Raw genomic sequence first — 100951 nt, 5'->3', positions numbered from 1 at the left:
CACGGTATTGCGTGAATCTGAAACCTTGGTGCACCCACACTTTCCGAATGCACGAGTGCGCTCACCTTTGCTGATGAGCATTGATGCCGATAAAGCCGACACTTACATGCAAGAGCTGTTTGGCCCGATTAGCTTTGTCGTGAAAACCGAGAACACCGCACATTCAATTGAACTGGCTACGGATGCGGTTAAACAGCACGGTGCTATTACACTGGGTTGTTATACGAGTAGCGACAGTGTGCAGGAGCAGATAGAAGAAGCGGCAATTGATGGTGGTGTTGCCCTCAGCAGCAACTTAACCGGCGGTGTGTTCGTCAACCAAAGTGCGGCGTACAGTGATTTTCATGCCACGGGTTGTAACCCGGCAGCCAATGCCTGCTTATCAGATTTAGCGTATGTCGCGAATCGTTTTCGTGTAGTACAGAGCCGCCGTCACGCGTAGAGCGTTTGGGTTAGGTGCATTCTGGGTTAGCTGCGATAAAGGATATAAGTATGAGTCACGAAGCTATAAATTACGAAACTGTATTAGTTGATATCAAAGAGGGCGTTGGGGTCATTACTCTAAATCGCCCTAAGGTAATGAATGCCTTAAGTCAGACCTTAACCCGAGAGTTGGGTGAAGCAGTGGATGTCTTGGAAAACACGCAAGAGGTTGGTTGTATCATCATAACTGGTGGCGATAAGGTATTTGCTGCAGGTGCTGATATTAATGAGATGAAAGACCTGACGTTCCCACAGCTGTATATGGCAAATTTCCCCTATATTCAGCGTGATTGTTGGCGTGCTATAGATGAAGCACGCAAACCCATTATTGCTGCTGTAGCCGGTTTTGCATTAGGCGGTGGTTGTGAAATGGTCATGGCTTGTGATTTTATTATTGCAGGCGAGACTGCAAAATTTGGCCAGCCTGAAGTGAGTATCGGCACTATTCCGGGTGCTGGCGGGACTCAGCGTTTGACCAAGGCTGTGGGTAAAGCTAAAGCGATGGAGATGTGTCTTAGTGGCCGTATGATGGATGCTGCAGAAGCTGAGCGTAGTGGGTTGGTATCACGTATTGTCCCAGTAGAAGAGTTAGCTGAAACGGCCTTTAAAACGGCACGAAAAATTGCTTCAAACTCCCGACCTGTGGTGTACATGATAAAAGAGTCGGTCAATATGGCGGTAGATGCTTCATTGCGTGATGGTCTTGCGTTTGAGCGTCGTAACTTTGCATCGTCCTTTGCCTTTGAAGATTGCAAAGAAGGTATGACGGCGTTTGCTGAAAAACGTAAACCAGATTTTAAGCATCGTTAGCGGAGAATATTGTTCATGCTGAAAGGCAAGAAGGTTTGGATTACCGGTGCCAGTTCAGGTATCGGTGAAGCTACAGCAAGGCGACTGGCTAGCGAAGGCGTGTCTTTGGTGCTGAGTGCTCGCCGTGAAGATCGCTTAACTTCATTGGCGGATGAATTGCGTTTACTCGGTGTTAGTGTGAATGTTGAACCTGTCGATGTTTCTGATCGTGCTGGGATGGCTGTTCTAGGCGAGAGGCTTGCGGTTGCGGGTGGTGTTGATATTTTAATCAATAATGCTGGCACCATGCCTATTAGCCCAATATTGGCTGGTCGTCTTGATGAGTGGGAGCAGATGATAGACGTTAATATTAAAGGTGTGCTTTACGCTATTCATGCGGTTTATTCTGGCATGGCTGAACGTAAAAATGGCCATATTGTTAATATTAGCTCTATTGCGGCTCGTCAAACTTACCCAAGCGCTGGTGTCTATGCAGGAACCAAGCACGCTGTACGTGCTATTTCAGATACCTTGCGTAAAGAGGCTATTCGTTATGGTGTTAGGGTGACTGATATTCAGCCCGGAGCGGTTGCTACGGAGCTTCCTGATAGTATTGCACATGAGAAAATTCGTGATGCGGTAAAGGCGAATATGTACGCGGAGGGTTCAGCGATTCTAAAACCTGAAGATATAGCTAATGCAATTTTTTATGCGATAACGCAGCCTGACTACATTGATGTGAGTGAGTTACATATTCGCCCGATTATTCAAGAAAGCTAGTGATGTAGTAAAACCCGCTTTTATTATAAGGGGGACAAGTTAGACTGAGTTAAGTCTATTGTTCCTCTTTTTTATTTTCTTCTTTAAAATCATTTTTTTAGCTTTAATTCCCTCGCTTTTGACAGGCTTGTGCTATTGTCAAAATCTGATCTGCAGAAATTGAACATGTACAACTAATGTCGGTCATATAGGCGTAGTGTAAGCGCCTCAAATGAAGATTCTTTCATTGTGTATAGAAACTTTCTGATTTATTACAGCTAGTAGGATGGCTATTGTGTATTCGTTACTTATTTTTGACTGGGACGGGACGGTAATAGATTCGACCGCACGAATTGTGTCCAGTATGCAATCTGCTGCAAGAGATCTAAACTTAAGGCATTTACAGGACCATGAGGCTAGGGAGATTATCGGATTAGGTCTTCCTGAAGCAATCCAGGCATTGTATCCAGGTATTGATAACGAGTTGTTAGTGCCTATGCGTGAGCGCTATGTCTATCATTATATGGAAGGGGATAGTACGCCCACGTCGTTATTTCCTGGTGTGCAGAAAACGTTGGAGAGCCTGCATAAAAAAGGTTATCGGTTGGCTGTTGCTACAGGAAAAAGTCGACATGGTCTAGATCGAGTGTTAGCAGATACTGGACTTGGGTGGTTGTTTGAGGTCACTCGTTGTGCGGATGAAACGACATCGAAACCGAATCCTCATATGTTGGAAGAGATTTTGGCGCAAAGTGGAGTGTCAATCGAGAATGCTGTGATGATTGGCGACACTGAATTTGATCTAAAAATGGGTGTTCGGGCGGGGATGGCTACTATCGCTGTTAGCTATGGGGCGCATCATATTGATCGCTTGAAACAATACAATCCAGTTCTAGAGATGCATGCCTTTCCAGAGTTAGAGGTGTGGCTAGATTTGCAATCAGGAGAAGCAGTGTGAGTGAGAACGACAATCATTGGGATGAAAAAAAGGACGAGGGCTTGGATCGAGTGTTAGAAAAAGCCGCGAGTAAAAGTAGTAATAAGGAATGGAAGCTTATTGAAAAAATGCTCAATGGTTTGTTTGTTGAGCAGCGAAGAGCAAGGCGCTGGGGAATCTTTTTTAAGGGACTTACTTTTGCCTACTTGATTGCTATTCTAGGTATTTATTTTTCCAGCACATCTTTTACTGCAGATTTGGCAGGTAATAAGGCTGATCATACGGCTGTTATTGAGATTGCAGGGCCTATATCAGCTCAAGAGGCAGCCAATGCCGATAGTATTATTTGGTCTTTGCGCGACGCATTTAAAGCGGAAAGTGCTAAAGCTATTATTTTGCGTATAAATAGCCCTGGTGGCAGTCCTGTTCAGTCAGGTTATGTCTATGATGAAATTAAACGTTTACGGCTGTTGTACCCCGATAAACCCGTTTATGCAGTCATAATGGATATAGGTGCTTCTGGTGCTTATTATATTGCTGCTGCCGCAGATGAAATCTACGCAGATAAAGCGAGTTTGGTTGGTTCTATCGGCGTTATCTCTGGTGGTTTTGGGTTTGTGGACCTAATGGGTAAGGTTGGCGTAGAGCGCCGTGCAATGACGGCAGGTAAGAATAAAGGCTTCCTTGATCCGTTCAGCCCGATGAAGGACAGCGATAAAGTATTTTGGCAGTCCGTGCTAAACACTACGCATATGCAGTTTATTAATCAGGTAAAAAAAGGCCGTGGTGATAAACTGGTAGAAGAACCGGATTTGTTCACAGGCTTGGTATGGACCGGAGAGCAGGCGGTAGCAAAAGGTCTTATCGATGGTTTGGGTAGTGCTAGTTATGTTGCACGTGAAATAGTGGGTCAAGAGAAGCTGGTTGATTACTCTTCTCAAATGTCTCCATTAGACCAAGTGATTGAAAAATTTGGTGTGTCTTTCGGTAAAACAATAGCGACCCAGCTAGGTTTTGAAAGTGGGTATTCGTTGCGTTAATGTGTCAATAAAGGGTTATCTCTGATAGCCCTTTATTCTTTGTCCTACATGTGAAAAAGTATAGGTTATATGCTTGTCATACCGCGTTGATGTTAATGTTATTTAGCATCGAAATTAGTCTAATAAGCGGTAAGCCTACAAGCGCGTTAGGGTCTTCTCCCTCCAGTTTTTCGAATAGTGCTATTCCTAATCCCTCCGACTTAAAACTGCCGGCGCAATCTAGTGGGCTTTCCTTATCTATGTAATTTTCAATCATTTGGGCGGTGAGTTCACGAAAGTGAACATAAAAGGGAATTACTTCTGTCTGTGCGTGGTTGTGAAGCGTGTCTAATGTGCATAGTCCTGTCAGAAATGTAACGCGTTGCCCTGATGCTTGTTGTAGTTGTGTTCTCGCATTTTCTTTCGTGCCGGGTTTGCCAAGGATGAGGTTGTTGAGTACCGCGACTTGATCCGAGCCGATAATGACGCTGCCTGGGTGTTGGTCTGCGACAGCGCGGGCTTTTTCAGCAGCAAGGCGCATGACTAGTTGCGTAGCGTTTTCACCTGGATAAGGGCTCTCATCGATATCAGGGCTGTGACAGCTGTAAGGCAGTTGTAGCTTGTCCAAAAGGATACGGCGATAGGGTGAGCTGGAGGCTAAAACCAGAGGTTGCATGTTTCTTTTCCTTAAAGGCTTATGTATTGATGTGCAAACGCGTAAAATAGTAAACGTTTTTAAGAACGAAACCTTATTTTCCTTTGACAGGAGGGCCGCTGGGCCCTAGAATTGCGCGCTTATGTCGTACGGTAACTTACCGAAAATAGTTGATCCGCGAAAGCTTGCTGAGCGGGAAGTCCGAATTACCGGTCAGGCTAGTGTAAAAGAAATGCCTCGAGTAGGGTCCTATCTATGTGAAGATAGTGATGTTATTGATGTTAATCTTCTTTTTTCGCTGGATGAACGCAGAATTCGTATTATAACAGGTGATGCTAAAGGTCGTGTTCACATGACTTGTCAGCGTTGTTTGGAAGCGGTCCAAGTCGATGTCCAGGCTGAGTTCAATCTGGCTATCGCGTTCAATGAGGAGAAGGCAAAGCAGCTGCCTCGCTATTATGATCCATTGATCGTTGAGGACGAAGAGATCGAACTATTGCACGTCATTGAAGAGGAGTTGATTCTCAGTCTGCCATTAGTTCCATACCATACAGACTGTAGTATTCAAACCCAATTCGGTGATGCGGATATGGCTGAAAAGCCGGAAAATGAAAAACCGAACCCGTTTAAAGTATTGGCCCAGTTGAAGGCCAATAAGAAATGATTTAGGAGTTAACTCACCATGGCAGTACAGAAAAACAAAAAGTCTCGTTCACGTCGTGATATGCGCCGTTCACACGATGCTTTGACTGGTCCGACTTTGTCTGTAGACGCAACGACAGGTGAGACTCACCGTCGTCACCAAGTGACAGCTGACGGTTTCTACCGTGGTCGTCAGGTTGTAAATCAAGATAGCGAATAATTTCGTTGTCGAATCGCGTCACTCTCTCGGTTGATGCGATGGGTGGGGACTTTGGTCCCCACGCGATCCTTCCAGCATCTCTCTTTGCTTTAGAGCGTCATCCATATCTGACAATTTTGCTTATAGGTGAGATTGAGCAGTTAGAATCTCTTCTTGCAGCGCAGCGTATTACTGATTCCGTAAGGTCTCGGTTGAAAATCATGCCGTCTGGCGAGTCGGTATCAATGGACGATAAGCCATCGATAGCGATTAGACATCGACAAGATTCCTCTATGTCTCTTGCTGTAAAAGCAGTGGCTGAAAATCAAGCAGATGCATGTGTTAGTGCTGGTAATACAGGTGCTCTTATGGCATTTGGGCGTTTAGTGCTGAAAATGCTGCCAGGAATTGATAGGCCTGCCATTATTGCTTCAGTACCCACGTTAAATGGTCACTGCTATATGCTGGATTTAGGTGCTAATGTTGATTGCAGTGCTGAGCACTTGTTGCAGTTTGCCATAATGAGCACTGTTATGGTTGAGGCAGTTGATAACAACCCTTGTCCGACGGTTGGTTTACTAAATGTCGGTGAAGAGGCTATTAAGGGTAATGAGCAAGTACGGCTCGCAAATAAGCTTATATGTGAGCAGTCAAACCTGAATTATATCGGTTACGTTGAAGGTAATGATGTCTTTGCTGGTAGGGCCGATATTGTTGTTTGTGATGGTTTTGTGGGTAATGTTACGCTCAAAAGTAGTGAAGGTTTGGCGCGTTTGATTTCTAATCGTGTTCGCCAGAGCTTTTCACACACTTTATACCGGCGTTGTTTGGCTTTCTTGGCTCGTCCCGTGTTGAAAGAGATGCAAGAGCAGATGGATCCCTCTCGTTTAAATGGCGCGACTCTTCTTGGTTTGCAAGGTATCGTTATGAAAAGTCATGGAAGTGCTGATCAAAAATGCTTCGGTTATGCATTGGATCGTGCTGTTGCGGAGGTTTTGCAAAACGTACCTGGTAAAATAAGTGAGCGCTTGTCCGGTTACTTGTCTTCAGTGGGTGATTAAGTCGTTCTAATTCTGTCGCAATATTGTAAACTACACATCTTTTTAGCATAGCAAGCTTATGCTGTTTATCAGATTTTAGTGAGTTGAGGACATTTATGTCGCAGTCTTTTGCTTTTGTTTTTCCTGGGCAGGGTTCCCAGCAAGTCGGTATGTTGGCTGCATTAGCTGCTGAAAACCCAATTATTCAAAACACATATTCTGAAGCGTCGGCCGTATTAGGCTATGACTTGTGGGACCTTGTACAGAATGGTCCTGAAGCAGATCTTAATCAAACGGACAGAACTCAGCCTGCATTGCTGGTGTCGGGTGTTGCGTTATGGCGCTTATGGCTAGAAAAAGGCGGTGCTAAGCCTTCAATAATGGCCGGTCATAGCTTGGGTGAATATACAGCTCTTGTGTGTGCTGGTGCTATCGATTTCGCCGATGCTGTCAATTTGGTTAAATTGCGTGGCGAATATATGCAGCAAGCGGTGCCTGCGGGTACGGGTGCTATGGCTGCTATCCTTGGTTTGGCTGATGATGCGATTAAATCCAGCTGTCAGCAGGCTGAGCAGGGGCAGGTTGTTTCTCCGGTGAATTACAACTGCCCTGGGCAAGTTGTTATTGCAGGCGAGAAAGACGCTGTTGAAAGAGCTATTGCAGCGTGCAAAGAAGCCGGTGCTAAACGTGCTATTCCTTTGCCTGTTAGCGTGCCTTCTCATTGTTCTTTGATGAAGCCCGCTGCGGATAAATTAGCACAAGCATTGGCAAGTATTACGATTTCTATGCCTGAAATACCAGTGGTTCAAAATGTTGCAGCATCTTTGCCTGAGAGTGTTGAGCAGTTAGCTGAAAACTTATTAGCTCAACTGTATAGTCCTGTTTTGTGGACGAACAGTGTGCAGGCAATGGTTGATCAAGGTGTAGATACGACTATTGAATGTGGTCCAGGCAAGGTACTATCTGGATTGAATAAAAAAATTCACAAGCCGTTAGTGGTTAAAGCAATAAATGACCCGGCAGGGGTGGATGTTGCGTTAGCGCTGTAACAAATAAGGAAAGTTGAGATGAGTATTGAAGGTAAAATTGCCCTTGTTACAGGTGCGACACGCGGCATTGGTAAAGCTATCGCATTAGAGCTTGGCCGTCAGGGTGCTATTGTAGTTGGCACAGCAACCAGTGATTCAGGTGCAGGCTCCATTAGTGGTTATCTCTCTGAGGCTGGTATAGCGGGTAAGGGCCTAACGTTGGATGTGTCGTCTGCAGAGTCGGTTGAGTCTGTTATTAAGGCGATTCAGGACGAATTTGGTGCCGTGGCTATTTTAGTTAATAATGCTGGCATTACTCGTGATAATATCATGCTCCGTATGAAAGAAGATGAATGGGATTCTGTATTAAATACAAACCTGACGTCGGTCTATCGTGTGGTGAAAGGTTGCTTGAGAGGTATGACAAAAGCGCGCTGGGGGCGTATTATCAGCGTCAGCTCGGTAGTTGCTTCTATGGGCAATGCTGGTCAGGCCAACTACGCTGCTGCGAAATCAGGTATGGAAGGTTTTACACGAGCGCTTGCACGTGAAATTGGTTCGCGTAATATTACGGTCAATTGTGTTGCACCTGGATTTATCGATACAGATATGACCAGTGGACTACCAGAAGAACAGAAAGCGGCTTTGCAGTCTCAGATTCCTATGAATCGTCTGGGACGCCCTGAAGAGATTGCATCTGTAGTAGGATTCCTTGCAAGTGATGGAGGAGCGTACGTTACAGGTGAGTCAATCCAGGTAAATGGCGGCATGTACATGAGTTAAATCAGCGTATTTGCTTTTAGGAATTGTTTTTCTTGGCAATTTGTTGATAATTGGCCGTCAGCCGAAACGAATTTAAACTACCTGCTTGCTATGTATAGGTGGGTTCTAATAAAATCACGATTTCATACCTTCGGTGTGAAGGGTTGATAAAAAGATAGGAAGAGTTATGAGCAATATTGAAGAGCGCGTTAAAAAAATCATCGCTGAACAGCTGGGTGTTAAAGAAGAAGAAGTGATCAACGCAGCTTCTTTCGTAGAAGATTTAGGTGCTGATTCTCTCGACACTGTTGAGTTGGTAATGGCTCTTGAAGAAGAGTTTGAAACTGAGATTCCAGATGAAGAAGCTGAAAAGATCACGACTGTTCAGCTGGCTATCGATTACGTAAGCGCTCATCAGTAATCGAACCGTTTCTTGATCAAATTTTGATTAAAGTTTGATCGAAAAGCCGCATCTATATACGTAGAGTGCGGCTTTTCTATTTCTATAGATTTTAAATGGAGTGGCGCTATGTCTCGCAGAAGAGTGGTGGTTACCGGAATGGGTATGTTATCGCCGGTAGGTAACACTGTCCAAGACGCTTGGGATTCTATTCTCGCAGGTAAAAGTGGGGCGGCGTCTATTGAACATTTTGATGCTTCTCAGTTTTCTACACGCTTCTCAGCTTCTATTAAGGGGTTCGATGTTGCTGAGTATATGAATCCTAAAGATGCGCGTAAAATGGATTTGTTCATCCAATACGGAATGGCTGCGGCTGCTCAGGCAATAAATGATTCTGGCCTTGAAGTGACTGATGCTAATGCAACGCGTATAGGCTGTGCTGTTGGTTCGGGTATTGGTGGGCTGACACTTATTGAAAATACTCACAACATATTGAAAAAAAGTGGCCCAAGACGTATTTCTCCGTTTTTTGTGCCGGGCAGCATTATTAATATGATTTCGGGTAATCTTGCGATTAAGTATGGTCTAAAAGGCCCGAATATTGCTATTACAACCGCGTGTACAACAGGCACACATAATATTGGTTCAGCTATGCGAATGATCCAGTATGGTGATGCAGATGTTATGTTGGCAGGTGGTGCTGAAATGGCCACGACAGAATTAGGCTTGGGAGGTTTCGCGGCTGCGCGTGCCTTGTCAACGCGCAATGATGATCCTCAAAGAGCAAGTCGTCCTTGGGACCGTGATCGCGACGGTTTCGTCTTAGGTGATGGCGCTGGTGTGCTTGTTATTGAAGAATATGAGCATGCTAAAGCACGTGGTGCAGATATTTATTGTGAGCTAGCGGGGCTTGGTATGAGTGATGATGCTCATCATATGACCGCGCCTCCTGCTACGGGAGAAGGTGCTGCTAACTCAATGGCTAATGCTATTCGTGATGCTGGCTTGAATGTCGATCAGGTGAATTATATTAATGCGCATGGTACATCAACGCCGGCGGGTGACTTAGCAGAAACGAATGCTGCTAAACGGGTATTTGGCAACGCCACTGATGCTTTGCGAATGAGTTCTACTAAGTCAATGACGGGGCATCTACTGGGTGCGGCGGGAGCTGTTGAAGCTATTTTTTCTATTTTGGCTATCAGAGATCAGGTTGCACCTCCGACGATAAACCTTGATAACCCCTCAGATGGGTGTGATTTGAACTATGTAGCTCACGATGCTCAGCCATGCGTTATAGATGCTGCTGTATCTAATTCATTTGGTTTTGGTGGTACAAATGGCACATTAGTTTTTCGTAAAATCTGATAGTGCTTGATCTTATAAGGGTTAATGGCGCTGAGTCTCATGAATTAGCGATCACTGATCGGGGCTTATGTTATGGCGATGGTTTATTTGAAACTATTAAAGTAATACAAAATAAGCCCTTATTATGGGGCGCGCATATAGCTCGCTTACAGGCTGGTTGTACACGTTTGGGAATTCCCATTAATGGACTTGAAGAGCGTTTCAGCACAGACCTTAAAGACCTTCTGTCCATTAATCCTTATCATACTGCTGTATTAAAACTCACCGTGACTCGAGGTTCGGGTCCTCGTGGCTACTTTCCACTAAAAAAACCTAAGTCGACTACTATAACGGCGTTATCTGAAGCGGCTGATTTTACTCAAAAAGCAAATGATGGTGTCACGCTTCGTTGGTGTAGTACCCCTTTATCGATTAATCCATTACTTGCGGGCATGAAGCACTTGAATCGCCTAGAGCAAGTGCTTGCAAGGCAAGAGTGGGATAACCCTCATATATCAGAAGGGCTAATGAGAGACCCTGACGGGTATCTGGTTGAGGGGACTATGAGTAACCTCTTTTGGTGCAAGCAGGGGCAGATCTATACGCCTGAGTTGGACCGTTGTGGTGTTGCTGGTGTGTTGCGTCAAACTATTATAGATATTGCTGCAGTACAGCTTAAGCCGGTTAAAATTGGGCGCTTTACTGATGAAGCATTAAGCAGTGCTGAAGAAATTTTTATTTGTAACTCGCTTATCGATATTTGGCCTGTAGTTCAGCTGGATAGCGAAAGTTGGGACATTGGACCGCTTACACAGCAGTTACAAACCTTGTTGAAAAAGGAATATAACGTTTGAAACGGGTATTAGTATTATTTTTTGTTTTATTGTTATTAGGCGCAGCCGCTATGGGTTGGTTGTGGCAGGATATGCATCGCTATATGAATGCGTCGATTAACCTAAAAAGCGATATTCCTTCTTTGATCGTCTCTAAGGGAACATCATTTAACCGCTTGTTAAGCGCTTTAGAGCATGGCGGCGTTATTAATAAGCCTCTCTATTTTAAAGCTTATGCGCGTATCAATAAGCTAGGTGTGAAAATTAAAGCGGGTGAGTATCTGGTTGAGAAGGGTTTAAGTCCAAATGAATTGCTGCAAAAACTGGTATCGGGTAAAGGTGTGCAACATAGTTTTACGGTAATAGAAGGCACAACCTTTAAGCAGTTAAGGGCGCAGTTAGCTCAACGTACAGAGCTTATTAAGCAAACCTTGTCTGATAAAACCGATGTGGAAATACTAGCGGCTTTGGGGGCTAAAGAATCACACCCTGAGGGGCTTTTTTTAGCGGATACATTTCAGATAGAGCGCAACTCTACAGATTTGGCTTTGCTTGAGCGCAGTTATAAAGCTCAGCAGCAGGCGCTTAGCAAGCTTTGGGAAGCGCGTGATACAAAGCTACCCTACAAAACGTCCTACGAAGCGTTGATTATGGCGTCTATCGTTGAAAAAGAAACAGCCGTAGCCGCTGAACGCCCTCTTATTGCAGGTGTGTTTATTAAACGTTTAAAAATAGGGATGCGTTTACAAACAGATCCTACTGTTATCTACGGTATTGGTGATAAATATACAGGTAATATTACGCGCAAAGATTTGCGTAAGCCTACCGCTTATAACACTTACACTATCAATGGCTTACCGCCTACCCCAATAGCGATGGTGGGGCGTGAGGCTATTCAAGCTGCATTAAACCCCAAAGTAGGAAAGTCTTTATATTTCGTTGCTAAGGGTGATGGCCGTCATCAGTTTTCACCCTCGCTGAAGGCGCATAACAGGGCAGTAAGGCAATACCAGTTAAGACGTAAACAACAATACCGCTCAACGCCGGAGAAGTGATGGATATTGTAAAAAAAGGTTGCTTTATCACCATCGAAGGTACAGAAGGCGTTGGTAAAAGCACCAATGTTGAGTTTATTCGCCAGTATTTGTCGAATAAAGGCATTGATTTGCGGTTGACCCGTGAGCCAGGCGGTACGCCACTCGCAGAAGAGATTCGGGGGTTGTTACTTCAGCCTAGAGATGAAAAGGTGAGTGATGATGCTGAGATTCTTCTAGTGTTTGCTGCCAGAGCACAGCATGTTGATCAAGTAATTAAACCATCTTTGGAGCAAGGGCAATGGGTGCTTAGTGACCGTTTTACTGATGCAACCTTTGCTTACCAGGGCGCAGGGCGCGGTATTAGCTGGAATCGCATACAGCAGCTTGAGCAATACGTGCTCGGGGATTTACGCCCAGACCTTACAATCCTATTGGACTTGCCTGTCGATATTGGCATTGCCAGAGCAAAAGAGCGAGGCGCACTGGATCGCTTTGAGCAGGAAAAACATGACTTCTTCGAGAAAGTCAGGCAAGGGTATCATCATCGTTTAAGAGCCGAGCCAGGTCGCTTTGCTTTAATTGATGCCTCTCGGTCTTTAGAAAATGTACAGCAACAAATTGCTGCTGCTTTGGCTGAAAAACTGGATATTAAGTAATGGAAATTAGTGATCGTTACCATTCGCTCAATGCGGCTATTTACCCTTGGTTTGAGGAACAGTGGCAAAGAGTATTGCGTTTGCATAATGATAATCACTTGCCACATGCATTGCTACTCAGTGGTATGCAGGGAATAGGTAAGGCGCGTTTAGCTGAGTCAATTGCGGGCTATGTGATGTGCCATCAGCCTCAGGCCAATTCAGCGTGCGGGCAATGCCGTAGTTGTGTCTTATTAAACTCAAGTGGACACCCCGACTTGTACTTTCTTCGTCCAGAAGAAAAAGGTAAGCCGATTAAAGTTGATCAGGTCCGACAGTTAACCGAGTTTATGCACAATACTGCTCAGCAAGGTGGGTATCGTGTTGTTGTGCTTGAACCGGCTGAATCTATGAATATTTCAGCTGCGAATGCCTTGTTAAAAACACTGGAAGAACCGGGTCGTGATACGTTACTTATTCTGATTACTCATCAATTAGGGCAAGTGCTTCCTACGGTAAAAAGCAGGTGTCAGCGCTTAGATTGCCACCCTCCGGGCGAAACAGTCGCTGTTGAATGGTTGGTTGAGACGCTTTCCGTTGAGCGCCAGGAAGCGTTACAGCTGCTTAAGGTCGTGCATGGTGCGCCGTTAGCTGGAGTAGATTTTAAGCAGCAAGGGCATCAGGCACTTAGAGCTGATTTTCTGACGGCTTTAAGAGATATTCTTAGGCAGCGTAAATCACCACTAGAAGTTGCTGGGCAATTTCTAAAAGCCGATCTAGACTTGTTGTTAGGGTGGTTACAAGGCCTGCTTGCAGATATTACGCGTATACTATTAATGGGCAGTGATGAGTTAGTCCGTAATAAGGATATGCAAAAAATGTTAAAGGGTGTTGCTAAAAACAGCACAAAGGATAAAATCTTTACGTTAGCTGATCTGATTCAATTTGAAAGGCTGGGCCTACAGCGCAGACAAAACCCAAATAAGCAGCTATTGTTAGAACGTATACTCATAGATTGGTCTGCACTCGTGCGATCCTAGAGAAGGAGTTCTCAAGATACAATGTCAGTTGTTCCGCGCATAAGCCACGGCATATTGTCTCTTAATATAGAGACCAAAGAAGATCTGTATAAGGCTTACATGCCTTTTGTTGCCAATGGTGGGATATTTATTCCCACGGCTCGCTCATATCAGCTTGGTGAAGAAGTATTTATGCTTCTTACTCTAATGGATGATCCTGATAAGATACCGGTGACGGGTAAAGTTATCTGGGTGACACCTAAAGCACCGCAAGGCGGTAAAAAGCCGGGTATTGGTATTCAGCTATCCCCTGAAGATACGACACTTGTTCAGAAAATCGAGACTCACCTGGCTGGGGCTCTTAACTCTGGTCGTCCAACTAACACTCTTTAATTTGTATTCTTATGTTCATTGATTCTCATTGTCACCTCGACAAGTTAGACCTGTCTCCATACGATAATAATTTTCCTGCCATGTTGGCCGCTGCTTTTGAAAGAGATATTTCACGCTTACTATGTGTCTCTATTGATATTGAGCAGTTTGAAGGGATGTATAAGCTAATAGAAGATCAAGCCAAGATTTTTGCCTCTTTTGGCGTTCATCCACTTCATGTTGAAGATGAGGCAGGGGTGATTTCGGTTCAAGGTTTACTTGATAAAACAAAGCAGCACTCCAAAATTGTCGCTATTGGTGAAACCGGGCTTGATTATTTTTATCAAACCGAGACAAAAGTACTGCAACAGCAAAGCTTTATTAATCATTTACAAGCGGCGGCTCAATTAGCCTTGCCCGTTATAGTTCATACACGAGATGCGCGTGAAGACACGCTGGCACTTATTCGCGCTCATGGAGGAGATGCTGGCGGTGTATTGCATTGCTTTACCGAATCTCTTGAAATGGCAAAAGCCGCGTTAGATATGAATTATTTAATTTCGTTTTCTGGCATTGTAACTTTTCGCAATGCACAAGAGCTACGCGATGTTGTTAAAGCCATTCCGTTAGAAAAAATTCTGATAGAAACCGATGCGCCTTATCTTGCCCCGATTCCTCACAGAGGTAAGAAAAATGAACCTAAATATGTGGTTGAGGTTGCTCAGTGTATCGCCGATATCAAAGGGGTTTCATTAGAGAAGGTTGCACAAGTATCCACTGAGAATTTCTATCGACTGTTTTCAAAAGCCGCAGAATTGGATGGTTTGAGGTAATGTGGACGATGCCGCCGGTTGATTACATAGAGCCGTTGTTTCGGCCGCCCAGTGAGGCGCATTCTCTTATCTTGCAGGTCACTAACGGTTGTAGTTGGAATCGTTGTGTCTATTGTGAGATGTACACGCAGCCCCAGAAAAAATTCAAACCAAAATCTGAAAAAGAAATACTAGCGGAAATTCAGCGTTGCGGTGAGCAGTTGCCGAATACGCGTCGAATTTTTCTAGCAGATGGAGATGCGATGGCGCTCTCTTTTAGGCGTCTGAAGAGCATCCTTGAAGCAATTAAAGCGAATCTTCCTAAGGTGACGCGCATAACGGCTTATTGCTTGCCAAGTAATGTAAAGAAAAAAACAGTTGAAGAGCTAGCAGAATTAAAATCACTCGGATTATCGATGCTTTATATCGGCGTTGAAACCGGAGATGATGAGCTGCTTTCGCTAATTGATAAAGGTGAAACCTACCAATCTACCTATGATGGTTTAATAAAATTACAAGCAGCCGGTATTAAGCGCTCGGTCATGGTGATTAATGGTTTAGGTGGGCAGTTGTATAGTGAGCAGCATGCGCGCGAAACAGCGCGCTTAATGAACGCCACACAACCTGAATACTTAGCGAGCTTGGTGTTGTTCTTTTCTAACGGCGAGCAGCGTTACCGAGAAGCCTTTAATGGCGGGTATCATAGTATGAATGATATTCAATTATTTAAGGAAATGCAGCAGTTTATCGGAGCGTTAGATCTACAAAAAACCATTTTTAGAAGTGATCATGCATCTAATGTATTGGTGTTAAAAGGAGTGTTTGGTGCAGATAAAGCACGTTGTTTAGAGCAGCTAGAAGCAGCAATTTCTGGTGAGTCATCTGTCTTTTTACGACATTCTAGCGACAGAAGTCTCTAGTTTCTTACTTCTTTGGTACTTTTCTTTGGCGCTTTCTTTTTTGTCCTGTTTTGGTGTGTTATAAACTTTAGTACTAATTATTATAAAAACACACGGTATTATAAAAAACCACATCAGCAGGAATATTCATATGAGACGTCCCGTTCGAATTGCCGTTACTGGTGCCGCTGGCGCAATTAGCTATAGCCTTTTATTTAAAATAGCCGCTGGTGAGATGATGGGCAAAGACCAGCCAGTTATATTGCAGCTTATTGAGTTGCCTCATGCGATGGAGTCCCTTCGCGGTGTTGCAATGGAGCTGGAAGATTGTGCGTACCCTCTACTACATACTATTACTTTGCATGATAACGTTGAAGATGGCTTCAAGAGCGCACATTATGCGCTGTTAGTTGGCGCTAGACCGCGTGGCCCAGGCATGGAGCGTAGTGATCTTTTAGAGGTTAATGCAGAGATTTTCGCTCGCCAAGGTAAAGCCCTTAATGACTATGCCAACCGAGATGTAAAAGTACTGGTCACGGGTAACCCCGCTAATACTAATGCATTGATCGCTAGCCGTAATGCGCCTGATTTAAGCCCTTCACAGTTCACCTGTTTAACACGCCTCGACCACAATCGTGCTAAAGGAATTCTTGCTAGCCAATCCGGTGCTACTGCGCGAGATATTAACGGAATTATTATCTGGGGTAACCATTCGCCTACACAGTATCCAGACCTGCATCATGCGACTATCTTAGGTGAGCCTGCGTTATCGCAAATTGATTTTAACTGGTATAACGATGTCTTCATTCCACAAATTCAGCAACGTGGTGGTGAGATTATTCAGGCGCGTGGTTTATCCAGTGCCGCTTCTGCAGCGCAGGCTATTGTCAATCAAATGCATGATTGGGTTCTGGGTACAGAGCCTGGTGAAATTGTCAGCATGGGGATTCTTAGCGATGGTAGTTATGGTATTGCTAAAGGCATCTTTTACTCATATCCAGTGCGTTGTAACTATGGTCGCTACCAGATTGTTCAAGGTATCGAGATCAACGACTATAGTCGTAATCGTCTGACTACTACTGAGAAAGAGCTACTAGAAGAAAGGTCCGTGATTGACCATCTGCTTCCAAAAGAAACAGAGGCGTCGCATCTTAACCTGTCCATTTGTTTGCGCTCTGGTGTGACCTTGTATGCTGATGGCACAGGCCCAGATCAAAATAGTAAATTCATGACAACAAACCGCGTTATGTAAGTTTATTAGGCAGTAATTAAAAAGCCTCTGTTAGTTAGCAGAGGCTTTTTGATATGTGCGTTGAGTAGTGTTTAATAAAGGCCCTATAGGTGGTTTAATTGGGGTCGTCTTCAGTATCTGGAGTAATACTGATCATCATTTTATTAATGTCCAACAAAATGGTGAGTAGGCCGTTATAGTAACAAACGCCTTGTACAAAGCGTCTGCTGGACTCATCTCCTGCAATATTGGGTGCTCGTTCAATATCATCTTGAGGAATGTTGATCACTTCATCGACACTATCAACGACAAGCCCAACGACTTCTTGCTCGTTATAATCAACCATGATGATACGTGTATTATCATCGACTTCGGTAAGCGGCATTTTAAAGAGTCGGCGTGTATCTAAGACAGTAGCAACATTACCACGTAAGTTAATAATGCCCAGGATATAATGCTCAGCGCCAGGCACCGGCGTCATATCTGAATAACGAAGGACTTCTTTTACCTTCATTACATCAATGCCATAAAGCTCTTTATTAACTTTAAAAGTAGCCCATTGATGGTAGACAATTTCTTCTTGATTGGCTCGTTTTGCACGCTCTTTTTTGTCCTTGCTGGACTGCATGCCTTCGATCGATTTTAGTTGGTCTGATTCAGCTTGTAAGCTCATGTTAATCTGTCCACTTATAATGACTGCTTAGCGTAAAGACAATTGTTTAAAATAGATTTGAAAATAGCTTAAACATAGATTGTATATAGGTTTTAGCATAGCGCAGATTTTTAATAAGTGTACTTTTCACCGGTTTTTTATAAGCAATTGGTTGGTTTAGGTAATCCTGCAAGTTTAGCTGCCTGCTTTGCAGGGCTCTCAGGAAAGAGTTTCATTAGGTGCATGCTTTTCCCCTTGCTTGGGCCTAATGCAAGTCCAACCGCTTTTACCAGTGGGCGCATGGCGGGTGATAATTCGTATTGCTGATAAAAATCACGAATAACCTGAATAATCTCCCAATGAGCATCGCTCAGCTGGATGTTCTCTTCAATGGCAAGGTAGCTAGCCACAGCTCCTGACCACTCTTCTAGATTGAGTAGGTAGCCTTCGTCATCCAGCGCTATTGCATGGCCTTCAATCATGACTTGTCGCATCAGAACCAACTCACTGTTTTAGAGTGCTGACATGCTAAATTAACAAACTGCTGGTCATCAACGATGCTTGTATTGTTGCTTTCAGTTACTACCAGGCCGCGGGCTTGCACATCAGCAGATAAAAAGCTGATGTTGATGCCCTCTAATGTGCTTAGTTGCTCAGCAATCGTTGTATGTGTGGCAGCGTAAACGCCATTTTCAATGATGAGCAGTGTATCCCCAGGCAACAAAGCGGCCATACAGGAGTGCCATAGCGCTAAGTTAGAAGGGGACTTATTGATGGTATGTAGTGTCGTCATGTTTAAAATCTCAATACCACATCGTGGTTACGAATCATCAAGGCAATACCTGCCTCGTTTACAAACTCAGCAGGCAAGACTAGCTGATCCAGTGTGATTTGCTGTATTTGTGCAGCTAGAGTTTCGATATAGATATTTTCAATATCGTACATGGGTAGGGCTGAGCAAATGCTGGCTAGGTTTTTTTGCTGGATCTGCTGTGGCTGCTGAGATTTCAGTAATAGCGCTGGCGCATCTTGCGTTAATACTAGAGAAACAGGCAGGCCGAAAGCCGCTGCTGTTAGTGCAACATCTAATGCCTCTTTGGCATGAGCATCGCCGTAAGGAGCGCGCGAAAGGATGAGCAAAATTTTCTTTTGTTGCATGCTAGGCTCCAAAAGTAATAAGGCGATCAGAAATGATAGCAGCTTCGCTGAGCTGCCCTAAGCCTGATAGCTCATAAGGGGCTTGGCTGTTAAAGGAGCCTTTCTCATGACGTTTTGCTTCTGCTTTATCCATCACGCCACGCTTTAAAGCAGCGGCAATACAGACAACAAGATCAAGTTCGTGTGCTTGTGCTAGCTCTTTCCAGAGCTGATGTATATTTTGCTCATCTCGAGGTGGTGCACTTAGCTCTGACGCTGTATGTACACTTTCTCCATAAAAGAAGATGCGATGTATCTTGTGTCCTGCTTTGAGTGCGCTGTCGGCAAAGCGATAAGCTGTATGCGCTGACTGGCTATTATGAGCAGAACCATAAATAAGAATGGAAAAAAGCATGAGGAATCCGTACAAAGAAAAACGCCCCGTTATCTTAGCAAAGAAAACGAGGCGTGTGATGTAGCGATGCGAGTATTAGTCGTCGCTTAAAAAGCCAGTCAAAGCAAGGAGGTGAATAAATAGGTTGTAGATATTCAGATACAAGCTTGTTGTTGCCATGATGTAGTTTGTGTAGGTGCCGTTAACGATGTTGCTGGTGTCATACAAAATAAAGCCAGCCATTAACAGAACAACCAATGCAGATAGTGCTAGGTGGAAACCACCAACATTCACGCCAAACATTGGCAGAATGAACATAGCAACCATAGCAATGATCGCGACCATCATGCCTGCAGACAGAAAGCCACCCATGAAGCTGAAGTCTTTGCGGCTAGTGAGTACATAAGCAGACAAGCCCACAAATGTTAGTGCTGTCATGCCCATTGCTGTCATGATGATTTCGCCGCCATTAGGCAGGCCAAGGTATTGATTAAGAATCGGACCTAAGCCAAATCCCAATAAACCAGTGAAACCAAAAACAAGTGGTAAAGCAGCAGCGCTATTTTGTTTTTTATGCAAAATAAACAGCAAAACAAAACTACCAATAACGCTTCCTAGGTACATCATAAAAGGAGGGTTAATCGCCATGGAAATACCGGCAGTTACTGCACTGAAGACTAACGTCATGGACAGTAGCATGTAGGTATTGCGAATTACCTTGTTCGTTTGCAGAACGGATTGTTCTGAGTGTTTGCTAAGTGAATGTGCGTTACTCATGTTTTCCCCGGAAGTTCATATTGTTAACTAATAGCTATAATGGCTACTTCTGTGGTCATTTCAAGTGTTATGACCCTATTCTGCGATAAAGATTCCAAGTAAAATGCCGATTCATCTGATTTATCGCCTGGAATGATTAATACCCTTATGCCTTATCTGGATATCCTTTATCAGGATGACGACCTCATTGCTGTTCATAAACCTGCTGGCTTATTGGTCCATCCAAGCTGGATAGCACCTAAAAATACACCAAATCTGGTTTACTCGTTGAAAACCTATTTTAGAGGTGCGCCTGTTCATACGATTCACCGTTTGGACCGTGCGACGTCAGGCGTTATTGTGTTTGCCAAAAATAAACTGATGGCGCAAAAGATGAATAGCTTGTTTGCTGAGCGGAAGGTTAAAAAAACCTATTTGTGTGTTACGAGAGGATTTACGCCCCAAGAAGGAGTGATCGATTACGCGCTAAAGCCTATTCACGACAAAATGGCTGACCCATTGGCTGATCCAGACAAGCCGGCAAAGGAAGCCGTGTCTGCTTATCGTCGTTTAGGCACGGTTGAATTACCGATCGCTGTTGGTAAGTATCCTTGTGCCCGTTACTCCTTAGTAGAGGTTAAACCGCAAACGGGACGTAAGCATCAAATTCGCCGGCATATGAAACATCTGCTGCACCCACTAATTGGTGATACTAATTATGGTGAAGGGCGGCATAATCGTCTTTTTCGAGAGCATTTTGAAACACGCCGAATGTTATTGATGGCCACTGAATTAACCTTTGAGCATCCAGGTAGCGGTGAAGAGCTGACGATTAAGGCGCCGGTCACACGTAAAGTTGCAAACTTATTTGATCGACTCGGTTGGCAAGGTCTTTATCCAGAGCAAAAATCTAAACAATCGCTGGAAACAGTAGAAGCTTTAGCCGGTGAAATGGATGAATTAGATGCAGCTTGTGCTAGTGAAGATTAATTAAATTCATACTGCAGAAGTAACCACCTTCGTCTGATTGAAGTTAATGCTTTTTGTAGACATATTCAGTTTGTGCAGACCGTTAAATTGCGTATCCTGTAGGCTGAAATTTTCAGAAGAAAATTACTCCATTTTATTAAAGGACAGTTGGGTTCAATGATTAAGCAGCGGTCACTGAGTGACATTATTAAAAACAACAAAAAAATTAAAGTTGGTATCATTGGTGCGATGGATCAAGAAGTAGATATTCTTCGAGATCGTTTAGAAGATCGCGAGCAACATTTGATTGCCGGTTATGATTTTTATACAGGCTCATTGGCAGGTCTAGACGTTGTTTTGCTCAAGTCGGGTATTGGCAAGGTCAATGCTGCGGTGAGTACTGCGTTGTTGTTACATGAATTTAATCCTGATTGTATTATCAACACAGGATCGGCGGGTGGTTTTGACCCCGAACTAAACGTTGGCGATATCGTGATCTCCTCTGAAGTACGCCATCATGATGTTGACGTGACTATTTTTGGTTATGAGCCTGGTCAAGTGCCGGGCTTACCCGCAGCATTTGAGCCCGACGTGACATTAGCCCGAATGGCTGAACAATCTATAGAGCGCTTACAAGGTATGCGCACTGTTCATGGCTTGATTGCCACAGGTGATAGCTTCATGAATGACCCTGTGCGTGTAGAGCATACACGTACTGTGTTTCCAGCAATGAAAGCGGTTGAGATGGAAGCAGCGGCTATCGCACAAACCTGCCATCAATTTGCAACGCCATTTATTGTGATTCGAGCGCTATCAGATATCGCCGGTAAAGAGTCGCATCTGTCTTTTGATCAGTTTCTTGATATCGCAGCGATACACTCAGCCGAAATGGTTGTTGAGATTGTTCGCGCACTGGCTAAGCTCTAACGTTAAAGTTGGCTCTATAAGGTAGGCTTTGTAAAGGTTACCTTTGAGCGACTAAATTTATATTAAAGCAGTTTGTTGTATGAGTTTAACTAGATTCATACAGAAAATTTCACATACAAGTTTCCGAGAAGTTTACTAAAAGAGAGTTTCTATGATTAAGTCGTTTCATCCACCGCAAAGAATTTTAATGGGCCCTGGCCCTTCAGATGTAAGCCCTCGTGTTTTAGAGGCGATGGCTCGCCCAACGATAGGTCATCTGGACCCTGCTTTTGTACAGATGATGGATGAACTTAAAGTTCTGCTAAAAGCAGCCTTTAAAACTGAAAATGAACTCACCATGCCTGTTTCCGCACCGGGTTCTGCCGGAATGGAAGCCTGCTTTGTAAACCTGGTTGAGCCTGGTGAAAAAGTCATTGTCTGCCAGAACGGTGTGTTTGGCGGCCGCATGAAAGAAAATGTGGAGCGCTTTGGTGGCGAAGCAGTATTGGTATCGGATGACTGGGGCACGCCGGTTAGTGTCGATAAAGTAAAAGCTGCTTTTGAAGCACACCCCGATGCTAAAATTTTAGCTTTTGTACATGCTGAAACATCAACAGGTGTTCGTTCTGATGCACAGGCACTGTGTAAGCTTGCTCAGGAATATGGCGCATTAACTATCGTTGATGCGGTAACGTCACTCGGCGGTACTGAATTAGAAGTAGATGCATGGGGTATTGATGCTATCTACTCGGGAACACAAAAATGCTTGTCGTGTCCACCAGGGATCTCGCCAGTAAGCTTTGGCCCTAAAGCCGTAGCCAAGGTACAAGCGCGTGAATCAAGAGTGCCTAGCTGGTTCCTTGATAAAAAATTGGTGATGGGTTACTGGGGTGGCGAAGGTAAGCGTGCTTATCACCACACTGCACCGGTTAACTCTCTTTATGCACTGCACGAAGCACTCGTAATGCTGCAAGAAGAAGGCTTAGAAAACGCTCAAGAACGCCACGATCATCACCATCAAGCGCTTAAAGCAGGCTTAGAAGCAATGGGTATTCAATTCTTAGTAGAAGAAGCATACCGTTTACCGCAATTGAATACTGTTATTGTGCCAGAAGGCGTTGATGAAGCGGCTGTACGTAGTGCATTGTTGAATAACTATGGCCTAGAGATTGGCGCTGGTCTAGGTGCGTTGGCTGGTAAGGTATGGCGTATCGGTTTGATGGGTGCTGCGTGTAACCGCCGTAACGTAACGCTATGTTTGTCTGCACTAGAAAGCACCTTGGTACAGATGGACGCACCGGTTAATGCGGGTAAAGCATTGGCAGCAGCAGAAGCCTTTTATAAAGGTTAATTGATTCACGATAAGTGTATTAGTTGGATAATAAAAAGCCGCTATAAGTTTTCTTGTAGCGGCTTTTTTATATGTTTTGCGTAGGCCCGTTATTTAGTCTTCGTTGTTTTTAGCCAACTCTGCTTCAATCAGTTCAGTTTGAGCAGGCTCTAACCATTCGCGACCACCCATAAAGGTCATTACACTGCGGCCTTCTTTATTTAACAGAAAGCTCATCGGTAATCCTCTGATACCTAATGCCATAAAAGAGACGCCACGCTTATCCAGTATGATAGGGAAGGTTAGGTCTCTTTCTAGTAAAAATGCTTCGACCGCTTCTGCATCTTCACCTGCGTTGATGGCGACAACCTCAAAACCTTGGTCTTTATATTTTTGTCGTAAAAGCTCCATTGAGGGCATCTCTTTTACACAAGGCGGGCACCATGTTGCCCAAAAGTTAAGCAAAACGACTTTTCCACGAAACTCAGCCATGTTGACCTCGCGGCCTTCAAGATTCGGGAAGCCTAATTTACTAAACATCATGCTGTCATCTGCAAATGTTGGGCTGGAGATAAGTAAAAAGAAGCTAATCAGTAGTCGGCGCAAAAGCATGTAGTATCTCCAGTGAAGCGGGCTAATAAGAAAATAGAGCACTTAAAGTAATAAATGGTTCAATCCATTGCGCCTGTTTGATGCTTCAGGCCCAAGGCTTTGTTTTTTTATGCAGATATATTAAAAAATACCAGAGCAATTGCCTGTATTGCATATCTGTATATGTTTTTTTGTATCGAACTGAATCTGTAATGATTGCAGTTTTCTGGTTAACCTCTTTCATGCTTTTTATCGTGCTATGCATGAGGTCGCTATGTGTTGTACTGGCTTAAAAAACGGCATTATGGCATAAACAAGCTTAACAAAAGACGATGGGTTACATCAGACGAATAAGGAAAAGAGATGAAATTAGCATTTATCGGCTTGGGGACAATGGGATTTCCAATGGCAGGGCACCTTCAGAGTAAGGGGCACGAGGTTACTGTTTATAACCGCACAGCAACAAAAGCTGAAAAGTGGGTAGAAACTTACGGTGGTGCTATGGCGGTTACGCCTGCCTTGGCTGCTAGTGGTGCTGATATCGTTATCACCTGTGTCGGCAATGATAATGACTTGCGCGAAGTAACCCGTGGTACTGATGGTGTTTTGTCAGCAATGGCATCGGGTACATTGTTGATCGACCATACCACGGCGTCTGCAGAAGTAGCACGTGAGTTAAGTCAGGTAGCGACAGAGCAAGGTGTTGGTTTTCTTGATGCGCCGGTATCTGGTGGGCAAGCCGGTGCTGAAAATGGCGCGCTAAGTGTGATGGTTGGGGGTGATCAAGCTTCTTATGATCTTGCTGAACCAGTCATGCAGGCATATGGAAAATCGATTCGTTTACTAGGCGAGGCGGGAAGTGGGCAGCTAGCTAAAATGGTTAACCAGATATGTATTGCCGGTGTAGTGCAAGGCTTGTCTGAAGCAGTGCATTTTGCGAAACAAGCAGGTCTTGATGGTGAGCAAGTATTTGATGTTATTCAGCACGGCGCGGCGGGTTCTTGGCAGATGATCAATCGTCATAAAACTATGATTGACGATGTGTTTGATTATGGTTTTGCTGTTGACTGGATGCGTAAAGATTTAGGTATCACATTGGATGAAGCTCGCCGTAATGGTGCGCAATTACCTGTAACGGCTCTGGTCGACCAGTTTTACGCTGAAGTACAGCGTATGGGAGGCGGACGCTGGGATACCTCTAGTTTAGTAAAACGGTTTGATGCAGATCAATAAATTGCTATAATCACGCCAAAATTTAATTAAGCATTAGACTAAAGGTATAATTATATGTTTGGCGTTGATAAATACAACTTGATCTCTATCGCACCGAGTTTAGCTGTTATTGCTGTATGCGTAGCATTGGTTTTTGTCGGTGTGGGTGTATTGAAAAAAGTAATAGTGCAAGATGCAGCAAAAGCGGCAGCACGCGACGCTAACTAGTCATTGCAAAGCAGTTACCAATCCCTATTGATAACTGCTTTTCTTTTTCTAACCTTCTAAATCTATTTCTCCTTACTCATCTCTTTTGAAGCACTCTATAGCTGCCAAGCACTTCAGCTACTATCTTAAATATAAGCATCATACGTAATCAGGTACATCTAAGGTTTTGCCGTGATCACTGCCTGTGACTGCAGCGACATAAGCCTTGGCTGTATCTTTAGCAGAAACTCCGTAAGCGCTGTCCATGCCCATCATTTCCATGGTTTCCTTCACAAAAGCGGGGGCCACAATGTTAACTCTAAAGTTTTCGGTTTCAAGTGCAGCGGCCTTGGCAAAGCTCTCGAGGGCACCGTTAGCCATACTGATAGCTGTGCTTCCTGGCATTGGCTGGCGGGAAAGAATGCCTGAGGTAAGCGTAATTGAACCTTCTTGGTTAATGAATGCTTTGCCAATTCTTACTAGGTTAACTTGTCCCATCAGCTTATTGTTTAGCGCAAGCTGGTAGTCACTGTCTTGTAGTGCATCTAGGGGTGCAAAGTTGGCTAGGCCCGCTGTAGAAATGACCGCATCTACGTTTCCTATTTTAGTAAACATAGCGCTAATTGACTCTGGGTTGCCTATATCGACCTGTACATCACCGCTGTTGTAGTTAGCACGAATGATTTCGTGTTCAGAAGAGAGAGCGTCTGCTACATTGCTGCCGATAGTGCCTGATGCGCCAATAATTAATACTTTCATTTTGTATCTCCAAGCTGTTGTTTGTTAACTTGGAAACTATCTTATAATTATGCTTATATATGAAAAACAGTGTAATTAAGAAATCATTATTCTTATTTGGTGAAATATGGATCTGTTGAAGTCGATAGAGGTCTTTCGTCGCGTGGTAGCACTTAAGAGCTTTAGTGCAGCGGCGAGTGATCTTAATATGGTTAATTCAGCGGTGAGCCGACATGTTTCAGAATTAGAGCGGCGGCTTAACTGTAAGTTATTGCAACGCACTACACGCTCAATGAGTCTCACAGCTGAAGGCCTTCACTATTTACAGCGCTTTGAATCTATCGTTAGCAGTGTTGATGAGCTAGACCAAGATGTAGAGCGACGGCAAAACGATATTGTTGGTCAATTGCGTATTACCGTACCACTGCATGCCAATGGTTTGCATAATTTACAGCCACGGCTGTCGGAGTTCTTAAGGCGTTATCCTGGAGTAAATTTGTCGTGGCTGTTGGTGAATCGGCATGTACATCTTATAGAGGAAGGTATTGATCTTGCCATACGCGTGGGAGAACTACCTGACTCAAATTTAGTAGCCAGAGAGCTATGCAAGATGAGAGTTTACTTTGTTGCCAGCCCGGCGTATTTAGACGTTGCAGGCACGCCGCAGGCTCCGGAGCAGATGGCTGATCACCGCTGTATTATTGATGGTAGCATTAGCCAACCGACCCGCTGGGTTTACCAAGCGGAGCGAGGAAAAAAATATGTGACGGTATCGGCTAACATCGAGGTTAATAACGCTGAGCTAGTGGCAGGCTTTGCCGTTGATGGTTTTGGTATTGCTTACTTGCCAGATTTTATAGTGGATGAGCATATAGCGAGTGGGCGTCTCGTGCGTTTATTAAGGGCCTATGAGATCGACCCTGTTCCTGTATCGTTGGTGTATCCCATGAATCGTATGATGAGCCCGGCATTACGAGTCTTAATTGACTTTCTGCTAGAGAAACCTATAACAGAGTAGGTCAGTTATCCCGTACAACAAACCCCCGGCTGGTTTCATGCCAGCGTTGCAGTGTGTTATCCCATCGCACGCAGGCTAGCATTGCAGGCTTGTTATCCTCACATACTTGTTGCTTCATCTGTGCAAAGTTTAATGAGTTGAGTGTGTCGTAATGGGCAATGCCGCCCATCCAATACCAGCGAGGCAGGATGATAAAGCAACTGTTGGTTTCATCTTGAAGAGCATCGACTTGATGTTGAAAAAGCCACCATCCTCGTAAGTGTTGAGGGTTTATGAGCTGATTGTTGGGTATGAACGATTGCCAGTTGTTATAGGGATAGAACAAAATGCCCGTCAAGAGAAGCTGGCGTTGTTCTGGAGTAGAAAACCCCGCGTTATGGATAGCCTGTAAAGCGGCAGGTGACTTACTCAGGGGCAGTTGGTGCTCAATCAAACGTTTCCATTTTTTATCCAATCTATCTTTACCGCCTGGGCCGATAAAGCTTTCAAGACCACTTTCGGTGTGCTTTGTAACATTATGGTCAACGCCCGTATAAAGATAAAACTTGATGGCGAGCTCAAGATGAATACAGTTTTTTCTTGTATTCTCGTATAGGCAATCCAGTTCACCTAAGGTGCGCTTCTCGCCTGTGATAACGAGGTTTCTTTGTAGTAGTTTTGCATGCTTGCTGTGTTGAAAAAGCATAGAGATACAGTCTTCAAACTGTCGACCCAAACGGTATGCTGGTGGCGCTGGGTAGGTCATTGTTGAGGCTGGCCAGTGATGTAAATCTTCAAGATGTTTGCTCGGTATAAACACCTCAATATCGGCAGAGCAGTTTATGATGGGCTGTGAGCCTACAAGCCATTGCAGATCTTTCTTAATATCAATAACTAACCTGTCTTTCACTGATACAATACCCAATATTAATGATTCACATCCATGATGTTCTTCCCTAAAGTATATTACTATGGGTGCCGTAACGGGAAAGTGATAATCAATGGCCGCCAGTAGGTAAGTATATGAGCGAAGTTACAAATACAGAGCAGAGAGCACAAAGGCGTTTTCCACTGCTCTCAGAGACTAATATAAATACCGTATTGATGAATGGTGCGCAGATCGCTTTATGTAAGCTCAAGCGTGCCCGCAACTTTGATGCACGGCTTTATTTTTATGCCGAAATCGGTGCCTTCCTTGAAGTATCTTTATCACGTGGTGCGGGTATCTCGGATGATACGCGTGCGCGTCTTGAAGCAGTGCATCGTGAAGCAACACATATACATATGGACGCAACCAAGGCATCAAGAGCAATTGAAGATTAATAACTATTATGTGTAATTGTAAACTCTATGCCTGAAGCAACATCCGAGACAGCAGCTCAAGCAGCTGAACTATCTGTCAATGAAGATAAATCAGTCACTGAAGATACGCCTGGATTTGATAGTAAGGCGTTTTTGCTTCGCTTAACACCGCGCCCAGGTGTTTATCAAATGCAAAATGCAGCGGGTGAGCTGCTCTATATTGGTAAAGCAAAGAACCTTAAAAAGCGTGTAAGCAGTTATTTTCGTACCACCGGCCTTACGGTAAAAACCAAAGCGCTGGTTAGTCATATTGCCAACATAGAAATAACCGTTACCAATAGCGAAACCGAAGCGCTGTTACTTGAACAGAGCTTAATTAAAGAATATCGGCCGCCTTATAATATTCTCTTAAGGGACGATAAAAGTTATCCGTATATCTTTGTATCTGAAAAAGAAGACTATCCGGTGCTTACGTTTCATCGGGGAACAAAGCGAAAAAAAGGCCGCTACTTTGGGCCTTTCCCGAGCAGGGCTGCCGTTAATGACAGCCTTAATATACTGCAAAAGATATTTCGTATTCGCTCGTGTGATGATGCATTTTTCCGTAACCGCTCACGGCCATGTCTGCAGTACCAGATCAAACGCTGCAGTGCGCCTTGTGTAGAAGCCGTATCAGCACAAGCTTATGGCGAAGATATTCGCCATGCATCTATGTTTCTTGAAGGTAAAAGCCACGCCATCATGAAAGAGCTGGCATTACAGATGGAAGTGGCTGCCGCAGGGCTGGATTTTGAGCGTGCCGTTATCTACCGAGATCAAATTAGTAGCTTGCAACTGATTCAAGAGCAGCAATATGTGTTTGGTGAAAGCGGTGATGCCGATGTTCTAGGCTGTGCTATACAACCCGGTGGTGTATGCGTACATGTCTTGTTTGTTCGTGGTGGGCGTATTGTAGGTAGCAAAGCACTACACCCTAAAGTATCGATCGAAGACAGCGAATCAATGGTGCTGTCGGCATTTATTGCGCAGTGGTATATCGGTAGCGCCAGAGAAATACCTGACCAAGTTATCTTTAGCCATGACCTAGAAGATAAAAGCTGTATCGAAGAAGCATTAAGCGAGCAGCGTGGTAAAAAAGTGAATTTAAGCTCGCGGGTTAAAGGTGAGCGTGCGGGTTGGCAAAAACTCGCATTAACGAATGCAGAGCAGCACTTAGGTAGCCATCTGGCGAGTAAACAGAATATTTATAAACGCTTTATGGCCTTGCAAGAGGTGTTTGCGTTAGAAGAAGTACCCAAGCGTTTAGAATGCTTTGATATATCGCACAGCTCGGGTGAAGCGACTGTTGCTTCATGTGTTGTTTTTGATCGTAACGGCCCATTAAAAAAAGACTACCGCACCTTCAATATCGAAGGCATCACCGGTGGTGATGATTATGCAGCGATGCATCAAGCACTGATGCGCCGCTACACACGAATCAAAAAAGGCGAGGGTGTATTGCCCGATATTCTTTTGATTGATGGCGGTAAAGGGCAGGTAACACAAGCAGTAAAGGTACTCGAAGAGTTACAAATTAGTGAAGTGCAGATTATTGGTGTAGCAAAAGGCACTAGTCGCAAAGCAGGCTTTGAAACACTGGTTATGGCAGAAACAAATCAAGAGGTCGTTTTAGCCTCAGATTCAGCTGCGCTTCACTTGATACAGCATATACGTGACGAGGCGCATCGCTTTGCCATTACCGGGCACAGAGCGCGACGCGGCAAAGCACGTAACCAATCCAAACTAGAAGGGATTTCTGGCGTAGGCCCGAAGAGAAGACGTGAATTACTCAAACATTTTGGCGGAATTGCAGCAATAGAGCGTGCGAGTGTTGAAGAAATCGCAAAAGTCACTACCATAAGCCCAGCGCTAGCCGATGAGATATACGCAGCGTTGCATCCAGAAGCCTGATCTCGGAGTTGTCAGCTTATATGCTGTTAAAGATGAACATACCCAATTTACTTACATTATTGCGAATCGGCCTAATTCCTGTATTAGTGCTTTGCTACTACTTGCCTTACGCATGGGCTCCTATGGCCGCTGGAGCTATTTTTGCCGTAGCAGCAGTTACTGACTGGCTCGATGGCTACTTGGCACGGCGTTGGGATCAATCATCAGCACTGGGGGCGTTCCTCGACCCTGTTGCCGATAAACTAATGGTTTCACTCGCCTTAGTATTGTTAGTCGAGACATTTGCACAACCCTGGATGACCATCCCAGCGATGATCATTATTGGACGTGAGATTGTTATCTCGGCCCTTCGAGAATGGATGGCTGAACTGGGAAAAAGAGCCAGCATTGCTGTGTCTAATATCGGAAAAGTTAAAACAGCACTGCAAATGATTTCCATCTTTGTCTTGATCTCTTTTGAGCCGTTCAGCACCGTCTCGTGGGCGGGTGTGGCTGCATTGTATGCCGCTGCCTTGCTGACCTTGTGGTCGATGATTCTTTATATAAAGGCAGCCTGGCCTGATTTAACAGAAGAGCTGTAAGTGGTTAATCTTTAAGCAAAAAAAAGAAATGCACAACAAGGTTGACACCACCTCAGATCTCTCTATAATACGCCCCACTGTTGCACAGAGCGGGAATAGCTCAGTTGGTAGAGCACGACCTTGCCAAGGTCGGGGTCGCGAGTTCGAATCTCGTTTCCCGCTCCAAATTTGTACAGCATGCGATGGCGCGATGGCAGAGTGGTCATGCAGCGGACTGCAACTCCGTTAACGCCGGTTCGATTCCGACTCGCGCCTCCATTAAAATCAGTCACTTAGGTGGCTTTTTTTATGCCTAAAATTTGGTTTCGGAATATTGTAAATTTGCGGTCTTTTTGGCACTGATTTGCGCACTTTTTGTCACACGCTCTAATCCTTACTTCAGCTCAAACTGCCTATAAATAACACTCTTCAAGTACACCTCAAACACCACCTAAACGAACGAAGTAAAGTTATCAAATAGTGTTCTGAAATTTAGAGTCACTATCGAGTCATTTCTGTTCAAATATGGCTCTTCACCGTTTCTAGTGAGCTGGCGATATATATGCTGGTTTACATGAATTGTAACTAGAGCAATGCTTGTATTGCTCTTGGTGTTAAGATAAAAATAGAAATAAATCAGACAAATGGATGTCTAGCATGGGTAGATATACGGCCCCCCGTATATACAAATGCTATGTGGAACGTTAAACCTAAGGTTGATATGACAATATTTGAGCTCATGATGACTTTGAGTGGGTTGGGGATAGTGACTATTTTTATTGTCTCCCTAGCTAATGCTTTTTACAGCAAGCAGAAAATAAAGAACGTATTAGAAACAATGGTTGTAGGTAGTAACGAGTACATTCTTAAGAAGAAGTGGACAGTCTATATATACATCTTCTTCTGGGTTGTTTTTACCTTCGGTCTTTTAGGAGGGGTGTATACCACATAACAAAAACATTTAAAGTCGCCCTTCGGGCTGGGACGCGTTTCACGCGTCCGTATAAAAATCGTTAGCGCACTTTTTGTCACACGATCAGTGCCTAGTTTATTTAGAAGTTTGTATAAATAAGTTCTTTTACAGCGACTGCTTTTGCTCCCCCTCCTACCGTATATTTGTGATCTACTTCTTTTAGGTTTAATCCGTTAAAAAGAGCCCTTATGTCGGGGTGATTGTTGATGCTGATTATCATGTTTCCTTGTATCGATTTGGCTAGTTCTGCCATGGTTTGGTATTCCTCGAAGGGGAAAGCAACTCCATAGCCTTCTGTCTGCCAATAGGGTGGGTCACAGTAGAATAACGTGTGTGGGCGGTCATACTTCTTGATGACGGCTTTCCAGTCTAGGCTTTCTATTGTTGCTCCCGCTAAGCGGTAGTGAGCATCAGCTAAGTCTTGCTCCATGGTGAATATATTGAACCGTGGGCGGCGCGTCGTGCAGGTACCGAAAGTCTGCCCTGATACCTTCCCTCCAAAAGCTTGTTTTTGTAGATACAGGAAACGTGCCGCACGCTGTATATCCGTTAGCGTCTCAACGGGAGTAGCTTGCAACCAATCCCAATTTTGACGACTACAGAGCATCCATTTTAGTTGTTTATACAGCTCCTCAAGATGATGCTGAACCACTCGATAGAGGTTGACCATATCGCCGTTGATGTCATTTATGATTTCTGCTTTTGACGGCTCTTTCATAAAGAAGAGAGCCGCCGCTCCTGCGAACGGCTCAACGTAGCATTGGTGATCGGGGAACAGCGGTAGGATATGTTTAGCCAGACGGCGTTTGCCGCCTATCCAGGGTGTGAGAGGTTTTGCCATGTATTACTCCATCTTTAGTGATGGGGCTCATGGCCCTCTCGATGTGCCGACAACGTGGGCACTTGATTTCTATTTCAGAAAAAATAGCTTTTGCTAATAATTTTGAGCATTTAGTACAACGTATATCCTTTAACATGTGTGAACCTATCGTTAGATTTGATAGGCTACCCCCGCCGCGTCGACGTGGTGAGGGAGCCTTAGCTGGTTCACAGTGTTCACTCACTGTGGATTGGGGTTCGATCAACTCTCGTAAAGGAGATCGAACCGCTTCCTCTTTGTTTTACTTCATTTCAATTAATCTGACTCAACCCCATCAGCATGTATTGTCGTGCTCCTGCGGGTGTTAGTTCGGGCGTGAACGCTGGCCACGTTACTCCTGAGCCAATCGCAGTAATGAACGCTCCTACATACAGATAATCAGCCTCAAACTGTTCGTGTTGATCCTCCTCATATATAGCGCACCATAGACGGTGTGCGGGGTGACTGAATAGATTTATAGCCTGTTGCTTTGTGAGGTGCATGGCGTTTTCTGTATGGCTATAAAGCCATACAGCGGCCAACACGGCTTGCTGATCTATTGATAACGCTTCTTCCGATAGGTCTACTTCAGGCAAGACGTAAGGGCTCACCGCGTTACTCAACGATGTGATAAAAACGGTGTTGGTTGTATCGTGGCAAACAGCGTGGGGGTACTGCTGAGCGAGTCTCCATGCTTCAGAGCCTTCAATAAATAGTTGTGAGGTCTTATAAATAGACCAGATACGATTCGCTTTATTATTCATTACGGTGTTCCCGTGATTTGAATGACTTTTGCCGACTCTGTTGATTCCCACTGATATGGCACTGCTACTGTGTTTAGCTGATACAACTCAGTGTCATCAGCGGCTTGGTTAACACGGGTCGCGTAAGGCGTTGATGCAGGTATTTCTTTTATCAATATGTTTTTGATGGTGCAGTTGACTGCTCCAAAATTCCTCGCAAAACCAATTAGATTTGCCGTGGCGGTTAGAGCTAACTTATATTTTTTAGCCGCACTAAATCCAAAAATATTACCGGAGGATTGAATTTTCATAGAGCCATCAATGGAAACCACTTCAAAGCTTAGTAGGTAAATAGAGCCCGCTGTAGGCGTTGGTATTAATAGATTTTGGAAAGAGCCATCACCTGCCAATGTATATGACCCATTACCGTTATCTACCCACCCGTTAAGCGCTGGGTTTACCCATAGATCACTCCCTAATACTGCCGCTTTATTTTTAAACACCGGCTCTTCGGCTGATTCATTCAGAGGCATATCTATTCGAAGACTACTTGGGTCTCTATTAGCGCTTAGCCATAGTTTTAAATTAGCGACTATGCCTGCGAAATAGAAGGAACCCTGTGCTGCTCTAGCAATCGCTGACACGTCAGATGTACCCATGCCAGACGGTAGCGTGGAGCTAACCGGCCCGCTGTAGACCGCTCCATTTAAATAGGTGGTCATTTTTCCGGTTGCCGCCAGATATTTGAATGCAACTTTGTAATATTTGTTATTACTCAAACCGCTAATGAGCGGAGAGGTACCCCCGAATACTTTCAGCGTACCAGCACCGGCTCCATAGTCTCCGGTAGAGTAAATACTTAAGCCATACTTGCCTGCAGCCGTATCATAATTTGAGAAGATGAATGATCCACCTGTGGGAGATGATCGGTAAAAATCGAACTCTAACTCAAAATCTCCTAGTATTGGAACAGAGGAAGACATCGCGCTATACATGCCTCCCGCAGCGAGGTTTTCTGTGAAATAGCGCTCAACCGGTGTGATCGGAACACCGCCAAACCCTACCAAATGCCCTCTCTGACGTAATCCACCAACCCTGTGGCCTTTTATCAGCATTACGACCTCAACAGCACGACAATTGAAGAGTGAGAACCAAAGGGCGCGCGACCTGAGATGATGCCGGTAAAGCCGCTGAATTGGCGCTCATCACCTGCATTGATCAAATAGCCAGTATCTGATGCATTCGCTAGAGCTGCTGTGATAACAATCTCGACGGCCTCATCGCCACGGTTTTGGATGGTTACATCGGTATGTGTCGCACCATCAGCCCATTGTGTATAGGTGGCGTTGGCGGGTTTTGTTACGGTATCGGTCATCAGTGCGGCTCGTTTAATTAAATTCGGCAGAATCTATTTAATCAGCTGCACGCTCATAGGCTTATAGGAAGGGGTTCAGTGGTCTATATTAGCTAAAATTAATTAGTTGTGTCTGAGCGCAATGTTTGTGATTCAGCGACGATGTATAGTTATTTTTTGTCCAGTTTAATATCGTATTTTATCTAGCATATCAACGAGCTGTAGCCCATATTAAACTCTAAAAATATTTATAGTGTATTTTGTGCTGGGCTTTAATTGGCAGGTAATAACAGCGCTATACGTAATAAAGGATTCTGATGTCAAAAGTAGAAATTGAATCAAAAATTGAATATCAAAAAGAGATTGGAGAGGCTAACCCTGGTAGTTACCGACCAGTAAAATTTACTCGCGTGAAGTATAAGGCCAGTCCTACAGCTCATATCGACATCAGGCAATTTCAACGAGGTTACGATGATGAGGGAGAAGAGCAGTACTTCCCGACTAAAACCGGTTTTAGATTTCCTGAGCGTGAGTTTCGTCGTGTTATTGAAAAATATACATTAACGCCTAAGAGCTATATTCATCCGATTATTATGGACAAGTGCTTTTCACTATTAAGTGCTGGTGAATTTGAGAGTGCCGTAATTCAAGCCTTTAAGGCTATTGAGACAACAACTAGAAATAAGATCGGGGCTCCTGTTGATATGTTTGGTGAGCGTTTGTTGAAAAAAGCGTTTAATCCTGATGAAGGAGCTCTTACAAATTACAAGTTACCTAAATCTGAACGCTTTGCCTTCTTAAACTACATAACTGGAGCGTTCAGTTTTTATCGGAATTCGAGTGCTCACAGAGATATTGAGCTTGATTTTGTGTCTGCATTTGATCGTATTGCTGTTGCTAGTGATTTACTGAAGGCTATCGAAGATTCTCAAGTCAGCGTATAAGAAATAGTTGTAGCAGATCGGTTTATGTTGGGCTTCAATTACCCGCTGAATTGGAAGCAAGTTCTCAAAAGGAGTTGAGTTGGAATCTTTAAGTACATTTAAACAAATTATAGATATTTTATCGGCTTTACTTAGTCCTGTAATAGCGATATCGGTAGCTTATATTGCATATCAGCAGTGGAAACTGAACACAAATAAAGAAAAGCGCGAGAGTAACTCTCAAAAACTTCATATATACATGGTGCTCAAAAGGTTTTTGCGTGCCGTAGATACAAGTAGATCTGTTGATTTAATTCTATATGAGGAGCTTCAAGAGTCCCTTGCATTGGCTGATTTCTACTTTAATTACGCTGTAACGGACTGGTTATTTGACGTCGATTGCGAGGCCTCTGTGTGGTTAGATTTATCGGAGATAAGCTTAATACTTGAGAATGAAAGTCCTGAATACACAAAAAATAGAAGAGAAATGGAAGAAGTAATGAACAAACTTCAGAATTATCACTGTCAGTTATTTGATGTATTTAAAAGCAGTATGTTGTAATTGAAAACTAACTGCCCAACTAAGGTAAGCCAGCGAACATTTTATCCCGCTTCCTCTCAATTAATCCTAAGGTTCATAGTGTTGAGCTGCGAAGGAGTTAAATTTGACACCATATGATAGTTTCTATGGAAATGATGCAGATTTGTATTGCGTAATTCATGATCTCAAACTCGTTTTAGCCAAAACCGAGGATATGAATTTTTCTGATAGTGATCTTGTCGCTGATGTTTTTCCTGATATAACCAGAAAAAGTTTTATTGTTTCACTGCTGATTACTTTAGATGAGCAATTTAAGGTGTACTGCGAGATTCTTAAAGAATCAACTGGTCAGACTTTAAAGTGGAATGAGCTTAAAGGTTCAGCCTTAGAGCGCTTCATTATGTATTCTACTAAGGTGTGTGGTTTTACGGGTATCTGTGACAACTCATCCAGACAATTGCTTTCAGGACTTATTGAAGTTAGAAACTGTATTATCCACAACAGTTCATGTTTAGAGGGTTTTAGTAAAAGGGGAGTAATTGAGTCATTTTCCTCAAAAGTTGATGGAGTTACTATTGAGAATGGTATTGTTTTCTTAGATGTAGAAGCCTGTATTTATTGTGCCGATTTAATACTTGAATTTATGTCAAAAGCATACAGTATAGCTTTAGAGCACTTTATCAAAGAGCGCCAGTAAGTGACTGTATTTTTATATTCACTTAGTTTCGATGGCGTTGTCTACTTCAGCTCTAAACATCCACCTCAACTACCACCAGATTAGGCATCGGCCTAACCATTTCACCATCTCTCACTAATGCTCTATTACCAGTACTAACACCTTCACCTTTCACCACTACAGTGTTACCGGCGAGGGTTGTGCCGGTGCTGGTACCGTCTCCATTGTTGGCGGTGATGTTTACCAGCTCGTTGTTGGCGCTACCAATAAGGGCTTTGAATCGTGAGAATACGTTCATTCGTAGTGCCTCAGTATGCTTAGGTTTTGGTACACCACGGCCCCCATTTTAGAGATAGCGATACTGTTAGCGGTGGCGACACCTTTCCAGCTGGTGCCGTCGCCCGCAACGATTTTTACCAGCTCGCCTATATCCACAAAACCAGCCGCTTGGTCGTAGAAGATACGCCCGCTGAAGACTTCTTTATGACCAGATTTAGAGAGTTCTATTCGGCCTCGCTCGGTGTTGGCAATGGCATCCGTGAGCAAGTTATCCACTATATCGGGTAATAGGCTATCGCCTGCGGTGCCCAGTTGTTTCACCTTAGCCAATGCACCGTATTCTTGACCGGCCACGTACACGGCGTTGTATTTGATTTGTGGCTGATACTCTTCTGACATCTCGCTAAACAGTGCGCGAGGGATGGTGCGGTCTTCTGTGGCGCTGTCCCAGTGCCAGGCCGAATGCGTAAAGCGCGGTTTTACTGTTAGTTCTTTATTAGCAGGATGCGGGACAATCACCGCACCAATGGCATTGGTTAGGCTCAACACTGAGGCAATGGGTGCTTTGGCGCTGTAGCTGAATACATTGGCAGGGATCGACCAGTCAGGCGCATTCCAGTTGAGTGTAAAGCCGCTACCAAACAGCTCGTTAGTGGCTATCTGAGCGGCGGTAGATCCACTGCTTTCGGTATGTGTCTTTTGTACGCTATAGGGTGATGAGAGCAGCTTACTTTTACTGTAGGCAGCCACTGTCCATGTCTTATTCGCAAAGCGATCTGTCTCGCTGATTTTAGAGACAAAGAACTCCCATACATCGCCATTAATCGTAAGCCTTATCTCTTTAATCATGCCGCCCCGTGGTGAGATAAGATCAACACTCGCCTGGTTCATTAGACTGGCATTAAGCGTCCAGGCATACGAGTCGATATCGCGGCTGAGCGTTGCCTGGCTAAACGCGATAGGCGTTAGATCTGGCAGCGAGACTAAATTAACAATGTTCATAATATGGACTACCTTCTCTAATACGGGCGGGTCTGTTGGATCTGGATCAGGGTCTACTGGCTCAGGTTCTGGCACTAAAAAGACGGTACGATATGGGCCAGCAATAATGGCACGATGGCGTGAATGGCCGTATTGGGTGTTTGTATAAGCGTCTACTTTTCTGGTGCTATCCCATGAAGCGCTCGCACTCCCATCAACCGGAGAGAGCAACGAGTGAGGCTCTTTGGTTTCAGGATCTTTAAAGTTAAATGAGAGCTTCGCTGTCGCCCCCACATACCCCAAATTAAACGAGGGGATATAGAACTCATAAACAACCCGATGAGGCTTAGTTTTAAAGCGATAAACCGAGTGATAGTCATGCGACCACAAACAATCTTTAGCCGGTAGCGCGCCATAAAACGGGGTGAATGCCTGTAAATCATTGGGGTGGATAACATCCCCGTAAGCTAGCCCGTCTGTATTATCCGTCGGATAGATAGCCGCAATAGGGTGCAGCGTTTGACTATCAATGGCTTTGATAATCGAGCCAAACACTAACGCTGTACCAGTATCGACTTTCGGAATAGGTTTGTATGCCAAGGCATTTAGCGCCTGTTTTGGCACTGGCTTTACCCATTCCATTGAGGAGGTTTTATCTTGTGGCGTGGCTTTTTCGTAGCCTGCAGATATACCATCGCTCACCGTTGTATCAACCTTCTTCCAGGAAGAAGCCGCCCCCGCAATAAGTAAGGGCACTACTTCATCTCGATAGTGGGTTTCAAATACCCACCGGCCAACGGCTCAAACAATGGCTGTGCCGTGAAGATCACATCCCCCGACGTGATGTTGCCGCTTGTTGGCCAATTAGGTTCTGCGCTGCCGCATACGCCAGGCACTAAAGAGACATAGATATAGCGGTTAGGTGCAGGCGGATGAATGACCTTACCCGCGTGTTGAATGAGCATATTAGGCGACCACTGCGCGCCATAGTCCATCGCCGCAACCACCATCACTTCACCGATATGCGGCGCGACATCGATTTCATACGTGCCCGTTAATGGGTCGGTAGTGGCTTCACCCACTATCTTTGGGGAGCCCAAAACAGCGAAGGCAGTCACCTTTAATGCTATGGGCTCATTGTACTTGGTCACTGTTCCGCGCACCCATGCATGATAGGTCGGCTCAATTGATGGGTCTTGGTTGAATTCAAAATCAACCGTATCACCTAGCGGCGGGGTATAACTCATTACGGCCTCGCTTTCGGCACGATAGGGCCGTGCGAAAGCGGTCTATAACCTGGCGGCGCTATGGCTGTTAAGTAAACGGGCGCTTGGCTTGCAACGGTGTGTTGATAATGCCCTGTGATATCTGAATTAAGTACTTTAAGCAGCAGGCCTGTTTGCGCATCATAGACATTGATTATGGTTTCTAAAGGCACACCGTTTTGGGTGACGGTTCCCGATAAATTGTACTGAGCAGCCCCGCCAACTATCTGAAATATGACATTAGCACTGCCGCCCGAACCGCCCGTATGGGTTGACGTTGCCAGCATATTGGTTAGCCGCATTCTAACGACCGAACTCATATCAACGCCTGCCAGCGTAAAACTTTGATTTTGGTGTGGGTCTGCGGCGTCGTGCGTCCAAATAATAGACGTATTACTGAATGTTAGAATGCCATTGGTTCTTGGGTATGACCCCGACTGCAATGCTTTGGTGAGTGAGGCGAGGCTTGGCCCATACCATAAACCGTGGCGGTAGTTTCCATCTGCGCGGCCTCTAAGTGCGGCGATAACGTTATTGCTGTTATCTAAAAACTCAATATCAAAATCGCACTTATCGTTAGACCAAGTACCGTTAGAGCAATGGACTTCAAGTTCCCAGCCCACATTAAACGTGTTGATGTCTTGAGCCCAAACACCCGTAGAGGCTGCACCTGTTGATTTTGCATACCGAAAAGCGCCGGTATTAATCATCGGGCCAAAGTTTGTTTCCCAAAATTCGTGAGCCGTATTGGTTGAGTCCCAAGCAGGATATGAGCGAGCGCCGGACATAGCCGCACTATTGATTAAATAACTAAAATCACCGCCTGGTAGCATTAGTTAGCATCTCCGCGCACTTCAATCTCGATTGAGTCTTTGCTTTCGGTTGCTGCCCCTGGTTGTGTTGTGCGTATCGCCCACATATTTGGGCTAGCACCGTCGGTATTAAATCGAATCACATTATTAGTGACCCATCCCGCACCAAAACCCGCTTGGCGAATAATAAAATAAGGCGTGCCGGTGGCTGGGTTGATCGGTGAGATATCGTTGTCTGTAATAGAGATTGAATGGTTATCCAGCACCACACCGAGCTTTTCGCCTATCACTTGGATATTGATTGAGCTGATAAAACGAATCGTCCAACGCTCAGACATTGAGCCTTTATTGACGATCTCAAAGGGATTATTGATGGCGTCATATTTGGCTGTAGTGTCATCACCAATACGGGTGTCTGACCAAACCGGAGAACCAGAATTCCAGCTCTCTTGGTGGAAGAAATTAAACACTCGTGCGCCGGTATCACCCCACAAAAGCGCACTGCCCACTTTTGAGCCTGCAGGGAAGTCGCGGTCTGGCGGTGCTGTTACTGACACGTTGCCGGTAATGTCTACGTTGCTGGCGAGACGCATATTTTCGATACGGTTAACGAGCTTATAAGGGCCAATCAAAGTGTTGGTCGATATATCCACAAGCGATAGTGGGCTCTCAAAGGTCAGCTCACCTAAGTCACGGTCAACCGTGTATTGGTGGTAATCCAGCCTCAGCCCTTGGGAATCGATCACTTCCATTAGCGCCACATCAACACGGCCACAACTCACGGTTGCACCGGCTACCGGCACCACGACTTGATCCTCTTCGTTAAAAATCACTAAGGTATCCCCGTTATTGATGACGGGGACTTTTCCGGTAGAGGGTAGGCGTACAGGATTAAGCCCTAATAGCTCGGCATTCATCGGCATGCGCACTTCAGATACGGCATCGTAGCGGATGGAATCAGGATCAATAACCCAGCCATTCAGGCCGAATATCGTCACCGTACCGTTAGCGCCATCAAAGTCACCATCGACCTGGGCATCACCAATAAGCATGTTGGTGGCCACATCAACGGTGACAGTGAAAGCGGTTTCAGCGGTAAAGTCTTCGGTGTTAAAAGGCACGGCGCTTTCATCTACATCGGCCACTTGCTGGATCTGGTAGCGGCTACCGCGTATCTGCAATGAGCTGGAGTTCACGTTTGAAATCGATGTTCTGAAGGAGATATGCCCTGCAGGGCGTTTACTGCTAGAGAACTCATCCACCGTCATGCTGATGATTTTGAAGGTATCATCTCGACTCATGCCGTAGCTGCCCGCGACACTTCCCGCTATTTTAATGATGCCGTTTGCTCGATCAAAGGCACCACACGCCTTACCAATACCGGTGATCGGATTAAAGTTGCTATACAGAATGCCATCCAATGTGACGTATGAGACAACATTGAAGAAAAACGCTAGCTCACCTACGATATTTTTAGGCACATGCAGGACAATATCTGGCTTATCCAGTGAGCTATTTGATGTAGCACTCACCAAGTTAACCCCGCTAGGTCCTAGCGTTCCCGCGCCATGAGAAGCGCCAAAGGTGAAGTTGGGGGCAGCCAGCGCGATATTCTCAGCCACCAGTTTTGATACTTGTTTGGTTACATACGTGGTCGGCATGATTAAGCGCCCATAATATTGAGTTTATTGTTCCCGTCGCGTGATACGGATTCGGGGGCTGTGTAGACCGGCGTTGTGACGCTGTAGGTTTTAATAAGGCCGGACAAGCCATCGGAAGGATGAAACACCACGGTGCCTGCGCCTGCATTGACGGTGAAATTGGTGAGGGTTGGCGTTTGTGTATTGAAGACAGACAGTAAACTGACATACTCACCACCGCTTAACGACAGTGAGAATATCTGCCCCGCCTGGTTAACCATTACCGTAAAGGTGGTGCTAACGCCGAAGTACTCCATGACTAATGGATAGCTGATATAAAAATCACCACCGGTCACTGAAGCCCCTAGCGTGACAGTTACAACGCCAGCCCCATCAGGCACGTTCGTGGTGGTTTGCGGCGTGAACTCTGATCCTGCGCCCGCATCAACATCGTAGTCATAATAAAAAGATTGCGGCACAACTTCTGTGCCCGCATAGATAAACTTATCAATGAGTATTTTGTTGGTCGTGCTATCAAATGTTGCCGTGATCGATCCTGAACCAACCGTTGTGTTAAATGAAACACCATCCCAAAGGGTCGTAGTCGAAAACCCGTTAGTTACGGTAAACCTGACCATGATTTTATTGATGTTTTCAGCAGCGGGCGGGAGCTGGATTTCATAACGGCTGTTAGCGTCATATGTTCCGGTGATGCTCTTATATCCCCATGCAGACGCCCAGGTATAGATAAGCTTTGAACCTACATCGGGCTCAGCACCTAGCGTGACTGACACGGTGGCTGTTCCATCGCCATTGTAAGCAATAGCACCTATGCCAATACTGGGATCATCCCCTAATGCCAGCAAGCCACTCGACTCAATGCGATACCATTTACCGCCACTTCGATAATCGATACGTAGAGAGGCTGGCGAGGGAGGCGGCGAGATATTTTTAACAAATACCAGGCTGTTATTAAGCGTGGTAATGTCGATAAACGAGGTGAACTTAGCGGGCACCGTGACAAGCGTTGCAGGCTTAAAATACAGTGTTACCGCCGTACCCACTGATGTTGTTGTCTTGCCATAAATAGTCCCTGTTAGATAGTCTATACGCGCCGTGAATCCATAAGAGGTTCCAACCAACACGCCCGAGCCATCATCAACAGCCCCAAATAGAGTAGACAGAGAACCTGGCTCAATAGGCATGCCCGTCTCTAATGTATCCTCATAGTTATTCGATGCGCCGAAATATACATTTTGAACAGGCACTGTGAATCTATTGGCATAGCTAGGCAAAATATTAGAGAAGTTGTTGAGGTCTGTCGTTGTGATCAACACATTTAAATCAGGCGTGCCTGGCTTATTCACCATCGGCGTTTGCTGCAACGTTGAAGGCACCAGCTGCTGATGTATCGAATCAACCACCAAGGCTGTTTGACTGGTGGTGAAGTCTTCAGCGAGAGTTTTGGTGCCATAGAACTTGGTCGCGTTGGCGATGGCCGTATGATACGTATGCACATCGGAGAGATTACCGGCAGGGCTAAACGCAGAGCCTTCAAAGTCATGCTCTAACGCTTGCGTGATGGTGACTATTGATAGCTTTCGTTTGTAATCGGTAAAGCTTCCCCCGTTAGAAAAGCTCAACAATACTTCGGTATCATCCACGGCTTGCACGCGCACGTATTGCGTGTGGGTGCCATTGGTTAGCACGTACACCTCGCCAATTTCCGGCGAATCATTCTCAGGGCGTGATAAAAATGTGAGGGCTTTCATGCCCTGAATATGGTTGCCGTATAGGTAAAAAATGGCTTCATACGAGAGTGACATATAAGACTCAACACGTTGCTGCGCCTCGATGCGCGTATCGTGCGGATCGTCTGTATGGGTCAGTATCACTGAGACGCGGGGATCATCGGGGTTTTTGCGAACGATACTATGCGCGCCATAGTAGATATCGGTGTTGTCAGTCGTCACAGAAGGAAACAGCTTGCGCATGGACACATCGCCATTAACGGTGTCTAGACGCGATATATCAGGAAAGAGGTTGTTAATCTCACCATCGACCACTTCAACGCCGGTCATCGATCCGCCGCCGTTATCATTGTCGGTGTTGTCCTGGGCTTTGAATAAGTGAATATCGGCGCGGGTAATGGTCATCGTTAAACCTCAATAAAGCGTAAAGTTGTTTCGTAGTAGTCGTGGTCGTCTGGATCGGCATAACCAACCAGCTCACGGGCGGCAATAGCGCCGTCGGCATAACGAAAGCGCACGGTGTAGATCTGGCCATTGAATGTGAGTGTATGTTCTGCCGGTGTAGCGGCCAGTGTGCGCAGATTGAGCAGCACGCTGCGCGTGATTAACCCGCTCAAATTAATAGGGCGTCCGGCTTGTTTAACACCTTCCTGGATAATCAACATCCCGCCTGTGGCGTAGTCGATTGTTTGCTCTACTGGCGACCATTCCAGCTCGTCGGGCCAGACCAGATCATCAGGTAAGGTAATCGCATCTAAGGTATTCATGAGGATACAAATCTCGCGCCTTCAAGTTGTGCCAAAAGTTGCGCTGCACCGTCATTATCAAAGTCACCGGTATAGCTGCCACCGGTAGCGTTTTGAAACTCAACACGTACCGTTTTGCTGGGTAATCCTTGGGCGTTAGGTGTCTGCTGGTTTTGTGTTTGCTGCTCTTGTGCCTGGCTACGTTTGATCTGGTAGGTTTTTTCTAACAGGCGTAACGCCTCGCGGGCTTCACCGCTGGCATCACTATTGTTTTGTTTAGCGGCTAGGTCGGCTTGCTCTTCCAGGGCGTCACGTTTCTTCTGATAAGCGCGGTCTTCAATGGCAACGGCATCCCCATTAAGGCGATCCAGCTCATCCTGCAAGCTGCCAACGGTGTTCTCTAATGAGTCGGTCAAGCTTCCATATCTGACTTAATGGCTGAGATAGCATTACGTAACGGGCTGAGCTGCTGATCACCCAATAAGTCATAGGAATTAACGGCACGTTCGGCATTGGCCACCATGGCAGCGGTGACGGTATCGGCTTCTGTCAGGCTGGTGAGATGTTGCTCAAGTGAGGCTTGCTGGTTGTCATAGGACTTTTGCAAACTCACAGCGGCTTTTTCAGCACGCCAATAGGCATCCGCAAAGTCTTTCACATAGGAGAACGCTGCACGCGGCAAGCTACCAAACTTACTCACAGCGTGTGACATGCCATCGGTTAACCGGTCATACGCTGCCCCCATCTGCTCACTGGCCGCATCCCATGCCGCACCGGTTTGGCCTGCAAGGGTTAGCGCGGCACCACGATTGGCGCGCACTGACTCGGTGTTTTTATCGGTGGCGTCGGTGTTGTCTTCAATGGTTTTAGAGTCTTTCTTTGTGGTTGAGGCTTTCTTATCCTGTGCTTCAGCGGCCTCATCCAGCGCCGTGAGATGATCTTTAATGCCTTGAGTTGAAGTGCTAATACCGTTGACGGCACTTTTGGCACTCTCTGCTTTCGTGGCGATTTTATCTAACGCACCGGAGACCAGATCTAACCCTTGAACAATATGATCGGCTGAGACGCGACCCTCGGCCCCTAGCTCACTAAAATGACTCGCCAGCGCTTTGACGTCTGATTCAGTTTTAGCGGTGTGGATACCGTTAATAAAGGCATTACGAATCTGCTCGCTGCTGGAGTCTGCCTTGCTGGCAATCTCTTCAAAGCTCTTTACCAGTTTTGTTTTTTCTTGAGTGACTGTTTGAGAGAGGCTTTTTACCGCCTGCTTTGCACCGTTAAAACTTTGATTGTTGAGTGTGTCCCAGGCAGCTTTAATATCTTTTGAATCTTGCTCTAGTTCTTTCTTAAATGCATCACTCACCGCCGCCATGGCACCGGCTTTGATGCGTAAGTTCGCGGCAGCGTCATCCAGCTGTGCGGCTTCAAGGCCGCTGGCTAATGAACTCAGGATCACAGATATCGCAGAAGACACAGACCCAGCGATAGTTTTAACGCCTGCGGTAAAGCCGTTAAATATCAGCGAGAATCCTGCCACTGTTTTTTCAGCACCGCTCACAATGAGATCGAAGTTGGCTACCGCATCATTAACAAAGTCTTTGGTGCGTGTTGCTACCTTCACCAAATAATCAGAGATCTGCTGGGCGTACTCTTTTAAACGACCGTCGGCGGCCATCTTTGCTGCCAGTACGGTCAATTCTGTAAGCTGATCTTTAGCAAAGTCGAAGATACCGGCATCGGCGATCTGACCGACGAAGTTTGTCCAAGAGTCTTTAATATTACTAACTAAGCCGTTCCAGGTACGCATCTGTTCAGCAGCTGCGCCCTGAGAAGATCGGCCCATCTCATCAATGAACAACTTGATCTCTTTGCGACCTAACTTACCTGCAGAGCTAAGCTTTTGTAGTTCGGCTGTGTTCTTACCGGTGGCTTTGGCGAGCAGATCCCACACCGGTACACCACGCTCGATCAGCTGGTTTGCTTCTTCTTGCTGGAGTTTCTGTTTTGTCCATGCCTGGCCTACGGCAAGAATGACGCCTTCCATTTTCTCCTGGGTAAAACCTAGCTTAGAGGTTTGATCGATAATGGCTTGATAGCTGCCATTCATTGGATCGATACCCAAAGCTTTCAGCTTAATAAAGCCTTCGGTTACACCGGCAAGATCGGTCGGGGTTTTAGAAGCGAAGTCTTTAATCCAAGCCGTGGCTGCTTCACCGGCTTCAATAGACCCCATCATGGAATTGATCTGGGTTTCGAGCTGCTCGAACCGAGCGCCGGTGCCAATTATGCCGCCAATGGCTTTTTTCAGCGCATTGATGCCCAGGTAAGTTCCAGCGAGGGCGATGACTCTTCGGGTTAACTTCTCAACTTGCTGTCCCGCTGTATCAGACGCTTCGCCGGTACCGTTTATCGCACGCCGAAATCTACCCAGCACATTGCTGGATAGATCACGCGCCCTAATAACAATGGAGAGTGCTGTTTCGCGCAAAGCCATGGCGGATTAGTCTTCTTGATCAAGATAGAAGGGGGCGGTTTCACCATTACGCAGAAGAACCTTGCCGCCGAGCGTGGTGGTGACGTACTCGCTGGCCATCAAATCGACTGCGGCGGTGGGTGCCAGCGAGACTTCGGGAATGTCGCACTTAACGGGTAAGCCGGTGGCTAAGTTGATACCGTCCAGGAAGATACGGGCACGAATGGTGGGACGAATACCGCCGTTAATACGAGAGCCTGCAATGGCTGCGTGATCGTAGGTGAGCTTGATATCAACGCCTGCTTCTAATACACCTCCGGCCACAGCGCGGATTAAACCAGCGGCATAGTTAATCTCATAAGCGGCTGCACTGACGGGGCTATCATCTGAGGCCAGCTTTGCACTGATACCTGCTTCGGCCAGATTACTATGCACTAACTTTGTCCAGCGGCCTTTAGCTAATACGCTGACAACCGCATCGGCTACGTTTCCTGCACCCTGATTAATCGTATCAGTCTCACCCAGTAAGGCCATGGCCAGCATCTCAGCGGGTTGATCATCAAACGCGATCGCTAACTCGCTTGGCTGAGCAATGGTGACACTGTCTAAGGCTTGGCCGTACGAGAGTTTCTTTTTAGAGGAGCGATCTTTGGATTCAGACGGGGTGTTGATCTGCAGCTGTGTGGCATTCAACGGCCCGACTAATCCTGTTGAGTTTCCGGTGGCATCAAAGCGATCAAAATACACATCGCCTGCTAAGAGTAGTCCGCTCATTTGAGGGCTCCTTTGGTTTTGAATTTGATTTGATAGGCAATCGGGTAATAGCCAAAGCCATTTGAGAAGCCTGGGCGAGAGGGGGCGTTGACCCGCACAAAGTTGCCCAGATCACCATGTAGGCCAGCCATCTCGCTCAGCACGGAAGCCATGAGCGGCCCCGCTTTGCTTTGGTCTCGTAAACTAACGGTAATGACCACCATCCATGTTTGAGTGACGTGTGCCGAAACACCGCCTTGCGCGGTATTTGGCACAGCATCACCGGCATAGATCACATGGGCTGCAGGCGTGACTTGTCCGCGTTCTTTCATCTCGGCCAGATCACAACTGCGATACACCTTGCGCAAGCCCTCGATAGTAGCGAGGCGTTGCACCAGGTGATCTTCTGCAATGAGGTAGTTATCCGTTAGCAAGTACATCAGATGAAGTCCTTGCTCGACTCACGACCAAACACACTGCCAGCACTGCTGATTTGTGCGGTGTTATTGCTAGGGCTGGCGTCGCCTTCATCGGGCATGCCTAAGCTAATTGAGCCGTTACCTAGCTTATTAAGAAAACTCACTGCACCGTCGTAGCGCTCTTTAATGCGATCAGGCGCATGTTCGTCATGCAGTAAATAGCGGGTAATATCACAGCTAATACGCACTAACACTGCCGGTATGTTGGGCAAGGGCAGGGTATAGCGTCCGCCTAAGTAGCCATCGATCTCGGCACTGGCATCAGCCAATGCTTGATTTAACATGGCATCATTAATCACACCCGCGTCGGCATCGTGATCGGTAAGGAGGATCAGCTCCTCCTCACCGAAGCGGGTCAGCATGTCTGTTTTAACGGCGTACATCGGTTACTGCCCCATCCAATCGCGTTTTAGTCTGATCGCTTCAATCAACGCGTCTTTTTTCATGCTGGAAAAACCTGCAATCTCACCGGCAGCAGCAATCTCTTTGAGTTGTGCCACGGTCATGTCTTCTAGCTTTGCACCCATACCGTCCGGCCCCACGGACCCTTCCTCGTTGTCTGCCTGATCTGCTTCAGGCGCTTCGACAAACTCCACGACCAGGCGCGGCTCGCTTTGAAGCTGCTCCAGTTGTCCTTTGGAAAAGTCAGATACGGGGTAAGTGGTTGGCTCTGCCGGATGCGCAATACCGGCACGGCGAAAGCCTTGCACAGCGGCGATAATACGGATGTGACTAGCATGAGTATTCTTAGGCATTTCATTATCTCTCCTGAGTAACAGGAGGCAGGGCTAAGCCCCGCCTACATAAAGGGTGCGCGGCTTATGCCAACCAAGGAACGATGAGCAGCTCTACACTTTCGTAGTTGGGGTTGCTTGCACCATTAGCTGTGTTCATAACTTTTAAGAGGTTCTTGGCTTTGGCCTTATTCTTAGGACCCGTTACCATCAGGTTGGGAACGATCCCCAGTGGCGAACCTGCATCATTTTTGAACGACATCATGGCGGCATCTGCGGCTTCGTAGTTGTCTGCATTCAGTTCTGCCTTAGAGCCAAACGCTAGCTGCCAAAGACCAAAACCAACATTGCAACGACCATCAACACCCCAGATAAACTCGTCATTCATAAAGACGTGATCTGACGTTTTAGGATCAGTTTTAAAGCTGATGTTAAATTGACGGCGTTCCTGCCAAATCAATGGCTTTAAAGGACGCTTGGTACACATCAGGAACCAAGGCTCACCAGAACCTGCCTGCATGTTAGAGACCGAGACTTCTTCACCGTCATTACCGACAGGGTGGTCGCCATCAAAGTAAGGTTGGCCGTCGTAACACAGCTCAGTAAATCCGTTTTTCAATAAAGGGAATGCCAACAGATCAGGAAACTCTTTGGCGTTAACGGCCATCTGTTCGAAGAGCGGCATGTAGGTGCCATACTCGTCATCATCGATAGCATCCTTGGGGATGGCTTCGGTCTTTTCGAACTTACGGTTTCTGATGGTGAAGTCATGGTTTTTAAGGCGGTTGATAACACGCGGCCCGATCCACTCTTGAATCTGGCTTGAGTTACCTAGCCATGTGTATGTATTTGCTGATGTTTTTGAAGGAACAATCGTGCAGATATTCTTATACATCGACTCTGCACCGCTGAATGCTTTATTGAATGCGGTGTTTACAGCCGTGTTTAAGATGCTGAGGTTTTGAGCATTAACGTCCATTAGGTTCTCCTGAATTTATTTAAAAGGCTTATCGAACGGTTACTCGATGAACACCCAGACACCGTCTGCACTTACATCATCAATGCGACCTGCCAGAGACTTACCGGTCGCGTTGGCTGATACGGTTTGGTCATCCACAATGTGAGCAGAGGAGCCGATATCAGCCCGCGTGATATCACCGCTGTTTTTGAACAAATGGGCACCGCGAATGCTTTCAATCAAACCCGCACCATCAATACCGTTTCGGTTATCCGATGGATATTGAGCAACCCCGCGAACCCGTAATCCTGTGCCCGTTGTGCCAGGCTCAACAAAGCCGCTGGTATTCAAAACGAGCAACGCCCCTGAGAAAATTTGAACACCACCGGCCACGGGATCATTGTTTAAATGGGTCTCGCGGCGGCGGGTCGTTCTGTTCTTATTTAAAGCAGCCATTACGCATTACCTTTTTTGGTTTTCAGGTAGTCCGCTTCTGAAACACCTGTCGCGAGGCATACAGATTTTTCATCTTCGCTGAGGGTGGCGAGCGGGTCGGTGTTGTCTGCATCCGGTTTTTTGCCGGTGGTTTGCATCGCCGCCAGCGCTGCAATGGGTTGTGATTTATCCAGGAAGGATTGCAGAGCTGCCAGATCCTGCTTACCCAGATCTCGCGCCCAAGCCTCCATCGCCGGAACGAGTCGGCCTTCCTGTTTAGCTTTATCGATAACCTGATCCAGCTGAGTGGACGCGCCTTCAGCCGATAGCACCGCAATTTGTGCATGTAACTGGTGTACCGCCTCGACCGGTACATACTTGGCTGGGTCTACCGAACCGCCATTATCGTTAGCTTTAAGGGCTGCAACTTCGGTAGCTAACGTGCCAGCGGTACCTGCTTTTGTTTGCAGTTCGCTGAGCGCAGCCAGTACAGCGGCGTTATCGGGTTCTTTGCCGTCTTCAACAACAATGCCTAGCTGTGCCAGCATTGCTTTTAATAGCTCATCCATAGAATGCTCCGTTGTAATAGTGGGTTTAGGTGTAGAAGTGAGGGAAAGCGCCGCCAGCGCTTCAACGGCTTGCATGCCATCAATGCCAGGGCGATTAACTAGCGCAGCCGAATGCAGCCGCAATGGGCGTCCGGTGGTAGCGTCGTAAGGGAAAACGGCAGAGAGGAATTTGTACTCGCCGTTTTTTATGAAATCGGTAGCGCGAGGTGTCCACTTGGGCTTTATCCACAAGCCGGAACCTTCGCGCCATTCCATTGCTTTAAACCAGCCAGAAGCGGGCGCAGGTTCGCCGTTCTCTTCTGCTTTAAGAGTCTGGTGTTCATAGTCAATGACGAGGTCGTTAGTGCGTTGGTTAGCTAGCGCGATAAGGTGGGCGGCTACATCTGCATCAATAAACCAATGGTTACCTGGTACATCAAATGGGCGACCGTCTACAGCACGAAAGAGCCCAGCGGGTAACAGCTGCTGCCAGCCATTAGCATCGGCGTTTAAGTCGAGCGAAAGCACCGCAACCGGTTCGGCTGTGGTGTTTAGTATGGCAAGAGGGTAAGGGTTTGATGTCTTCATGCCGCCAGATTATTGAATCTAGCGGCAAGGGATTAGAGGAAGGGGTTCAGTGGGTGATTATTCAGGTTTTTTAATAGCTTCTATAGCTACAGAAATGATTTCGGGACTTGGTAAGCGAGCTTCCGCTATCAACGGGACTAGAGTGCTGATTTTATTTTCCATTTCGGCGATCTGTTTTTCATTCCAATAAGGCCTATCACCTAAAAAAGTAGAACATGAACTAACCAGCTTAACTGCAGACAACAAGCCTGTGTACTCACGTTCGAATGATAACCACTCTGAATAGCTATTTGAGTACTCTTTGAGAAACGGGTGCTTATTGATAACGGGAAGAACGTCATTGTTTAGATCATTATTTGAATTAGAGTTATCATCAATTTGTTCAGCAGAGACACATACAGATATAGCCATTTTCAGCTTTGAAAAGTACTTTTCTAACGGTACGTATTTTTCAAAGACATCTGTATTGAGCTGGTCAATATATTGGGCGTCGAACTTTTCATATGGAAGTCCAAAGATAGACTGTGCCTCTAATTGCTGTTTAACAGGCTCACTTGCGAGAATGCGTTTCAATTCGGATAATGAAGTATGTATGTCTGTGTCGAGAGGAATATCTTTTTTAGCATCTATAAGTAAATTGTTTATTTGTTCATAAGAGGCAAATTTAGACATTTGCTTTAATTCAGTTACTTGGTTGTTTAGAGCGTGTCTCTGTAATTCTAATTCTTTTCTTTGTAGTTGCAGCTCTACTCTTTGCATTCGATAGCCGTGAACAAGCCAAAGAAATGCTAGAGCACCTGCTATTCCAGAAATAAAATCTCCAATTGTAGATACGTGACCACTTGTTAATGAAACTGATTGTATAACAGTAATCGTGAATATTGCGGAAATAACTAAAGTGACAACCGTAATTAGTCCTACCCACGATGCTAGTATACTTTTTCCCAAGTTGAAAAATTTATAGCTACTAGGTGATTTCAGAAACTTCCAAGCACTTAGAGGGTTATCTAAATGATTTATATTGTTATCTTCAGGCATCTTTTTTCTCAAAAAAAAATATGATGTGCATTTTAAGCCCCTTAGGTTTTTATCAGATGTAAGTTTCTCTGAAAAATATTTTCTGCAGTCTTGTAAAAGAGCAGGGGTGACGTTAAGGAGCAAGGGGGTTAGGCTACATTAAAGTATTTAAGTGGTCTGCATATGTCATAAATCATTTTGTTATAGCTCGACCACTCTGGGTTCAAGTTGCTCCATGATGCGGCTCTACTTTTTCCATCAGGGCTTAATGGGCTGGGTTTATTTGGCCCATTAAGAATTTGTTGCCAATCTTTCCCTGCTTTGTCACTAAAGAAAGAGTGAGGAAGTTTATCTTTGCAAAACTCATATGCAGAAGACTCTTTTGTTAAAGGCAAATTACTAAGGTATTCAAAGACATCTGGCTTATAAGCTTTCAGCACACACAGGCCAATTGTTATCTTAATAACGGATGGATGCCTTAGTATTTCGTGTTTTTTGACCGTGTTATATATTCCGAAATTGATTATTGACTTGTTCATTACTCTTAACGGTAGGTTTAAAGCATGGAAATAGTGTCTAAATAAATCTATATCGTTAGTGTAGAGCTCTATGCCTGCGCTGGCAGCTGCATTGGTTATGTAATCAACTACAAATATCTGCTTTTCTTGATCAGCACCGACTTTCGGTAGAGATGTAGTTATGTGAATAAATTTATCTAAGTACGTAAGTGAGTCAAAACCTGCTCCATAAATCACCTTCAAAGACTCAGCTAGTTGGGGTTTATTCATGGACAATACAAAACAAACCCCTTGTGCAGAAAATACATGCTTTATTAATTCAATAAGAGCGAGAGCATAATCTGGTCTGCAGCGGTCTAGTTCATCAATAATGAAAATAATGTTTTTTGAAGCTGTAGGAGCTCCTTCTACTGTGCTTTCATCTAATAGATCTCGAGCAAGTACTGTCAGTGACTTATTAAAAGCTTGCATAGTAGCTTCTTGGTTTGTATAGGAATTGAGGAACTTTTCACCAATCACAATTTCATTTGATATGTCATCAGACAAACCTTCTGCGATGCCTTCAAACCCTGGCTCGCCAAATAGTTGGTGAGCAGCCATTCTAGTCAGAGCTTTAGAACCAACTATCACTCCTGATTTTAGAAACTTACCAACACCTTCTGCGAAAGCCTTCGCAGTTTCATCACCTGATAGTTGGTTTTCTTTTGCAAGTTCATATATAGCGCTTGAAAGTGGTGGGAATGGGTCTTGATGATGATCATTTTTGAAAGCATCAAAATAGATTACTGGAATATGTTGGTCTTTTAATGTTTTCTGCCACATATGAAGAAAGGCTGTTTTTCCTTCGCCCCACGGAGCATCCAAACTAATAACAAGCGAGTCGTCTGAATTACTAATGATGCTAGTAAGGCTATCTGCAACTTCTTTTCGTTTAAAGGTATCGTTGTTGTTATTAAAACCATACTCTTCAAAAACAGCGTAATCATCCGGGATATGATACTTCATGTACTTCCTTGCATTATGGATATCTGATGAAAAACATTAGCCTACCCCGTTAGACCCGCGTTAGAAATCCTTTCCAGACTAAATACGTATCAACAGCCGCCTTTACTGATCCATGCCCTTAAAACGCCTTACACGCCGTCAGTTAAAAACTGGTTCATGATCTCGATTACCTCTGTTTCATCCTCTGCACTTAATCCTAAGAAGCGCCGTGCTTCGATGTTTCTTTCTTCAGCACCAAGTTGCTGGGTAGCCGCATAAGCTTCTGTGCCTGGGCCGGTGCTAACGCCTGCTTCGTTATTACCCCAGAACGGGAAGATGGTGTCTCTTAAATGTAGATGTTGGCCGTGGAGGATTTTATCGATGGGTACGCCTTTGCGTTGCTTGGCTTTGTGGTTAACGCTGAGCATTTGGTTTTGAGGGTTATAGCGGAAGTGGTGCGTATGATCATCTGATGTGATTACTTTAAACATATTGCCTCCGTGCAAAATGCTGGTATTTAAGAAAAGAGGTCCAATTCTAAACTGGGTTGGTTGAAAGAATGTAATGCCTTTTTCTGAAGGATAGACCATATCCAGCGATCTGTAAGTTTATATTCTAGAGCTAGCTTCACGACGGCCTTATTGGCTGTTATTCCTTCACGCACAATGACATCAAATTGATCACAAATACTTAAGTCTCGGATGCGTCGTAAGGCGGCATCACATCGGGGGATATAGAGTGGTTCACCGGCACAGTGGTGAGCTAGTTTTTGTGCATCATCATCGCCAATCTGTTTAGCGAGCGCACGTAAATAAATGCGGCCATTTCGGTTAGCACCGGTGGGGAGTGGCAGGGTAGTACCCCCAAAACGCTCGACCAGCCGCAATGTCGCAGGCATGCCAATGACTGTTGCCACTTCATGGATAGAAGCAGGCAGCAAGCTTTGTAATTGAGCGATTTGAGTTGTCATACGAACAGCCCCCGAGTGATGCTGTTCAGTGTAAGGGGGCGTCGCGTTAGAAAAAAATATTATTTGTTGGCGGTTTTGTTTGTTTAGAAACTAAAGCGGAAAAATTATGACTTCGAATTATTCTCTACTATCAATCATTATCGTCAAACGCTTTTACACAAGCACTAGCGGCATAAGAGACTGGTATTGCAAAAGATATCATAGATAGGTAGTAAGCCCATTCAGGGACATGACCACTGCCGCCAAAATAGTCGGCGACATAATCTGCCCCTACTATCATTAAAAACAATGTCACTAATAGCAGTGCAGTGGTTTTCAGTTTTAGTTGGTTCTTTTTAGATATTCTCATTTTTATATATGTGGCGTCTTTCTAATAGGTATATCGAATAGGGCACAACGCCGCGTTAGTTGCTTTCTCCAATTGATTCGAATTGCTTAATGAGATTATCAGCTTCCTTCAGCCCTTTTTCTGATTGAACTTCGATTTCAGTATGAAGTTTATTAAGCTTTTCAAGTGCTAAAAATATTTCAGGTGTGTCTCTCAGGAATATGTACATTCTTAAATCCTCAAAAATTGAACGATTTAATTTATACGGTAATTCTTTGCCTTGTGACGTTTTGAAGAGAAACTCTTCAATCAATAAAGTCAATTCAACTTCTTTGTTTAGTGAAACTCTAAATTTATGACTTTTTTGAGGCTCAAGAGAAACTGTATGTCCTGATAATACTTCTCGCTCAGCTTTAGATGCTCCCAAAAAATAACTTAATGAGACTAAATCTATTGGCTTATCACTAGAGTTAGTCGCTATAATTTCAATATAAAACCCATCTTCATTTGAACCAAATTCATGTATAAAGGTTAAACTTGGACGGTTACTTAATAACCCCTTAACAAGCAAAAATGTTGATAAAATTGCACCATAAGCTCCAATTATTAACATTAATATATCTTTAGTTTCCATAACTTACTCCATTAGCAACTAACGCCTAAGTAAGCTGCGTGAAATGGTGGGACGTTTTTGTGTAAGAATTGGCGAAGCCAATACACAAAAACGGCACATTAGCGATGCTCGTACGTTCTCTTTATTACTTTTCCATTTTTTACTGTTTCACTAACAGGTAATTTTTTCAGGATAATTGCAGGTTTCCCTTTTTCTGGAATTTGTGGTTTCCATTTATACTCTGTAGTTGTGCTTTTTACCTGCCCGAACTTATCGTAATGAACAGTTGTTGATACTGGTAATTTCTTCAAAATTACCGCAGGTTTTCCTTTTTTAAGAGAACCAGTGGATTTATCAACGGGAACTACTGGCGAACCTATTCCTCGGCTAGGTGATGCAGCATAGGAGAGTGAGGCGCTAACTGTAAACATGATAAATGGTATTGCTATAAAAATATTTTTTTTCATTATAACTCCAAAATTTATTTAAGTTCCAAGTAAAAAGCGGTTATAGAAAATTGTTACAGTTAATCCAGCACAAACTACTGCATAATCGCAAAATGAACCAATTCCTAATATATCTCCAGCATTAACTATATCAGAACACCCTGTCTGTATTCCGGATGTGCAAGGTAGAGGGCCAGGGTACATATAGGTTATTACTTGAGTGTAATGCTTGTCTAAAATTATGGGATCTCCAATTGGAGATAGTGCATCTAGCTTTTTCTTCATATTATTCCCCTTTCGCTAACGCCGTAAATCACTGTATGCCAAAAGCTGCAAAGCGAGGAACGAGCGGCGCGGCTTTTGGCAGTCCAAGTGGATTTGCCTTGTTATGTGAGATTGCTAGAATGTAGCGTCACAAAGTGCAGTGCATGCATCTTAATTTAGAGCCTTTTTACTCGCCATCCTTCTGCTTTATACCAATAAACATCACGTATAGTTGTGCTGGAGGGCTTAGTAAGTTTGATGTTTCCTTTTAGTACTTCGTGCCATTTATCCTCTCTTAATGCCTCTACAAGATAATTGATAGAATAAGGTGGAACACCTTCTGCACTAATAGTTAAAGTTCCAGTATGCGCAACATCTGGATTATTCTTCACATTCATGCTGATATCCATGTAAGGAGAAGACTCGGGTGTTGGTGCTTCTGGTAGAGGCAGGGTTGCTTTAGGAGGGGTATAACAACCGATACTCATAAGTCCAGATCTACTAGAATTTATGTTAGTGAAAAGGATAACCGCCTGGGCACGCGACACAGCTGAATATTTGTCATACCAAGGTCCACCAGTAGCATGTGTAACGACGTATCGACCTTTCACTTTTTTCGTACCATCATTAAAAGCGACATCGTCAAAATAGATATATTCCCATGTAAGTTTTACTGCATTGTCTTTATTAGGTCGGCTTCCTTTACCTGTCTCGCTGATTGACTTGCAATATTGATAGCCTACAGGTGCTTCGAGGTTATATCGATGTTGGCAATCCGGCCTACGTTTCCACGCATCCGTTTGTTCACTAGCTTCACACTCCATGTCCGTGAACAAGACTAGGGCCTTCTGCCTAAGGCGTTCTTGAAAGGATTCAACCTGTTTTTGTAAAACGCCCATCTGGTTTGTTAAATCTGTATTTGCATTTTCCGAGTATTCAGGATCAAAGTATGATTCTGGGACGGTGCCAGATCTTATTAAAGCTACTGTTTGGAAAAATTTACCAACTGTTTTTCCTTTGCAGTTTGAAATTTCAGCTGGAAGTGCTGCATCTCCTAACTCATTTATACACTGGGTTGTAATTTTTCCCACATCAGGCTTGATTAGCTTCGCCAATTTATCTCCTAAAGATGCAGGGAGTTTAATATTCATATAAGTATCGGCGAGCTTTTTCATGCAGTTAGTTTGCTGCTTATAATTTTCTGGGTAATCGTTTTTGCACTTTATTTGTTCCTTAAGTGAATCAATTCTGTTCTGAAGCAGTTCAATACGAGCTTTAGCAAAAATGTCCGCTTTTATATCTGCATAGACTTGGCAGCTTGTTAGAGTTAGCAGCAATAACAAAAAGTTGTAGCCGAAGAATATTCGAATATCTCTCATAGAGACTCCTTGTTAATTTAAACATTTATTCTTATGCCTTTAAACGACATGATGATTTCTTTTTATATAAATTAAATGTCAAAATTATTCCCTTGTTGTAGAAATAATGAGGACGGAGGTATTGTTTTTTAACCAACACTTGTACATTTTTAAATACCTCCGTCCCCTTTTATGCTGAGGGATATGAATTAGCATTCGTACGATGTAATTCCAGTGTTTTCATGAGGGCCCTTAGAAGGATCATTTTTATGGCTTTCTAAATCTTTTATTGCATCTTTCTCTTCATGCTGAGACATTCCCTCCCAATCATGACTAATGCAATAAGCTCTGTAGCAAGTTTTTTTTTCTTCGTTGTCGCTATTCATTGAATATCTCCTGAAATAAATTAAACGTGACAGCATGTAAAGCAATTAGCTTTTACTCTTATCACAACACTTGTATGCGGTGATATTATAATCTGTAAATACTAGCTTGAAACTGCTTTGTGTGTTTGGTATTTTGCTAGGGAAGTATCAATGGGGCGTGTCATTGGTGCATTTTTAAGTCGAGCAGATTGTCAGCACTACTAAAGTGCTCCACATGCATAAACTACTAGCTTTACTCCTTATTTACTGGGGAGCATGGCGTTAGGGTTACGGCGCGAATGGTTTTTATATGACACTAGAAGACAAAAAAAATATTTCAGAGACGATAAGAAATATCGTAATGACCGTGGATTTTTGCATAGGCGGGCTATGGACATATTATATATTCGATGCTCGATTAGAAATTCAAAATGCTGAAGCGCAGTTACAGAAATTAAATAATGAGTTAATTCAGAGGCCTATAATAATCACATCTATGGATTATTCTGTCAAGAAGGATGAAACTCGCAAAGCTTGGTTTATTATAGTTTATATTGAAGTTGAGAATAAAGGGAATTTGAACGCCCAAATTGGCATAGCTAAGGAATCACTTAGGGTTGCAAAGGTGGTTATGAAAAATGGTGTGATATCCGATTTTAAAAATCGGATCCATACTGAAGTAAAAGTGATTCCTGGAATAAATGAAGAGAAGTCTGCATATGGTTTTGTTGGTGCATCAAGTCTTTTAGCAGGCCAGGTGAAATATTTGCAGTATGCTGTGGAAGTGACCGAGGCTGGTTTATATCAGATTGAATTTCATGGAAAATTGGGGGATTCCATTGCTGATGCTAGAGGAGAGAGTGAGTTTAACTATCCAAAAAAATTTTTAGGTACACTTGAATTTATTCTAATAAAATAATGCTCTAGCAAGTCAACTGTTTAGCCAAAGTATGCCAATTAGTTACCTTAGGTAAATTATGGCTTGTATATCAGCTATCTTTGATATAATAACCGGCTGCTCCTGACGAAAAATAGAACTGATCCTGTGCACAACTTCATTGTTTAATGGCTTTTGTGTGCGTGTTTCTGTAGTGATGCTACTAGCCTCCATAACTGATCCCGATCTAGCCAATCTACTTTTTCAACTTTAAACATCCTTTGCGCCATAGCATGCGCATAGTTCCAGTGCAGTTTTCTATTTGCCAGTAATGCTTCTACTTTTCCCATGAGGGCTGCTTTATCTTTGGGTGGGTTAGGGCGTTTACCAAACTTACGCGCAGCGGGTTTGTAGCCCAGGTTTTTTAAGTGCTCCATGACTCTATACAGGTCACTAATATGCATGTTGGCGCAGCTGTTGTGTTTGGTTACTTGGCTGAGCATAGCGCGGTAGGTTTCGTCATCCAGCCCCAACTCTTTTTTTGCGATATGGATGCGGGCGGTGATGGCCTTGCGGTTGTTTTTAGCTGGCGGGGTGTCGCGTTTTACAGTCATCGAAAGTGTTCCTTTTAGGAATTTTTCCTATATTTATATAAGCAAAATTTGGCTAGCTTTAAGGTGATCCTGGAGCGACAACCGGTGAGCATAAGGAACGTGCCCGGTGGTATAAGAAGTCCGCGCCTTTGTTTAAGGCGCGGCGCATTTAATCCTCATCCAGTTATTTAAAATTTCCCTTCACTTGCAGAATCTTACTGGTACTATATGGGAGCTAGTGGGATGTTTATTAGTGCGGCTGCCTTCTCAAAGTGGATTTTCTTAAGTCCACTTTGATGAGGCAGTTCGCCTCGTTTGTTTTAATAAAATAAAGGAGCTCATATAATGAGATTAATAATACAAAAACCTAGAACAGTATGCGTTAAATACCCCAATGGTATGGAAGTTTCCATTACTGATAATGGTCGAACCTCTTTTGAGTGTTCGTTTCCTTTCTTGAGGTACTTTATCGCGTAATTTGTTGGGGGCTACTGAAACAGCCCCCCAACCCTTTCTTCATATTTAATTCTCTAAAGCGCTGCCAGATCCAACGACACAGGTTTAAATTGATCGGTATCACCGCACCGTTCGTACAGGCGTATATAGGATTTACTGCCAGTGATCTGGATAGAATCGGCAATGGCTTCCATAGCCTTTATCCAGTCTTTGTCATCGATCTTGATACGACGCAGGCCGAGAATACGGGTGGTGCTGAGGTTGCCTTGTTTATCGACTTGGAAGGCTTGCTCGACTAACGCTTTGATCTCGGTGCCAGAGTTTTCTGTCCAGCGGTGGATGCATTGATCTATCAAGGCTTTGGCCGCTAATAAGCGCTCATCAAAGGTGATGTGCTCAGCAATAGAGCGCTGTACTTTGTATTTACCATCAAAGCTGGTCAGGCTAACGTTGCCTTTCTTACCGCCTACCTTTACGCCGTACTGTTCCAGCGATAAATCCACCATGGCAGCGACATCACCAAAGGCATCAAGCTTGAACTTGAGCATATCTTGCTGCAGCTCTTTGGCCTTGGTGACAAGCGCTAACACGAGTTCATGGCGTTCGAGGTCAATCGCTTCCACGTTTTCAATAGGGACTAAACGGCCCAGGTTATCTTTTAAGTAACCCGCTGGAATATTGAGTTGCTGGTTCATATAGCTTGCCTCTGAGTCATATTTTTGTGAGAGAGGAGCAGCGTGCTTACGTCCAAATTATGTAATGGCACAATGGTGCGGCTGCTAGATTTGATGGCGCTGGTTAACATGGCGCGTGTGGTGCTGCCGTTATCAAAGCGCTCTAAGTTTTCATTAATAAACTCTTCCATAAAGGTGCCTGCCTCTTCTAAGAAGCGCGTACGTGTTTTCATGTCTTGGGCCAGAAACACCACGATGCCTTTTTTAATATCGGTGCGTTGTAAGTCGATAACGTAATAAGTGCTCATGCTGTTTCTCCACATTTCAGGTTGTTCGGGCAGGTTTGACAGGCGCGATACAGCGCCACACGTTGCGGGTTAGACGGCGTGAATTTCGCGTTGCGGTGTTTTTGGCACTGTGCAGCGGTGATCTCACCCATCACAGGGCATTGAATCGCACCGAGTACATCCATCACGCGGGTTTTCATTTTCCCTACTGAGGGGCTGGTGTATTTGTTACTCAACAACAAGCTAACGCTGGTGCGTGAGATGCCTAAGCGATGCGCGACTTGAGTGCGGTCGCTCTCGGATACGGCATTGGCCAGCAGCTGTATGAAGTGGGGAGGTTGTGTGCCCCAGTTACTGATGTCAGTTTTGACGGTTTCTTTTAGAGTCATGGGTTTCATAGCAGCTCCTGTGGGTCTTCGGCGTACATCACTTTATTGAGATTAGGGTCATAGACGGTTTTAACGCTCTGCACCTGGGGTGGCCGTGGGCCTGTGTTCATTAGGGGTTTGAGCGAATAGCTTTCTAGGCTGTTACGGGTCGCTACCTTGATGACGTGGAGATAACCCGCCCGCTTGAGTGCATACAGATAACTTTTGGCATATTTAAGGGCGATATCGATGCCGCTTGCAGAGGCATGTGCGACTAGTCGCGCTGCATCTAACTGGCCTAGCATGCGCAGTGTTCGCCACATGCATTCTGCTGCTTGGCCTTGCTGTATTGGCTGGCCTTTGCGGTTGAGACGCGGCGCTTCTATACCGGTGTCCTTCACTAATATGTAGATGCGTTTCTCAAACAATCCGCCGCTCTTGTGAGTGATATAGCCTCCGGCTTGCAGGCAACTGAAATACGTCCTTAATGCGGCAAGATCCACATTGGCATCCCGCGAGAGAGGGCGGGCAGTAAACTCCTTGCCTTGGGTTTTGCGGAGTTCTTCCCATACCCGTTGGCGCGCTGACTTGCCGCCAATCATCTCTAGCTGGGCAGGTTTGCGGTGTCCTTTTCGTTGAGTCATGTCTGTCATGGCGACCTCAGATCCGACGCTTCGGCGCTTCGCCGGTATAGAGTTCACGTTTGCCCCACGTCGCTTTATCAACACTCGACCAGCCGGTGGCGTTGGCTTCTTCTTGGATCATCTCCATATTGACGGCGACACGGCGAACACTGCCGCCCGATAGCTGCACAATGTGAGCGATCAGGTCTTCCGCTATCTCGATATGTGGTGCATACAGCGGTGTGAGTTTGCAGGCATCTTCTAAAGTGACCGGTTGCGCAGGCACCCACGCTAATACCCGTCCATGAAAGCGCTCAAACTTTTTAAGCTTGTTAGGCAGCTGCTCTTCGCCAATCAGTAAGATGGCGGATTGGCTGGCTTCGTATAGGTCGCGTACCAGTTCGACTGAGTTTTTGTCGACCAGGTGATCCATCTCATCGATGATCAAAGGCCTGCCTGACTTGGCCAGTTCTTCGGCGGCTTGATCCAGCATGTCGGGGATCGTTGAGCATGGGCGGGCACCCATCTCTAGAAGGATCGCTTTGAGTGTGGCCTTTTTAGTCCAGACGCTTTTGGCCTGAACGTAATAAGCACGGCGGCGGTTAGCAACGTGGGTGGCCGATACCGACTTCCCAAAACCGGACGGGCCATACATGCAGACCATGCCAGGCAAACTGCTGGTGCGTGAAATAGCCCGTTCAAGCGCGACATCGCACAGACCTAAGTTAGTGATGTCGGCAATACCATTGACCATGTATTCGTGTGTGTTCATACTTTTAGTGCTCCTTTCTCTAGCGTTTGAGTGAGCATCGGGGCGGCGTTGCTGCGCTTAGCCCCGACCCTCAAAATTCTGCGAATCTTTGTGTTAGCGATTTGTATTCTTTCGAGCGCGGGTAGGTTGTTACCCAGCGCCGATGTTCTTCCGGTACCGTTGTGCCGCTCTCATAGGCTTGATAGGTTTGCAGGCGCTCGTCTGGCGTCATCTGTTCTGGCATCCGTAGGCCGTTTACTCCTATTTCGATAACCTCGGGCTGTTGCTTAGCTTTGATACGCGTTTGTATGTCGTGAACGTTGCCTATGCCTGGTATAAACGTGGGTGTGTTTTGATCAAGGGCATAGCTGCCGCGACGTTCGGCTTCTATCTCGTCGATCTTCACTTCAACGCGTTTTAGGCGTGCATCAGCGCGTTTTTCACGGGCCTGCATGATGTAACTCATCGGCATGTAGTGAGCGGTATTGGCGTTCCACTCGGCTTTACAGATCAAGCGGCCTTGTTCTTGGTCATATACCCAGATGTACTGTGCATCACGAAAATCAAAGGCCACTTGCACGCTGTCTCCATGAAACTCTTCTAGCTCACGGCTGAAGTAGCGGTTATTGAGTAGACGGATCTCACCGCGCAGAACTTTGCGGGTAACGCGTGGGCGAAACACATCAGCGGCTTGGTCTTGAGTTAATAGGTGCGCTTCCCAGCCTTTGCTTTGATGCATGGCCCAGTTCTCGTTGGGTGACATGTGACGGCGTTTACCGGCTGTGTCGGTAATCTTGGGCAGTGAGGCATGTGGTTTGGTGTTGTAGAAGTCCATGCGGTCTTCACAAAAGTCGATAAAGTTCTCCCACCCTAAGAGGTGGGTTTTACCACTCTCTTTAATCGCTTTACGGCTGAGCTTGTGTTGCAGCTGGGCGGCTTCGCGGTCCATGTCTTTACCGATGTATCCGGCAATGGATTTAGCACCATCAATCCAAAGGGTTTGATGGACACGCTCGATAACGCCGCGAGCCTGAGAGTTGTAAGGCAGTGAGTGACGAATATCGGTGCCTAAACGGGCCAGTACGCCAATCGCCTCGTCTTTTAATAAGGCGTTGCAATAACCGGAGCCGTTATCGACATACAGCATGGCGGGTACGGCGTGGGTGCAGCTATCGATTAAGGCATCCAATACAGCAATACCGCTCTCGGCTAAATCAACGGAATAACCAACGGCTTTACGCGAAGCGATATCAATAAAGGTGGTGATCTCAGGGCGAAACGGGCGACCGTGGCGCGGGTGAGAGACTTCAGCATCAAAGGTATGACCATCGGCGGTGTAGATATCTGCCGGTACCAGTTGCTCAAAAGTACGACGTACAAAGGGCATGAGGTTTTTGATCTCACGCGCACCCATACGGCCTTGTTCGCGGCTGACGTTACCGACCTTTTTAAGCAAGCGGCGAACGGCATGTACACTGGGCGTGTTATCGGGCCACTGCTTTTCAAACTCACGGTAAGCATGTTCAACACTGGGCTTTTCAGGTCGCTGATAGCAGGCCATAAAAGTCGCGGCCCAGTCAGGTATCACTAGCTCACGTTTGCCTTTAGGGGCGAGTGTTTTAGTGGTGGGCGATAACCAACGTTTAAGTGTGCGTACGCTGGGGTAAGGGTTGTCGCCTCTGCCGCGTGTGTCTTTTGCCATACGTAAGGCTTTGTCTAACACGGGGCTGCTATCTTCTAACGCACCCATGGCGGCTTGTGACAATAAAGTCGTCATAGCGGCTTCTTTAGTGATGCCTTGTTTGTTCATGCTTTCAATCGTGCGAACAATCGTAGTGCGTGCATCAGTGGCTTCGCGCTGGCGTTGAGTGAGGGCAGTATCGGTTGTGGCTGGTACGTCGTTTGTTGCTAAGCTAGGTAATAGTTGTTCAACGGCATGCGCTTCTAATGCTTTGCGGGCATCGGTTGGCAGGTTGCTGATGTGGTATTCATAGCCCTTACCAAAAGTGCGTTTTTGAGATTCCCAACTTTCGCGTTCAGCGAGTTTGTTTATGCCTCGCTCGGTGCTGGGCAGGCCTTCGATGATTGTGAGTTCTGTGGCGGTAAACCAGTGTTTCATTCTGGAGCCTCCAGATTGAGTTCTGGTTGCTGCTGTTTGGCTAAGTTGCCACGTTGATGGGCAAGATCTTCTATTAAGAGAGTGATCGATTGGATGATAATTTCTTGTTCTTCTTTTCCTTCCCAAAAGCTAATAAGCTGCGCGATAACGGTATGGCTAAAAATGCTGAGTTCGTTTAGTTCTTTATGCTCTGCTTTACGCCCTGTCGGCATGTTTATGACAAGTTTGTTCGCACTGCAGGCTAAGTAATAGGTGACGTAGTCACAGCGGCAGGCGTGTTCAAACGGTCGGATTTTGATAGCGGGCATTCTTCCTGATTCAAGCCATTTGTAGAGGGTGAAGTGGCTCGCTTCTCCCATCAGGTCTGCTATGTGATCGACGGATAAGTTATGCGCGTCTTTTGCGTATCGGATACAGAGTTCCATTGCATGGCGCATACTTGTTCCGCGTTCTTTTTTCCAATTGATCTTGGCCATTGGGGCTATTACCTGAATCGTTGTTCCAAACAAAAAACGGTTTTGTCTCTATGCCTGTTGGCTTCTCGTGATTAGGCTATATCTAAGCAATCAGGAGAGACTCACAATGCATTTATGCGATATGAAGCTGCTTGTCAGCGATTTCAGTGATAGACTTGAAACCACGTTTGCCTTGATAGCGCGATGGCCATATGTCTTCAGGTCGCATATCAAGGAACTCTGCAATGATTCGTTCGGCTTTTGGATAGGGCGCACGAAACACGCTATTAAGGGTTCTCGGGTTTTTATACCCATGATGGCGGGCCAGTCCGGCAAGACTGGCTCCTTTTTTACGGATAGCAGCCATGATGTCTTGGTGGTGCATATCTTTTATTGTTGAGTGAGTTTTTGGCTTGCTCATTTTTTTGGCCTTGCGTTAGTGAGTTGTAATTAGTCACAATCATTCATATTTGCAATTAATTTAACTCATAAATGATAGGCATGCAAAGCATTTATGATAGTTCCTATTCTTATTTATGATAGGTGTCTGTCTTTTTTGCGCTAAGTGTTTGATGTTCCGGTACTTTTAACTGAAAAGGTTTATCAAAAATGAATGACTCACCAGTTCCTTTTAATACGAATGGAATCGGAACGCGCATTGAAGAGGCTGCTGCCAAGGTTGGTGGTAAGCGTGGTCTCTCAAAAATGATTGATATATCTGAAGCGCAGCTATACCGAATAATTGCGGAAGAGAGCAGTCCCAAGATTGAAACGTTGGTGGCTATTGCTAATGCGACAGGTGTTTCGGTGACCTGGCTTGCGATAGGCGATAATAGTGCTGAAAGTGATAGTGCTGAGCATATTCAAGAGTATGACTTTGTGCCGCTTTATGATGCGCAGTGCAGTGCAGGTAACGGTTCATGGAATGAGAATGCTCAAGTCCTGACTAAGCTGGCCTTTACTAGCTACTCTTTAAGGAAGAAAGGCTTAGACCCTAAAATGCTATCAGCCATCCGTGTTGATGGTGATTCAATGGAAGGCGATCTATCTGATGGTGATGCTGTAATGGTTGATCACTCTAAGACTGATGTAAAAGGAGAGGGGATCTATGTGATTCGTTTGGACGGGCATTTATACGCTAAGCGTCTACAGCGCACGTTTGATGGGATAGATATCATCAGTACTAACAAGGCTTACAAGGCTATGTCTGTACCAAAGGATCGTATAGAAGAGATTGAAGTTATTGGCCAGGTGGTGTGGTCAGCAAGTTGGTGTATATAAAGGAAAGAGTATAAATGGAATTAGGTCCTGAAGATTTTAAAAATTTGTCTATAGGCATTCTGGGTGGTGCTATTGTCCTAGTAGGACATGGATATTATAAAAGACTAAAAAGGTCGAACATCCTTTCTGATATTGAGATGCTTACATATGAGAAAGAGCATCTTGAGGGGATGAAGCGCTCAAGTGTTCAAATGAGCCGTAGCTCCTTTAGAGCTATTTTTGCTGTGTTTATGATGTTTTCAGCTGCAGAATTGGTTCCGCATTTCGCAGAATTTGTAAACTCTAGGGGTGCTTCCTATCACTCTCTCCTTTGCGTGTTTATTTGGGCGGGCGCTGGAGGGATAAGTTATAAGTACTTTCGACGATTCAATGATCTTAAATCCATGAAGGCTGCGTTTGCGAGGATCGATGGCAAGCTAGAGAAGTTGAACAGTAAGCTCTGAAGTGACAAAAAGTGCGCCAAATCATTAAGTCTTGCAGATGCGGTGCGCTAAATTCTTACTAGGCTAAATTTATACTCATTCTATCGATACTTGCCTACACCCCACGTATTCTTCGCCCACAACCTCCCGCTTAATTTCAGATACTCCCGCTTATATATGTGCCAATAAAGGTGCTAGATCACACCACTCTGTGAACTCATGACTGATAAACTTTAGATTGGATTTTGTGGCAGCAATTAAGATTTGTCCTATACTTTTTTTGTGGTGTGCTATTGGTTTAGGAACAGGGCTCCGATTGCTAACTGGTTACTAGAACTATGGCGTATTTCCATCGGAGCGATTACGCTGCATGCCACGCCAATTCCCCCTTTTTGTAGAGCAGTGCACGGTTTATCTAGGTTACTGTGCCACTGATGATTTTAAAGACGTGATTAATCAATTGAATTAGTTCAGGGGAGTTAGTATCGAGGTTGGATATCAGCTTTAAATGGGCTTTTTAAGCGGGCCGCTTGAGCGAAGTTGTATCGTTTGCCCAAGCGGTGAATCGATATTCTTATTTATCTATTTTAACTGAGCTGCCTTCACCAAACCATTTTTCGGCTAGTGCCTTGGCTGCTTTTAAACTCATTTCTTTAGAGTGGATATCGCCAACAGGGCGTCCATCTTTGTTAAATATTTTGTAACTCATTTCATAGCTCCAAGCTTTTTTTATTTTCCATTCTTATTAAATGTAGTCCATTTTTGACAGTATTATGGATTTTAGTTCGATTTTCTGTCTTTTTATTTGTGTTTAGAGCGTAACTGTCACGAAAAATGTTTATTTAAGGTGTTTGTTAGTGGGGCAGGCATCACTGCGTTCGAGATAAGAATGACGTTTTTTTATTATACTTTAGTTGTAAAAATCAAACGTTTGCTTGAATTGACGTGCAGTGCCGAGCAATCTGGTCTACGAGATTTGGTGTTAGCAGTTGAAGTTAATGCAGCAAAGATAATGTGCATGCTTGTTATCAGCTAAGGCAAATACTGTCTTATCTTCATTAATCCCTTCTTTATACATGAGTGTATTGTCATTCTTATTTTATGTAAGTACGACATACAGCATGCGCATCTGATAATTATAATAAATTGAACTGAGACGCGTAACGATACCGCGGCAAGGCTATTCACGGTCCGTTACTTCCTAGAGGCTTCTCAGTTTAGGAGGCGGGATGCTATTTATTACGAATCGATTTCCTAAACAAAACATAGAAACTGAAATTGGCCGTATTTTCGATTTTGATCTTGAAAATAACGCGTCAAGTAATTCGGTGTTTTTCTGTGAGCGTACGGACGAAAAAGAATACACCGAGATTGGTAGTATTGATTTTTTAACGCGTCTTAAAAAATCCAAATATCGTCAGATTCTTATCTACATTCATGGTTTTTCTAATCTCCCCGAAGATGTATTTGCAGCTGCACAAGAGTTCCGTGAGTTGTGCGATAAGCAGAAAAAGAAAGAAGTTCTGGTGATCCCCTTGATCTGGCCATGTGATAACGACCTCGGGGTTGTGAAGGATTATTGGGATGACCAAAAAGCAGCCGATCAGAGTGGTTTTCCTTTTGCGCGTGTACTTGAGAAATTTTTAGCATGGCGCAGTGATGAAAAGCTAAATCCTAGTGATAATCCTTGCTTCAAGCGTATTAACGTTTTGGCGCACTCTATGGGTAACCGAGTTCTTCGTGAAACCTTATCTGTTTGGAAGAAGTACGATCTTCCTCAAGGTGTGCCGCTTATTTTTAGAAATACGTTTTTAGTGGCGGCGGATGTGGTCAATGAAACACTGCACGAAGGCGAAAAGGGAGAGGTGATTTGCCATGCATCGCGTAACGTAATTGTTTATCACGCTTCTGATGATCTCGCGCTGCGTGCGAGTAAAATATCTAATCTAAAAAATAAAATTGCTTCACGAAGGTTAGGGCACACAGGGCCAGAAAAAATTGATGAGACACCGCAAAATGTCTATTCAGTAGATTGTGACGATGTAAACAACAGTTACGATAGACCAAAAGGGCATTCGTATTTTAGGTCGGGCAGTCGAAAGGGATCACCGGGTAAGGTTTTTAAACACATCTTTGCGTGTTTATTATCTGGGCGCGTGTTTCCTGATGATGAAGATCGTCGCACGTCGATTTTAAGCTCAAAGAAAAAAAGCTGACTTTACTTCGCACTTTCTAAAGGAGAATAGAAGTGGATACGGGTCTGATAACGGTAGTACCTTTTTCGACGCCAGAGCGTTTTAGAGAGTTAAAAGCGGCGCTAGATACCTTGCCATATAATATTAATGTTATATGGCCAGAGGATTGGACGTGCTTAACTCAAGCAGAACTGGGCAGCGCGCTTGTGGTGTTTATTTCTGAAGAACAGGCATCAAATCTTGAAGTATGCCAGTATTTTGATGAGCTGGGTGGCCTTCCTAAATTATGTATTTTGGATGACATTAGTGGCTTTAAACAGCGGCGTATTATTGATCGCTGCCATGATGTGATGACATGGCCATGCAGCGCCGAAGAGATTAGTTATCGTTTTTGCCGAATGCTGGAAAACAGCACTAAGCCTACGGGGGAAAAGTCACTGGATACTGAGCTTAAGCAAGCCTTTATTCAGATGAACTTTATTGGGGACTCTCCGGTTTTTTCGCAAGCGCTCTCACGTATTCAAAAGGCAGCAAAGCACGATGTTTCTGTTTTACTGATGGGTGAAACAGGCACAGGGAAAGAGCTCGCAGCCCGTGCTATACACTATATGGGGGGGCGTAACGCACAGCCTTTTATCCCAGTTAATTGCGGTGCCTTACCCGAAGATATCTTTGAAAATGAGCTGTTTGGCCATTCGCAGGGTGCTTATACGGATGCTAAAAGGAGCCAGTTAGGTTTAGTCGCTCAGGCAGAAGGAGGCACGCTTTTCTTAGATGAGATTGATTCGTTGTCTTTAAAGTCTCAGGTGGCATTGTTGCGTTTTCTACAAGATCATCAGTACCGGTCACTTGGCTCGCAGAGTTATGTAAAAGCCAATGTGCGTTTGATCGCAGCGACCAATGCCGATTTAGCAGAATTGGCGCAAGCCGGTACTTTTAGAGAAGATCTATTTTACCGTCTCAATATTATGCAAGTTACTATGCCATCTTTACGTGAACGCACTGATGATCTTCCACTGTTAACGGATCATCTAATAAAGCGTTTTATGCTAGAGCACGGAGGGGAAGAAAAGCATTTATCCGCAGGTTGCTATGCCTGGATGCGTCAGTACTTATGGCCGGGTAATGTACGTGAGTTAGAGAATGTTTTACTGCGAGCCTTTCTTGAGACAGAAAGCACGGCAATTCTGTTATCACCACCTGCTCAATGGGTTGAAGAAAATGAAAGTATTAATATTTCCGGTGTTAATTGGGATGTGGATTACAATGAAGCTAAAAGTCTAGTTGTAGGCGCGTTCGAAAAAAATTACTTAATGCATGTACTTTCAAAAGCCGACGGGAATGTTTCGCAAGCGGCTCGGCTTGCCGGTAAAGAACGGCGCTCGTTAGGCAAGTTAATCAAAAAGCATGGTCTCAGGTAGTTTTCTGCTTCTTCATAGTTTTATCTAACGCTTATTCCTTACCTAAATCATAACGATATATCTCTCTGGGTTAAAAGTAACCCACCTGCATAGGCTGCAACCCACCTCGTTATAAGACAACCCCACTTTATTCAAACGTATGTATTAACTAAAGAATTTTTCACCAGTTAAATACAAGAACTTATAGATCACGAGTTAGCCGGGTCATTTTTCCCCCAGTTAAAATGATTGATAAGACTTAATTCATTAAAAATCAATGAGTTATTTTTTGGTATGTATCTTGAATTGATTAAATAGTATCAATCTTGCTTTAACGAAAATGAGTAGTCAGGTATGCAAAGCAACCACAATGATGATATCGAAGTAATGCGCATCGCTAGTGAAATCAGGCGCTATCTGGGTAATCACCCACAAGGGGTCGACACTATTGATGGTATTACGAAGTGGTGGTTGCCACAGCAGCGTATTGAGGAGTCATCTTTGTTAGTGCAGCAGGCGTTGGATTATCTGGTTTCAGAATCTCGTATAAAGCGAACAACCAACCTAGACGGTAAGTACTTGTACTTTGACTCAACCCCAGTTCATGGCGAGCAAAAACATTAACGGAATCAAAGGTAGAGGAGTAAGGACATGCCAGTTTCTCTCACATATCCCGGTGTTTATATTGAAGAGATACCCAGCGGTGTGCGAACTATCGCCGGAGTCGCCACATCGATTACTGCCTTTGTTGGCTATACGAGTAAAGGCTCACTAGATAAGGCAACGTTTATTAGTAGCTTTTCGGATTTTGAACGAAGCCATGGTGGGCTGCATCGAGATAGCCCACTTTCTTATGCTGTTAGGCAATTTTTCTCTAATGGTGGGAGCCAAGCTTATGTGGTGCGAGTTGCTTCAGGGCAAGCTGCAGCGAGTTGGCAGTTGAGTGATGGGGTTGGACAGGTTTTAGATATTGCAGCATCGAGTTCTGGCGCATGGGGTAATGATCTGCGAATGAGTGTTGAGCATTCAGGCACACGTAACCCTGATGCTGATTTTAATTTAGTGGTATCACAAGCTGTGATTTCAGGCGGTGCTCCTCAAACGGTGGTCCTTGAAACACACCGTAACCTTAGCCTTAATCCCAACTCACCAAATTACGCAGTGGCATCTGTGAATGCGGCTTCTGCATCAATTAAAGTAACACAAGCGCCTTTGGTCTTTGCCGCTTCCGGATTTGCTGTCAGTCAAAGCATTACGTTTCCCTTGGTACTAACTAACAATCTATTGTCAGGGTCGGTGGACGGAGGCGAAGCATTCTCGCTAATACTGGCATCCAATTATGCTGATATCGGTGCATTACTGACAGATGTTAATTCAGCCATTGCAACAGCGGGGCTCGCAACACGAATGGTGGCTGTGGAGTCTGGTCTTGATGGCGATGTAACAGGCAATGGCAGCTTACGAATAGCGTCTTTGGCGGTGAGTGAGTCATCCTCAGTGGTTGTGGCCGTCGGTGATTCAGGAGGTTTAGCGTCGGTTATTAGCTTAGGTTTGGCAAGTGGTGGCCGTGAATTTACAGGAGATTCAGAGCATCGGCCGAATGTAGTCAGTGGGGGGTTACCGCAGAGTGTGGGCAGTGATGGAAGCAAAGGAGGTGCGCTCGAGCTTATCGGTAGTCCTGCCTCTAAAACTGGCATTTATGCATTGCTTGATGTCGATCTGTTTAATCTATTGTCGATTCCTGAAAGCCGCGATTTACCGCCGGTTCAGGCTGACCCATTAATCCAGGCAGCAATAAAGCTCTGTGAAGATGAGCGGGCCTTTTATATTGTTGACCCTCCAAGCGGCCAGATATTAACGGACATTGGCACCTGGGCAAATGGTGTTTCTCAGTCTCGCAACGCGGCGGTGTACTTCCCTGCTGTGGTGGTCTCTGATCCGCTTGATAACTTTAGGGCGCGTGCTATGGCACCTTCGGGTTCTGTGGCAGGTGTCTTTGCCCGTACCGATAGTACGCGAGGGATTTGGAAAGCACCCGCAGGCACGGATGCAACGATAAATGGCGTGGCGGCTATTAGTCCTGTGATGAATGATATTGAAAACGGCCAGCTGAACATTGTGGGTGTGAATGCTCTGAGAACCTTTCCTACCTATGGAAAAGTGATTTGGGGTTCCCGCACGATGAAAGGTGCAGACGCGCAGGCTGATGAGTATAAGTATGTTCCAGTGCGCCGTTTAGTGCTGTTTTTAGAAGAGAGCTTATATCGCGGTACCCAATGGGTCGTGTTTGAGCCTAACGATGAGCCATTGTGGTCTCAAATTCGGCTGAACCTTGGTGCATTTATGCACAACCTTTTCCGCCAAGGGGCTTTTCAGGGAATGACACCGCGGCAGGCTTACTTTGTTAAGTGCGACAAAGAAACCACCACACAGAATGATATTGACCGAGGCATTGTCAATATTGTGGTTGGCTTTGCCCCACTGAAACCTGCTGAATTTGTCATTATCAAATTCCAGCAGATCGCTGGTGAACTTGAGGTTTGAAGGAGTAAATCATGGCTCAGTTTAGTGTTAATCCACAACGATTTGATCCCTACAAGAACTTCAAGTTTCGTGTGAGGTGGGATGGAAAATATGTCGCAGGTATTAGCAAAGTAGGCGCGCTTAAACGCACTAATGAACCGATCACTCATCGAGAAGGAGGAGATCCTAGTACAGAGCGTAAGTCGCCGGGGCAAACAAAATTTGAAGCAATCACGCTAGAGCGAGGTGTTACTCACGATAAGGAGTTTGAGCAGTGGGCCAATAAGGTATGGAATTTCGGTTCAGGCCTAGGCGCTGAAGTATCCCTTAAAGATTTTCGTAAAGATATCGTCATCGAGATGTACAACGAAGCGGGTCAATTGGCCATAGCGTACAAGGTGTTTCGTTGTTGGGTGTCTGAGTATCAAGCCTTACCCGAGCTGGATGCCAGTGGTAGTGCTGTTGCGATTCAGTTTTTGAAGTTAGAAAACGAAGGTTGGGAGCGTGATTATGATGTGTCTGAGCCTGTCGAACCTGATTTCACTGAGCCAGCAGCTGGGTAATGGCTGATGAAATCTCTAAACGCAGACGAGCTGCTTAGCGTATGGGAGCAAGGGCTTAACCAACCTTTGTTGCAACGTGCCTTAATGTTGTTGGCTGCTGCGTTTCCAGAAATAAACTCAGACAGCCTAGCAAAGCTGAGCATAGGGCAGCGCGACCTATTACTGATGCAGTTACGCGAGCGTTTGTTTGGGCAGTTACTGTTAAACAGGTCGGCATGCCCTTCATGCGATGAACAACTGGAGTGGCAAAATAATTTATCCGACTTCATGGTTCCTAATGGCAAGCACGCCAGTGATCAACACTTTGAGCTTGAGCAAGAGGCGTATCAACTGCAGTTCCGCTTACCCAATAGTTTGGATATTGCGTCGGTTGTAAACAGTAAGAGTGCATTATCAACACAGCAGCAATTGTTATCTTATTGTGTATTAGAGGCAAAACGTGAAGGTTCTGATTATGAACCTGAGCATTTACCAGAGACGATTGTTCAAGCACTGATGGAGCGTATTGAGCAGTTAGACCCTCAAGCGGATATACGCATTAACCTTGCATGCCCTGAGTGCTCTCATGAATGGACGGTATTATTTGATATCGCCAGTTTTCTCTGGGAAGAGGTTAACGGCTGGGCTGAGCGGACGCTGCAAACCGTTTATAAATTGGCGGTGGGGTATGGCTGGAGTGAGCAGCAAATATTGAGTTTGAGTCCAGTACGTCGGCAACTCTATCTAGGAATGATGGGGGCGTAATGGATTACTTTCAGAGCTTAGTAGTGCGCAATCAATCCGATAATGCTCAAGCGAAGTCGAGCATTAGGCTTATCGTTCAGCCGCGCCTGCAATTAAGGTTTGAAGAAAAAAGCTTTAAAGAAAACGCTCCTGTGTCTGTACAAGAGAATGACTCACCATATGAACCAAGTGATGATTCGGTACATATAAGGAGTGAGTTATCCGCAAACATGTGGCCGCAAGAGCAAAGCACCCTTGAACCAAATAAAAAAGCCCCTTTGCATAACCACTATAGTCTTGAGACACATAAAAAAAACCCAGAGCTTAATCTGCACAACGCTCATTTTAAGACCAACTCTTTGGAGAAAAACCAAGAGCCGCTTTTTAATAGCTCAATTGAATCTTCTTTTGAAAAAGGCTCGTTTGATGGGCCACTTTCTGCACCATTTATTAAGAGTAATAGAAAAACAAAATCAGTATCGCAAGAGAAATCATTATCAGAAGAGAAATCATTATCAGAAGAGAAATCATTATCAGAAGAGAAACAGCCACCGCTAATCATTGATCATGCTCTTAATCAGCGTATACAAACCGTCCTGCAGAGCTTAAGTACAAACACACATTCAGTCACAAATATAAATACGGACGATCAATCACCTCTACGTGAGCCAGTAAAGCTTGTTAGCCAGTCAGCTAGTTCTGTATTGGGTAAGCCTGATGTTAAACAGCAAGCACTAAGTGAGCAGAATATATCGACTGGAGAATTACAAACGCCAGATTGGTTGGCAGAGCTGCGTTCTGGGTTACAACAGCGCTGGCAGACACAGAGTCAAGTCGCAAGTGTTGAGCCGGTGATCAATGTCACTATTGGACGCGTTGACGTACGTGCCGTAACAGAGAATACGGCCCCGCAGGTTAATACTCGTAAAAAACCTGTGAATACCATGACACTAGAAAGTTATTTAGAACAGCGTGATCGCCGGAGGCAAGGATGAGTAGCCCCGCGGCATTAGCCACTGTCACAGCAACACTTAAAAGCTTGTTACATGGACTGGTGGATAATGAAGCTAAAATCACGACGCAGCCACCTAGTAAAGCGCGTAGCGGTGATGATGAACAGATCAATATTTTTCTGTACGGCACACAAGTTAACACTGCATTTAATAATTCACCACTGCCCGGTACGAGCCGCAATGGAGAGAGTGCGTATCCGCCAATGCCATTAACACTGAAGTATCTCATTACTGCTTACGGTGCTAATGATGATGATATTTCTGGCCAGCAGTTGATGGGGCAGTTAATGAGTCTTTTACATGATCATCCAATTTTAGGCCCGACAGATATCATTGGTATCATGCCAGACTCGAATCTACACCATCAGACTGAACGTATTCGTATTACCGCTGATGGCTTGTCATTAGATGAGATGTCTAAACTATGGGCTAGCTTTCAGTCGGCAGAATATAGGTTGTCAGTGGGATATGAGGTTTCCTTGGTGCTGATTGAAAGCACTCGTCCTACCGCTACGCCATTGCCGGTTTTAACCAGAGGCGAAGCCGATCAGGGCGTGTTAGCGCAGGCCAGTCTGATTCCGCCATACCCAGCTCTTATTGAGATAGAACTGCTTAGCCAGCAGGAAAGTGCAGTATTGGGAGATTCATTATTACTTAAAGGGCACCATCTCAGTGGTGCTAGCAGGGTACGTTTTAATCACCAGAACCTTGCCAACCCGGTTGAGATAGCAGTAATGGCGGGTGGAACCGATACACAGTTACGTGTGGATATCCCTAATGCTCCTGCTGGTTGGCGAGTAGGGGTTTATGCAGTCGAGGTTGTTATTAATAAGGTAGGTGGGCAGAGTGTAACAAATATATACCCACTGACGATTGCCCCCCAAATATTGTCAATTGCTCCCCCTAATCCCGTAGCGCGCAATGGTGTGGGCGCAGTGGCATTAACATTGACTTGCAGCCCGAATATCTTGCCACAACAGCGTGCAAGCTTATTATTGGGCGGTAAAGAAGTGCTTGCTCAAGCACACCCCGCATCGACTAATACAGTGAACTTCATCGTTGAAAGCGCTGCGGTGGGTACTCGTCATGTTCGCTTACGTATCGATGGCATCGATAGTTTATTGATCAATAAAAGTGTAACTCCTCCTGTTTTTGACGCTGCAATGGAAGTGGTTATCGTATGAAACAACATCCGGACTGGGCTAGTATCAATGAACAATACTTATCAGCCATGTTGATATGGCTGCGTTTGGTATTACAGCAGGCCGTTCATAAAACTGAACCTAAAAGTGAAGCCCAAGTTAAATCATGGAGTGCTTGGTTTAGCCGTAAAAAAGCGACACAAATTACGCTTGGTCATGATCATGCTCCCAAAGACGATGAGGTAGATAAAGCCCATCAAGCTATGGTGACGCTGGAAGCAAACGACCCTCCTCCTGCCATGGTGTTGTTATCACAAGCCTTAGGCTTATCTACGTTTGATACTCAGGTGCTAGCACTGTGTACAGCGATGGAGCTCGACACTGGTATTGGTGAGTTGTGCGCTAAAGCGCAAAATGACCGTAATAAACCCTACCCAACATTTGCGTTAAGTTTTGTACTTTTTGATGACCCTGATTGGAATGTATTAACTCCTCAAGCGCCGTTGCGATATTGGCGACTACTAGAGATTAACCAACCAGGAACACAGACGTTAACGAGCGCCGCACTTGGGGCAGACGAGCGAATTGTTAATTATATTAAAGGGCTGAGCTATCTTGATGATCGTTTGTCCTCTTTGTTGGATGGTATTGATGTCCAGTTGAATGCAGGTTATGCGTTACCCCTTTCTCAACAGGAGCAGGTTGAGAAAGTTGTTGCTGCACTGCAAGTGAGCTTTGGCAGTAATAAAATACCTGTTATTGAGTTGTTAGGGCATGACTCTGCCAGTAAACGTTTAGTGGCTGAGCGTGTCTCATCTGCTCTAGATGTGAATCTCTTTTCTATCAATTTGCAATCATTCCCCAGTAGTAACGGTGATTTCGAAGCCTTTAGGCGCCTTTGGGAGAGAGAATCTTATTTAATGCCGCTCGCTTTATATCTTGATGTGTCTAGTAGCAGTGATTCTGAAAAGCACTTACTTCAACGTTTTTTGGAGCATAACAAAGGAATTACTTTTGTCAGTATTGAGGGAAGTAGGGGGGCAGGGTTTGAGCAGCACCTCTCAATTGATATCAGTAAGCCAACGCCACAAGAGCAGCAGCAACTGTGGAGTAATGCATTGCAGCAATCTAACGACGGGCACTCCCAACGTTTGGCAGAGCAGTTTTCTTTTTCACAGCATGATATTTACGCTTTGGCTCACGCAGCTTTGCAGCGCTGTAAAGAAAGTGAAACGGCTTTAAATGGCGAGCTATGGGATGTCTGTCGTGTTTCTGCTCGCGCCGGTATGGAAAAGTTAGCACAACGAATTGATAGTAAAGCTACCTGGAACCAACTGGTATTGCCGCAGGAGCAAACAGAGTTGCTTCGGCAAATTGTGGGTCAGGTGGCGTATCGCAATCATGTTTATGAAGGATGGGGGTTTCGTGAGCAAATGAACCGTGGCTTAGGCATTAATGCTTTATTTGTTGGCGAAAGCGGAACCGGGAAAACCATGGCTGCTGAAGTGATAGCAAATGAGCTTGAGCTTGATCTGTATCGGGTTGATCTATCATCGGTAGTGAGCAAGTACATTGGAGAAACGGAAAAGAATCTTCGCAAGCTGTTTGATGCGGCAGAAGATAGCGGCGCCATTTTATTTGTTGATGAAGCCGACGCACTGTTTGGTAAACGCACTGAGGTAAAAGATAGTCACGACCGTTATGCCAATATTGAAATCAATTACCTTCTACAGCGTATGGAGTCCTATCGAGGTCTCGCTATTCTTGCCAGTAATATGCGAAGTGCATTGGATAAAGCGTTTGTAAGGCGCTTGCGTTTTATTGTCGATTTCCCATTCCCCGCTATCGAGCAACGCGCAGATATATGGAAAAAAGTGTTTCCTACACAAACTCCAATTGATGGAGCACTCGATTATCAGCATCTTGCTAAGCTGAGCCTCACAGGCGGGAATATACATAACGTGGCCATTAATGCTGCATTTTTGGCGGCCCAGCAAAACTCACAAATTAGTATGCCACTCGTGTTAAGTGCAGCCCGCAGCGAGTACAAAAAACTGGAACGCCCCGCTAAAGAGTCAGACTTTTGGTGGGGTAAGTCGGTGGGGACGGTCGCATGAGTATTAATTTGCATATAGAGACACTGGTACTGGATGGTATTGATATTCAGGCGCACCAGACACAAACGCTAAGTGCAGCGTTGACTGCTGCTTTGGAGACCAAATTAAGGGAGCAGCTGCCGTGTCAAGCAAGCACAGAAACGCTATTACCCTTTACAAGCAATCCATATATTAAGACCTATCCTATTTCCATTAACCGCAGTCAAAATGCCAGCAGTATTGGTGAGAGAGTTGGTGATGCAGTGTATTGGGGGATCAGAAAATGACAATGTTATATGCACCTCAAACTAAGCAAATTGATCGATCAACGGCGTTACTGGCAGGGCACATTTTGCTGCGAAAATGCGCTTGTGGTCAGCACAAGAGCGCGAGCGGCCCATGTGAAACATGTAGTAAAAAGAATGCCCAAGCTAATCACATTCCTGCTTCGGTATACGATGAGCTGCATTCAGCTGGGGAGCCTTTAGATGCAGCAACGCGCTCTTTTATGGAGCAGCACCTAGCACAAACATTAGTGAGTGCGCCGATAAGCTCAGCTCAAAGAGGCGTTGCTGCAAGTAGTTTGAGCTTGGGTGCAGCGGATAGTCTTTATGAAAGAGAAGCAGATCAAGTGGCTGATACTTTACCTTCAAGCCCTCTTCACTTTTCATCAGTACGTGAACAAGCAAAACCTCTCACACGATTAGATCTTTCTAGCGTGCGTATTCATACCGGTGATAAAGCAGCTGAATCAAGCAATGCTATTAATGCTAGAGCTTACACCGTTGGTAGTGATGTGGTCTTTGGAGCTAATCAGTATTCGCCTGGTACATCTACAGGGCGGCATTTATTAGCGCATGAATTAACACATGTAGTCCAGCAATCGACTAATGGTCAGGTCTCACGAGTTATTCAGCGAGTGGGATGTGCAGGGCGAACTGGCCGCAATTGTAATGGCGCTAGATGCACCACGCCTGCCGGCCGTAGAGGAATGTGCCAATGGGGTGGTATGAAATTTGGCTGTAATTGTAGGGATCAGTCCGGTGATGCACCCACTCCTGTAAATTTGCCTTATTGGATAACCGTGTTATTGGGCGCTGCGGCTACAGCAGCGATTATTGCTTGTTTTGCCTCAGGCGCATGCGAGTTTGGACTGATTGTTGGTGGCTTAGGAACAGCCGCCGCTGCCGCTGTTATTGCGTTACTTAATGAAGCGGGCATTAGAGATAGTGGTGGAGATTCAGCTTAATTAATCAACTTAAGATTGGGAAAAGCGAATGAGTCACGAGCGCATGGACAAAACAAGTAATACGCGGCACCGGGCAGCGCCTCGTGTATTGCAACGTAAGTGTGCGTGTGGCCAGCATATTGCAGCAAATGATCAGTGTGGTTTTTGTAACAAAAAAAATAGTTCTGTAGCAACACAAAGCCAAGAAAATAAGGAGCTAGTGGGTAGTCGCGTTGGTTTACCTAGCTTGCTAAGGACTGGCTTGGAAGCCCTTTCTGGAATTGATTTATCTGGCGTACGAGTGCATAGGAACTCTTCAAAGACACGTCAAATTAATGCATTAGCCTATACGCAAGGACAAGATATTCATGTTGGCTCAGGTCAAGAGAAGCATCTTGCACATGAGGGGTGGCATGTTGTCCAGCAGATGCAGGGGCGAGTGAAGCCGACGATACAGACAGAGGGCGTGTTAATTAATGATGACAAGGGGTTAGAGCATGAAGCGGATGTGATGGGGGAAAAAGCGTTACAAGTGGCGGAAGCTGGTCAAGTTACTACTAAGTCAATCTATAACGCGAGTGTTCCATTACAACGGAGGAGTAAAGAAAGAGTTTTTCAAGAGACTGCCGTAGTTTCTAGTCATTCCATCATCCAGCGATATGCGAATTGCTATCCCCCTAGAATGTCTGGAAAGGCGTGCCCATCCCGAGAGAAAAATGAGCGACAAGTTGCTCATGGCGGTCCGATGGTCTTTCTTCCGCAACTTATCATTCCAGCCTCGGGTGAGAAGGGTGCCTTGATCGCCAACTTCAACATCGGTAGTGCTGCGATCAAATCGAACCTTGGACAGACCGTCTACTGGACACGCTTCCTCACAAACGCTCAGACCGACAAGAAAAAGTGGCGGATCAAGGGGTTCTCTGATTGCCAGGGAAGTGAGGCCGCCAACCAATCATTACGTGAGCAACGAGCTAAGGCTGTCTTATCTATTCTACCGGCACCGTTGCAGGCGCGGATTACGTCAGCGACAGGAGGGCTGATCCAAAACTGCATCACCGAAAACTCCAATGCGGGACAACGAACACTGAATCGAAGTGTTGCCCTGCTATTAGTCGAGTCTAGCTACGAGTTCACCGGTGAGACGATTAAGGGAGAGCTCGAGCGTAACTTTCCAGCAACGGACGGCTGTTCAGAAAACCAGAGGGAACGGCTCGGAATTGCCTTTCCATTGGCCCGACGGATGGGTGAGAACGCCAAAGCAGCTATCTCAGGAATGAGGCGGGGCTCACCCGACGAAGCGCTACTGCAGAAGTTCTTCGGATCTCGTGCTTTTGATCGACGTTGGCTTATTAATCAGGGCTACACCGCCGCGCTCAGAGCAATCTCTGGTGGCCCAACTTACAAATGTGTTTCGCAGGGCACGGCCCCTTGCGACAGTTCCACAACATCCGGATATGTCGGGGCGCATGCCATCATCTTCGGAAGCCCCGTGGTGGTGTGTGCCCATGGATTCAATGTAGATAATATCGAACTAGCAGACACCATTCTTCACGAGGCAAGTCATGTGGGCGACCTAACCAATGATCTCGAATACTGCTCGAGAACTAACGGTTGTTCGCTCGAGACTGTCGATGAGCTTTTGCCCGGTATACGCCTGACAGGGCGGGGGGCGCTCAACAATGCAGACTCTTATGCTCGGTTTGCTAGTGAGCTCTTTCGACGATGACAGCATAGAAATATATGAATAAAAATTTACTGGGCTAGGAGACTAATGATGAAAAAGTCAGCTAAAACCTATACCTATCGTGGTGGCCAGAAGGTCGCACTGGAAAAGAATCCTGAACAAATGGTAGTGAGAGCGCTGCCCACCGATTTGGATGATGATGCCATTGCATCCTCAGAACAGGTTTCCTCGGCATCAACACGTATTAATACTAGTGGAGCTGAGCTTGATGCTTTGATGTCACGTAGTCGTGTTGTTGCACCAACCCACCATGCGTATTACGAGGCAGATTCGGGGTCTGAGTTTTTAATCACGGATCGCATCTTTGTTACTTTCAAGCAAGCCATGACAGATCAGCAGGTTGATGACTTTGCAGGCCGTTATGGTTTGATAAAAACGGCTACCTACAGTGACCGTGATTATCTGTTTCAGTTGACTAACCATACCGGAATGAATCCCGTTAAATTGGTAGTGAAACTTACCGAAGAAGAGCCCTTACTTGAAGCCGCTGAGCATGACTTAAATCAGCGTATGAATGCTGAACAATTCTCTATTCCAACTGATCCTGATTATGCCCGGCAGTGGCATTTACATACGCATTTGAATAACCCAGATTTTGATGCGCGTTCTAGTGCCTTATGTGAAAACTCCTGGGGGTTGCTCGATGGATTTGGCAGCGATGAAGTTGTTATTGCTGTATCCGATGATGGTTGCAAGCTGGATCACCACGACTTTGATTCTCCTGATAAGTTTGCATCCTGGGGGTATTTTCGTGGGTCGCGCTTGGTAACGGCTGTGGATATTGATGCAGATCCTCAGCAAATGTACAAAACAGGATCTAATCATGGGACATCGTGCTGTGGTGTTATCGGTGGGGAGATTGACTCGGTGCTCACTGTGGGCGCTGCGGCTAGTTGCCAGCTGTTACCGGTTCAGTGGGAATCTTCGGGGCCTTCTTTATTTATTAGTGACTCAAAACTGTTGACCACACTTAACTATATTGCTGATAAAGCTGATGTGATGTCCAACTCATGGGGCGGTGTGCCGACCAGTATTTGGGCTTTGCCGGTTATCAATCGGATTAAATCACTGGCCTTAACGGGCGGACGGCGTGGTAAGGGGATTGTGTTTCTCTGGGCCGCAGGAAATGAAAACTGTTTGATTAATCATACGGCTACTCAGCCCGTCCCTTATGATCATGGGGTTGAAGTGCAAGGTGGTGCGCTTGTCTGGGTGGGAGTAAGAACCACGCGCGTGTTTCGTAATAATTTAGTGGGCATTGCGGGTGTGATGCATATTGCTGCACTGGCGAGTACAGCGAGACGCAGCCATTACTCAAATTATGGCCCAGGGATTGGTGTGTGCGCACCTTCCAGTAATAGCCATGCCTATTACCGCATGACAGTGAGGGGCTTAGGTATCACCACAACAACCGGTGAATCAGGTGGTGTAACCCATAGTTTTGGTGGTACATCCAGTGCAACGCCTCTCGTTGCCGGTATCGCGGGTTTGGCCATTTCTGCAAACCCTAGCTTAAGTGCGCTTGAGGTTATTTCCATACTTAAACAGACCGCATCTAAAGACCTTGATTTCAGCGATTACCCCCGTACGCCACCCGCTAATTTCGATATGAACACGGATTGGGATGTATCACCGGTATCCCCTTTTGATAACGGTGCTTTCATAGACACAGGAGAGCCCGAGGGTAGCTGGAGCCCATGGTTTGGGCATGGGCGTGTGGATGCCAATGCGGTAGTCGCTGAGGCGTTAAGCCGTAATCTGCCGGTGGGAGATAAAACCTTTCAAGGTGACTCTACTCCGGATCGAAGTATTCCCGATAATAACGAGAGAGGTATAAAGGATAGAATTGTCTGTACGCGTGAATTTGCGTTGGCATCAATCAAGGTCAACGTAGATATCAGCCATACCTATATTGGTGACTTACGCGTCTCTCTAATATCACCTTCAGGCTCGGTTGTACCGTTACATGATCGTACTGGTGGTAGTGGTAATGATCTCCACGTTGAGTTTGATAACACCTCGACTCCAGGCTTATTAGCGTTAATAGGGCAGTCGGTTAAAGGGGAGTGGGCACTGCATATTCAGGATCTGGCGCTGGTGGACCGTGGTCGATTAAAAGCGTGGTCGTTAGAGATTAAAGGGCAAACAGATACCTCAATTGTGGTTGAAGAGAGCCCGGGTATGATTATTCCCGATAATGTCCAAGGCGGTATTGAGCGTTCATTATCTGTTTCAAAAACCGGACATCTGGATAGCATCGAAGTTTCGTTGGATATCACGCATACCTATGTGGGTGATTTAAAAGTGGAGTTGACCTCCCCAAGCGCTACTTCTGTGTTACTACACAACCGTATCGGTGGCTCTGCCAATAATGTGATTAGAATTTATAGTTTATCAAATGCGAGTGCGCTGCAGGTTTTTCAGGGTGAAGCGGTTAAAGGCGTTTGGAAACTGAAGGTCTCGGATCACGCCGGTGTTGATCAGGGTAAGTTGAATCACTGGGCTTTAAGGATTGTATCAACCACACAGGAGTGACATCTGGATGACGACTTTTCCAAATTCTCCCCGCGTTATTAAAGGCGGTATTGTGTTGGTTGACCCTGCATCTGCACGGGTACTGCGAGTTATTTCGCTGCAATACAACCCAGGAACATTAACGCGTACCTTTCAGGCGCAACGGATGGGAGACGGCGCCGCCCAATCTGAAGTTTTACGCCTTAAAGGCCCTGCGTCAGAAACACTGAAGTTGGAAGCAGAGATTGATGCTGCTGATCAGTTGGAATTTCCGGAGCAGCATCAGTCTGTAGTTGAGTTTGGTGTAGCGCCGCAATTGGCTCTCTTGGAAGCCTTAATAAACCCCGCTAGTGCTAGCTTGTTGGCGAATAAGGCGCTAGCTAATGCCGGCACGTTGGAAATTGCTCCCATGGAGTCAGCGCTAACGCTGTTTGTGTGGGGTGCCAGTCGAATAGTGCCAGTGCAAGTCACTGAGTTTTCAATTATTGAGGAGGCCTTTGATCCTTCTTTGAATCCGTTAAGGGCCAAAGTAAATCTTGGGTTACGTGTGCTAACGATTGATGATTTGGGCTTTGACCACAAAGGTGGTGGTTTATTTATGGCCTACCTGCAGTCACGTGAGCAGTTAGCGAAGAAAGCCGCAACTTTTGGTTTTGATGCACTAGGGATAGGAGGCATACCATGATTGATCCCATTAAAGCATTCATGCAAGCGAATGCGCTGAGTACTTCGGCTTTTGCGCCGGGTAGCCGTTATCGCGGTTTGGATACCGCTCAATGGGCGCAACCTGATGGTGAGCTGATTACCTATGTCCGGCGGCGCTTTATTCCACCACCAGAGAACTTTGCTACCTTACAAGAGCATCAAATAGTGGAAGGCGATCGTTTAGATAATCTTGCAGCAACATACTTGGGTGACTCTCAACAGTATTGGGGTATCTGTGATGCGAATGGTGCGATGCGGCCCGATGAACTGATAGAGGCTTTGGGTTTGGGTAAACGTTTGCGTATTACCTTGCCTGAAGGAGTATCGGGAGGCGCGGATGTCTAGTGCTGTGCATATGAGCCTGATGATTGGGCCTGTGGTGCCTATTCCTGTGCCCGCCATGATGATTAATGCGCTCGAAGAGGCAACGGTAACGAGTGCTGCTGATTCATCCAGTGGTTTTCAGTTACGTTTTAAGGTTCATAGTAAATCAGAACTGAACACGATTTTTTTAATTGCGGTGGGACAAAATACCAGTGTGGGTACACCACCATTACGTGTAGTGTTGATAGTTACACTCAATGGTAGGCCGCGTCCTTTGTTTGATGGTGTTGTCACCAATGTTGAGGTGCAAGCTGGGCAAAATGGCCAGCCCGGTAATATCACGGTGACAGGTGATGATTTAACGAAAGTCATGGGGCTCATCGATTTTAGTGGGCTTCCCTATCCTGCCATGCCTATTACAGCCCGAGTCGCGCTGATCTGCGCTAAATATGCAGCCTTTGGCATTATTCCACTGCCCATCCCTGCGTTGTTTCCCGATGTACCTATTCCGGTTGAACGAATACCTGCACACCAAGGCACCGATTTAGAATACTTGCAGCAGCTAGCCAGTGAAGTGGGATATGTGTTCTACATAGAACCAGGAGAAGTCCCGTTAACCAATATCGCCTATTTCGGTCCTGAAATAAAAATAGGGCCGCCGCAGCCTGCACTTAATCATGATATGGATGCGCATAGCAATGTGGAATCACTGAGTTTTAACTTTGATCCTACTAAAGGTGTTTTGCCGATAGTTTATATCCAAAACCAACTGACGCGCGCACCGATCCCTATTCCGGTCCCCAATATCAACCCACTGCAACCACCATTGGGTGTGTTACCTGCCCCGGTCGCTAATATCAAATTTATGAAAGACACCGCAAAAATGAACCCTATGCAAGCACTCTCTAAAGGGCTGGATGAGGCTAAAACATCACAAGATGCGGTGACCGGATCAGGGAGCTTAGATGTACTGCGCTATGGAAATATTCTTAAACCTCGCAAGCTCGTCGGCGTGCGTGGTGTCGGTGTTGCTTATGACGGGCTTTATTACGTAAGAAGTGTGACCAGCACACTTAAGCGAGGTGAGTTTAAACAGAGTTTTAGTTTAACGCGTAATGGTTTGATCTCGATTACGCCGAGGGTGCCTGTATGAGTGAAACCTACTTTGGCAAATACCGTGGTGTGGTACTCAATAATATCGACCCGATGCAGCAAGGGCGCTTGCAAATACAGGTGCCGGATGTGGCCGGTTTGGTGCCTACCAGTTGGGCGATGCCTTGTGTACCACTGGCGGGAATTCAAAACGGCATGGTGGCGTTACCCATTATTGGTTCGGGTGTTTGGGTTGAGTTTGAGCAAGGTAGCCCGGATTACCCTATCTGGGTGGGGTGCTTTTGGGGCAGTACAGCAGAAATTCCTGCACTGGCGCTGCTTACCCCACCAACGACACCGGCAATTACATTTCAAACACCGCTGCAAAATGGCATGACGATATCGGATATGCCAGGGCCAACAGGCGGCATCATGTTGAAGAGCACAACGGGGGCCTCTCTTATTGTGAATGACACGGGTATTTATATGCAGAATGGCAAGGGGGCAGTGATTACGCTGGTCGGCCCCTCTGTGACGATTAATAACGGCGCACTAACGGTGATCTGATATGCCAGGACCCATATTGCATGTAGGCGCAACCGTGTTATGCGCACACGGCGGTACGGCTACGCCAACAGTGCCGAATCCAAGAGTTATGGTAAGTGGCCAACCCTCAGTTGTCATGAGTTCGCCCTATATGATTGCGGGTTGCCCATTTAATGTGTCAGGAAGCCCTGTTCCATGCATCACGGGCCAATGGGTAATGGCAGCGACACGAGTACTCTCTAACGGGCAACCGTTACTACTGATGGATAGTCAGGCCATTTGTGTCCCCAATGGTACACCGCTGATGCCTGTGTCAGCACAAACACGTGTGATAGGGAGCTAACAATGACTTTACATGTTCACTTTCCCTTACAGTTTGATGGCCGTGGTCGAACCCTTGATGATGACGAGGCATTGTGGATTCGTGGCTTAATCGAGCAGGTTTTATTTACGGTGCCGGGTGAGCGAGTCATGCGACCGGATTTTGGTAGTGGCTTACGAGAGTTAGTTTTTGCACCCAATAGCCCTGAACTTGCCGCTACTACTCAGTTTTTGGTTCAAAGTGCGCTGCAGCAATGGATGGCTGACCTTATTACGGTTGAACTGGTCGAGATTGGAGCGGTTGATTCACGTTTATCTGTGAATATTCAGTATTCGATTCGTCGTACGGGGATGCGTTATCAGGAAAACTTCCAACAAGGAGGTGGCTAATGATTTACACCTGTTGTGAAGAGAACCGACGTGCTGCCGTGGAGGCCCATGCAACACTCAATGGTATTGACTGGCTTGAGGTTCTGGATCTTGATGCCCCTGCAGGCAGCCCGCGCCAGCAGACATTAATGCTACGGTTGTTAAAACCTGTTCCTCCCGGGTTAAGCGTTGAAAATATCCGCATTGAGGGGGGAGAGCGAATTCGTCATATCACGGTGGAGTGGGTCGCTATTGCGAGTGAACCGCCTGCATTGCCGGATATTTCACTGGCCGAACAGGCGTTCTTTACAGCACTCCCTGACGCTGATCATTTGCTCTTAATACGCACCGGAAGCAGCGGTGATTTTTCGGGTTATCAACTGACATTGGTTAAAAGCAGTGTTAACGATGAGCCGCTAAACGGTTTCGACCCGCGCTTATCGGCGATCAATTTCACATTTAAAGTTGAGTGCCCTAGCGATTTTGATTGTGCAGACAAAAGTGATTGTTCTGAGAATCTAACTAATGCACCTGATATTAACTATTTAGCGCGCGATTTTTCTAGCATACGCCGTCTTGTCATTGACCGGCTGAGCCGCCAGATGCCGGGGTGGCGTGATCGCAGCCCGGCAGATATGGCAAGTACGATGGCAGAACTCATCGCCTATGTGGGGGATTTCCAACATTATCATCTGGATGCTATCAGCACCGAAGCATACTTGCACACAGCACGTCGGCGTACGAGCATCAGAAGGCATGCACTGCTGGTGGATTATCATATGCATGAGGGGTGTAATGCTCGAACATGGTTACATTTTCATGTCGATGAGGGGAGCGCTTTTGCGTTGCCCGCAGATATTCGCTTCTATACACATGTGCCTAGTGTGCCGGTACGTATGTTGTCGGGTTCTCCTGAGGAGCGTACGGCATTACAGGCAAATCCAGCAGTGTTTGAGCCTATGCATTCTTTAACGCTTAGGTCAGAGCATAATGAGTTTGAGTTTTATACGTGGGGAGATGCTAGCTGTTGTTTGCCGGTAGGTGCAGTCCAAGCGACACTTCGAGGTCATTGGCCTGATTTAGAAGTAGGTAGTGTGCTGATCTTTCGGGAAATGATGGGGGCGCAAAGTGGTGTAGTTGAGGATGCCAATCCGCAGAATCGACACGCAGTGCGCCTGCGCTATGTTAACGCTTTTAAGGAGGGCGCCCCCCTTACTGACCCGTTAGATGATTCACCTATTACTGAAATCAATTGGTATAAAGATGATGCCATGCCATTTCCACTGTGCTTATCCGCACAAAGTGATGAGGCTCATGGCGGAGCATTACTTGAAAATGTTAGCTTGGCTTTTGGTAACAATGTTTTAGTAGATCACGGCGTTAGCATTTCAGATAACCCTACTGAGCCAGTACCAGCCTCACGCTTATATTACCCCCCTGAAAAACAGAGCGGGTGTAATGACCAACCACCACAACCTTTACCGGTACGTTTTCAACCTCACTTAGCGAGTGGCCCTGTTACATACCAAGGGCATAGTTTAAAAAATTATTCTGAACTCGGCGTTGGCCATAGTGAGTGGGTGCTGTTTGACTCAGAGGCTAGTGCGCATTCTGTATTTGAGTGGCGCACGCAAGATGCACTGCCGGTTGCCACACTAATTGATACAACGTCTAGCTGGCATGCTCGTCGAGATTTGCTATCAAGCGATGCTATCGATACCCACTTTGTCTTAGAAAGTGAAGATGGTGGCACGGCTCAAATACGCTTTGGTGATGATGTACATGGCCGGCGCCCGGATAGCGGAACCGTCTTCACAGCCCATTATCGGATAGGTAATGGACCGCAAGGCAATGTGGGGGCGGGCAGTATTGTGCACTTGGTCAGCAGTGAGGGCCGTATCACAAGTGTGACAAACTTTTTGCCTGCACGTGGAGGTCGGGCTCCCGAAAGTCGCCAAGAGGTTAAACGGCATGCTCCCTATGCATTTCGTACACAAGAGAGAGCAGTTACTCCCGCAGACTATTCGGAGGTTGTCGAACGGCTTGGCGGTGTTCAAAGAGCCAGTAGTAGGCTGCGTTGGACGGGTAGTTGGCATACGGTGTTCACAACGGTTGATCGAAACAAAGGATTCTCTGTTAAAGAGGGTAGTTTCGATACCACAGTAGTGGAACATTTAGATAGGTATCGCATGGCGGGCCACGATGTACACGTTAATGATCCGGTACATGTGTCACTTGAAATTGACATCTTGGTGTGTGTGAACGTTAATTATTTTCGCAGTAATGTTCGCCAGGTGTTGCTAGATGTGCTGAGTAGCTCAGTGCGCAGCGACGGTACATTAGGTTTGTTTCATCCCGATAATTTCAGCTTTGGCCAAACTGTTTATCTCAGTACGATATATGCGGCAGCCCGGAGTGTTGCTGGTGTGGATTCTGTGCAAGTAACGCGATTTCAGCGCCAAAGTCAGCAAGATCTTAAACCATTAGCCGATGGTTATATGGATTTGGGGCCGTTGGAAATAGCACGTCTGGATAATAATCCTAACTTCCCTGAGCACGGAGTGCTGCGACTAGAGTTGCACGGAGGAAAATGATGAGCGGACATGACAGAAATAAGTCTGATTGTGGTTGCTGCAGTGGTGTGAATGTAATAACGCCGCGCCGATTACATAATCCACCGGGGTTGCTGCAATTCACTTACCGGATTGGCAGGCACCAAGACTTTTATGAGTCTTTACAAGCCCGTTTATCAAGTGAAAACTATCCTGCATTGGCTGCGCTTACTACACGTGAGAGTAGTGATTTCACTATTGCTATCGCCGATGGGTTGGCTTGCTCATTGGACGTGTTGAGTTTTTATACTGAGCGTTTTGCTCATGAACATTATTTACGAACAGCAACCGAGCGTCTATCGGTAGGTGAGATGGCGCGACTTATTGGGTACCAATTGGCCCCTGGGGTTGCTGCTAGTACACATTTGGCATTTACGCTTCAAAGTGTGCCGGGTTCAGTCGCACCTGCGATTGACATTCCAATCGGCACTCGCGTGCAAAGCGTACCAGGGCAAGATGAACAAGCTCAAACATTTGAGACCGTTTCGTTAGCCAGAGCCCGTGCTGAATGGAATGCAATACATGTCCAGCAGAATGAATTTAAAACGCCTGTATTTGGTGATACTCAGCTGTGGTTAGAGGGAATTGATACAGGACTGATAGTGGGGGACTTAATTCTCATTGTCGGCGCTGAGCAGGAGCGAGATCCACAGGGAGAACGTTGGGATGTAAGAGTAATAACCGCGCTAGAGACCGATACAGCGCGTGGGTTAACAAGAGTGAGTTGGCAGCTAGGGCTTGGCCATTCACGGCCTTTTGTATTACCCGCCCATGAGAGTGTTCAGATTTATACTTTTCGGACCCGTGCTGCAGCATTTGGTCATACAGCTCCTGACTGGCGAAGCTTGTCAGATGACAGTAAGGCTGACTACATTGGGCTGTTAAGTGCTGATGAACTTCAGCGGCCAGAAGATACACAGGAGTGGCCAGATTTTAGCGTGCGAGCTCCTGTTTTTCCTGAGCGGCGCAGTGGTAGCGCTGAGTTATCTGAAACACTCATCGCAGCCACCGTCGATGACATTGTTCTCGCTGCTAATAGCGCCGCTCATGGTGCCGCCGCGATGGCTATGCATCGAGCCGCGACTGCAGGTACGGGTGTGGTGATGGCGGGTGGGAAAATTGCTGAGGGAGCCATGAGCATGGCTCGTGAAAGTGCTGAAGGGCTCTCTGAGGTGGCGAATTTAGCCGTGAATGAGGTCACTCAACGTGCGCGCACATTGATTCTTGCTCAGGGCCAGTCCTTACAAGCGCTGCAAATCAGTGGCAATGACTTGATAAAAGTATTCGCTCGGGATTTTTACCAGCAAGGTATTGCCGACAGTCTTGTGGGTTTGCCCAACAAAGTTCATGAGCTTTCTGAGCAAGGTTTGATTCATCGTCTTGATATTGCTAAAGCCGTTTTAGATGATTTGATAAATACGTTGAGCACTGGGCAGGGCAACTTTCCAGTAGCGGTATTGCCGGGTTTAGAGAAGGTGTGGAGTGACGCAGTTGATGAGGCTGTTCAGGCTATAACAGATGTAAAATATGAATTAGAAGGTAGTAATAACTGGTTCGAAAGTGCCGTTAATGCTTTGGATAATTTGGATGAAGGATTGGCCGGGGCTACTGCAGCATTGCAGCAAGCCTCTTCTGAAATTGGCAATATTCCCTCTACTATTAATTTGAGCTCTACTGCATCTATCATGGGAGAAGTGGTTGACCAGATAAGAAGCTCAATAGGTGAGGAGCTCACAAATGCAGATTTTGCAGACTTAGTTAATCTTTCTGGGATATTTGCAGACGTGAAACTGTGGACGGAAGGGCTGTTTGCTGCCGGGTCTGATATTGCTCAATTGGTTCAAAAATTACAGGATGAAATCGCTAGTTCTGCTGGTGTTATGTTTGCCAAATTAGGGCAAGATGTTGCCAAAATGGCACGCGAAGCACAGTCAGGTATCACTGATACAGCTGCGTTGCTTAATCCCGCAGAGGCATTAGCGGCATTAGGTGATGCTGCTGTAGAGATGAAAGAGCTCACTCATTCTGCAGGGGTGGCTGCATTGGGAGCAGCGGCGACCGCTGATGTTGCTGCGCTTGTTAGTACAGCCGTGACCATTGCGCGTAATTTGCCTGCACCTTTCCCGCCTGCTACCCCTGAAAGCATTGCCGAAGTTGCGCGCCATTTTGCAGCGGTTGGGGTTATGCGTGCAGGAGGCCCTCCCATTAGTGAATCTGCTTCAGGTAGTATGATGGCTCAAATAGAGTCGATTATGCCAACATCCTTGCAGGTGCCGCTTGAGTTGGTTGAGCAGCTATTACCAATGGTTGAAGATGCCGAGGCGCTACTGAATGCACCTCGACATGCTGCTGAGGCTGCTTATCAAAGTATTGTTGTTGATGTAGATCGGGCTCTTGTAGGTAAAATCGTGGTCACTTCTGGCCGTCGAGCTCCGTTAGTGCGTACCCCTGATGAGATTGATCTGAGCCGTGTGCATGATTCGGTGGTCGCTGGTAGTTGGGCATTGTTGTCGGTGCCTAATTCCATTGAGCTGTATAAAATCAATAGCGTGGTGGCAGCGAGCCGCGCTGAATATTTAATGTCAGGACAAACTACTCGGCTAGGATTAAAAGGCGAATTGCCAGAGGGCCGTTTACCCACCGAATTTGAACATGCGGTTCGTAGTTTAAGTGTGCGTGTAGATAGTGAAGAGCTACCGCTTGCACATGTTCCACTTGATTTTCCGGTTTATGGTGAGGCTATTGCCTTGGCCGGGCATGTCGAAGCGTTAATACCTGAACAACCACTCGCAATAAGTGGTAAACGTCAGCGAATTGTCATGGCAAGAGGCATTATGAACCTTGTACTGTACTGTGAAGACGGTACAGAGCGGCCGTTAGTAGAAGGCGATAGCCTGATGCTAATGGTAGCACCACTGCGCTTGAATAGCGGTACACCCAGCTATATATCCCCCAGAGGTTTTGCACGGCTAATAGGCAGAAGAGGTATTAGATTTCAGCTGACGTTGAAAGACCGAGATGCTTGTATCGGACAGGTGGAACTCAGCGGTGCAGATTTTATGCTGGATACTGAGCGTGAAGAAGACGCCGTTATCTCTGAAGTCATCTTTTTAGCGGATAGCGATGATGCAGTGACGCGTGATCGTGATCGCAGCTATTTAAAATTAACAAGTGCGACACAGCATGTTTACGCAAGAAGTAGCTCACGGATCAATGCCAACGTTGCTCCAGCCACTCATGGTGAATCGGTTGAAGTTATGTTGGGCAGTGGCGATGGTGGCCGGGCTGATCAAAGCTTCGTGCTGAATCAGAAACCGCTGACTTATATCAGTGCCAACACGCCTAGCGGGCGCAGTTCAACATTAGAGCTGCGGGTCAATGATGTTCTGTGGTCAGAAGTGCCTATGTTACATGGCGCACCCCCAAATGCTCGAGTCTATGAGACGCTCCACAGTGATGATGCAGTTACAAAGATAAATTTTGGTGATGGCAGTGAAGGTGCGCGTTTACCCAGTGGCGAGAGTAATGTGAGGGCTAGCTACCGTAAAGGTATTGGTACGGCGGGTAATATTGAAACCGGCCAACTGACAACCTTACTATCACGCCCTCTCGGAGTAAGTGAAGTAGTTAACCCTGAAGCGGCTACCGGTGGCGAGAATGTTGAGTCATTATTACGAGCTCGAAGCAATGCCCCACTGACGGTGCTTACGATTGAACGTGTTGTTTCAGAAAATGATTACGCTAATTTTTCACGTGCTTTTGCTGGTATTGATAAGGCGCATGCTTTGTGGATTTCGGTGGGCCCTGCCCGGGGTATGTTCCTAACCATCGCAGGTATTGATGGAGCACTTGTTCCTGAAAGTAGTGATACGTTTCGTAATTTACGTGATGCATTAACCACATACGGAGACCCTTTAGTACCATTACGAATTACTAACTTTTCGCATGTGCGTTTTCGTTGCCGTTTATCAATCAAAGTGCAGGCAGGGCATGAAGTAGAAAGGGTGCTTGATAGCGTTGATGCTGCTTTGCGTACCCATTTTGGTTTTGCTCAACGTAGCCTTGGGCAAACAGTATCCGCTGATGAAGTCATCGCGGTTGCGCAGGCTATAAGCGGGGTAGAGGGTGTGCATCTTACTCGTCTGAACCGCCTTTCAACGGCGGCGTCTTCTGTTGAACCGCGTTTGTTCGCATCCTTGCCGGTCGCCTCTCTGTTTGAGCAGCCTTTGCCCGCCGAAATGCTAACGATATCGGATGAAATAGAGTTGGAGGTGCTGCCATGAGTTTTGATGCACAAAAACTGTTTGAATTGTTACCGGCGATTCATCGTATCCGTGATGCCGAATTGGCTAAGTCTCTTGGTCTTGAACGTGGCCCGTTAGAAGAGTTAGTTGTTGTGTTAGCAGAGCAAATTGATGTGGCAGAGGAGAGCCTAGATCAGCTTTACGATGACCTCTTTATTGAGACGTGTGCCGACTGGATAGTGCCTTATATAGGAGACCTTATTGGCTACCATAGTTTACATAGCGTAGTCGCTAAGGTGGCAAGCCCACGTGCAGAAGTGGCACATACTATTGCATTACGACGGCGTAAAGGTACAGCGCTGGTGCTTGAACAATTAGCAAGGGATGTAACGGCGTGGGATGCGCGCGTGGTTGAATATTTTCAGCGTATTAATACCACGCAATATATGAATCATATAAGGCCGCATAATTTACAATCACCCGATCTGCGTAAAAGTGAAGCTCTAGAGTGGATTGGAACAGGATTTGAAACGGCTAATCGGACGATTAATGTTCGTCGTGTAGAGTCTCTGGGGCGCCATAATATACTGAATATCGGGTTGCACCTGTGGCGTATAAAAGCCTATCCACGTTCTCAAACGCCTGCTTATCGTGCGGGCCCGCATCGATACTACATAAACCCGCTTGGTTATGACGTACCTTTATACAATTACCCGCAAGCAGAAGATGACATTAGTCATCTAGCTGAACCAGATAATGTTCCCCTGCCGTTATCTCGGCGGCGTATGAACCGGTATTTGGAACGCTATGTTGCCCAGCGCCCCAGTGCTGGAGAGCCGCAGGACAACCCAGCGCCCAGTGTTGTGCTGAGAATTGATGGTGTGATGATTGAACGAGATAAAATTCGTGTATGTAACTTAAGCGACGAGGGTGCTACCTGGGCAAATAGCCCTCCATCTTCAGGAAATTATGCCATCGATCCTGTACTTGGCCGCGTAGCATTACCGGCGGATGTGAATGATCCTGTCGATGTGCGTTTGACGTGGTATGAAGGTTTCAGTACGGATGTGGGTGGTGGCGAATATGAGCGTGGCGAAAGCTTGCTAACGCCTTTAGTGGGTACACAAGTAGTACGCGTGCCGGATGACCACTCAACACTGGCCGCGGCGTTATTGGATATTAGTGGTGATGGTGTCATTGAAATTACTGATAACAGCCGTTATAGCGAGAACTTAGATATAAATGTGGTCGCAAATGGTCATGTGGAAATTCGTGCAATGAATAATCGTCGACCCGTGCTGGAAGTGGCTGGGATGGTAATTCGTGGTGGTAGTAATAGTGGTTGCACGCTAAATGGGCTGTTAATGAGTGGTGCGCCGATAGTGATTCCTGATGAGCTGGGTAATGCTCTTTCTCAGCTTCATATTTTGCACACGACATTAGTTCCAGGTATTACATTAAACACTGATGGTTCTGTACAGCACAGTGGTGAGGCGAGTCTAGAGAGCGCACTTGCTGGGCTGAAAGTACAGGTTGATCGCTCAATTATTGGTGCCGTTAGAACGCATGCGCGTAGCCAAGTACATGCAGAAGATAGTTTTATCGATGCGAACATGCCAGAAAATGTCGCTTTTGCTGCGGTTGATGGTGAAGCACCGGGAGCAGAGTTATCACTGGTTGCTTGTACGGTGGTGGGCAAGGTGCATGCGAGTGAGTTTTCATTAGTATCAAATAGTATTTTAGTTTCAGCACTTGCTAGTGGCGATAGTTGGGTCAGTCCCGTTAGGGTAGAGCGTAAACAAGCGGGGTGTGTGCGCTTCTCTTGGCTGCCATTTAATTCGATTGTGCCTGCACGTTATCGTTGCCAACCTGATTCGCTACAGACTGAGCAGAGTATTGTTCCGCATTTTACTTCTCTTCATTACGGTACGGCTACTTATGGTCAGCTATCCAGCAGCACTGTAGATCAAATTGCGAGTGGTGCAGATGATGAAAGTGAAATGGGTGCATTTCACCATTTATATGCTTCTCAGCGTGAAACTAACCTGCATATTCGTTTGGCAGAATATTTGCGGGTAGGCATGAACGCCGGAATTTTTTACGAATCGTGAGGGAGTACAGATTATGACTTTCGATCTAAGCCGCATTCGTTTTGATGCCCGTAAGGATTTCTTGGGCGTTGTCATGCAGCAAGGCCGTGTCCAATTGGACTCTGATTGGAACGAGTGGGTTGCGCAATTGGCGCGCCGACTACAGGCAGGCACGCTAGATACATTCAATGGCAGTGTTGTTCCACGCACAACACATGATGGTTTTCTTATTGAGGCAACGGGTGGCGCGCTGAGTATTGGCGCTGGGCGTATCTATGTTGATGGCTTGTTAGCAGAAAATCATGGTGGTCCACCCTATGTTTGGAATGCACAACTAGCAGAACTGAACGGTACTGCCAACGTTGATTTTACTCGTCAGCCTTATCGACGTGCTTATCCATCTGCGAGCTTTGATCGTGATGCATTACCTGGCGGGGGACCTCATCTAGTGTATGTGGATGTGTGGCAGCGCGATGTGAGCGCATTGCAGCAGCCCGATCTCATTGAATCAGCTATAGGTGTGGATACCACAGGACGCCGACAAACAGTATGGCAAGTCAAGGTGTTGGAAGATGTAGGTAATATTTCAAGAGATAGCTTAGGTGAAGATATTCCCGGTTGGCGTGAAGCAATAGCGCCTTCAGCTGGACGCGTAACAACGGCAATTAGTGCACCCCCAGTAGAGGAAGGTAACCCATGTTTGATATCTCCTGATGCCGGGTATAGAGGGTTAGAAAATCAACTCTATCGGGTTGAAGTGCATACAGGAGGGCCTTTGGGTGTCGCCACTTTTAAATGGTCTCGCGATAATGCTACGGTTGCTTCGCGTGTGACACATATTAACTCCGAGCGTGACAGAATCACGCTAGAGAGTATTGGTCGTGATGACCTACTGCGTTTTAATGATGGCGATTGGGTTGAAGTGACGGATGACTGGCGTGAGCTGAATAACTTACCAGGTGAGCTACGTCGTATTCGCACAGGAGGTGGTGTTGATGAGACTGCCCGTACTCTTACATTTGATCAGCCTTTACCGGCTGAGCCTACGAGTAGTGCAGACTCTAGCCATTTTCCTGTGGGCGGTAATAATGCCACAGATGCTAAACGTAATACGCGGGTTGTTCGTTGGGATCAATCAGGCTTAGTACGCCGTGAAGATGGCAGTGACGTTCATAACTTAAATAGCCCGTCCAGTGCTGGCGATATCTTTATTCCGCCATCGGCCAGCGCTATATTTCTTGAGCACGGTATTGTGGTGTCTTTTGATCTAGACTCAAACCCAGACCTATACCCTTCAGGCGGTGAATTTAAAAGTGGAGATCACTGGGTATTTGCTGCACGCAGCACAGATGCCAGTATTGAACTGCTTGATAAGGCTGCTCCGTTAGGCGTACACCATCACTTTACACGATTAGCGCGTGTTGATTTTCCTAATAACGAAACCGATTTTAGAACTCTATGGCCCGCTATTCTTGATGGAGAGGATTGTAGTTGTACGGTGTGTGTGACTGCCGAAAATCATAATAATGGCACAGCAACTATTCAACAGGCGATCGACACTATCAAAGATACCGGAGGTTCCATCTGTTTGGACATTGGTACTTATAATATCGATCGTCCTTTAAGCATGACAGGTGCACGCTCGTTGACAGTAAAAGGTCAAGGGTGGGCTTCTTTGCTGGTGGGGACTGAACCAGGTGAGATTTTGGAAATTGCGGACTGCAAAGGTGTAACACTTGAAAACTTTACGGCTATCGCGTCGGCGGGTAAGTCGGGTACTAGTAGTGTAATTGCTGCACATAATGTTGTTGATCTACACCTTGATCATATCAACATACTTGGGCTTGCAGTTGAGCGTAGTACCAGTATCGGTATTGGCCTGTCAGGTTTGGTTTTAGGTGCAAATATTAGCCAATGTGCCATTGTTGCTGAACGTGGCATCGCCACTGTTAGTAAGGGAAAGCGCAATTTTGTGATGAGTGCTGAGCTTTGCATAGAAAAAAACCTGATGTTCTGTAGCCAGCGGGCAATAAGCTTTGATGCAATTAGTCTGCACTTTGGCAACACTCATATCGATACAAATCTAATGCTAGCGGGTAGTGATGCCGCGCTTGTTGTCACGGGAGCAGTGTTAGAGCGTTCTCAGATGATTATTACTGACAATACGATAACTAGTAGCGGTGATGGTATACGAGCTGGTGTGGGATCTTTAACGATCAGAAATAATAAAATAAGTGGTGCCGGTAAGAAGAGTGGTCATGGGGTTGTATTACAACAAGGACTTGGCCCGGACCCCATTGATCAGGTTAGTATTACGGCTAACAGTTTATCGTTATTAGATGGCAATGCTGTGGCGGTTAATGCTCGAATGCAAGGCATTACAATCACAGATAACAGTATTGAAAAAATTGGCCTTGGCGCTTTGGTCATGAGTGAAGATGCTAGTGCTGAATTGATGCTGATACGAGGGAATCGGTGTCATCATCTTGGATTACAGGTTCATAGTGAAGAACGAGCTTTTGCGGCAGTGCAGTTGATCCGCATTACACGTTGTGATGTCCTAGATAATGTTATTTCCAATGTGGCAGTACAGGCCATTACTAGCCTAGGTGTTGATGCACTGCGTACTGGCGCAATAACGCAGCTTAGAGTAGCGGGTAACCGCTTTTATGCGATTGGCCCAGATCGAATCAGCAGCTCGGCTCTAGTGAATGCTGTGCATATCATTCCACCCTTGGATAGCCTTTCATTTGATGGAAACCATGTGGAACGCCTCGGTGATAGCAGCCAAAAGCCTACACCTATTAGATGGCAGGCACTTAATGTATCTTCACAGCAAGAAGCATTTCGATATCAGGCTGATGCTTCATTTATTACCGCAGAAAAGGCTCAACAGGTGTATCTGCTTACAGCCAGTAGCGTATCAATCGTAATGCAGTTGCCAGCATCGGTCATTATTCGTGGTAATCATTTAAAAGGACAGCTGACAGAAGTGGTGCTTAATCAGTGCCAGCAGGTTCAGAGTTGTCTGTTTGCCGATAACTACTGTGAAGTTAGCGGGGACGGAGGTAAACAGTATTTACTGGCTGATATTAGCGCCGTTACGATTAATGCCAGCAATAATTATTTAATTGGAGCATTAGAGCAAGACTCGTTACACCTTAAACCTTTTTCCAGAAAAGCGATTGTGATGGGAAACACAAGCACAGGCCCCATTGTTGTTCAAGGTAGCTCGGTGCCTTTAGATATTAATCTGACAAATATTATTGGCTTTTAAGGAGAGTATTTATGTCTATCGCAACCTTTCGTGGTGAATCCAGTATTACCGAGATAGCTGATAATCTTTTTGCCGGTCTAACCGCGCATCAGCGTAAAAATGTTGAAAGCAAAATTCTCAAAGCTAACCCTCAATTGCGTGATCTGAGTAAAGTTCGCAAAGGAAGCATTTTGCGTATTCCTGAAATACCTGAGTTAAGAGCAAAGGTGACTCGGAATTTGGAAAAACCAGATGTGCAAATAGTGAAAGATTTATCTATTGCTGTGAATAGCTTCCTTGAGCATGTTACTGATCAAGGGGAGGTTGAAGAAGAGAGCATTAAGGTGCAGCGCGAAATTTTAAAAAATGGTGTTTTTCAGGAAAGTATTTCTAGTTCTGAAGCTTTATTATCATTGAGCGGTGAAGCTGATAAAGCATTGGCTGCACGAACGAAGTTATTGAACGAACAGCAAAAAGAGATGAAAAGTGCGATTGGTCAAGGTTTAGATGATCTCAGTAAGTTGCTAAAATAATAGGATATTACGGTGAATAATGCTCTCGGATTGGTATACAACTGACTAGAAAATCAGCGTTAGTAATAATTCTTAAATTTTTTCTAAGATTTTGAAATAAAACACTTGTAATAATTTTAAATATTCGCATAATACGCGCATCTCATTGAGACACAGAATATTAAACAAGCCAAGCGCTTAAATTCTGTTCTTTACTCTAGCAGAAGCTTGCATTAGAGCATCCAGCCCGGATGGTGAAATTGGTAGACACACAAGACTTAAAATCTTGCGCTTGAAAGAGCGTGCCGGTTCAATTCCGGCTCCGGGCACCATATTATCCTTCTATTGAATTTCATATCATATTCCGCTTTCGCTAAATCTAATTACGCTTCTTAGTGTTTCTGATTAGACTTATCTATCTATCTATCTATCTATCTATCTATCTATCTATCTATCTATCTATCTATCTATCTATCTATCTATATTCATAAGATGGTCGGTGAGCTGTTTGTGCAAAAAATAACTTTATTTGATGTTTGCTGTTGACTCCTTTAGAGGTGTCTGTAGAATGCGCACCTCTTCCCAAGGAAGCCCCTCAAAAGGGTGGCTTAGATGAGAAGGTGCTGGTTTTTAAGTTCTTGATAATTAACATATTTTCAAGGTTTTTAGATTAGTAGTTGGTGTCTGGTTTTGCAGCCAAATGAGTTTCAGAAAGTTGCAAAATAAAGGTTGACACCAGCGAGGCGTTCGGTAGAATATGCGCCTCACTTGAACGACACGTTCAAGCGCTCTTTAACAGATTGGTCAGATAATTCGTGTGGGCGCTTGTCAGGACGAAGCTACAAAAGCTTTATCAGGAT

110 protein-coding genes, 3 tRNA genes and 1 pseudogene are annotated in these 100951 nt (G+C 45.6%); 63 read left to right on the top strand and 51 right to left on the bottom strand.

Translation table 11 applies throughout. The features are described from left to right. From G511_RS24540 to G511_RS0113435, 5 genes and pseudogenes are all read left to right on the top strand, one after another. Window positions 1-442, top strand: a pseudogene (locus tag G511_RS24540) (phenylacetic acid degradation protein PaaN); the annotation flags it as partial. 50 nt (window positions 443-492) lie between these two features. Continuing rightward, the gene (locus G511_RS0113450; RefSeq protein WP_425411399.1) at window positions 493-1293 is read left to right on the top strand and encodes an enoyl-CoA hydratase-related protein; all 801 of its coding nucleotides are present in this window, start codon (window positions 493-495) and stop codon (window positions 1291-1293) included. A gap of 15 nt (window positions 1294-1308) precedes the next feature. Continuing rightward, window positions 1309-2052, top strand: a complete 744-nt coding sequence (locus G511_RS0113445) for an SDR family oxidoreductase (protein ID WP_036552041.1) — start codon at window positions 1309-1311, stop codon at window positions 2050-2052. Between the two features lie 265 nt (window positions 2053-2317). Further along, the gene (locus G511_RS0113440; protein ID WP_036552040.1) at window positions 2318-2989 is read left to right on the top strand and encodes an HAD-IIIA family hydrolase; all 672 of its coding nucleotides are present in this window, start codon (window positions 2318-2320) and stop codon (window positions 2987-2989) included. Beyond that, on the top strand, window positions 2986-4008 hold the full coding sequence (locus G511_RS0113435; protein ID WP_036552039.1) for a S49 family peptidase: 1023 nt from the start codon (window positions 2986-2988) through the stop codon (window positions 4006-4008). Before G511_RS0113440 ends, G511_RS0113435 begins: the two co-directional genes overlap by 4 nt. Window positions 4009-4084: 76 nt before the next feature. Here G511_RS0113435 and G511_RS0113430 read toward each other — a convergent pair whose 3' ends face one another. Continuing rightward, on the bottom strand, window positions 4085-4663 hold the full coding sequence (locus G511_RS0113430) for a Maf family protein (protein ID WP_028470084.1): 579 nt from the start codon (window positions 4661-4663) through the stop codon (window positions 4085-4087). Window positions 4664-4874: 211 nt separating this feature from the next. On the opposite strand from G511_RS0113430, the gene G511_RS0113425 reads away from it, so the two are divergent. The 15 genes from G511_RS0113425 (at window position 4875) to G511_RS0113355 (ending at window position 16919) form a co-directional block, all read left to right on the top strand. Then, complete coding sequence (locus tag G511_RS0113425) at window positions 4875-5306, top strand: YceD family protein (RefSeq protein ID WP_245574028.1); 432 nt, start codon at window positions 4875-4877, stop codon at window positions 5304-5306. An 18-nt stretch (window positions 5307-5324) separates the two neighbouring features. Then, the gene (rpmF, locus tag G511_RS0113420) at window positions 5325-5504 is read left to right on the top strand and encodes a 50S ribosomal protein L32 (RefSeq protein ID WP_028470082.1); all 180 of its coding nucleotides are present in this window, start codon (window positions 5325-5327) and stop codon (window positions 5502-5504) included. Between the two features lie 5 nt (window positions 5505-5509). Next, window positions 5510-6544: a phosphate acyltransferase PlsX gene (plsX, locus tag G511_RS0113415; protein ID WP_028470081.1), complete on the top strand. Its 1035-nt coding sequence runs from the start codon at window positions 5510-5512 to the stop codon at window positions 6542-6544. 95 nt (window positions 6545-6639) lie between these two features. Continuing rightward, a complete protein-coding gene (gene fabD / locus G511_RS0113410) occupies window positions 6640-7572 on the top strand; it encodes an ACP S-malonyltransferase (protein ID WP_028470080.1) in 933 nt (310 codons plus the stop codon). Between the two features lie 18 nt (window positions 7573-7590). Next, window positions 7591-8334, top strand: coding sequence for a 3-oxoacyl-ACP reductase FabG (fabG, locus tag G511_RS0113405; protein ID WP_028470079.1), 744 nt, complete (start codon window positions 7591-7593; stop codon window positions 8332-8334). Window positions 8335-8500: 166 nt separating this feature from the next. After that, a complete protein-coding gene (gene acpP / locus G511_RS0113400) occupies window positions 8501-8734 on the top strand; it encodes an acyl carrier protein (protein ID WP_028470078.1) in 234 nt (77 codons plus the stop codon). Window positions 8735-8842: 108 nt separating this feature from the next. Continuing rightward, the gene (gene fabF / locus G511_RS0113395) at window positions 8843-10081 is read left to right on the top strand and encodes a beta-ketoacyl-ACP synthase II (RefSeq protein ID WP_028470077.1); all 1239 of its coding nucleotides are present in this window, start codon (window positions 8843-8845) and stop codon (window positions 10079-10081) included. Window positions 10082-10083: 2 nt separating this feature from the next. Then, the gene (gene pabC / locus G511_RS0113390; protein ID WP_036552036.1) at window positions 10084-10914 is read left to right on the top strand and encodes an aminodeoxychorismate lyase; all 831 of its coding nucleotides are present in this window, start codon (window positions 10084-10086) and stop codon (window positions 10912-10914) included. After that, window positions 10911-11948, top strand: coding sequence for an endolytic transglycosylase MltG (gene mltG, locus G511_RS0113385; RefSeq protein ID WP_028470075.1), 1038 nt, complete (start codon window positions 10911-10913; stop codon window positions 11946-11948). The genes pabC and mltG overlap by 4 nt, the downstream gene beginning before the upstream one ends. Next, complete coding sequence (gene tmk / locus G511_RS0113380; RefSeq protein WP_036552034.1) at window positions 11948-12586, top strand: dTMP kinase; 639 nt, start codon at window positions 11948-11950, stop codon at window positions 12584-12586. The genes mltG and tmk overlap by 1 nt, the downstream gene beginning before the upstream one ends. Beyond that, window positions 12586-13605 (top strand): DNA polymerase III subunit delta', encoded by a 1020-nt coding sequence (locus G511_RS0113375; RefSeq protein ID WP_036552033.1) that lies wholly within the window; start codon window positions 12586-12588, stop codon window positions 13603-13605. The genes tmk and G511_RS0113375 overlap by 1 nt, the downstream gene beginning before the upstream one ends. Window positions 13606-13626: 21 nt before the next feature. Then, on the top strand, window positions 13627-13977 hold the full coding sequence (locus G511_RS0113370) for a PilZ domain-containing protein (protein ID WP_028470072.1): 351 nt from the start codon (window positions 13627-13629) through the stop codon (window positions 13975-13977). 11 nt (window positions 13978-13988) lie between these two features. Further along, the gene (locus G511_RS0113365) at window positions 13989-14789 is read left to right on the top strand and encodes a TatD family hydrolase (RefSeq protein ID WP_028470071.1); all 801 of its coding nucleotides are present in this window, start codon (window positions 13989-13991) and stop codon (window positions 14787-14789) included. A gap of 8 nt (window positions 14790-14797) precedes the next feature. Continuing rightward, on the top strand, window positions 14798-15688 hold the full coding sequence (locus G511_RS0113360; protein WP_036552063.1) for a radical SAM protein: 891 nt from the start codon (window positions 14798-14800) through the stop codon (window positions 15686-15688). A gap of 130 nt (window positions 15689-15818) precedes the next feature. Next, window positions 15819-16919, top strand: coding sequence for a malate dehydrogenase (locus G511_RS0113355; RefSeq protein ID WP_028470069.1), 1101 nt, complete (start codon window positions 15819-15821; stop codon window positions 16917-16919). Window positions 16920-17013: 94 nt separating this feature from the next. On the opposite strand, the gene G511_RS0113350 is transcribed toward G511_RS0113355, so the two are convergent. From G511_RS0113350 to G511_RS0113325, 6 genes are all read right to left on the bottom strand, one after another. After that, entirely contained in the window at window positions 17014-17571 is a 558-nt protein-coding gene (locus G511_RS0113350) for a chemotaxis protein CheW (protein WP_028470068.1), read from the bottom strand. Between the two features lie 137 nt (window positions 17572-17708). Continuing rightward, complete coding sequence (locus G511_RS0113345) at window positions 17709-18044, bottom strand: TusE/DsrC/DsvC family sulfur relay protein (RefSeq protein WP_028470067.1); 336 nt, start codon at window positions 18042-18044, stop codon at window positions 17709-17711. Continuing rightward, complete coding sequence (gene tusB, locus G511_RS22900) at window positions 18044-18343, bottom strand: sulfurtransferase complex subunit TusB (protein ID WP_051222045.1); 300 nt, start codon at window positions 18341-18343, stop codon at window positions 18044-18046. The genes G511_RS0113345 and tusB overlap by 1 nt, the downstream gene beginning before the upstream one ends. A 2-nt stretch (window positions 18344-18345) precedes the next feature. After that, window positions 18346-18708, bottom strand: a complete 363-nt coding sequence (gene tusC / locus G511_RS0113335) for a sulfurtransferase complex subunit TusC (protein WP_028470066.1) — start codon at window positions 18706-18708, stop codon at window positions 18346-18348. Between the two features lies 1 nt (window position 18709). Continuing rightward, the gene (gene tusD / locus G511_RS0113330) at window positions 18710-19102 is read right to left on the bottom strand and encodes a sulfurtransferase complex subunit TusD (protein ID WP_028470065.1); all 393 of its coding nucleotides are present in this window, start codon (window positions 19100-19102) and stop codon (window positions 18710-18712) included. A 75-nt stretch (window positions 19103-19177) separates the two neighbouring features. Then, entirely contained in the window at window positions 19178-19858 is a 681-nt protein-coding gene (locus G511_RS0113325; RefSeq protein WP_028470064.1) for a Bax inhibitor-1/YccA family protein, read from the bottom strand. Window positions 19859-19990: 132 nt separating this feature from the next. Between G511_RS0113325 and G511_RS22895 the strand changes: the two genes are divergently transcribed. The 3 genes from G511_RS22895 to G511_RS0113310 all read left to right on the top strand — a co-directional run bounded on the left by G511_RS22895 (window position 19991) and on the right by G511_RS0113310 (window position 23063). Next, on the top strand, window positions 19991-20827 hold the full coding sequence (locus G511_RS22895; protein WP_245574025.1) for a pseudouridine synthase: 837 nt from the start codon (window positions 19991-19993) through the stop codon (window positions 20825-20827). Window positions 20828-20983: 156 nt separating this feature from the next. Continuing rightward, entirely contained in the window at window positions 20984-21733 is a 750-nt protein-coding gene (gene mtnN, locus G511_RS0113315) for a 5'-methylthioadenosine/S-adenosylhomocysteine nucleosidase (protein WP_211224909.1), read from the top strand. Window positions 21734-21884: 151 nt separating this feature from the next. Next, on the top strand, window positions 21885-23063 hold the full coding sequence (locus G511_RS0113310) for a pyridoxal-phosphate-dependent aminotransferase family protein (protein WP_028470062.1): 1179 nt from the start codon (window positions 21885-21887) through the stop codon (window positions 23061-23063). 93 nt (window positions 23064-23156) lie between these two features. Here G511_RS0113310 and G511_RS22890 read toward each other — a convergent pair whose 3' ends face one another. Beyond that, window positions 23157-23654: a TlpA disulfide reductase family protein gene (locus G511_RS22890; RefSeq protein WP_036552030.1), complete on the bottom strand. Its 498-nt coding sequence runs from the start codon at window positions 23652-23654 to the stop codon at window positions 23157-23159. 342 nt (window positions 23655-23996) lie between these two features. On the opposite strand from G511_RS22890, the gene G511_RS0113300 reads away from it, so the two are divergent. Both G511_RS0113300 and G511_RS24535 read left to right on the top strand, forming a co-directional pair. Further along, the gene (locus G511_RS0113300) at window positions 23997-24866 is read left to right on the top strand and encodes an NAD(P)-dependent oxidoreductase (protein ID WP_028470061.1); all 870 of its coding nucleotides are present in this window, start codon (window positions 23997-23999) and stop codon (window positions 24864-24866) included. A gap of 54 nt (window positions 24867-24920) precedes the next feature. Continuing rightward, window positions 24921-25073 (top strand): hypothetical protein, encoded by a 153-nt coding sequence (locus tag G511_RS24535; RefSeq protein WP_169565782.1) that lies wholly within the window; start codon window positions 24921-24923, stop codon window positions 25071-25073. Between the two features lie 138 nt (window positions 25074-25211). On the opposite strand, the gene G511_RS0113290 is transcribed toward G511_RS24535, so the two are convergent. Next, complete coding sequence (locus G511_RS0113290; RefSeq protein ID WP_028470060.1) at window positions 25212-25811, bottom strand: short chain dehydrogenase; 600 nt, start codon at window positions 25809-25811, stop codon at window positions 25212-25214. Between the two features lie 106 nt (window positions 25812-25917). Between G511_RS0113290 and G511_RS0113285 the strand changes: the two genes are divergently transcribed. Further along, entirely contained in the window at window positions 25918-26808 is an 891-nt protein-coding gene (locus G511_RS0113285) for a LysR family transcriptional regulator (RefSeq protein ID WP_028470059.1), read from the top strand. Between the two features lies 1 nt (window position 26809). Here G511_RS0113285 and G511_RS23905 read toward each other — a convergent pair whose 3' ends face one another. Further along, on the bottom strand, window positions 26810-27697 hold the full coding sequence (locus tag G511_RS23905; protein ID WP_169565780.1) for a DUF1853 family protein: 888 nt from the start codon (window positions 27695-27697) through the stop codon (window positions 26810-26812). Between the two features lie 113 nt (window positions 27698-27810). On the opposite strand from G511_RS23905, the gene G511_RS0113275 reads away from it, so the two are divergent. The 6 genes from G511_RS0113275 (at window position 27811) to G511_RS24950 (ending at window position 31551) form a co-directional block, all read left to right on the top strand. Continuing rightward, window positions 27811-28110 carry a hypothetical protein gene (locus G511_RS0113275; RefSeq protein WP_028470058.1) on the top strand — a complete coding sequence of 100 codons (300 nt, stop codon included), beginning with the start codon at window positions 27811-27813 and terminating at the stop codon, window positions 28108-28110. A gap of 27 nt (window positions 28111-28137) precedes the next feature. Continuing rightward, window positions 28138-30039: an excinuclease ABC subunit UvrC gene (uvrC, locus tag G511_RS0113270; protein ID WP_084629110.1), complete on the top strand. Its 1902-nt coding sequence runs from the start codon at window positions 28138-28140 to the stop codon at window positions 30037-30039. A gap of 32 nt (window positions 30040-30071) precedes the next feature. Further along, a complete protein-coding gene (gene pgsA, locus G511_RS0113265; RefSeq protein WP_028470056.1) occupies window positions 30072-30620 on the top strand; it encodes a CDP-diacylglycerol--glycerol-3-phosphate 3-phosphatidyltransferase in 549 nt (182 codons plus the stop codon). Between the two features lie 89 nt (window positions 30621-30709). After that, window positions 30710-30785: transfer RNA gene (locus tag G511_RS0113260), tRNA-Gly, on the top strand. A gap of 19 nt (window positions 30786-30804) precedes the next feature. Continuing rightward, a tRNA-Cys gene (locus G511_RS0113255) sits at window positions 30805-30878 on the top strand. Between the two features lie 442 nt (window positions 30879-31320). Beyond that, window positions 31321-31551, top strand: a complete 231-nt coding sequence (locus G511_RS24950; RefSeq protein WP_169565778.1) for a hypothetical protein — start codon at window positions 31321-31323, stop codon at window positions 31549-31551. A 100-nt stretch (window positions 31552-31651) separates the two neighbouring features. Here G511_RS24950 and G511_RS0113245 read toward each other — a convergent pair whose 3' ends face one another. The 5 genes from G511_RS0113245 to G511_RS0113230 all read right to left on the bottom strand — a co-directional run bounded on the left by G511_RS0113245 (window position 31652) and on the right by G511_RS0113230 (window position 34549). Beyond that, window positions 31652-32413 carry a DNA adenine methylase gene (locus G511_RS0113245; RefSeq protein WP_028470054.1) on the bottom strand — a complete coding sequence of 254 codons (762 nt, stop codon included), beginning with the start codon at window positions 32411-32413 and terminating at the stop codon, window positions 31652-31654. After that, a complete protein-coding gene (locus G511_RS24235) occupies window positions 32364-32549 on the bottom strand; it encodes a Com family DNA-binding transcriptional regulator (RefSeq protein WP_084629109.1) in 186 nt (61 codons plus the stop codon). The genes G511_RS0113245 and G511_RS24235 overlap by 50 nt, the downstream gene beginning before the upstream one ends. Window positions 32550-32703: 154 nt before the next feature. Further along, window positions 32704-33195 (bottom strand): hypothetical protein, encoded by a 492-nt coding sequence (locus G511_RS0113240; protein WP_028470053.1) that lies wholly within the window; start codon window positions 33193-33195, stop codon window positions 32704-32706. Further along, window positions 33195-34289 carry a hypothetical protein gene (locus tag G511_RS0113235; protein ID WP_028470052.1) on the bottom strand — a complete coding sequence of 365 codons (1095 nt, stop codon included), beginning with the start codon at window positions 34287-34289 and terminating at the stop codon, window positions 33195-33197. The genes G511_RS0113240 and G511_RS0113235 overlap by 1 nt, the downstream gene beginning before the upstream one ends. Continuing rightward, entirely contained in the window at window positions 34289-34549 is a 261-nt protein-coding gene (locus tag G511_RS0113230) for a hypothetical protein (protein WP_028470051.1), read from the bottom strand. The genes G511_RS0113235 and G511_RS0113230 overlap by 1 nt, the downstream gene beginning before the upstream one ends. A 296-nt stretch (window positions 34550-34845) precedes the next feature. Between G511_RS0113230 and G511_RS0113225 the strand changes: the two genes are divergently transcribed. From G511_RS0113225 to G511_RS0113215, 3 genes are all read left to right on the top strand, one after another. After that, a complete protein-coding gene (locus G511_RS0113225) occupies window positions 34846-35472 on the top strand; it encodes a TIGR02391 family protein (RefSeq protein ID WP_028470050.1) in 627 nt (208 codons plus the stop codon). A gap of 79 nt (window positions 35473-35551) precedes the next feature. Continuing rightward, window positions 35552-36013 carry a hypothetical protein gene (locus G511_RS0113220; protein ID WP_028470049.1) on the top strand — a complete coding sequence of 154 codons (462 nt, stop codon included), beginning with the start codon at window positions 35552-35554 and terminating at the stop codon, window positions 36011-36013. A 103-nt stretch (window positions 36014-36116) separates the two neighbouring features. Further along, window positions 36117-36689, top strand: a complete 573-nt coding sequence (locus tag G511_RS0113215; protein ID WP_028470048.1) for a hypothetical protein — start codon at window positions 36117-36119, stop codon at window positions 36687-36689. Window positions 36690-36741: 52 nt separating this feature from the next. Here G511_RS0113215 and G511_RS0113210 read toward each other — a convergent pair whose 3' ends face one another. From G511_RS0113210 to G511_RS24385, 26 genes are all read right to left on the bottom strand, one after another. Then, window positions 36742-36966 (bottom strand): hypothetical protein, encoded by a 225-nt coding sequence (locus G511_RS0113210; protein ID WP_028470047.1) that lies wholly within the window; start codon window positions 36964-36966, stop codon window positions 36742-36744. Then, window positions 36963-38684, bottom strand: coding sequence for a hypothetical protein (locus G511_RS0113205; RefSeq protein ID WP_028470046.1), 1722 nt, complete (start codon window positions 38682-38684; stop codon window positions 36963-36965). Before G511_RS0113205 ends, G511_RS0113210 begins: the two co-directional genes overlap by 4 nt. Then, window positions 38684-39175 carry a hypothetical protein gene (locus tag G511_RS0113200; protein WP_028470045.1) on the bottom strand — a complete coding sequence of 164 codons (492 nt, stop codon included), beginning with the start codon at window positions 39173-39175 and terminating at the stop codon, window positions 38684-38686. The genes G511_RS0113205 and G511_RS0113200 overlap by 1 nt, the downstream gene beginning before the upstream one ends. Beyond that, window positions 39175-40026, bottom strand: a complete 852-nt coding sequence (locus G511_RS22880; RefSeq protein WP_028470044.1) for a hypothetical protein — start codon at window positions 40024-40026, stop codon at window positions 39175-39177. Before G511_RS22880 ends, G511_RS0113200 begins: the two co-directional genes overlap by 1 nt. Next, window positions 40026-41666, bottom strand: coding sequence for a hypothetical protein (locus G511_RS0113190; RefSeq protein ID WP_028470043.1), 1641 nt, complete (start codon window positions 41664-41666; stop codon window positions 40026-40028). Before G511_RS0113190 ends, G511_RS22880 begins: the two co-directional genes overlap by 1 nt. 2 nt (window positions 41667-41668) lie before the next feature. Next, window positions 41669-43801 (bottom strand): hypothetical protein, encoded by a 2133-nt coding sequence (locus G511_RS0113185; RefSeq protein ID WP_028470042.1) that lies wholly within the window; start codon window positions 43799-43801, stop codon window positions 41669-41671. Window positions 43802-43803: 2 nt separating this feature from the next. After that, the gene (locus G511_RS0113180) at window positions 43804-44163 is read right to left on the bottom strand and encodes a hypothetical protein (RefSeq protein ID WP_051222042.1); all 360 of its coding nucleotides are present in this window, start codon (window positions 44161-44163) and stop codon (window positions 43804-43806) included. Then, window positions 44160-44558 carry a hypothetical protein gene (locus tag G511_RS0113175; RefSeq protein WP_028470040.1) on the bottom strand — a complete coding sequence of 133 codons (399 nt, stop codon included), beginning with the start codon at window positions 44556-44558 and terminating at the stop codon, window positions 44160-44162. Before G511_RS0113175 ends, G511_RS0113180 begins: the two co-directional genes overlap by 4 nt. Next, the gene (locus G511_RS0113170) at window positions 44555-46636 is read right to left on the bottom strand and encodes a tape measure protein (RefSeq protein ID WP_028470039.1); all 2082 of its coding nucleotides are present in this window, start codon (window positions 46634-46636) and stop codon (window positions 44555-44557) included. The genes G511_RS0113175 and G511_RS0113170 overlap by 4 nt, the downstream gene beginning before the upstream one ends. Window positions 46637-46642: 6 nt before the next feature. Next, the gene (locus tag G511_RS0113165) at window positions 46643-47389 is read right to left on the bottom strand and encodes a phage tail tube protein (protein WP_028470038.1); all 747 of its coding nucleotides are present in this window, start codon (window positions 47387-47389) and stop codon (window positions 46643-46645) included. Continuing rightward, window positions 47386-47808, bottom strand: coding sequence for a phage tail terminator protein (locus G511_RS0113160; protein WP_028470037.1), 423 nt, complete (start codon window positions 47806-47808; stop codon window positions 47386-47388). Before G511_RS0113160 ends, G511_RS0113165 begins: the two co-directional genes overlap by 4 nt. Then, window positions 47808-48230: a gp436 family protein gene (locus G511_RS0113155; protein WP_028470036.1), complete on the bottom strand. Its 423-nt coding sequence runs from the start codon at window positions 48228-48230 to the stop codon at window positions 47808-47810. Before G511_RS0113155 ends, G511_RS0113160 begins: the two co-directional genes overlap by 1 nt. A gap of 3 nt (window positions 48231-48233) precedes the next feature. Next, window positions 48234-48602: an HI1506-related protein gene (locus G511_RS24525; protein WP_036552027.1), complete on the bottom strand. Its 369-nt coding sequence runs from the start codon at window positions 48600-48602 to the stop codon at window positions 48234-48236. A gap of 64 nt (window positions 48603-48666) precedes the next feature. Further along, entirely contained in the window at window positions 48667-49560 is an 894-nt protein-coding gene (locus tag G511_RS0113145; RefSeq protein WP_028470035.1) for a Mu-like prophage major head subunit gpT family protein, read from the bottom strand. A 39-nt stretch (window positions 49561-49599) separates the two neighbouring features. Then, window positions 49600-49995, bottom strand: coding sequence for a hypothetical protein (locus G511_RS0113140; RefSeq protein ID WP_028470034.1), 396 nt, complete (start codon window positions 49993-49995; stop codon window positions 49600-49602). Further along, window positions 49995-51110, bottom strand: coding sequence for a phage protease (locus tag G511_RS0113135; RefSeq protein WP_036552025.1), 1116 nt, complete (start codon window positions 51108-51110; stop codon window positions 49995-49997). The genes G511_RS0113140 and G511_RS0113135 overlap by 1 nt, the downstream gene beginning before the upstream one ends. Before the next feature lie 57 nt (window positions 51111-51167). Further along, the gene (locus tag G511_RS22870; RefSeq protein ID WP_036552024.1) at window positions 51168-52148 is read right to left on the bottom strand and encodes a hypothetical protein; all 981 of its coding nucleotides are present in this window, start codon (window positions 52146-52148) and stop codon (window positions 51168-51170) included. Between the two features lie 128 nt (window positions 52149-52276). Continuing rightward, window positions 52277-53650, bottom strand: a complete 1374-nt coding sequence (locus tag G511_RS0113125) for a KAP family P-loop NTPase fold protein (protein ID WP_028470032.1) — start codon at window positions 53648-53650, stop codon at window positions 52277-52279. A gap of 128 nt (window positions 53651-53778) precedes the next feature. Next, a complete protein-coding gene (locus G511_RS0113120; protein WP_028470031.1) occupies window positions 53779-54120 on the bottom strand; it encodes a phage virion morphogenesis protein in 342 nt (113 codons plus the stop codon). A gap of 26 nt (window positions 54121-54146) precedes the next feature. Continuing rightward, on the bottom strand, window positions 54147-54599 hold the full coding sequence (locus G511_RS22865) for a Mor transcription activator family protein (RefSeq protein WP_051222040.1): 453 nt from the start codon (window positions 54597-54599) through the stop codon (window positions 54147-54149). 130 nt (window positions 54600-54729) lie between these two features. Continuing rightward, a complete protein-coding gene (locus G511_RS0113110) occupies window positions 54730-54948 on the bottom strand; it encodes a hypothetical protein (protein WP_028470030.1) in 219 nt (72 codons plus the stop codon). A 55-nt stretch (window positions 54949-55003) separates the two neighbouring features. Then, a complete protein-coding gene (locus G511_RS0113105; protein ID WP_028470029.1) occupies window positions 55004-55561 on the bottom strand; it encodes a hypothetical protein in 558 nt (185 codons plus the stop codon). 98 nt (window positions 55562-55659) lie between these two features. Beyond that, window positions 55660-56007, bottom strand: a complete 348-nt coding sequence (locus tag G511_RS0113100; RefSeq protein ID WP_028470028.1) for a hypothetical protein — start codon at window positions 56005-56007, stop codon at window positions 55660-55662. A gap of 18 nt (window positions 56008-56025) precedes the next feature. Continuing rightward, window positions 56026-56271 carry a hypothetical protein gene (locus G511_RS0113095; RefSeq protein WP_028470027.1) on the bottom strand — a complete coding sequence of 82 codons (246 nt, stop codon included), beginning with the start codon at window positions 56269-56271 and terminating at the stop codon, window positions 56026-56028. A gap of 155 nt (window positions 56272-56426) precedes the next feature. Continuing rightward, complete coding sequence (locus G511_RS0113090; RefSeq protein ID WP_028470026.1) at window positions 56427-57629, bottom strand: hypothetical protein; 1203 nt, start codon at window positions 57627-57629, stop codon at window positions 56427-56429. A gap of 188 nt (window positions 57630-57817) precedes the next feature. Further along, on the bottom strand, window positions 57818-57994 hold the full coding sequence (locus G511_RS24385) for a hypothetical protein (RefSeq protein WP_156905216.1): 177 nt from the start codon (window positions 57992-57994) through the stop codon (window positions 57818-57820). A gap of 289 nt (window positions 57995-58283) precedes the next feature. On the opposite strand from G511_RS24385, the gene G511_RS0113080 reads away from it, so the two are divergent. Beyond that, entirely contained in the window at window positions 58284-58892 is a 609-nt protein-coding gene (locus G511_RS0113080; protein ID WP_028470025.1) for a hypothetical protein, read from the top strand. A 143-nt stretch (window positions 58893-59035) separates the two neighbouring features. Here G511_RS0113080 and G511_RS0113075 read toward each other — a convergent pair whose 3' ends face one another. The 9 genes from G511_RS0113075 to G511_RS22855 form a co-directional block, all read right to left on the bottom strand. Continuing rightward, window positions 59036-59464: a gp16 family protein gene (locus tag G511_RS0113075; protein WP_051222038.1), complete on the bottom strand. Its 429-nt coding sequence runs from the start codon at window positions 59462-59464 to the stop codon at window positions 59036-59038. A 509-nt stretch (window positions 59465-59973) separates the two neighbouring features. Beyond that, window positions 59974-60594, bottom strand: a complete 621-nt coding sequence (locus G511_RS0113070) for a DUF3164 family protein (RefSeq protein ID WP_028470023.1) — start codon at window positions 60592-60594, stop codon at window positions 59974-59976. Further along, window positions 60591-60881, bottom strand: coding sequence for a hypothetical protein (locus tag G511_RS0113065; protein WP_028470022.1), 291 nt, complete (start codon window positions 60879-60881; stop codon window positions 60591-60593). Before G511_RS0113065 ends, G511_RS0113070 begins: the two co-directional genes overlap by 4 nt. Further along, the gene (locus G511_RS0113060) at window positions 60878-61258 is read right to left on the bottom strand and encodes a transcriptional regulator (protein ID WP_051222037.1); all 381 of its coding nucleotides are present in this window, start codon (window positions 61256-61258) and stop codon (window positions 60878-60880) included. Before G511_RS0113060 ends, G511_RS0113065 begins: the two co-directional genes overlap by 4 nt. Then, window positions 61255-61656: a hypothetical protein gene (locus G511_RS24380; protein WP_156905215.1), complete on the bottom strand. Its 402-nt coding sequence runs from the start codon at window positions 61654-61656 to the stop codon at window positions 61255-61257. Before G511_RS24380 ends, G511_RS0113060 begins: the two co-directional genes overlap by 4 nt. Before the next feature lie 232 nt (window positions 61657-61888). Then, a complete protein-coding gene (locus G511_RS0113050; RefSeq protein WP_028470020.1) occupies window positions 61889-62623 on the bottom strand; it encodes an AAA family ATPase in 735 nt (244 codons plus the stop codon). A 70-nt stretch (window positions 62624-62693) separates the two neighbouring features. Further along, window positions 62694-64721 (bottom strand): Mu transposase C-terminal domain-containing protein, encoded by a 2028-nt coding sequence (locus tag G511_RS0113045; protein ID WP_028470019.1) that lies wholly within the window; start codon window positions 64719-64721, stop codon window positions 62694-62696. Beyond that, window positions 64718-65197 carry a hypothetical protein gene (locus G511_RS0113040; protein ID WP_028470018.1) on the bottom strand — a complete coding sequence of 160 codons (480 nt, stop codon included), beginning with the start codon at window positions 65195-65197 and terminating at the stop codon, window positions 64718-64720. Before G511_RS0113040 ends, G511_RS0113045 begins: the two co-directional genes overlap by 4 nt. Window positions 65198-65309: 112 nt before the next feature. Next, window positions 65310-65597 carry a helix-turn-helix domain-containing protein gene (locus G511_RS22855; RefSeq protein ID WP_036552020.1) on the bottom strand — a complete coding sequence of 96 codons (288 nt, stop codon included), beginning with the start codon at window positions 65595-65597 and terminating at the stop codon, window positions 65310-65312. A 188-nt stretch (window positions 65598-65785) separates the two neighbouring features. On the opposite strand from G511_RS22855, the gene G511_RS0113030 reads away from it, so the two are divergent. Together G511_RS0113030 and G511_RS0113025 are read left to right on the top strand one after the other, a co-directional pair. Further along, on the top strand, window positions 65786-66457 hold the full coding sequence (locus G511_RS0113030; RefSeq protein WP_028470017.1) for a S24 family peptidase: 672 nt from the start codon (window positions 65786-65788) through the stop codon (window positions 66455-66457). 14 nt (window positions 66458-66471) lie between these two features. Further along, complete coding sequence (locus G511_RS0113025; RefSeq protein ID WP_028470016.1) at window positions 66472-66900, top strand: hypothetical protein; 429 nt, start codon at window positions 66472-66474, stop codon at window positions 66898-66900. Between the two features lie 553 nt (window positions 66901-67453). Here the strand turns inward: G511_RS0113025 and G511_RS24845 are convergent. Then, on the bottom strand, window positions 67454-67588 hold the full coding sequence (locus G511_RS24845) for a hypothetical protein (RefSeq protein ID WP_268927839.1): 135 nt from the start codon (window positions 67586-67588) through the stop codon (window positions 67454-67456). A gap of 520 nt (window positions 67589-68108) precedes the next feature. Here G511_RS24845 and G511_RS0113010 point away from each other — a divergent pair. The 25 genes from G511_RS0113010 (at window position 68109) to G511_RS0112895 (ending at window position 100423) form a co-directional block, all read left to right on the top strand. Then, window positions 68109-69095, top strand: coding sequence for an alpha/beta hydrolase (locus G511_RS0113010; RefSeq protein ID WP_028470015.1), 987 nt, complete (start codon window positions 68109-68111; stop codon window positions 69093-69095). Between the two features lie 32 nt (window positions 69096-69127). After that, window positions 69128-70495, top strand: coding sequence for a sigma-54 interaction domain-containing protein (locus G511_RS0113005; protein ID WP_211224908.1), 1368 nt, complete (start codon window positions 69128-69130; stop codon window positions 70493-70495). 333 nt (window positions 70496-70828) lie between these two features. Beyond that, window positions 70829-71098 (top strand): hypothetical protein, encoded by a 270-nt coding sequence (locus tag G511_RS22850; protein ID WP_051222035.1) that lies wholly within the window; start codon window positions 70829-70831, stop codon window positions 71096-71098. A 27-nt stretch (window positions 71099-71125) separates the two neighbouring features. Then, the gene (locus G511_RS0112995; RefSeq protein ID WP_028470013.1) at window positions 71126-73018 is read left to right on the top strand and encodes a phage tail sheath family protein; all 1893 of its coding nucleotides are present in this window, start codon (window positions 71126-71128) and stop codon (window positions 73016-73018) included. 11 nt (window positions 73019-73029) lie between these two features. After that, entirely contained in the window at window positions 73030-73560 is a 531-nt protein-coding gene (locus tag G511_RS0112990; RefSeq protein ID WP_028470012.1) for a phage tail protein, read from the top strand. 6 nt (window positions 73561-73566) lie between these two features. After that, window positions 73567-74304: a T4 family baseplate hub assembly chaperone gene (locus G511_RS0112985; protein WP_028470011.1), complete on the top strand. Its 738-nt coding sequence runs from the start codon at window positions 73567-73569 to the stop codon at window positions 74302-74304. Continuing rightward, window positions 74304-75278, top strand: a complete 975-nt coding sequence (locus G511_RS0112980) for a hypothetical protein (protein ID WP_028470010.1) — start codon at window positions 74304-74306, stop codon at window positions 75276-75278. The genes G511_RS0112985 and G511_RS0112980 overlap by 1 nt, the downstream gene beginning before the upstream one ends. Continuing rightward, window positions 75275-76480 carry a Pvc16 family protein gene (locus G511_RS0112975; protein WP_028470009.1) on the top strand — a complete coding sequence of 402 codons (1206 nt, stop codon included), beginning with the start codon at window positions 75275-75277 and terminating at the stop codon, window positions 76478-76480. Before G511_RS0112980 ends, G511_RS0112975 begins: the two co-directional genes overlap by 4 nt. Beyond that, the gene (locus G511_RS0112970; protein ID WP_036552019.1) at window positions 76477-78555 is read left to right on the top strand and encodes an ATP-binding protein; all 2079 of its coding nucleotides are present in this window, start codon (window positions 76477-76479) and stop codon (window positions 78553-78555) included. The genes G511_RS0112975 and G511_RS0112970 overlap by 4 nt, the downstream gene beginning before the upstream one ends. Next, window positions 78552-78821, top strand: a complete 270-nt coding sequence (locus G511_RS0112965; RefSeq protein ID WP_028470007.1) for a hypothetical protein — start codon at window positions 78552-78554, stop codon at window positions 78819-78821. The genes G511_RS0112970 and G511_RS0112965 overlap by 4 nt, the downstream gene beginning before the upstream one ends. Beyond that, window positions 78818-79783, top strand: a complete 966-nt coding sequence (locus tag G511_RS23900; protein WP_051222032.1) for an eCIS core domain-containing protein — start codon at window positions 78818-78820, stop codon at window positions 79781-79783. The genes G511_RS0112965 and G511_RS23900 overlap by 4 nt, the downstream gene beginning before the upstream one ends. Before the next feature lie 28 nt (window positions 79784-79811). After that, window positions 79812-81488, top strand: coding sequence for an eCIS core domain-containing protein (locus G511_RS23895; protein WP_084629108.1), 1677 nt, complete (start codon window positions 79812-79814; stop codon window positions 81486-81488). A gap of 45 nt (window positions 81489-81533) precedes the next feature. Then, window positions 81534-84041, top strand: coding sequence for a proprotein convertase P-domain-containing protein (locus G511_RS22835; RefSeq protein ID WP_156905214.1), 2508 nt, complete (start codon window positions 81534-81536; stop codon window positions 84039-84041). A 7-nt stretch (window positions 84042-84048) separates the two neighbouring features. Next, window positions 84049-84705, top strand: a complete 657-nt coding sequence (locus G511_RS0112945) for a hypothetical protein (protein WP_028470006.1) — start codon at window positions 84049-84051, stop codon at window positions 84703-84705. After that, the gene (locus tag G511_RS0112940) at window positions 84702-85070 is read left to right on the top strand and encodes a hypothetical protein (protein WP_028470005.1); all 369 of its coding nucleotides are present in this window, start codon (window positions 84702-84704) and stop codon (window positions 85068-85070) included. Before G511_RS0112945 ends, G511_RS0112940 begins: the two co-directional genes overlap by 4 nt. Next, window positions 85063-86202: a hypothetical protein gene (locus tag G511_RS0112935; protein WP_028470004.1), complete on the top strand. Its 1140-nt coding sequence runs from the start codon at window positions 85063-85065 to the stop codon at window positions 86200-86202. The genes G511_RS0112940 and G511_RS0112935 overlap by 8 nt, the downstream gene beginning before the upstream one ends. Then, complete coding sequence (locus G511_RS0112930; protein WP_028470003.1) at window positions 86199-86708, top strand: phage baseplate assembly protein V; 510 nt, start codon at window positions 86199-86201, stop codon at window positions 86706-86708. The genes G511_RS0112935 and G511_RS0112930 overlap by 4 nt, the downstream gene beginning before the upstream one ends. Window position 86709: 1 nt before the next feature. Further along, window positions 86710-87030 carry a hypothetical protein gene (locus G511_RS22830; protein ID WP_036552017.1) on the top strand — a complete coding sequence of 107 codons (321 nt, stop codon included), beginning with the start codon at window positions 86710-86712 and terminating at the stop codon, window positions 87028-87030. A gap of 2 nt (window positions 87031-87032) precedes the next feature. Further along, window positions 87033-87398 (top strand): GPW/gp25 family protein, encoded by a 366-nt coding sequence (locus tag G511_RS0112925; protein WP_028470002.1) that lies wholly within the window; start codon window positions 87033-87035, stop codon window positions 87396-87398. Continuing rightward, window positions 87398-89971 carry a putative baseplate assembly protein gene (locus tag G511_RS0112920; protein WP_028470001.1) on the top strand — a complete coding sequence of 858 codons (2574 nt, stop codon included), beginning with the start codon at window positions 87398-87400 and terminating at the stop codon, window positions 89969-89971. The genes G511_RS0112925 and G511_RS0112920 overlap by 1 nt, the downstream gene beginning before the upstream one ends. Next, a complete protein-coding gene (locus G511_RS23890; RefSeq protein WP_156905213.1) occupies window positions 89968-94272 on the top strand; it encodes a baseplate J/gp47 family protein in 4305 nt (1434 codons plus the stop codon). The genes G511_RS0112920 and G511_RS23890 overlap by 4 nt, the downstream gene beginning before the upstream one ends. Continuing rightward, complete coding sequence (locus G511_RS0112910) at window positions 94269-96344, top strand: hypothetical protein (protein ID WP_028470000.1); 2076 nt, start codon at window positions 94269-94271, stop codon at window positions 96342-96344. Before G511_RS23890 ends, G511_RS0112910 begins: the two co-directional genes overlap by 4 nt. 13 nt (window positions 96345-96357) lie before the next feature. Next, window positions 96358-99600: a DUF6519 domain-containing protein gene (locus G511_RS0112905; RefSeq protein WP_028469999.1), complete on the top strand. Its 3243-nt coding sequence runs from the start codon at window positions 96358-96360 to the stop codon at window positions 99598-99600. 11 nt (window positions 99601-99611) lie between these two features. After that, window positions 99612-100112 carry a hypothetical protein gene (locus G511_RS0112900; protein ID WP_028469998.1) on the top strand — a complete coding sequence of 167 codons (501 nt, stop codon included), beginning with the start codon at window positions 99612-99614 and terminating at the stop codon, window positions 100110-100112. 224 nt (window positions 100113-100336) lie between these two features. Next, window positions 100337-100423 (top strand) — tRNA-Leu (locus G511_RS0112895). The last annotated feature ends 528 nt before the right edge of the window (window positions 100424-100951 follow it).

The organism is Neptunomonas japonica DSM 18939, assembly GCF_000422765.1.
GTDB classification, from domain to species: Bacteria; Pseudomonadota; Gammaproteobacteria; order Pseudomonadales; family Balneatricaceae; genus Neptunomonas; species Neptunomonas japonica.
Note: the sequence above shows the minus strand (reverse complement) of the source record. Positions and strands in the feature narration are given on the sequence as shown.

Excerpts from the sequence above, each read along its gene's own strand:
- G511_RS0113450 (WP_425411399.1), top strand. The coding sequence starts at position 493 with ATGAGTCACGAAGCTATAAATTACGAAACTGTATTAGTTGATATCAAA.
- G511_RS0113445 (WP_036552041.1), top strand. The coding sequence starts at position 1,309 with ATGCTGAAAGGCAAGAAGGTTTGGATTACCGGTGCCAGTTCAGGTATC.
- G511_RS0113440 (WP_036552040.1), top strand. The coding sequence starts at position 2,318 with ATGGCTATTGTGTATTCGTTACTTATTTTTGACTGGGACGGGACGGTA.
- G511_RS0113430 (WP_028470084.1), bottom strand. The coding sequence starts at position 4,663 with ATGCAACCTCTGGTTTTAGCCTCCAGCTCACCCTATCGCCGTATCCTT.
- G511_RS0113425 (WP_245574028.1), top strand. The coding sequence starts at position 4,875 with ATGCCTCGAGTAGGGTCCTATCTATGTGAAGATAGTGATGTTATTGAT.
- rpmF (WP_028470082.1), top strand. The coding sequence starts at position 5,325 with ATGGCAGTACAGAAAAACAAAAAGTCTCGTTCACGTCGTGATATGCGC.
- fabD (WP_028470080.1), top strand. The coding sequence starts at position 6,640 with ATGTCGCAGTCTTTTGCTTTTGTTTTTCCTGGGCAGGGTTCCCAGCAA.
- fabG (WP_028470079.1), top strand. The coding sequence starts at position 7,591 with ATGAGTATTGAAGGTAAAATTGCCCTTGTTACAGGTGCGACACGCGGC.
- acpP (WP_028470078.1), top strand. The coding sequence starts at position 8,501 with ATGAGCAATATTGAAGAGCGCGTTAAAAAAATCATCGCTGAACAGCTG.
- fabF (WP_028470077.1), top strand. The coding sequence starts at position 8,843 with ATGTCTCGCAGAAGAGTGGTGGTTACCGGAATGGGTATGTTATCGCCG.
- tmk (WP_036552034.1), top strand. The coding sequence starts at position 11,948 with ATGGATATTGTAAAAAAAGGTTGCTTTATCACCATCGAAGGTACAGAA.
- G511_RS0113375 (WP_036552033.1), top strand. The coding sequence starts at position 12,586 with ATGGAAATTAGTGATCGTTACCATTCGCTCAATGCGGCTATTTACCCT.
- G511_RS0113370 (WP_028470072.1), top strand. The coding sequence starts at position 13,627 with ATGTCAGTTGTTCCGCGCATAAGCCACGGCATATTGTCTCTTAATATA.
- G511_RS0113365 (WP_028470071.1), top strand. The coding sequence starts at position 13,989 with ATGTTCATTGATTCTCATTGTCACCTCGACAAGTTAGACCTGTCTCCA.
- G511_RS0113360 (WP_036552063.1), top strand. The coding sequence starts at position 14,798 with ATGCCGCCGGTTGATTACATAGAGCCGTTGTTTCGGCCGCCCAGTGAG.
- G511_RS0113355 (WP_028470069.1), top strand. The coding sequence starts at position 15,819 with ATGAGACGTCCCGTTCGAATTGCCGTTACTGGTGCCGCTGGCGCAATT.
- G511_RS0113350 (WP_028470068.1), bottom strand. The coding sequence starts at position 17,571 with ATGAGCTTACAAGCTGAATCAGACCAACTAAAATCGATCGAAGGCATG.
- G511_RS0113345 (WP_028470067.1), bottom strand. The coding sequence starts at position 18,044 with ATGCGACAAGTCATGATTGAAGGCCATGCAATAGCGCTGGATGACGAA.
- tusB (WP_051222045.1), bottom strand. The coding sequence starts at position 18,343 with ATGACGACACTACATACCATCAATAAGTCCCCTTCTAACTTAGCGCTA.
- tusC (WP_028470066.1), bottom strand. The coding sequence starts at position 18,708 with ATGCAACAAAAGAAAATTTTGCTCATCCTTTCGCGCGCTCCTTACGGC.
- tusD (WP_028470065.1), bottom strand. The coding sequence starts at position 19,102 with ATGCTTTTTTCCATTCTTATTTATGGTTCTGCTCATAATAGCCAGTCA.
- G511_RS0113325 (WP_028470064.1), bottom strand. The coding sequence starts at position 19,858 with ATGAGTAACGCACATTCACTTAGCAAACACTCAGAACAATCCGTTCTG.
- G511_RS22895 (WP_245574025.1), top strand. The coding sequence starts at position 19,991 with ATGATTAATACCCTTATGCCTTATCTGGATATCCTTTATCAGGATGAC.
- mtnN (WP_211224909.1), top strand. The coding sequence starts at position 20,984 with ATGATTAAGCAGCGGTCACTGAGTGACATTATTAAAAACAACAAAAAA.
- G511_RS0113310 (WP_028470062.1), top strand. The coding sequence starts at position 21,885 with ATGATTAAGTCGTTTCATCCACCGCAAAGAATTTTAATGGGCCCTGGC.
- G511_RS22890 (WP_036552030.1), bottom strand. The coding sequence starts at position 23,654 with ATGCTTTTGCGCCGACTACTGATTAGCTTCTTTTTACTTATCTCCAGC.
- G511_RS0113300 (WP_028470061.1), top strand. The coding sequence starts at position 23,997 with ATGAAATTAGCATTTATCGGCTTGGGGACAATGGGATTTCCAATGGCA.
- G511_RS24535 (WP_169565782.1), top strand. The coding sequence starts at position 24,921 with ATGTTTGGCGTTGATAAATACAACTTGATCTCTATCGCACCGAGTTTA.
- G511_RS0113290 (WP_028470060.1), bottom strand. The coding sequence starts at position 25,811 with ATGAAAGTATTAATTATTGGCGCATCAGGCACTATCGGCAGCAATGTA.
- G511_RS0113285 (WP_028470059.1), top strand. The coding sequence starts at position 25,918 with ATGGATCTGTTGAAGTCGATAGAGGTCTTTCGTCGCGTGGTAGCACTT.
- G511_RS0113275 (WP_028470058.1), top strand. The coding sequence starts at position 27,811 with ATGAGCGAAGTTACAAATACAGAGCAGAGAGCACAAAGGCGTTTTCCA.
- uvrC (WP_084629110.1), top strand. The coding sequence starts at position 28,138 with ATGCCTGAAGCAACATCCGAGACAGCAGCTCAAGCAGCTGAACTATCT.
- pgsA (WP_028470056.1), top strand. The coding sequence starts at position 30,072 with ATGAACATACCCAATTTACTTACATTATTGCGAATCGGCCTAATTCCT.
- G511_RS24950 (WP_169565778.1), top strand. The coding sequence starts at position 31,321 with ATGACAATATTTGAGCTCATGATGACTTTGAGTGGGTTGGGGATAGTG.
- G511_RS0113245 (WP_028470054.1), bottom strand. The coding sequence starts at position 32,413 with ATGGCAAAACCTCTCACACCCTGGATAGGCGGCAAACGCCGTCTGGCT.
- G511_RS24235 (WP_084629109.1), bottom strand. The coding sequence starts at position 32,549 with ATGTTAAAGGATATACGTTGTACTAAATGCTCAAAATTATTAGCAAAA.
- G511_RS0113240 (WP_028470053.1), bottom strand. The coding sequence starts at position 33,195 with ATGAATAATAAAGCGAATCGTATCTGGTCTATTTATAAGACCTCACAA.
- G511_RS0113235 (WP_028470052.1), bottom strand. The coding sequence starts at position 34,289 with ATGCTGATAAAAGGCCACAGGGTTGGTGGATTACGTCAGAGAGGGCAT.
- G511_RS0113230 (WP_028470051.1), bottom strand. The coding sequence starts at position 34,549 with ATGACCGATACCGTAACAAAACCCGCCAACGCCACCTATACACAATGG.
- G511_RS0113225 (WP_028470050.1), top strand. The coding sequence starts at position 34,846 with ATGTCAAAAGTAGAAATTGAATCAAAAATTGAATATCAAAAAGAGATT.
- G511_RS0113210 (WP_028470047.1), bottom strand. The coding sequence starts at position 36,966 with ATGAACGTATTCTCACGATTCAAAGCCCTTATTGGTAGCGCCAACAAC.
- G511_RS0113200 (WP_028470045.1), bottom strand. The coding sequence starts at position 39,175 with ATGAGTTATACCCCGCCGCTAGGTGATACGGTTGATTTTGAATTCAAC.
- G511_RS22880 (WP_028470044.1), bottom strand. The coding sequence starts at position 40,026 with ATGCTACCAGGCGGTGATTTTAGTTATTTAATCAATAGTGCGGCTATG.
- G511_RS0113190 (WP_028470043.1), bottom strand. The coding sequence starts at position 41,666 with ATGCCGACCACGTATGTAACCAAACAAGTATCAAAACTGGTGGCTGAG.
- G511_RS0113185 (WP_028470042.1), bottom strand. The coding sequence starts at position 43,801 with ATGACCATTACCCGCGCCGATATTCACTTATTCAAAGCCCAGGACAAC.
- G511_RS0113180 (WP_051222042.1), bottom strand. The coding sequence starts at position 44,163 with ATGAATACCTTAGATGCGATTACCTTACCTGATGATCTGGTCTGGCCC.
- G511_RS0113170 (WP_028470039.1), bottom strand. The coding sequence starts at position 46,636 with ATGGCTTTGCGCGAAACAGCACTCTCCATTGTTATTAGGGCGCGTGAT.
- G511_RS0113165 (WP_028470038.1), bottom strand. The coding sequence starts at position 47,389 with ATGAGCGGACTACTCTTAGCAGGCGATGTGTATTTTGATCGCTTTGAT.
- G511_RS0113160 (WP_028470037.1), bottom strand. The coding sequence starts at position 47,808 with ATGTACTTGCTAACGGATAACTACCTCATTGCAGAAGATCACCTGGTG.
- G511_RS0113155 (WP_028470036.1), bottom strand. The coding sequence starts at position 48,230 with ATGTACGCCGTTAAAACAGACATGCTGACCCGCTTCGGTGAGGAGGAG.
- G511_RS24525 (WP_036552027.1), bottom strand. The coding sequence starts at position 48,602 with ATGCCTAAGAATACTCATGCTAGTCACATCCGTATTATCGCCGCTGTG.
- G511_RS0113145 (WP_028470035.1), bottom strand. The coding sequence starts at position 49,560 with ATGGACGTTAATGCTCAAAACCTCAGCATCTTAAACACGGCTGTAAAC.
- G511_RS0113140 (WP_028470034.1), bottom strand. The coding sequence starts at position 49,995 with ATGGCTGCTTTAAATAAGAACAGAACGACCCGCCGCCGCGAGACCCAT.
- G511_RS0113135 (WP_036552025.1), bottom strand. The coding sequence starts at position 51,110 with ATGAAGACATCAAACCCTTACCCTCTTGCCATACTAAACACCACAGCC.
- G511_RS22870 (WP_036552024.1), bottom strand. The coding sequence starts at position 52,148 with ATGCCTGAAGATAACAATATAAATCATTTAGATAACCCTCTAAGTGCT.
- G511_RS0113125 (WP_028470032.1), bottom strand. The coding sequence starts at position 53,650 with ATGAAGTATCATATCCCGGATGATTACGCTGTTTTTGAAGAGTATGGT.
- G511_RS0113120 (WP_028470031.1), bottom strand. The coding sequence starts at position 54,120 with ATGTTTAAAGTAATCACATCAGATGATCATACGCACCACTTCCGCTAT.
- G511_RS22865 (WP_051222040.1), bottom strand. The coding sequence starts at position 54,599 with ATGACAACTCAAATCGCTCAATTACAAAGCTTGCTGCCTGCTTCTATC.
- G511_RS0113110 (WP_028470030.1), bottom strand. The coding sequence starts at position 54,948 with ATGAGAATATCTAAAAAGAACCAACTAAAACTGAAAACCACTGCACTG.
- G511_RS0113105 (WP_028470029.1), bottom strand. The coding sequence starts at position 55,561 with ATGGAAACTAAAGATATATTAATGTTAATAATTGGAGCTTATGGTGCA.
- G511_RS0113100 (WP_028470028.1), bottom strand. The coding sequence starts at position 56,007 with ATGAAAAAAAATATTTTTATAGCAATACCATTTATCATGTTTACAGTT.
- G511_RS0113095 (WP_028470027.1), bottom strand. The coding sequence starts at position 56,271 with ATGAAGAAAAAGCTAGATGCACTATCTCCAATTGGAGATCCCATAATT.
- G511_RS0113090 (WP_028470026.1), bottom strand. The coding sequence starts at position 57,629 with ATGAGAGATATTCGAATATTCTTCGGCTACAACTTTTTGTTATTGCTG.
- G511_RS24385 (WP_156905216.1), bottom strand. The coding sequence starts at position 57,994 with ATGAATAGCGACAACGAAGAAAAAAAAACTTGCTACAGAGCTTATTGC.
- G511_RS0113080 (WP_028470025.1), top strand. The coding sequence starts at position 58,284 with ATGACACTAGAAGACAAAAAAAATATTTCAGAGACGATAAGAAATATC.
- G511_RS0113075 (WP_051222038.1), bottom strand. The coding sequence starts at position 59,464 with ATGACTGTAAAACGCGACACCCCGCCAGCTAAAAACAACCGCAAGGCC.
- G511_RS0113070 (WP_028470023.1), bottom strand. The coding sequence starts at position 60,594 with ATGAACCAGCAACTCAATATTCCAGCGGGTTACTTAAAAGATAACCTG.
- G511_RS0113065 (WP_028470022.1), bottom strand. The coding sequence starts at position 60,881 with ATGAGCACTTATTACGTTATCGACTTACAACGCACCGATATTAAAAAA.
- G511_RS0113060 (WP_051222037.1), bottom strand. The coding sequence starts at position 61,258 with ATGAAACCCATGACTCTAAAAGAAACCGTCAAAACTGACATCAGTAAC.
- G511_RS0113050 (WP_028470020.1), bottom strand. The coding sequence starts at position 62,623 with ATGAACACACACGAATACATGGTCAATGGTATTGCCGACATCACTAAC.
- G511_RS0113045 (WP_028470019.1), bottom strand. The coding sequence starts at position 64,721 with ATGAAACACTGGTTTACCGCCACAGAACTCACAATCATCGAAGGCCTG.
- G511_RS0113040 (WP_028470018.1), bottom strand. The coding sequence starts at position 65,197 with ATGGCCAAGATCAATTGGAAAAAAGAACGCGGAACAAGTATGCGCCAT.
- G511_RS22855 (WP_036552020.1), bottom strand. The coding sequence starts at position 65,597 with ATGAGCAAGCCAAAAACTCACTCAACAATAAAAGATATGCACCACCAA.
- G511_RS0113030 (WP_028470017.1), top strand. The coding sequence starts at position 65,786 with ATGAATGACTCACCAGTTCCTTTTAATACGAATGGAATCGGAACGCGC.
- G511_RS0113025 (WP_028470016.1), top strand. The coding sequence starts at position 66,472 with ATGGAATTAGGTCCTGAAGATTTTAAAAATTTGTCTATAGGCATTCTG.
- G511_RS24845 (WP_268927839.1), bottom strand. The coding sequence starts at position 67,588 with ATGAGTTACAAAATATTTAACAAAGATGGACGCCCTGTTGGCGATATC.
- G511_RS0113010 (WP_028470015.1), top strand. The coding sequence starts at position 68,109 with ATGCTATTTATTACGAATCGATTTCCTAAACAAAACATAGAAACTGAA.
- G511_RS22850 (WP_051222035.1), top strand. The coding sequence starts at position 70,829 with ATGCAAAGCAACCACAATGATGATATCGAAGTAATGCGCATCGCTAGT.
- G511_RS0112995 (WP_028470013.1), top strand. The coding sequence starts at position 71,126 with ATGCCAGTTTCTCTCACATATCCCGGTGTTTATATTGAAGAGATACCC.
- G511_RS0112990 (WP_028470012.1), top strand. The coding sequence starts at position 73,030 with ATGGCTCAGTTTAGTGTTAATCCACAACGATTTGATCCCTACAAGAAC.
- G511_RS0112985 (WP_028470011.1), top strand. The coding sequence starts at position 73,567 with ATGAAATCTCTAAACGCAGACGAGCTGCTTAGCGTATGGGAGCAAGGG.
- G511_RS0112980 (WP_028470010.1), top strand. The coding sequence starts at position 74,304 with ATGGATTACTTTCAGAGCTTAGTAGTGCGCAATCAATCCGATAATGCT.
- G511_RS0112975 (WP_028470009.1), top strand. The coding sequence starts at position 75,275 with ATGAGTAGCCCCGCGGCATTAGCCACTGTCACAGCAACACTTAAAAGC.
- G511_RS0112970 (WP_036552019.1), top strand. The coding sequence starts at position 76,477 with ATGAAACAACATCCGGACTGGGCTAGTATCAATGAACAATACTTATCA.
- G511_RS0112965 (WP_028470007.1), top strand. The coding sequence starts at position 78,552 with ATGAGTATTAATTTGCATATAGAGACACTGGTACTGGATGGTATTGAT.
- G511_RS23900 (WP_051222032.1), top strand. The coding sequence starts at position 78,818 with ATGACAATGTTATATGCACCTCAAACTAAGCAAATTGATCGATCAACG.
- G511_RS23895 (WP_084629108.1), top strand. The coding sequence starts at position 79,812 with ATGAGTCACGAGCGCATGGACAAAACAAGTAATACGCGGCACCGGGCA.
- G511_RS22835 (WP_156905214.1), top strand. The coding sequence starts at position 81,534 with ATGATGAAAAAGTCAGCTAAAACCTATACCTATCGTGGTGGCCAGAAG.
- G511_RS0112945 (WP_028470006.1), top strand. The coding sequence starts at position 84,049 with ATGACGACTTTTCCAAATTCTCCCCGCGTTATTAAAGGCGGTATTGTG.
- G511_RS0112940 (WP_028470005.1), top strand. The coding sequence starts at position 84,702 with ATGATTGATCCCATTAAAGCATTCATGCAAGCGAATGCGCTGAGTACT.
- G511_RS0112935 (WP_028470004.1), top strand. The coding sequence starts at position 85,063 with ATGTCTAGTGCTGTGCATATGAGCCTGATGATTGGGCCTGTGGTGCCT.
- G511_RS0112930 (WP_028470003.1), top strand. The coding sequence starts at position 86,199 with ATGAGTGAAACCTACTTTGGCAAATACCGTGGTGTGGTACTCAATAAT.
- G511_RS22830 (WP_036552017.1), top strand. The coding sequence starts at position 86,710 with ATGCCAGGACCCATATTGCATGTAGGCGCAACCGTGTTATGCGCACAC.
- G511_RS0112925 (WP_028470002.1), top strand. The coding sequence starts at position 87,033 with ATGACTTTACATGTTCACTTTCCCTTACAGTTTGATGGCCGTGGTCGA.
- G511_RS0112920 (WP_028470001.1), top strand. The coding sequence starts at position 87,398 with ATGATTTACACCTGTTGTGAAGAGAACCGACGTGCTGCCGTGGAGGCC.
- G511_RS23890 (WP_156905213.1), top strand. The coding sequence starts at position 89,968 with ATGATGAGCGGACATGACAGAAATAAGTCTGATTGTGGTTGCTGCAGT.
- G511_RS0112910 (WP_028470000.1), top strand. The coding sequence starts at position 94,269 with ATGAGTTTTGATGCACAAAAACTGTTTGAATTGTTACCGGCGATTCAT.
- G511_RS0112905 (WP_028469999.1), top strand. The coding sequence starts at position 96,358 with ATGACTTTCGATCTAAGCCGCATTCGTTTTGATGCCCGTAAGGATTTC.
- G511_RS0112900 (WP_028469998.1), top strand. The coding sequence starts at position 99,612 with ATGTCTATCGCAACCTTTCGTGGTGAATCCAGTATTACCGAGATAGCT.